The organism is Xanthomonas sp. NCPPB 4037 (assembly GCF_041475695.2).
Lineage (GTDB): Bacteria > Pseudomonadota > Gammaproteobacteria > Xanthomonadales > Xanthomonadaceae > Xanthomonas > Xanthomonas campestris.
On sequence record NZ_CM191261.1, the window covers coordinates 2287722 to 2403064 of the forward strand.

96 protein-coding genes and 1 riboswitch (1 of these 97 only partly in view) are annotated in these 115343 nt (G+C 65.2%); of the genes, 23 read left to right on the forward strand and 73 right to left on the reverse strand.

The window, feature by feature from the left end:
- Positions 1-210, forward strand: the final stretch of a protein-coding gene (locus ACCQ01_RS10190; protein ID WP_228432912.1) for an XVIPCD domain-containing protein. The gene continues 990 nt to the left of window position 1, outside the view; the window shows 210 of its 1200 coding nt (coding positions 991-1200); its start codon lies beyond the left edge, outside the window; the stop codon is at positions 208-210.
- Between the two features lie 142 nt (positions 211-352).
- On the opposite strand, the gene ACCQ01_RS10195 is transcribed toward ACCQ01_RS10190, so the two are convergent.
- From ACCQ01_RS10195 to ACCQ01_RS10480, 58 genes are all read right to left on the reverse strand, one after another.
- Positions 353-2008 (reverse strand): chemotaxis protein CheA, encoded by a 1656-nt coding sequence (locus ACCQ01_RS10195; RefSeq protein WP_115530448.1) that lies wholly within the window; start codon positions 2006-2008, stop codon positions 353-355.
- Positions 2009-2010: 2 nt separating this feature from the next.
- A complete protein-coding gene (locus tag ACCQ01_RS10200; RefSeq protein WP_012438328.1) occupies positions 2011-2637 on the reverse strand; it encodes a protein phosphatase CheZ in 627 nt (208 codons plus the stop codon).
- Positions 2637-3029, reverse strand: coding sequence for a chemotaxis response regulator CheY (gene cheY, locus ACCQ01_RS10205; RefSeq protein ID WP_014507662.1), 393 nt, complete (start codon positions 3027-3029; stop codon positions 2637-2639). Before cheY ends, ACCQ01_RS10200 begins: the two co-directional genes overlap by 1 nt.
- A gap of 33 nt (positions 3030-3062) precedes the next feature.
- On the reverse strand, positions 3063-3830 hold the full coding sequence (locus tag ACCQ01_RS10210; RefSeq protein WP_011037072.1) for an RNA polymerase sigma factor FliA: 768 nt from the start codon (positions 3828-3830) through the stop codon (positions 3063-3065).
- Positions 3827-4711 carry a MinD/ParA family protein gene (locus tag ACCQ01_RS10215; protein ID WP_010374294.1) on the reverse strand — a complete coding sequence of 295 codons (885 nt, stop codon included), beginning with the start codon at positions 4709-4711 and terminating at the stop codon, positions 3827-3829. The genes ACCQ01_RS10210 and ACCQ01_RS10215 overlap by 4 nt, the downstream gene beginning before the upstream one ends.
- Complete coding sequence (gene flhF / locus ACCQ01_RS10220; protein ID WP_228432913.1) at positions 4698-6362, reverse strand: flagellar biosynthesis GTPase FlhF; 1665 nt, start codon at positions 6360-6362, stop codon at positions 4698-4700. Before flhF ends, ACCQ01_RS10215 begins: the two co-directional genes overlap by 14 nt.
- Before the next feature lie 868 nt (positions 6363-7230).
- The gene (gene flhA, locus ACCQ01_RS10225) at positions 7231-9303 is read right to left on the reverse strand and encodes a flagellar biosynthesis protein FlhA (protein WP_016945277.1); all 2073 of its coding nucleotides are present in this window, start codon (positions 9301-9303) and stop codon (positions 7231-7233) included.
- A 17-nt stretch (positions 9304-9320) separates the two neighbouring features.
- Positions 9321-10451, reverse strand: a complete 1131-nt coding sequence (gene flhB / locus ACCQ01_RS10230; RefSeq protein WP_012438331.1) for a flagellar biosynthesis protein FlhB — start codon at positions 10449-10451, stop codon at positions 9321-9323.
- Between the two features lie 447 nt (positions 10452-10898).
- Entirely contained in the window at positions 10899-12989 is a 2091-nt protein-coding gene (locus ACCQ01_RS10235) for a putative bifunctional diguanylate cyclase/phosphodiesterase (protein ID WP_228432914.1), read from the reverse strand.
- A gap of 87 nt (positions 12990-13076) precedes the next feature.
- On the reverse strand, positions 13077-16004 hold the full coding sequence (locus tag ACCQ01_RS10240; protein WP_228432915.1) for a ligand-binding sensor domain-containing diguanylate cyclase: 2928 nt from the start codon (positions 16002-16004) through the stop codon (positions 13077-13079).
- A 130-nt stretch (positions 16005-16134) separates the two neighbouring features.
- On the reverse strand, positions 16135-19125 hold the full coding sequence (locus ACCQ01_RS10245) for a ligand-binding sensor domain-containing diguanylate cyclase (RefSeq protein WP_228432916.1): 2991 nt from the start codon (positions 19123-19125) through the stop codon (positions 16135-16137).
- A gap of 104 nt (positions 19126-19229) precedes the next feature.
- The gene (fliR, locus tag ACCQ01_RS10250; protein ID WP_011037080.1) at positions 19230-20021 is read right to left on the reverse strand and encodes a flagellar biosynthetic protein FliR; all 792 of its coding nucleotides are present in this window, start codon (positions 20019-20021) and stop codon (positions 19230-19232) included.
- 12 nt (positions 20022-20033) lie between these two features.
- A complete protein-coding gene (locus tag ACCQ01_RS10255) occupies positions 20034-20303 on the reverse strand; it encodes a flagellar biosynthetic protein FliQ (RefSeq protein ID WP_011037081.1) in 270 nt (89 codons plus the stop codon).
- A 1157-nt stretch (positions 20304-21460) separates the two neighbouring features.
- A complete protein-coding gene (fliP, locus tag ACCQ01_RS10260) occupies positions 21461-22303 on the reverse strand; it encodes a flagellar type III secretion system pore protein FliP (RefSeq protein ID WP_011037082.1) in 843 nt (280 codons plus the stop codon).
- A gap of 1 nt (position 22304) precedes the next feature.
- Entirely contained in the window at positions 22305-22712 is a 408-nt protein-coding gene (fliO, locus tag ACCQ01_RS10265; RefSeq protein WP_103700696.1) for a flagellar biosynthetic protein FliO, read from the reverse strand.
- Positions 22709-23047: a flagellar motor switch protein FliN gene (gene fliN / locus ACCQ01_RS10270; protein ID WP_014507674.1), complete on the reverse strand. Its 339-nt coding sequence runs from the start codon at positions 23045-23047 to the stop codon at positions 22709-22711. The genes fliO and fliN overlap by 4 nt, the downstream gene beginning before the upstream one ends.
- On the reverse strand, positions 23044-24057 hold the full coding sequence (fliM, locus tag ACCQ01_RS10275; RefSeq protein WP_011037085.1) for a flagellar motor switch protein FliM: 1014 nt from the start codon (positions 24055-24057) through the stop codon (positions 23044-23046). Before fliM ends, fliN begins: the two co-directional genes overlap by 4 nt.
- Before the next feature lie 12 nt (positions 24058-24069).
- Entirely contained in the window at positions 24070-24612 is a 543-nt protein-coding gene (locus ACCQ01_RS10280) for a flagellar basal body-associated FliL family protein (RefSeq protein ID WP_016945280.1), read from the reverse strand.
- A 165-nt stretch (positions 24613-24777) separates the two neighbouring features.
- Positions 24778-26058, reverse strand: coding sequence for a flagellar hook-length control protein FliK (locus tag ACCQ01_RS10285; RefSeq protein WP_228432917.1), 1281 nt, complete (start codon positions 26056-26058; stop codon positions 24778-24780).
- Positions 26055-26510, reverse strand: coding sequence for a flagellar export protein FliJ (gene fliJ, locus ACCQ01_RS10290; RefSeq protein WP_011037088.1), 456 nt, complete (start codon positions 26508-26510; stop codon positions 26055-26057). Before fliJ ends, ACCQ01_RS10285 begins: the two co-directional genes overlap by 4 nt.
- 3 nt (positions 26511-26513) lie before the next feature.
- Positions 26514-27890 (reverse strand): flagellar protein export ATPase FliI, encoded by a 1377-nt coding sequence (gene fliI, locus ACCQ01_RS10295; RefSeq protein ID WP_012438339.1) that lies wholly within the window; start codon positions 27888-27890, stop codon positions 26514-26516.
- Positions 27887-28507, reverse strand: a complete 621-nt coding sequence (locus ACCQ01_RS10300; RefSeq protein WP_011037090.1) for a FliH/SctL family protein — start codon at positions 28505-28507, stop codon at positions 27887-27889. Before ACCQ01_RS10300 ends, fliI begins: the two co-directional genes overlap by 4 nt.
- A complete protein-coding gene (gene fliG, locus ACCQ01_RS10305; RefSeq protein ID WP_011037091.1) occupies positions 28504-29493 on the reverse strand; it encodes a flagellar motor switch protein FliG in 990 nt (329 codons plus the stop codon). Before fliG ends, ACCQ01_RS10300 begins: the two co-directional genes overlap by 4 nt.
- 10 nt (positions 29494-29503) lie before the next feature.
- Positions 29504-31231, reverse strand: a complete 1728-nt coding sequence (gene fliF / locus ACCQ01_RS10310) for a flagellar basal-body MS-ring/collar protein FliF (protein WP_057672507.1) — start codon at positions 31229-31231, stop codon at positions 29504-29506.
- 13 nt (positions 31232-31244) lie between these two features.
- Complete coding sequence (gene fliE, locus ACCQ01_RS10315; protein ID WP_014507679.1) at positions 31245-31616, reverse strand: flagellar hook-basal body complex protein FliE; 372 nt, start codon at positions 31614-31616, stop codon at positions 31245-31247.
- Between the two features lie 835 nt (positions 31617-32451).
- The gene (locus ACCQ01_RS10320) at positions 32452-35949 is read right to left on the reverse strand and encodes a glycosyltransferase (protein ID WP_228432981.1); all 3498 of its coding nucleotides are present in this window, start codon (positions 35947-35949) and stop codon (positions 32452-32454) included.
- Positions 35950-36044: 95 nt separating this feature from the next.
- On the reverse strand, positions 36045-37841 hold the full coding sequence (locus ACCQ01_RS10325; protein WP_228432918.1) for an FkbM family methyltransferase: 1797 nt from the start codon (positions 37839-37841) through the stop codon (positions 36045-36047).
- Positions 37841-39724, reverse strand: a complete 1884-nt coding sequence (locus tag ACCQ01_RS10330) for a class I SAM-dependent methyltransferase (protein ID WP_228432919.1) — start codon at positions 39722-39724, stop codon at positions 37841-37843. The genes ACCQ01_RS10325 and ACCQ01_RS10330 overlap by 1 nt, the downstream gene beginning before the upstream one ends.
- Positions 39725-39898: 174 nt before the next feature.
- Positions 39899-40966, reverse strand: a complete 1068-nt coding sequence (locus tag ACCQ01_RS10335; RefSeq protein WP_228432920.1) for a hypothetical protein — start codon at positions 40964-40966, stop codon at positions 39899-39901.
- Complete coding sequence (locus ACCQ01_RS10340; protein ID WP_228432921.1) at positions 40960-41658, reverse strand: class I SAM-dependent methyltransferase; 699 nt, start codon at positions 41656-41658, stop codon at positions 40960-40962. The genes ACCQ01_RS10335 and ACCQ01_RS10340 overlap by 7 nt, the downstream gene beginning before the upstream one ends.
- 72 nt (positions 41659-41730) lie before the next feature.
- Positions 41731-42348, reverse strand: coding sequence for an LbetaH domain-containing protein (locus ACCQ01_RS10345; RefSeq protein ID WP_228432922.1), 618 nt, complete (start codon positions 42346-42348; stop codon positions 41731-41733).
- Positions 42345-43475, reverse strand: coding sequence for an aromatic ring-hydroxylating oxygenase subunit alpha (locus ACCQ01_RS10350; protein ID WP_228432923.1), 1131 nt, complete (start codon positions 43473-43475; stop codon positions 42345-42347). Before ACCQ01_RS10350 ends, ACCQ01_RS10345 begins: the two co-directional genes overlap by 4 nt.
- A 38-nt stretch (positions 43476-43513) precedes the next feature.
- Entirely contained in the window at positions 43514-44161 is a 648-nt protein-coding gene (locus ACCQ01_RS10355; protein WP_228432924.1) for an acetyltransferase, read from the reverse strand.
- 14 nt (positions 44162-44175) lie between these two features.
- Entirely contained in the window at positions 44176-44943 is a 768-nt protein-coding gene (locus ACCQ01_RS10360; RefSeq protein ID WP_228432925.1) for an SDR family NAD(P)-dependent oxidoreductase, read from the reverse strand.
- A 40-nt stretch (positions 44944-44983) separates the two neighbouring features.
- Positions 44984-46024, reverse strand: coding sequence for a ketoacyl-ACP synthase III (locus ACCQ01_RS10365; RefSeq protein WP_228432926.1), 1041 nt, complete (start codon positions 46022-46024; stop codon positions 44984-44986).
- Between the two features lies 1 nt (position 46025).
- Entirely contained in the window at positions 46026-46250 is a 225-nt protein-coding gene (locus ACCQ01_RS10370; protein WP_042599037.1) for an acyl carrier protein, read from the reverse strand.
- Positions 46251-46314: 64 nt separating this feature from the next.
- Positions 46315-47424, reverse strand: a complete 1110-nt coding sequence (locus tag ACCQ01_RS10375; protein ID WP_228432927.1) for a DegT/DnrJ/EryC1/StrS family aminotransferase — start codon at positions 47422-47424, stop codon at positions 46315-46317.
- 115 nt (positions 47425-47539) lie between these two features.
- On the reverse strand, positions 47540-49030 hold the full coding sequence (locus tag ACCQ01_RS10380) for a sigma-54 dependent transcriptional regulator (protein ID WP_228432928.1): 1491 nt from the start codon (positions 49028-49030) through the stop codon (positions 47540-47542).
- Positions 49023-49406 carry a response regulator gene (locus tag ACCQ01_RS10385; RefSeq protein WP_005997154.1) on the reverse strand — a complete coding sequence of 128 codons (384 nt, stop codon included), beginning with the start codon at positions 49404-49406 and terminating at the stop codon, positions 49023-49025. Before ACCQ01_RS10385 ends, ACCQ01_RS10380 begins: the two co-directional genes overlap by 8 nt.
- 8 nt (positions 49407-49414) lie before the next feature.
- Positions 49415-50818 carry an RNA polymerase factor sigma-54 gene (gene rpoN / locus ACCQ01_RS10390; RefSeq protein ID WP_116890965.1) on the reverse strand — a complete coding sequence of 468 codons (1404 nt, stop codon included), beginning with the start codon at positions 50816-50818 and terminating at the stop codon, positions 49415-49417.
- 225 nt (positions 50819-51043) lie between these two features.
- Positions 51044-51676, reverse strand: a complete 633-nt coding sequence (locus ACCQ01_RS10395; RefSeq protein ID WP_011037101.1) for a response regulator transcription factor — start codon at positions 51674-51676, stop codon at positions 51044-51046.
- Positions 51677-51745: 69 nt separating this feature from the next.
- Positions 51746-52312, reverse strand: coding sequence for a PilZ domain-containing protein (locus ACCQ01_RS10400; protein WP_012438350.1), 567 nt, complete (start codon positions 52310-52312; stop codon positions 51746-51748).
- The gene (locus ACCQ01_RS10405) at positions 52312-52605 is read right to left on the reverse strand and encodes a hypothetical protein (RefSeq protein WP_228432929.1); all 294 of its coding nucleotides are present in this window, start codon (positions 52603-52605) and stop codon (positions 52312-52314) included. Before ACCQ01_RS10405 ends, ACCQ01_RS10400 begins: the two co-directional genes overlap by 1 nt.
- Before the next feature lie 8 nt (positions 52606-52613).
- A complete protein-coding gene (gene fliS / locus ACCQ01_RS10410; protein WP_011037104.1) occupies positions 52614-53027 on the reverse strand; it encodes a flagellar export chaperone FliS in 414 nt (137 codons plus the stop codon).
- A 147-nt stretch (positions 53028-53174) separates the two neighbouring features.
- Complete coding sequence (gene fliD / locus ACCQ01_RS10415; RefSeq protein ID WP_042599039.1) at positions 53175-54503, reverse strand: flagellar filament capping protein FliD; 1329 nt, start codon at positions 54501-54503, stop codon at positions 53175-53177.
- A gap of 221 nt (positions 54504-54724) precedes the next feature.
- Positions 54725-55924, reverse strand: coding sequence for a flagellin (locus tag ACCQ01_RS10420; protein WP_006452268.1), 1200 nt, complete (start codon positions 55922-55924; stop codon positions 54725-54727).
- Between the two features lie 317 nt (positions 55925-56241).
- Positions 56242-57447 (reverse strand): flagellar hook-associated protein FlgL, encoded by a 1206-nt coding sequence (flgL, locus tag ACCQ01_RS10425; RefSeq protein ID WP_228432930.1) that lies wholly within the window; start codon positions 57445-57447, stop codon positions 56242-56244.
- Entirely contained in the window at positions 57447-59321 is a 1875-nt protein-coding gene (gene flgK / locus ACCQ01_RS10430) for a flagellar hook-associated protein FlgK (protein WP_228432931.1), read from the reverse strand. Before flgK ends, flgL begins: the two co-directional genes overlap by 1 nt.
- Positions 59322-59332: 11 nt before the next feature.
- A complete protein-coding gene (locus tag ACCQ01_RS10435) occupies positions 59333-60520 on the reverse strand; it encodes a flagellar assembly peptidoglycan hydrolase FlgJ (protein WP_228432932.1) in 1188 nt (395 codons plus the stop codon).
- A gap of 1 nt (position 60521) precedes the next feature.
- Positions 60522-61640, reverse strand: coding sequence for a flagellar basal body P-ring protein FlgI (locus ACCQ01_RS10440; protein WP_228432933.1), 1119 nt, complete (start codon positions 61638-61640; stop codon positions 60522-60524).
- Positions 61641-61650: 10 nt separating this feature from the next.
- A complete protein-coding gene (gene flgH / locus ACCQ01_RS10445) occupies positions 61651-62343 on the reverse strand; it encodes a flagellar basal body L-ring protein FlgH (RefSeq protein ID WP_011037111.1) in 693 nt (230 codons plus the stop codon).
- 38 nt (positions 62344-62381) lie between these two features.
- Positions 62382-63167, reverse strand: coding sequence for a flagellar basal-body rod protein FlgG (flgG, locus tag ACCQ01_RS10450; protein WP_005994332.1), 786 nt, complete (start codon positions 63165-63167; stop codon positions 62382-62384).
- A gap of 1017 nt (positions 63168-64184) precedes the next feature.
- On the reverse strand, positions 64185-64940 hold the full coding sequence (gene flgF / locus ACCQ01_RS10455) for a flagellar basal-body rod protein FlgF (RefSeq protein ID WP_040941329.1): 756 nt from the start codon (positions 64938-64940) through the stop codon (positions 64185-64187).
- A 143-nt stretch (positions 64941-65083) separates the two neighbouring features.
- A complete protein-coding gene (flgE, locus tag ACCQ01_RS10460) occupies positions 65084-66307 on the reverse strand; it encodes a flagellar hook protein FlgE (RefSeq protein WP_228432934.1) in 1224 nt (407 codons plus the stop codon).
- A 31-nt stretch (positions 66308-66338) separates the two neighbouring features.
- Positions 66339-67004 (reverse strand): flagellar hook assembly protein FlgD, encoded by a 666-nt coding sequence (locus ACCQ01_RS10465; RefSeq protein WP_040941327.1) that lies wholly within the window; start codon positions 67002-67004, stop codon positions 66339-66341.
- Between the two features lie 23 nt (positions 67005-67027).
- Complete coding sequence (flgC, locus tag ACCQ01_RS10470) at positions 67028-67435, reverse strand: flagellar basal body rod protein FlgC (protein ID WP_002813454.1); 408 nt, start codon at positions 67433-67435, stop codon at positions 67028-67030.
- Between the two features lie 3 nt (positions 67436-67438).
- Complete coding sequence (flgB, locus tag ACCQ01_RS10475; protein ID WP_011037116.1) at positions 67439-67840, reverse strand: flagellar basal body rod protein FlgB; 402 nt, start codon at positions 67838-67840, stop codon at positions 67439-67441.
- 463 nt (positions 67841-68303) lie between these two features.
- Positions 68304-69248, reverse strand: a complete 945-nt coding sequence (locus tag ACCQ01_RS10480) for a chemotaxis protein (RefSeq protein WP_228432935.1) — start codon at positions 69246-69248, stop codon at positions 68304-68306.
- Positions 69249-69641: 393 nt separating this feature from the next.
- Between ACCQ01_RS10480 and flgA the strand changes: the two genes are divergently transcribed.
- The 4 genes from flgA to ACCQ01_RS10500 all read left to right on the forward strand — a co-directional run bounded on the left by flgA (position 69642) and on the right by ACCQ01_RS10500 (position 72315).
- Positions 69642-70286: a flagellar basal body P-ring formation chaperone FlgA gene (gene flgA, locus ACCQ01_RS10485; protein ID WP_011037118.1), complete on the forward strand. Its 645-nt coding sequence runs from the start codon at positions 69642-69644 to the stop codon at positions 70284-70286.
- A gap of 66 nt (positions 70287-70352) precedes the next feature.
- Positions 70353-70664: a flagellar biosynthesis anti-sigma factor FlgM gene (gene flgM, locus ACCQ01_RS10490; protein ID WP_011037119.1), complete on the forward strand. Its 312-nt coding sequence runs from the start codon at positions 70353-70355 to the stop codon at positions 70662-70664.
- A gap of 14 nt (positions 70665-70678) precedes the next feature.
- Positions 70679-71011 (forward strand): hypothetical protein, encoded by a 333-nt coding sequence (locus ACCQ01_RS10495; RefSeq protein ID WP_011037120.1) that lies wholly within the window; start codon positions 70679-70681, stop codon positions 71009-71011.
- Between the two features lie 77 nt (positions 71012-71088).
- Positions 71089-72315 (forward strand): ATP-binding protein, encoded by a 1227-nt coding sequence (locus tag ACCQ01_RS10500; protein WP_014507708.1) that lies wholly within the window; start codon positions 71089-71091, stop codon positions 72313-72315.
- Positions 72316-72456: 141 nt separating this feature from the next.
- Here the strand turns inward: ACCQ01_RS10500 and ACCQ01_RS10505 are convergent, their stop codons facing one another.
- Together ACCQ01_RS10505 and ACCQ01_RS10510 are read right to left on the reverse strand one after the other, a co-directional pair.
- Positions 72457-74178, reverse strand: coding sequence for an EAL domain-containing protein (locus ACCQ01_RS10505; RefSeq protein WP_011037122.1), 1722 nt, complete (start codon positions 74176-74178; stop codon positions 72457-72459).
- Positions 74179-74181: 3 nt separating this feature from the next.
- Positions 74182-76275, reverse strand: coding sequence for a sensor histidine kinase (locus ACCQ01_RS10510; RefSeq protein WP_228432936.1), 2094 nt, complete (start codon positions 76273-76275; stop codon positions 74182-74184).
- Positions 76276-76432: 157 nt separating this feature from the next.
- On the opposite strand from ACCQ01_RS10510, the gene ACCQ01_RS10515 reads away from it, so the two are divergent.
- Positions 76433-79219, forward strand: coding sequence for a bifunctional diguanylate cyclase/phosphodiesterase (locus ACCQ01_RS10515; protein WP_016945287.1), 2787 nt, complete (start codon positions 76433-76435; stop codon positions 79217-79219).
- Between the two features lie 995 nt (positions 79220-80214).
- On the opposite strand, the gene ACCQ01_RS10520 is transcribed toward ACCQ01_RS10515, so the two are convergent.
- The 5 genes from ACCQ01_RS10520 to ACCQ01_RS10540 all read right to left on the reverse strand — a co-directional run bounded on the left by ACCQ01_RS10520 (position 80215) and on the right by ACCQ01_RS10540 (position 84140).
- Positions 80215-80505 carry a hypothetical protein gene (locus tag ACCQ01_RS10520; protein ID WP_228432937.1) on the reverse strand — a complete coding sequence of 97 codons (291 nt, stop codon included), beginning with the start codon at positions 80503-80505 and terminating at the stop codon, positions 80215-80217.
- An 88-nt stretch (positions 80506-80593) separates the two neighbouring features.
- The gene (locus ACCQ01_RS10525; RefSeq protein ID WP_011037126.1) at positions 80594-81784 is read right to left on the reverse strand and encodes a methyl-accepting chemotaxis protein; all 1191 of its coding nucleotides are present in this window, start codon (positions 81782-81784) and stop codon (positions 80594-80596) included.
- Positions 81785-81934: 150 nt separating this feature from the next.
- Positions 81935-82549, reverse strand: a complete 615-nt coding sequence (gene hflD / locus ACCQ01_RS10530; RefSeq protein WP_228432938.1) for a high frequency lysogenization protein HflD — start codon at positions 82547-82549, stop codon at positions 81935-81937.
- On the reverse strand, positions 82549-83685 hold the full coding sequence (mnmA, locus tag ACCQ01_RS10535; RefSeq protein WP_228432939.1) for a tRNA 2-thiouridine(34) synthase MnmA: 1137 nt from the start codon (positions 83683-83685) through the stop codon (positions 82549-82551). Before mnmA ends, hflD begins: the two co-directional genes overlap by 1 nt.
- On the reverse strand, positions 83682-84140 hold the full coding sequence (locus ACCQ01_RS10540) for an NUDIX hydrolase (protein ID WP_011037129.1): 459 nt from the start codon (positions 84138-84140) through the stop codon (positions 83682-83684). The genes mnmA and ACCQ01_RS10540 overlap by 4 nt, the downstream gene beginning before the upstream one ends.
- A gap of 292 nt (positions 84141-84432) precedes the next feature.
- Here ACCQ01_RS10540 and clpS point away from each other — a divergent pair, with 292 nt between their 5' ends.
- Positions 84433-84753: an ATP-dependent Clp protease adapter ClpS gene (gene clpS, locus ACCQ01_RS10545; protein ID WP_029217216.1), complete on the forward strand. Its 321-nt coding sequence runs from the start codon at positions 84433-84435 to the stop codon at positions 84751-84753.
- A gap of 143 nt (positions 84754-84896) precedes the next feature.
- Positions 84897-87179, forward strand: a complete 2283-nt coding sequence (gene clpA / locus ACCQ01_RS10550; RefSeq protein WP_012438364.1) for an ATP-dependent Clp protease ATP-binding subunit ClpA — start codon at positions 84897-84899, stop codon at positions 87177-87179.
- Between the two features lie 394 nt (positions 87180-87573).
- On the opposite strand, the gene infA is transcribed toward clpA, so the two are convergent.
- The 4 genes from infA to trxB all read right to left on the reverse strand — a co-directional run bounded on the left by infA (position 87574) and on the right by trxB (position 90808).
- Positions 87574-87792: a translation initiation factor IF-1 gene (infA, locus tag ACCQ01_RS10555; RefSeq protein ID WP_002813418.1), complete on the reverse strand. Its 219-nt coding sequence runs from the start codon at positions 87790-87792 to the stop codon at positions 87574-87576.
- Positions 87793-87872: 80 nt separating this feature from the next.
- Positions 87873-88622, reverse strand: coding sequence for a leucyl/phenylalanyl-tRNA--protein transferase (gene aat, locus ACCQ01_RS10560; protein ID WP_228432940.1), 750 nt, complete (start codon positions 88620-88622; stop codon positions 87873-87875).
- A gap of 41 nt (positions 88623-88663) precedes the next feature.
- Positions 88664-89782, reverse strand: coding sequence for a GNAT family N-acetyltransferase (locus tag ACCQ01_RS10565; protein ID WP_228432941.1), 1119 nt, complete (start codon positions 89780-89782; stop codon positions 88664-88666).
- Positions 89783-89839: 57 nt separating this feature from the next.
- Positions 89840-90808, reverse strand: a complete 969-nt coding sequence (trxB, locus tag ACCQ01_RS10570; RefSeq protein ID WP_228432942.1) for a thioredoxin-disulfide reductase — start codon at positions 90806-90808, stop codon at positions 89840-89842.
- Between the two features lie 285 nt (positions 90809-91093).
- Between trxB and ACCQ01_RS10575 the strand changes: the two genes are divergently transcribed.
- The 5 genes from ACCQ01_RS10575 (at position 91094) to crcB (ending at position 98299) form a co-directional block, all read left to right on the forward strand.
- Positions 91094-93454 carry a DNA translocase FtsK gene (locus ACCQ01_RS10575; protein ID WP_228432943.1) on the forward strand — a complete coding sequence of 787 codons (2361 nt, stop codon included), beginning with the start codon at positions 91094-91096 and terminating at the stop codon, positions 93452-93454.
- A gap of 134 nt (positions 93455-93588) precedes the next feature.
- A complete protein-coding gene (locus tag ACCQ01_RS10580) occupies positions 93589-95514 on the forward strand; it encodes a DUF3857 domain-containing transglutaminase family protein (protein WP_228432944.1) in 1926 nt (641 codons plus the stop codon).
- A 105-nt stretch (positions 95515-95619) separates the two neighbouring features.
- Entirely contained in the window at positions 95620-96249 is a 630-nt protein-coding gene (gene lolA, locus ACCQ01_RS10585) for an outer membrane lipoprotein periplasmic chaperone LolA (protein ID WP_228432945.1), read from the forward strand.
- 173 nt (positions 96250-96422) lie between these two features.
- On the forward strand, positions 96423-97712 hold the full coding sequence (locus ACCQ01_RS10590; RefSeq protein WP_267132100.1) for a replication-associated recombination protein A: 1290 nt from the start codon (positions 96423-96425) through the stop codon (positions 97710-97712).
- Between the two features lie 2 nt (positions 97713-97714).
- Positions 97715-97785, forward strand: a riboswitch (Fluoride riboswitch).
- Between the two features lie 112 nt (positions 97786-97897).
- Positions 97898-98299: a fluoride efflux transporter CrcB gene (gene crcB / locus ACCQ01_RS10595; RefSeq protein WP_070693060.1), complete on the forward strand. Its 402-nt coding sequence runs from the start codon at positions 97898-97900 to the stop codon at positions 98297-98299.
- A gap of 106 nt (positions 98300-98405) precedes the next feature.
- On the opposite strand, the gene ACCQ01_RS10600 is transcribed toward crcB, so the two are convergent.
- From ACCQ01_RS10600 to ACCQ01_RS10610, 3 genes are all read right to left on the reverse strand, one after another.
- A complete protein-coding gene (locus ACCQ01_RS10600) occupies positions 98406-99611 on the reverse strand; it encodes an acetyl-CoA C-acyltransferase (protein WP_005991024.1) in 1206 nt (401 codons plus the stop codon).
- Positions 99612-99766: 155 nt separating this feature from the next.
- Positions 99767-102139, reverse strand: coding sequence for a 3-hydroxyacyl-CoA dehydrogenase/enoyl-CoA hydratase family protein (locus ACCQ01_RS10605; RefSeq protein WP_228432947.1), 2373 nt, complete (start codon positions 102137-102139; stop codon positions 99767-99769).
- 25 nt (positions 102140-102164) lie between these two features.
- Positions 102165-102797, reverse strand: coding sequence for a TetR/AcrR family transcriptional regulator (locus ACCQ01_RS10610; protein ID WP_011037144.1), 633 nt, complete (start codon positions 102795-102797; stop codon positions 102165-102167).
- Between the two features lie 218 nt (positions 102798-103015).
- On the opposite strand from ACCQ01_RS10610, the gene ndk reads away from it, so the two are divergent.
- The 8 genes from ndk (at position 103016) to ACCQ01_RS10650 (ending at position 110895) form a co-directional block, all read left to right on the forward strand.
- Positions 103016-103441 carry a nucleoside-diphosphate kinase gene (ndk, locus tag ACCQ01_RS10615; RefSeq protein ID WP_002812972.1) on the forward strand — a complete coding sequence of 142 codons (426 nt, stop codon included), beginning with the start codon at positions 103016-103018 and terminating at the stop codon, positions 103439-103441.
- A gap of 18 nt (positions 103442-103459) precedes the next feature.
- Positions 103460-104665 carry a dual-specificity RNA methyltransferase RlmN gene (gene rlmN, locus ACCQ01_RS10620; RefSeq protein WP_040941316.1) on the forward strand — a complete coding sequence of 402 codons (1206 nt, stop codon included), beginning with the start codon at positions 103460-103462 and terminating at the stop codon, positions 104663-104665.
- Between the two features lie 10 nt (positions 104666-104675).
- Complete coding sequence (locus ACCQ01_RS10625) at positions 104676-105458, forward strand: tetratricopeptide repeat protein (protein WP_228432982.1); 783 nt, start codon at positions 104676-104678, stop codon at positions 105456-105458.
- Positions 105455-106309 (forward strand): helix-turn-helix domain-containing protein, encoded by an 855-nt coding sequence (locus tag ACCQ01_RS10630; RefSeq protein WP_228432948.1) that lies wholly within the window; start codon positions 105455-105457, stop codon positions 106307-106309. Before ACCQ01_RS10625 ends, ACCQ01_RS10630 begins: the two co-directional genes overlap by 4 nt.
- Before the next feature lie 70 nt (positions 106310-106379).
- Positions 106380-107018 (forward strand): YfgM family protein, encoded by a 639-nt coding sequence (locus ACCQ01_RS10635; RefSeq protein ID WP_011037148.1) that lies wholly within the window; start codon positions 106380-106382, stop codon positions 107016-107018.
- Positions 107018-108235, forward strand: coding sequence for an outer membrane protein assembly factor BamB (gene bamB / locus ACCQ01_RS10640; RefSeq protein ID WP_228432949.1), 1218 nt, complete (start codon positions 107018-107020; stop codon positions 108233-108235). The genes ACCQ01_RS10635 and bamB overlap by 1 nt, the downstream gene beginning before the upstream one ends.
- Before the next feature lie 10 nt (positions 108236-108245).
- The gene (der, locus tag ACCQ01_RS10645) at positions 108246-109643 is read left to right on the forward strand and encodes a ribosome biogenesis GTPase Der (RefSeq protein WP_011037150.1); all 1398 of its coding nucleotides are present in this window, start codon (positions 108246-108248) and stop codon (positions 109641-109643) included.
- A 31-nt stretch (positions 109644-109674) separates the two neighbouring features.
- Entirely contained in the window at positions 109675-110895 is a 1221-nt protein-coding gene (locus ACCQ01_RS10650) for a molybdopterin molybdotransferase MoeA (protein WP_228432950.1), read from the forward strand.
- A 10-nt stretch (positions 110896-110905) separates the two neighbouring features.
- Here ACCQ01_RS10650 and moeB read toward each other — a convergent pair whose 3' ends face one another.
- Positions 110906-112069 carry a molybdopterin-synthase adenylyltransferase MoeB gene (gene moeB / locus ACCQ01_RS10655; protein ID WP_228432951.1) on the reverse strand — a complete coding sequence of 388 codons (1164 nt, stop codon included), beginning with the start codon at positions 112067-112069 and terminating at the stop codon, positions 110906-110908.
- Between the two features lie 227 nt (positions 112070-112296).
- Between moeB and ACCQ01_RS10660 the strand changes: the two genes are divergently transcribed.
- A complete protein-coding gene (locus tag ACCQ01_RS10660; protein WP_228432952.1) occupies positions 112297-114972 on the forward strand; it encodes a TonB-dependent receptor in 2676 nt (891 codons plus the stop codon).
- Between the two features lie 80 nt (positions 114973-115052).
- A complete protein-coding gene (locus tag ACCQ01_RS10665; protein ID WP_076036925.1) occupies positions 115053-115268 on the forward strand; it encodes a hypothetical protein in 216 nt (71 codons plus the stop codon).
- Positions 115269-115343: the final 75 nt, after the last annotated feature.

Consider the following 115343-nt stretch of genomic DNA (forward strand, 5'->3'; position numbering starts at 1 on the left):
AAGGTCTTCGTCGTCCAGGGTGCGCTCAATGACCCGGCCCACCAGCGTGCCCATATGTCGACCATGGACGCCGTGCAGACACCAGAGACCCAGTCGTTCGATCGCCTGCAGGCAATCAACCAGACTCAGGCCCAAGCGCGCGAACAGCAGCAGGCGCTGGAGCAGTCCCAGCAAGCCGTCAGCCAGGCTGGTCCGTCGATGACGCACTGAGTGTTTCGCAACGAGATAACGACAACGGCCGCAGTACGCGGCCGTTGTCGTTAGATCAGGCAACCAGGATCGTCTTGACGATTCCCGATTCCCGATTCCCGATTCTCCGAATCCCGAATCCCGAATCCCGAATCCCGAAGGATCAATGATCGCTGGAACGCAGTCCATCCACATCCAGGATCAGCGCCATGCGGCCGTCGCCGATCAGGGTGGCGCCGGCGTAGCCGGGCAGGCCGCGTAGGGCGCGGGGCAGGGGCTTGATCACCACTTCCTCGCGGCCGCGGACCTGGTCCACCACCAGGCCGAAGCGGGTTTCGCCGGCCTGCAGCAGCACCACGGTCAGCAGCGGCGGTTGCTCGGCGGGCACGCCCAGCCAGCGGCGCAGGTCGATCAGCGGCAAGGTGTGCGAGCGGCGATCGAGCACGGCGCGGCCGTCGAACCAGCCGAGCGAGGACTGCGGGGCGTGCAGCACCTCAACCACGCGGGCCAGTGGCAGGGCGTAGACCGCCTCGCCGGCCTGCACCAGCAAGGTGGGCAGGATCGCCAGGGTCAGCGGCACGCGGATCATGAAGCGGCTGCCGCGGCCCAGTTCGGACTGGATCTGGATCTGCCCGCTGAGCTCGCGGATACGCGATTGCACCACGTCCATGCCGACGCCGCGGCCGGAGATGTCGGTGACCTCGGCCTTGGTCGAGAAGCCGGGCATGAAGATCAAATGCAAGCACTCGTCGGTGCTCAGGCGCGCGGCGGCTTCTGCATCGATCAGGCCCTTGTTGCGGGCGATTTCGCGCAGGCGCTCGGGGTCGATGCCGGCACCGTCGTCCTGGATCTCGATACTGACGTAGTCGCCTTCCTGCTGTGCGGACAGGCGCACGTGGCCGCTACGCGGCTTGCCGGTGGCTTCGCGCAATGCCGGTGATTCGATGCCGTGGTCGATCGCATTGCGCACCAGGTGCACCAGCGGGTCGGCCAAGGCTTCGACCAGGTTGCGATCCAGCTCGGTTTCGGCGCCAATCAGCTCCAGTTCCACTTCCTTGGACAGCGTGCGCGCCACATCGCGGGCCACCTTGGGAAAGCGCGAGAACACCTTGCTCACCGGTTGCATGCGGGTGCGCATGACCGCGGTCTGCAGGCGGGCGGTGGCGATGTCGAGCGTGCTCACCGCGCGGTCGAGTTCTTCATCACGCAGGCGGGTGCGCAAGGTCTTGAGCCGGTTGCGCGAGAGCACCAGTTCGCCGATCAGGTTGACGATGGCGTCCAGGCGCTTGGTATCCACGCGCACGGTCTGTTCGGCTTCGGGGCCACCGCTCTTGGCTGCGGCTTTCGGCGCGGCCTTGGCACCGGCGGCGGCCGGTGCCTGGCCGGCGGGCACCGCGGCGAGCGCGGCGGCCTTGGGCGCGGACTTCACCGCCGGCGGGCCGCTCTTGGCATCGAACTGCGCGATCAGCGACGCCGGTGCATGCGGCACCGGGTCACCCGAGCCCATCGCATCGAGCATGGCCTGCAGATAATCCAGCGACTGCTGCGCGGCATCGAAGTGATGCGCCTGCAGCACCGCCTGGCCGGAGCGCGCCATGCCGAGGGTTTCTTCGGCAGCGTGGCACAGCTCCACCATGGGCTTGATCGCCAGAAAGCCGGCGCCGCCCTTGAGCGTGTGGAAGCCGCGGAACACCGCGTTGAGCTGGTCGGCTTCGTCTGGCGCCTGTTCCAGCGACACCAGCTGTTCGCCGAGGCGATCCAGGATTTCCTGGGCCTCGACGATGAAATCGGCAGCAATATCGTCTGGAACAGCACTCATGGTTACAACCCCAATCCGGACAGCAGGTCGTCGGCGTCGTCTTGCGACACCGCGTGACGGTCCAGGCCCTTGACTGCAGGACCGGCAAGACCGCCGTCGTCTTTCTTCGGCTCGGTGCTTTTCGGCGGCAGGCCGAGGGCACCAAAGCCTTCATGCACGCGCCGCACGATGCCGGCCACGCGCCGGATGATCTGGCCGCTCAGGTCCTGGTAGCTCTGCGCCAGCGACAGCTCGGTCAGGTTGTGGCGCATCTTGTCCATCAGCGCGCCCTGGTCCTGGTTGAGACCACCATCGCGCAGCTGGTTCGCCAGCAAACGGCATTCTTCGACCAGATCCAGCGTGCGATGGCTGGCCTTTTCGGTCATTTCCACCACGTGGTCCAACCGCGAGCAGGCGTCGTCGAGCTCGCCGGCTTCTTCGGGCAGGGTGGGCAGTTCGCCCAGGGCCTGGCCCAGTTCGCGTGCAAGCCGGCTCAGGCCCTGCATCATCGGACGGGTGCGCAAGGCGGCGAGGTGGTCGACCTCGCGCTTCCAGGCGGCTTCGTCACCGCTTTCCAACGCATCGAGCGCGCCCTGCAGGCGGTCGATCAGCGCGGCGCGTTCGGCATTGGTGTCCACGGTGGCGTTCATCAGGCGGTCGCCGCCAGACGTTCGAACACCTTGCCCAGCTTTTCTTCCAGGGTCTGGGCGGTAAACGGCTTGATGATGTAGCCGTTCACGCCGCACTGGGCGGCTTCGATGATCTGTTCGCGCTTGGCCTCGGCGGTCACCATCATCACCGGCAGGTGCTTGAGCTTGGCGTCGGCGCGGATGTTGCGCAGCAGGTCGATGCCGGTCATGCCGGGCATGTTCCAGTCGGTGACCACGAAATCGAACGGGCCCGCGCGCAACGCAGCCAGTGCGCTGTTGCCGTCTTCGGCCTCTGCGGTATTGGTGAAGCCGAGATCCGCCAACAGATTCTTGACGATACGGCGCATCGTCGAGAAGTCGTCCACGATCAGGATCCGCATGTTCTTATTCACATCAAGCTCCTAACACGAAAAATACGCGAAAAATTAGTCGTCAATTTCGACACCGGCATCAGCCAGTTCGAAGACTTTGAGGCGGCCGCGCAAACGCACCACGGCCTGGCCATGGATCTGGCAGACGCGCGACTCGCTGACACCGAGCACGGCGCCGATTTCCTTCAGGTTCAATTCCTGTTCGTAGTACAGCGACAGCACCAGCTGCTCGCGCTCGGGCAACTGGCCAATGGCCTTGCCCAGCTCGCGACCAAACTCGCCGCGCTCCATCATCTGCTGCGGATTGGGGCCACCCTTGGCGGTGGTGTCCAGTTCGCCGTGGTCTTCGATGCGCGATTCCAGGCTCAGCACCTGGCCGCGTGCGGCGTCTTCCATCAGGCGCAGGTAGTCGGGCAGCGGCATCTCCATCGCGGCGGCCACTTCGGTGGCGGCGGCGGCGCGGCCGGTGTTCTGTTCGATCTTGCGCACGGCGGCGGCGGCGTCGCGGGCCCGGCGGTGCACCGAGCGCGGCACCCAGTCGCCCCGACGGATCTCGTCGATCATCGAGCCACGGATACGGATCGAGGCATAGGTTTCGAACGAGGCGCCCTGGTCGGAATCGTAGCTGCGCGAGGCTTCGATCAGGCCGATCATGCCGGCCTGGATCAAATCGTCCACTTCCACGCTCGCCGGCAGGCGCGCGGCCAGATGGTGGGCGATCCGGCGCACCAGGTCGGCGTGCTGGGTGACCACATCGTTGGCGTTGTTGCGTTGCACGGCACGGTACTGGGCCGTGGCGGTCGTTGCGGTGGCGGTACTCATGCGGCCACTCCCCGTTGGATGATGCGTTCGACGAAGAACTCGACGTTGCCGCGCGGCACGGTGGGGGCCTGCCAGCGCGAGGTACGGCGTGCGATTTCTGCAATGGCCTGTGCCGAGGGACTGGCCGGGTAGGCCTTGATGACCGGTTGCTGGCGCTGCACCGACAGGCGCAGCCAATCGTCCTGCGGCACGTGGCCGAGGTAGTTCAGCGAGACATCGCCGAGGAACTTTTCGCACACCCGCGAGAGCTTGTCGTACAGCAGGCGGCCTTCGTTGGGGTCGCGCACCATGTTGGCGATGATCTGCAGACGGTCCACGCCGCGTTCGCGCGAGAGCACCTTGATCAGCGCGTAGGCGTCGGTGATCGAGGCCGGCTCGTCGCAGACCACCACCACGGTGTCCTGGGCGGCCTGGCAGAAGGTCAGCACGCTGTCGGTGATGCCGGCGGCGGTGTCGATGACCATCACGTCCAGGTCGCGCTCCAGTTCGGAGAACACGTTGACCAGGCCGATGTGCTGGGCCGGGGCCAGTTCGGCCATGTGGCGGCGACCGGAGGCGGCCGGCACCACGAGCACGCCGCCTGGGCCTTCGATGATCACTTCGTCCAGCGTGCAGCGGCCGGCGATCAGGTCGGCCAGGGTGTACTTGGGCGACAGGCCCAGCACCACGTCCAGGTTGGCCAGGCCCAGGTCGGCGTCGAGCAGCAGGGTGCGTTTGCCCATGTCGGCCAGGGCCACCGCCAGGTTGGCGGAGATGTTGGTTTTACCCACGCCACCCTTGCCACCGGTCACGGCAATGGTGCGCACCGGGCCCAAAGGCTCGGGACGGGTCGCCGACAGGGGGAAGGCGTTGGTCAGCTTTGCGTATTCACGCGACTGCATGGTTGTGCTCCGGAGTACAGGGCTTATCGGCAGCGCGCCGCAAATCTTCAAGGCGAAGAACGAGACTGGCGGCATTGGCACGGTGCAGGTCATCGGGGACGCGTTGTCCGTCGGTGACCCAGGTGATCGGCATCTGGTGATCGACGACCACCGACAGGGCGCTGCCGAAGCGTCCGGTCTCGTCGAGTTTGGTCAGCACCACGCCCTGGGGCTTGGCATGGGCGAAGCGGCGCACGACCTCGTCGAGGTCGGAAAAATGGGCGTTGGCGGGCAGCACCAGCAGCGAGGTGACCTGGCGGGCGGCGCGCAGCCAGTTGAGCTGGGCGGCCAGGGCGCGGTCGCGCTGGCCCATGCCGGCGGTGTCGATCAGCACCAGCTTGTAGTCGCGCAGGCGCTCGAGCAGCTCCAGAAGGCTTTCGGCGCTGTCGGCCTCGTGCACGGCGATGCCGAGCTGGCGGCCGTAGCTGTGCAGCTGTTCGCGGCCGCCGACACGCTGGGTGTCGGTGGTGACCAGGGCCACGTCGCGCGGGGCGTGCTGGGCAGCGAAGCGCTGGGCGAGCTTGGCGATGGTGGTGGTCTTGCCGGCGCCGGTCGGGCCGACCAGAGCGATGACGCCGCCCAGTTCCAGCGGGTCGACCGGGGCCACCGGCAGGCGCTTGGACAGCAGGCCCAGCATCAGGCCGCGGCCGCGGTGCAATTCGGTGTCGGCCGGGATCTGCAGGGCGACATCGCGGATCAGGCCGGCGTCGAAGCCGTAGTCGTCCATCAGCTCCAGCGCCTGCGCACGCACCGGGGAGCCACGCAGGCGTTCGTCGGTGAGGCGGTTCATTTCGCGCTCGATCATCTGGCGCATCAGCGCCAGCTCACCGCGCAGCTGCTTGAGTTCTTCGTCGTTCTGCGGCGCCGGGGCGGCGGCCTGCACGGCGGCCAGGGCGACCGGCGCCACCGGGGCGACGACCAGCGGCGGCAGCGCGGCCGGCGGCAGGATCTGCGGCAGCGCGTCGTCCAGGTCGAAGTCGTCGTCGGCCAGTTCGTCATCGTGGTGGTGTGCGATCACAACCGGTGCGGCAACAGCGGCCGGCATCGCCGGGACCGGCGCGGTGGCGACGACCGGGGCCTGCAGCGGTGCACGCGGCACCGGCGGGGTGGTCAGGAATTCGGCAAACAGCTGCTCGGGCAGTTCCGACAGGGCGTGCTCGGGCTGCTGGCGCATGGCGGCAGCCGGTGCGCTCTGCACGGCAACCGGCATCGGCGCCGCAGCGCGGACCGGTGCGGCCGCCGGGGCGGGGCGCGGCACGCTGACCGGCTGGCGCAGGGCCATGGCGGCGATCATTTCTTCGGCGGCACTGGCCACGCGCTGGCGCTGGGTCATGCCGGCTTCGGCGGTGTCGCGACGCGGCACGTGCACCGGGGCAGGCTGGATGGCCGGCGCCTGCTGGACCGGAGCCGGCGCGGCGGCGGCCGGCACGTCGGAGCGGGCGGTTTCCAGGGCGCGCTGCACCAGTTCTTCGTCGTAGTTGCTGGCGGCGACGATCTCGACGCCTTCGGCGGTACGGCGGTTGGACAGGATCACCGCGTCCGGGCCGTGCTCTTCGCGCACCATGCGGAATGCGGTGCGCATGTCCGGGGCAACAAAGCGTTTGATCTTCATGCGAAGTGCCTCCAGGAACAGGACCCGACGGACGCCGTACGGGTGCGGGTGAAATGTGGGTGTGTTGCCAGCGTCATGAGGTGCCTGTCCCGTTCGTTCGTCCAAGTGCTGCGTCCCGCCCCGCAGCGGTGTGGCTGTCTGCGGTCTCGCCAGAGCTAATGCATGCGGTGTGCCAAAACACGGCGCCGGGGTTCCGGCGCGTGGATTTGGTGGATTGGGACGGGGCAGGGCTGGGGGTTTGGCCGAAGAGGAAGTAGTCAATTCATTGGATTGATTGACGTTTTTCCGAGGTGGCGATGCGGTGGCGGCGCGGTGCGGGTAGAGCCGCTGGCGGGCTGTACGTCGAACGTGGAGCAATTGGAGCGCCTGGAAACGGCCAGCGCATTGCAATCGATTGGAGGTTTGGACCGGTGGCGGGTTTCCGACGCCGGGTTTTGGCAGTCGATTACCGGGCTTCAGCATTCGCTCGCCGGTCGGCAGGCAGTGCCGGCGCCGAGGCGCGGGGCGCCGGTCAATGCGTAGGAGCGCCCTTGGGCGCGATGGGCGTTCCCGATGAAGCCCTATGGGCGTTCCCGGTAAAGCCCTCGCGACCGAGGTCGCTCCTACCAAGCGGTGTCAGCGAGATTGTCTGGGCCACTACGCGTGGTCGGGTCGCCGGTATGTCGTAGGAGCGCACTTGTGCGCGAGGGCATTCCCGATAACGCCCGTCGCGCCCGGGTGCGCTCCTACGCGGTGGCCAATCGACGAACCCGCCTCATCAGTCACCACGGCGAAGGCCGGCTGACCACAAACCCGTCTTATCAATCGACGGGCCTGGGTCAGCTAATGGTGCCCGCGAGCTTCAACCGAGTGATTCCAAGCGCCCGGCTCAGCTAATGGTGCCGACCAGCTTCAACCGCTTGTCTTCCGGCACTTCGCTATAGGCCAGCACCGACAGGCTCGGCACGCTATGGCGGACCAGGCGGGCCAGGGCGGCGCGCACCTGGCCGGGCACCAGCACCACCGCCGGTTCGTTGCGGGCTTCCTGCTTGCCGACGCACTCGGCCAGGCTCTGGTGCAGGCGTTCGGCCAGGCCCGGTTCCAGCGCCACGCCGTTGCCATGGGTGGATTCCTGCAGCACGCGCTCCAGCTGCGGGGCCAGGGTGAACACCGGCAGCTCGGCCGACATGCCGGCGATTTCCTGCACGATGAACCGGCCCAGCGAGGTGCGCACCGCGGCGGTGAGGGCGGCCGGGTCCTGGCTGTGCGGGGCGTGCTCGACCAGGGCTTCGACGATCTTGCGCAGCTGGCGTACCGGGATGCGTTCGATCAGCAGGTTCTGCAACACGCGCACCACCACCGACAGCGGCAGCGCCTTCGGGGTGAGGTCTTCGACCATCTTCGGCGCGGTCTTGCCCAGGGTGGCCAGCAACTGCTGCACTTCTTCGTGGCCGAGCAGCTCCGGGGCGTGTTCGCGGATCAGGTGCGACAGGTGGGTGGCGACCACGGTGGCCGGGTCGACCACGGTGTAGCCCATCGATTCGGCATAGGCGCGCTGATGCGGCTGGATCCAGGTGGCATCCAGGCCGAACGCCGGGTCCTTGCCGGGAATGCCGTCCAGCTGGCCGAGCGCACCGCCCGGGTCCAGGGCCAGTTCGCGGTCGGGGTAGATCTCGGCGGTGGCCACCGGCACGCCGTGCACCAGCAGCCGGTAGGCGTTGGCTGAGAGCTCCAGGTTGTCGCGGATGTGCACCGGCGGCACCAGGAAGCCGATGTCCTGGGTGAGCTTGCGGCGCACGCCCTTGATGCGCGCCATCAATTCGCCGCCCTGGTTCTTGTCCACCAGCGGAATCAGCCGGTAGCCCACTTCCAGGCCCAGCGGGTCGATCGGGCGCAATTCGTCCCAGCTCAGCTCGGCGCTGGCGGCGGCGGCCGTCGCGGCAGCGGCGGCCTTCGGGTCGGTGGCGGCTTCGCCGGTGGGGGCGACCACCAGGCTGCGCTTGTACATTTTCCAGGCGATGACGCCTAGGATCAGGCCGAGCGTCAAAAACGCGACGTTCGGCATGCCCGGCACCAGGCCGACCAGGCCCAGGATCGCCGCGGCCACCGCGAGGGCGCGGTGCTGGCCGAAGACCTGGCTGATCATGGCGCCGCGCATGTCCTGCGCCCGCGAGGCGCGGGTCACCAGCAGGGCGACCGAGGACGAGACCAGCAAGGCCGGCAGCTGCGCCACCAGGCCGTCACCGATGGACAGCAGCGTGTAGGTGGACGCCGCATCGATGAAGGACATGTTGTGCTGGAGCATGCCCACCGCCATGCCGCCGATGAGGTTGATGAACAGGATCAGGATGGCGGCGATGGCGTCGCCGCGGATGAACTTGTTGGCACCGTCCATTGCGCCGTAGAAGTCGGCTTCCTCGCGGACCTCTTCGCGGCGGGCCTTGGCTTCCTCACGCGTCAGCAAACCGGCGTTGAGGTCGGCGTCGATGGCCATCTGCTTGCCGGGCATGGCGTCCAGGATGAAGCGGGCGGTCACTTCCGACACGCGCCCGGCACCCTTGGTGATGACCACGAAGTTGATGATGGTCAGGATCGCGAACACCACGATGCCCACGGCGTAGTTGCCGCCGATCACGAACTGGCCGAAGGCCTCGATCACCTTGCCGGCTGCGGCGTGGCCGTCCTGGCCGTTGATCAGGATCACGCGGCTGGAGGCGACGTTCAGCGCCAGCCGCAGCATCGTGGTCATCAGCAGCACGATCGGGAAAATGGTGAATTCCAGCGGGCGCTGCACGTAGACCACCGCCAGCAGCACCATCAGCGAGATGGCGATGTTGAAGGTGAACAGCGCATCCAGCACCGGCGCGGCCAGCGGCACCATCAGCATGGCCAGCATGGCCATCAGCGCGAGCGGGGCGCCCAGGCCGTTGCGCAGCAGCTCCATCACGCGGCGGGCGTTCATCGGGGCGGGTTGGGCGCTCATGCGCTGGCCCCCTTACCGAACTCATCCACCTCGAGCGGCGGCAGATCCGGCATCGGGCCGCCGTTCCAGCCGCGTAGCTGGTAGACGTAGGACAACACCTGTGCCACCACCGAATAGAGTCTCACGGGAATTTCCTTGCCGAGTTGGGCTTCCCTATACAAGGCGCGTGCCAAAGGCGGCGCAGTGACGATCGCCACCCGGTGCTGCTCGCAGGCTTCGCGGATGCGGAAGGCCATTTCGTCCACGCCTTTGGCCACCACGACCGGGGCGCGCATCTTGCCGCCTTCGTACTTCAGCGCCACCGCGTAGTGGGTGGGATTCATCAGCACCACGTCGGCGGTGGGCAGCGCTTCCATCATCCGGCGCTGCGACATCTGCATCTGCATCTGGCGGATACGGCCCTTCACTTCCGGGCTGCCTTCGCTTTCCTTCATCTCGCGCTTGATCTCCTCGCGCGTCATCTTCAGCTTCCGCAGCCAGTTCCACTTCTGGTACGGCGCGTCGAAGGCGGCCAGCAGCACCAGCGCGCCGGCGGTGTAGAACAGCAGGCTCTTGGTGAAGTCCAGCCCGTTGCCCACGGCCTGTTCCAGCGGCTGGTTCACCAGCGAGCGCAGCCCGTGCAGGCCCTTGGAGATGCAGAGGCTGGCCGCCAGGCCCACGAACAGCAGGCGCAGGATCGACTTGACCAGCTCGGCCAGGCTGTTGCTGCCCCACATGCGCTTGATCCCGTTCATGGGATTGAGCTTGTTGAGGTCGGGCATGATCGCCTTGCCGGAAAAGTGCAGGCCGCTCATCAGCAGCGGGCCGACCAGCCCGGCCGCCAGGCAGATGCCGATCAGCGGCACCATCACCCACAGCAGTTGCAGCAGCAGATCGCCGAAGTGGCCGAACAAGGCCATCGGGTTCTCGCGCATCTTCGGGTCGGGGCTCAACGCGGTCTTCATCCAGACACTGGCGCCGTCGCCGATGCCGCGCGCCATCAGCATCAGCGCGAACACGCCGGTGCCGAACACCGCGGCGGTGGACAACTCACGCGATTGCGGGATGTTGCCTTGCTCGCGGGCTTCGCGCAGGCGTTTTTCGGTGGGTAGTTCGGTGCGTTCGCCGCCGTCTTCGGACTCGGACATTGGGGGGCCGTTGACTGGATTGGCCCTGTGTTATGCAAGGGTTGTTCCTTAAAACGGGAATGGGGAATCGGGATTCGGGAATCGCAAGGGCGGGGGGCTGCGCGCTGAGCGATTGCGGGGCTTGGGAATAGGCAAAGCCTGGTAGCAGACGGCTGGCAGGTTGCGCTGGCCGGGCAAGCGGCGGTGGTGCGTTTTACGCCGGATGGCTGGGAGCGTGCATGGTCGAGATCGGGGCGCCTGGCCATGCCAACCATGTGGGTGCGCTGTTGGGTGATTCGGTGTGTGTTGGCAGCTGGATGCTGGGAGCGCGAACGATTGGGCTGGGCCACGGGATCGATTGGCCTGCATGGGGCTGAAGGAGGGGGCGTCAGGCTGCCGACGTTGGGCTGCGTACACGCAAGGTGCGGGCCGGCGCCTGAGTAACTTTCACCTCCAGCCGGGGTTTGCTCAGCTGGCGCGGCGGCGTTCGCCATCGCGCTGGGCGACGACCAGGGCGATGAAGCGGTCCGGTTCCATCGGCCGGCCCAGCAGGTAGCCCTGCAGTTGGTCGCAGCCCAGGCGTTCTAGCGTGTTGCGCTGGGCGGCGGTCTCTACGCCTTCGGCCACCACCTGCAGGCGCATGGTGTGGGCCAGGGCCACCACGGCGGCGACGATGGCGATGTCTTCCGGGCCGCTGTCCATGGCCTGCACGAAGCTGCGGTCGATCTTGAGCTCGTGGGCGGGCAGCTTGCGCAGGTAGAGCAGGTTGGAATAGCCGGTGCCGAAGTCGTCGATGGCGATCCGTACGCCCAGGTCGGTGAGCTGGCCCAGCGTGCGCAGACAGGCGTCGGCGTCGCGCATGGCCATGGTTTCGGTGATCTCCAGGGTCAGCTGGCCGGGCGCGATGGCGTGCGCGGCCAGGGTGGCGGCCACTTCCGCCGGCAGGCTGGGCGAGGCCAGCTGGGTGGCGGAGAGATTCACCGCCACGCGCCAGTCGCCGTGCCCGGCATCGCGCCAGGCGCGCATCTGCCGGCAGGCTTCTTCCAGCACCCATTGGCCGAGCGGGCCGATCATGCCGCTGCGCTCGGCCAAGGGGATGAAGCTGTCCGGCGGCACCATGCCGCGTTCGGGATGCAGCCAGCGGATCAATGCCTCCGCGCCCAGGGGGCGGCCGTCTTCAGCGCAGTATTTGGGCTGGTAGTGCAGGGCGAACTGGCCCAGCTCCAGCGCGCGCGGCAGGTCCTGCAGCAACTGCAGGCGCTCGCGAGTGGTGCCGGTCATCGAACGATCAAAGAAGCTGTAGCGGTTGCGGCCGGCCTGCTTGGCGTGGCCCATCGCGGCATCGGCGTGGGTCATCAGCTGGTGCTCGCTGCCGGCATCTTCCGGATACAGCGCAATGCCCACGCTGCTGCTGAGGCGCAGCTCGTGCTCGCCCACCAAAAACGGCAACGCCAGCGCCTGCACCAGATGCCCGGCGATGGCGGCGGCATCTTCCGGGTCGGCGATGTCGGCCACTAGCACGAATTCGTCCGCGCCCAGCCGGGCCAGGCTGCCGTGTGCGCGCCGATGCGCGCCCAGCCGCTGTGCCACGGCGATCAGCAGCTGGTCGCCGAGCTGATGCCCGTAGCCGTCGTTGACCGCCTTGAAGCCGTCCAGGTCGATCAGCATCACCGCAAAGCGCTGCCCGTCGCGCTGGCCGCGCTCGATGCTTTGCAGCACGTGCTCATGCAGCAGCACGCGGTTGGGCAGGCGGGTCAGCGGGTCGTGCAGGGCGGCCAGCACCAGTTCTTGGTTGGCCTGTGCCAGCGATTGCGCCAGCACGTCGGTGCGTTGCTGGAAGCGACGCGACAGCACCGAGATCACCAGCGCCAGCCCCAGCAAGCCCAAGGTGACCGCCGCCACCACCGAGGCCAGCCACGACAGCGGCAGCTGCGCGCCGATCCCGGCCGCGCCGCACATGCTGCCGGGCGCAAATTGCGCGGCAGCCATGCCGGTGTAGTGCATGCCCACGATGGCCACGCCCATGATCATGGCGGCGACCACGCGCAGGCTGTAGCGGCGGCCGTCGTGGCGCAGCTGGAAGGCGATCCACAACGCTGCAGCCGAGGCACCGATGGCGATCGCCACCGAGACCGCGAACAGCAGCGGGTCATAGGTGATCTCCGGATCCATGCGCATCGCGGCCATGTCCATGTAGTGCATCAGCGCGATGCCCAGGCCCATCAGCAGCGCGCCCAGGCTCAAGCGGCGCCAGGGCAGGTCGGCGCGCGAGGTCAGCCACAGCGCCAACGCCGAGGCCAGGATCGCCACCAACATCGAGTACGCGGTCAACGCCAGGTCGTAGCCCAGCGGAATCGGCAGCTGGAATGCCAGCATGCCGACGAAGTGCATCGACCAGATGCCGAACCCCATCGCAATGGCGCCGCCCACCAGCCACGCGGCCGCAATGCCGCCACGGCTGGCGGTCATGCGCGCGGCCAGGTGCAGCGCGGTATACGAGGCCAGCACGGCCACCGCCAGCGACAGCAGCACCAGCGAAAGATTGTAAGTACCGAGCACCCGTCCACATCCCGCGCCGACACCAGCGCTTGCCCTGTGAGCTAACGACCCGCCGCGCCGCTTCTTGAGTGGGTGCGGCGGCGGGATTCATGCAACCGAGCAGGCCGGGGTTTCCGGTTCGATCCGGTTGCGCCCCTGGCCCTTCGCGCGATACAGCGCCTCGTCGGCACGGGCCAGCAGGGTCGGGGTGCTGTCGCCGCTACGAAACCAGGCCACGCCGACCGAGCAGGTAACCCGCAACGGCCGCGCAATACCGACCTCGTACGGCGTGGCGCCGATCGCCTCATGGATGGCGCGCAGGCGGTGCTGGCTCTGTTGGGTCATGCCCGGCAGCAACAGCAGCAGTTCTTCGCCGCCGTAACGGCCCACCTTGTCGGAGTCGCGCAGGCAGTTGGTCAGCCGCGCCCCGACTTGCGCCAGCACGGCGTCGCCCACCAGGTGCCCGTGTTCGTCGTTGACCAGCTTGAAGTGGTCCAGATCGATCAGCACCACCGCCAACGGGTGGCCGGTGCTGGCGCACTGCTGCAGTTCTTCGGCCAGTGCCTCCAGCACGCCGGAGCGGTTGAGCAGGCCGGTCAGCGCGTCATGGCTGGCCTTCAAGGCCAGCGCGGCGCGTGCGGTTTCCAGCTCGCGCTTCTCGCGCTCGAGTTGGTAGGTCCGTTCGGCCACCAGCTCGGCCAGCATGCGTTCGCGCGCTACCAGATGGCGGTGACGCCAGCGCCACAGGCCGGCCAGCACGCCAGCACCGATCAGCACGTAGAGCGCGATGGCCGGCGGGCTGCGCCACCACAGCGGTGCCACCGCAAACGGCCAGTCGATGATGGGCGAGGCGGTGCGCCGGTAGCGGTCGAGCACCTGCACCTGCAGGCGGAAATGGCCCGAGGGCAGTGGCGGCTGGTCGATGGCCAGGTCGTTGGTCTGGATCCATTCGTCGTGCAGGCCGAGCAGGCGATAACGCACGCTCAGACGGCTGGGGTCGTCGTAGACCTGCAGGCTGGACAACGCCAGATGCAGTGGCTTGTCGTTCCAGGCCAGCAACTGGCCGCGCTGCACCGGCACACCGCCGCGGGTGACGCTGTCGATACGCACGCTGGGCTGCCGCTGGTCGAACAGCCGCGCCGGCGTGCGCACATGGCTGACACCACGCGCGGTGCCGATCCACACCGACCCATCGGGCTCTTCCAGGAATGCGGCTTCGGAGACATCGTCCCAGAGCAGGCCTTGCGACTGCGACAGATGCGACCAGCGCTGGCCGTCGTAGACCTCCACGCCGCTGGCGTGGCCCACCCAGATCCGCCCGGCGCTGTCCTCGCGCAGCAGGTATACGCCCGCTTCGCCCAGGGCCTCGTCGCTGACCGCCTGCAGGTCCAGCCCGGAGGGCTGCAACACGCCATGCCACACGCCGGGGCGATAGAACGCCAGCCAGACTTCGCCGCTGTCGGTGACGTGGAATTTGCTCACCCAGGGCTCGCCCGGCCCGCCGTTGACGCGGATCGGAATCTTGCGCCAGTGCGCTCCCTGCAGGCGGAACAGGCCATTGGCGCTGGACACCCACACACTGCCGTCGCCGCTTTGCTGGACATCGGTATAGGCGATCGCCGGCAAGTCGGCCACCCGGTGCAGGGGGCCGCCCTCCAAGGCCGTGTCGATGACGAACAGCCCGGCCACGCTCAGCGCCCAGAGCCGCCCCTGGCGGTCGAGCAGCAGGCGACGCCCGGTGCGCGGCAGCTTGCCGACCTGGGCGCTGCGCCCATCCGGCCAGTCGCGCCGCACCGCGCCGGCGGAATTGAGGGTCCACACACTGCCGTCGGCAGAGCGCACCATGCTCACCACCTGGATGCCCGAACCCGGCAGCGCCGGCGCAAAGCGGCCATGCGGCACGGCCTGGCGGCCAATGCCGTGTTCGTTGCCGACCAGCAATGCGCCGTGCGCGTCGCGGGTGATCGACCAGGTGGGTGTCAGTGGCATGCCCTGCGAGGCGTCCCAGTTTTCGATCCATTCGTAGCCGGCCCAGCGCACCAGGCCTTCGCCATCGACGCTCATCCACACGTCGCCTTCGGCGTCGACCACCACCGCGTGGCTGCTGCCCTGCGGCAGCCCGTTGCCGGCATCGAAACTGCGCCAGTGGTCAGACTCCCAGCGCACCAGCCCGGCGTGACTGCGCACCAGTACGCGGCCGCTGCGGTCCAGCACCAGTGGCGCTGGCTGGCCGACGGCGCGGCCATCGAGCACCGGCAGTGGCCGAACCGTGAAGTTGTGCGCGCCCGGTGCGCGGTACACGATCGTGCCCACGCCGCGGGCCCACAGCCCACCTGCGCGGTCACGCAACACGCTGTACCAGCGATCGTCCGGCACGCCTTGCTGCGGGCCGTAGACCTGCACCTTGCGCTGCGCATCGATCGCACACAGCTGGCGCCCGCAGCCGGCCCACAAGGTGTCGCCATCCACCGACAGGCTCAGCACCTTGGACAGGTCCGGCACGCGCACCCGGGTGGCGGTGTCCAGCAGCGGTTCGCTATGCCAGCGTTCGCGTGCACGTGGCAACAGGCGCAGCAGGGTCCCGTTATTGGCCAGCACGGTGCCCCACGGCAGGCTGGCCAGCAACACGCCGTCTTGCAGGTGGTTGACTTCAGTGGTGTCGAGCTTGCGAAAGCCGTGTTCGTCGCCGACGAACAGGCTCTGGAAACCTGCTACCCACAAGCGCCCGTCGGGCGCTTCGCTCATCGACGAAATGGGTTCGTTGCGCAGGCCATCCAGTGGCGACTGCTGAAAATTGCGGCCATTGAAGCGATACAGCCCGGTTTCCGTGCACACCCACAGCAATGTGTTGCGGGTCTGCAGCAAGCAGGTGCCAGCCAGCCCGAGCAGGCCTTGATCGTGTGCGTAGCGACGGATGGTGGCGGTCTGCGCACCGGCCAGTTCGGCAAACGCCAGCCACAGCATCACCAACAGCAGCGCCACGCCTTTCGACGGACGCCGGCTTGGCGAAGTGCACTGGCGGTTCTCGAACCCCACGGGCGTCGCGCTCTCCCACGCAGCGGCAGGCGTCAAGGCCGGTGCATCATGCGCCGTACCTCACGGGTGCCATGGACGGCCGGTCATGCAAGCCGCGTTACCACGCTAACGGCTGCAGTGACGGCTTTCTTTAACCGGTGTTGTCGGCGTTGCGTGCTGCGTCACTGGCGTGCAGCTGCGGCGCAGCGTCGTATGCGATGCGGTTGCGTCCGTTGCGCTTGGCCAGATACAGCGCTGCGTCGGCGCGTGCGAGCAGGTGTTCGACGCTGTCGCCGGGGTGCCGCCAGGCCACGCCGATCGAACAGGTGATCGGCAGCACGACCTCGCCGGTGGGGTAATCGCCGCAGATGCCGGCGTGCAGCGCGTCGAGACGATGGGTTGCATCAGCGCCAAGGCCGGGCAGCAGCGCCAGCAATTCTTCGCCGCCATAGCGGCCGATCCGGTCGTTGCCACGCACCAGCGCATTCAAACGCTTGCCGACGCCCGCCAGCACCGCATCGCCGGCCAGATGCCCGTGCTGGTCGTTGACCTGCTTGAAGTGGTCCAGGTCGATCAGCACCACCGCCAGCGGTTGCTCGCGCAGCGGCGCGCTGTCGAGCATGCCGCGGAGCGCTTCCAGAACGCCGGCGCGGTTGAGCAGGCCGGTCAATTCGTCATGCGTGGCCTTGTGCGTCAATGCCGCGCGCGCGGCTTCCAGGTCGCGCTTGTCCTGCTCGAGCTCGGCGGTGCGTTCGGCGATGAGATGTTCCAGCTCCTGCTTGCGCGCCAGCAACTTGCGCGTGCGCCAACGCAGCAGCGCGATCACGCCGCCGATGCCGGCCAGCACGTATGCCACGATGGCCAGCGCGCTGCGCCACCACGGCGGTCGCAGTGCGAAGGCGAACTGCGCAATGGGGCTGACGCTGCGTTGGTAGGCGTCCAGCGCCTGCACTTCCAGCGTGTAGTTGCCCGGTGGCAGCAAGGGGTAGGTGATGTGGCTGAGCGAGGTGGTGGTCCAGCGGGCCTGGCGGCCTTCCACCCGGTAGCGGAAGCTGATGCGCTCCGGCCCGCCTTCCACACCGGGGGTGCGCAGGTCGATCTCCAGCGGCGTCTCCGACCAGCCCACCGATGCATCCGCGCGCAGGCTGCGCTCGCCGCGCTGTACCTGGGCGATCTCCACCCGCAATGGCGGTGCGGCAAACAGGCGCTCGGGCTGGCGCAGATGGCTCAGGCCGCGGCTGCTGCCGATCCAGATGCTGCCGTCGGTGTCTTCGAAAAACGCATTGGCCGACATGTCGTCCCACAGCAGCCCCTCGGCGCGGGTGATCCGCGACCAGTGGCCGTGCTGATACAGATCCAGCCCCTGGCTGCTGCCCACCCACAGCCGGCCCTTGCGGTCGTGACGCAGGATGAAAGGCATGACCTTGGACACCAGCGGGTCGGTCACTGCCTGCAGTGCCACGCTGCCGTCGGGCTGCACACGCCCGTGCCACAGGCCGACCTCGCGCAGCGACACCCAGAGGCCGCCATCGGCGGCGAAGTCGAGCTGGAACATGTCCTGGCTGGGCAGATCGCCACGCACCGGCACCTGCACCCAGCGCGCGCCATCTTGGCGATATAGGCCATCGGCGGTGGCCGCCCACAGCCGGCCCTGCGCGTCGAGATCGAGATCGCCGATAAAGGTGCCGGCCAACGCGACATCGGGTGCCAGCGGGTAGGGTGCCTGGCTGCTGCCGTGGTAGATGCCGCGCGGCGTGGCCATCCACAGCGTGCCGCTGCGGTCGAAGACCAGTTTGTAGACCGGGCTCGGCAGGTCCATCACCCGGCGCGTTTGCCCGGTGATCGAGTCGCGGCGCGCAATGGCGCCGGAAAAGAACGACACCCAGCCCGCGCCATCGGGCGCCACCGCAATGGCCAGCGCCTGCGGCAACGGCTGGCCGTCGTGTTGCAGCCAGGGCTGCGCGCGCTGCGCCTGTGCCGGCAGCAGGCTGCCGCCGCCGTCCGCTCCCACCGCCAGGGTGCCGTCGTGGAGCCGCTGGATGGCCCAGGTGGGCGCGGCGGCCATGCCCTGTGCTTCGGTCAGGTGTTCGATGCTGCCGTAGCCGAGCCAGCGCTGGATCCCCATGCCGCGCGTGCCGATCCACAAGGTGCCGGTGGATTGCTGCAGCAGCGGGCCCACCATCGCATCCAGGTGCAGGCCCTGGTCGGCACCGATGGCCGTCCAGTGACCGTCCTGCCAGCGCACCAGACCATGGTCGGCACGTGTCAGCAGCCGGCCTTGCGGGTCTTCCACCATGGTGGTGGCGCCCGACAGCGTGTTGAAGGTGGCGTGCGCGGTGGACGGATGCGAACGGAAACGCGCCTCGCCTGGCCCGCGCGAGATGATCAGGCCACCGCCACGCAACCACAGCCGGCCGGCACGGTCGCGAAAGATCACCCGCCAGCGCTTGGCCGGCACGCCTTCCTCGTCCGAGAGCACCTCCACCAGCGTGCCGTGCGCATCCAGCCTGCAGACAGTTGCCGCGCAGGCCACCCACAAATCGTTGCCATCGGCCAGCAAGGCGCGGCGCGGCGGCAGCACCGTGCCATCGGCGGCGCGCAGCGGCAGCGGCTGCACCTGCCAACCGGTGACCGCGGCAGGGGTCAGCGCCAGCAGCGTGTTGTCGCTCACCACCGCCACGCCGTTGCGGTAGGCGGCGATCACGTTGCCGGCATCGGCACGGATCCGCTTGCCGTTGTAGTGCACCTGCTCGAAGCGCTCGCCGATGCGGACGAACACGCCGTTGGCGGTGGCCACCCACAGCCGCCCGGCCCGGTCCAGGGTCAGTGCACGGGTATAGCGGGCATCGAGCCCTTGTTCGGCACCGACCGGGACGAAGCGATCGCGCTCGAAGCGGTGCAGCGCGGTTTCAGTGGCCACCCAGACCGCGCCGTTGCGGTCTTCGAGGATGCCGTTGACCGACATTCCCTGCAGGCCATCGGCCTGGTCGTATTCGCGAAAGCTGAAGGTCTGCGCATGCGCTGCACCTGCGGTGCCCAGCAGGGCAACCACCAGCATGCAGACCGCCCGCAGCCACGGCCGAGCCCGCAGCGAACCGCGGCACGGGAGCAGCAGGGCGAGCAGGGCAGGCAGCGTGGGCATCGTTTCCCGTCGACGGAGGAAGGGCAGTAAACACTGGCGATTGCCGCCATCAATCGTCCACCAGCATTGTCGGCCATAGCACCTAAAGCTTGAGGCCGGTCACGCTATCCTGTCAGTGCGCGCGCCGCATCGAACGCGCTGTCGAACAGCCGTTGCACTGGCGGTGCGAATTCGCTGGCGAAACTGGACAGCAGGAACAGCCCCAGCAACACCGTCAGCGGCAAGCCCAGCTGCATTGGATTCAATGCGGGCGCGGCCTTGGCAAGTGCACCAAAGGCCAGGTTCACCGCCAGCATCGCCACCATCATCGGCAAGGCCAGGGTCAGCCCGCCGCGCAGCACTTGCAGGAGCAAGGTGGGGGCCACTTCGGCAAACGCGGCCGCATCCGGCACCGCGGTCCCGATCGGCAAGGCCTTGTAGCTGTCCACCAGTAACGCGATCACCGCCAGGTGCCCATTGGCCGCGAAGAACAGCAGCCCGAAGCCGATGTAGAACCACTGCGCGATCACACCGGAGGTCACCCCGCGCAGCGGGTCGGACATCTGCGCGAACGACAGACCGGTGGCCTGCGACACCAGCTCGCCGGCCAGCGCACCGGCCTCGAAGATCAGCCGCAGCATGAAACCCATGCTGGCCCCCACCGCCAACTCGCGCGCAATGCTCAGCACCGCGGTGGCATTGAACCCGTCCCACTCCGGCACCGGCGGCAGGATCGGCGCCAGCGCCATCGCCAGGGTCCCGGTCAGCATGACCCGCACCCGCCCCGGCACCGCCCGCGTCCCGATCAACGGCATCGCAGTCAGCAGCGCACCGGTGCGCAACATCGTCCACATGATCGCCCCGACCATCGCAAACGCGCGCTGGCCATCGATCACCATCTGGGTAGCGGCATCCATCAGCGCGTCCCGCTACCCGATCAGATGCGGAATGCGGTGGAACAACTCGATGGTGAACTCCACCAGATGTCCCAGCAGCATGCTGCCAGTGGCAAACAAGGTTGCGGTCAAGGCAACGGCCTTGGCGACAAAGCCGATGGTGGGTTCGTTCAACTGGGTGGCAGCCTGCACCACACCAATCACGACACCAACGACCAGCACCGCCAGCAGCATCGGTCCGGCAATCCACAAGACGGTGACCAGGCCACCACGCAATTCGGTCAGGGCGATTTCAGGGCTCATGGGAGTGCTGATGCAAGTGCGGTGCCAAAGGAGGGGATTGGGGAGACGGGATTGGGGATTCGTTTGAAGCAGGGGGCTGAAGTGCCCGTTGCGGGCGCGCATTGCGGTGCACCGAGCAGGTGGTTGTTGAGTCTGTCGACAGGGAGTGGCGATCCGTTCTGGTCACGGTGCTGAAGCGCCCGGTTGGGACTGATTGCGGTTCTGCACAGAGCAACGAGGCGACGAATCCTCCGCTGCCGCTGTGGACGCCATACTCGCTGTTGGGCTTGAGCCCGCTCAGCTGGCCGGTGATACGTAGTGCGCCCTCCACGGTCTTGAAGGTGGCCGTGCCCCCACCTCGCAGTCGCTGGGCCTTCGCTGTTGTTTCCGCCTTCCGACTTGGCTTTGCTGTTGCTAGCTGTTCTCGGCCGTTGCTTAGCTTTGTTGTTGCCTTGCTTTTGCTGTTCTGCTTCGGGGTCCCCCATACCGCAGCGGCAAGCTAGGTAGATACAACCCGCAGGGCGGCGCGCATGGATGCGCGACGTTTTTGTAAGGGACATGGATGTCCCTTACAAAAATTTCTGCCTGGCTTGCGTACCCGGAGCGCGCAGCGCGCAGGGGCGCGAGGACGGGGGTGTGTTTCTTTGGTTACTTTCTTTGCACAAGCAAAGAAGCGCTTTACAGCAGCCGAAGGCTGATCAAGTAACTCGACCCCCGCAGGGGGCCGAAAGCTCTGCACTTGCCTTGAAGTTCTTTGCTTGCTGCAGGCCAATAAATCGACAGCTTTCACGCCCTACGGGCGCGAGTCACTTTTCTTTGCTTGTGCAAAGAAAAGTAACCAAAAGAAAGCACACCCCGTCCTCGCGCCTTCCGCGCTACGCGCTCCAGGTCCGCAGGCCATCCGGGAATTTTTCAAAGGGACGTCCCTGTCCCTTTGAAAAACGTCGCGCATCCATGCGCGCCGCCCCTGCGGGGTTTGCCCCGAATGGCCTGCCGCTGCGGTATGGGGCCCCGGAGAAGCTGAAAGCCAAAGCCAAAGCCAAAGCGAAGGCGAAGCAACAAGCACAAGCAACAAACGGCAAGCGGCAAGCGGAGCCGATGGTTGAGCAATACAGCTTTGACCTGCGGAAAACTCAGTCAACTAGCGCAGTGCTACCGCGCGCAACGCGCGCCCACACCTACGACGCGTTAAAGCTCGCCGCCAGCGTGCCCACCACCAACACCCACCCATCCACCAGGATGAACAACAAGATCTTGAACGGTGCCGAGATCAACATCGGCGACAGCATCATCATGCCCATCGACATCAACACGCTGGCGACCACCAGATCGATGATCACGAACGGAATGAAGATCAGAAACCCGATCTCGAATGCCGTCTTCAGCTCGCTGGTCACAAACGACGCCACCAGCACCGGGAACGGCACCGCGTCCGGGCCGGCGTACTTGCCGTCGCCGGCCATGCCCGCGAAGGTCATCAGGTCGGTCTCGCGGATCTGCGCCAGCATGAAGGCGCGCAGCGGCTGGGTGGTCAGCGTCCAGGCGGTGGAGAAATCGATCTGGTTGTTGAGGTACGGCTGCAGGCCGGCACCCCACATCTTTTGCCACACCGGCATCATCACCAACGCGGTCAGGAACATCGCCAGGCCCAGCAGGACCTGGTTGGAGGGGGTCTGGCCGGTGCCCAGCGCCTGGCGCAGCAGGCCCAGCACGATGGTGATGCGGGTGAAGGCGGTGAGCACCAGCAGCATCGACGGCAGCAGCGTGATCGCCGTCATCAGCAGCAGTGTCTGCAGCGGCAGGCTCACCGGTTGGTCGCCGATGCGGCCAACGCTGACGTTGGGCAAGGTGGGGATCTGATTGCCGGTGGCCGGCGCCGCCGGTGCGGCGGCAGGCGCGGCGGCCTGGGCCATGGCCGGCAGGGCCGCGGGCGTGGCGCTGGCCAGCAGCGGGCAGCTCATCACCAGCAGGATCAACACCAGGCGCACACTGCGCCCCCAGCGATTCCAACGACTGAACATGTCACGGGTCCTTGCGCAGCTTCTGTGCGAGCAGCTGGGCGAAATTGGGAAGTTGCTTGAAATTGGGCAGGGTGGGTGCAGGCGTGGGTGGCAGTGGTTCGGCCAGGGTGTGCAAGGTGCTGATGCCGCCGGCGGTCACGCCCAGCAGCAATTGCTGGCCGTTGACCTCCACCACCACCACGCGTTCCTTGGCACCCACCGCCAGGCTGGTGACCACCCGCAAGCCCTCGGTGCTGCGGAATCCGCTGCCGGGCATGCGCTTGAGCAACCAGCCCAGGCCGACGATCAGCGCGAGCACCAACAGCAATGCAAAGACCGCGCCAAACAGGCCGGGTGATGAGGGCGCCTGCGCACCGACCTGGGTGGCTTTGGTCGCGGCGGGCGCGGCAATGGCCAGCAGGCCGATCACCGCAGCCTCCGGATCCGTTCGCTGGGGCTGACCACGTCGGTCAGGCGGATGCCAAAGCGGTCGTTGATCACCACCACTTCGCCATGCGCGATCAAGGTGCCGTTGACGTACACGTCCAGCGGCTCGCCGGCACCACGTTCCAGTTCCACCACCGAGCCCTGGTTGAGCTGCAGCAAATTGCGGATTGGAATGCGCGCACGGCCGACTTCCAGCGACAGGGTGACCGGCACGTCCAGGATGACGTCCAGGTTGAGGTCGGTGGCGTTCTGGTCGTGCTCGGCGTGCAGGCTTTCGAAGGTGGCAGGCGCGGCGTCGAGGATGTCGGAGTTGATCATTTGCTGGAGTCCTGGGAGGGAACGGCGCGTGGGGCTTGCACGCCGGGCGGGCGCACGGCGGTGATCTTGACGGCGTTGTTGCCGTTGGAAACGCCGAATTCACCCGTAAACAAGGGGATTTCTTCCACGCACAGCGGCACCTGGGCGGGCAGATCGATCGGCAGGATGTCGCCGATCTTCAGGCCGGTGAGCTGGCGCAGGCTCATGCGCTTGCTGGCCAGCACGCTGGAGAGGGTGACCTCGGCGGTGTCCAGCTGCTCGCGCAGCATCACGTTCCACGAATCGTCGCGGTCGTTGCGGTCGCTCTGGATGCCGGCGTCGAGCAGTTCGCGGATCGGCTCCAGCATCGAATACGGCAGGGTGATGTGGATCTCGCCGCCGCCGCCTTCCAGCTCCACGTGGAAGCGGCACACCACCACGTATTCGCGTGGGGTGACGATGTTGGCGAAGTGCGGGTTGATCTCCGAGTTGATGTACTCGAAGTCCACATCCATCACCGGCGCCCAGGCTTCCTTCAGATCGGCGAAGGTCTGCTTGAGCATCAGCTGGATCACGCGCATCTCGGTGGCGGTGAATTCGCGGCCTTCGATGCGGGTGTGGAAGCGGCCGTCGCCGCCGAAGAAGTTGTCCACCACGGTGAACACCAGGGTGGGTTCGAACACGATCAGCCCGGTGCCGCGCAGCGGCTTGAAGCGGATCAGGTTGAGGTTGGTGGGCACGTACAGCGAGTGCATGTACTCGTTGAACTTGACCAGGTCGATGCCGCGCACCGACAGGTCCGCCGAGCGCCGGATCAGGTTGAACAGGCCGATGCGCCACAGCCGCGCGAAGCGCTCGTTGACCATCTCCAGGGTCGGCATGCGGCCACGGATGATGCGGTCCTGGCTGGACAGGTCGTACTGGCGCGCTTCGCCCGGTAAGGGCTCCGGCTCGGTGTTGACCGCGCCCGAATCCACGCCATGCAGCAGGGCATCGATTTCGTCCTGGGAAAGCAGATCACTGACGCTCATGGGGACGGTGCCTTACTGGGTAACGAAACTGGTGAACAGCAGTTCTTCGACGCACTTCTTGCCGGTCTCGCTGGTCATGACCTTCTGCGCTTCGGCCAGCGCGGATTTCTGCAGCTTCTGCTTGCCGGGCAGGTCGGCCACATCGGCGGCCTTGACCTGCGACAGCAGCATCAGCAGATGCGCGCGGATGGCCGGGGCGTTTTCGGTGATGAGCTTGAGTTCTTCCGGGTCGCGAGTGACCAGCTGCACTTCGACCTGCAAGTACTGCGGGCCGTCGCCGGGGTCGGCCAGGTTGACCACGATCGCCGGGTCCATCGGGAAGTACTGCGCCGGCTTGGGCACTTCGGCAACCTTGGGCGCGGCGTGCTTGCCGTCTTTCTCTTCGCCCTTGTGGCCGAGGAAGAACCAGGCGCCGCCGCCGGCAGCCGCCAGCACAACGACACCGATGGCGATCAGCAGGATGGGCTTCTTGCCGCCCTTCTTCTTCTCGTCTTTCTCTTCGGTCTTTTCGGGTTTCTTCGCGGCTGCCACGGTGTGCTCCAGGGGAATGCTCACCCAGTGGATGCAATCGGCGTGCCAAAACCGCGCCGGTTTCCTGGCGCCCGTCTTCCGGATGCACCAAAACCCCCGCAGCCCTTACGCTGCGGGGGTATGGAGGGCACCGCGGGCGGGGGCGTGCCCGCGGTGCACGACGCGATCGGGCCCATGGGCCCGTGGGAATCAGGCGTAAGCGTCCAGCAATCCACGCTGGCGCAGCACCACCGACGGAATTCCGACGGGCGGGCTGTCTTCCAGGCTCAGGCCGTTGCCATCGGTGCCGGCACCGTTGCGATTGCCGGATGGGTTCTGCTGTTGCTGGCTCACATCGGCCTGGCCCAGCTGGAAGCCCTGCTGGCCGAGCATGTCGCGCAGGCGCGGCAGGCTCTGCTCCAGCGCCTGGCGTACATCGGCGTTGGCGGCGGTGAAGCTGGCATTGACCTTGTCGCCTTCCAGATGCAGGCGCACCTCGACCGGGCCCATCTCGTTCGGGGTGACCTTGATGTGGGCGTGGCCGATCTTCTGGTCGGCCAGCCAGCTGAGCCGGGCGCCGATGGCATCGTCGAAGGTGTCGCTGCCCATTTCCGGGGTCGGGGTGGGCGAGGCACTGAACACGGCCGGGGCGTCCTGCAGGCGGTTCAGGGCAGAGGCGGTGGTGGTCGGCAGCACGAAGGCCGGCGCGTCCGGTGCATCGGTCTTGAGGTCGTCGGCCGAGCTGTCCAGTGCGGCGGTGGCCAGGCTCATCAGCGCGGCGGCCTGCGGCTCGCCGCTGAGCGCCGTGGCTGCGGCGGGTTTGGCGGTGGCCGCCGCCGGTGCCAGCGCGCCCAACGAGGGCAGGGCGCTGGCGGCCGTGGCGGTGGTGGCCGGTGCGGCTGCATCGGTGGGCAGGGTGGGCGTGGCGGTGGTCGCCGTGGTGGCAGCGCTCATGCTGGCCGCCAGCGCTGCGGCCGCTGCAGCCAGGGCATCGCCGCCCGGTACCGCTGCCGCCAGCAGGCTCATGCCGAACCCGCCCAGGCCTGCCGGCGGCCAGGCGGCCTCGGGGGTGGCAGTCGCGTCCGTGGGTTCTTCTTTGCCGTCGGCGCCGGCCGGCTTGGCCTTGGCCGTGTCAGTGGCTGCGCTGGTGTCCTTGGCCGCCGGCTCCTTGGTGGACTGCTTGGCGGATTGGGCAGATTTTCCATCGCCGTCCTGCGCACGCGGGCGCGCGGTGGCATCGCCCGGCGCATCCTCGTTGTTGTCGTCGTCGCTGCGCTGCTTGTCGGCGGGCGGCTTGGGCGCGGCCTGCTTGGCCGGCACGCGCTCGGGCGCCTGCGGCGGGGCCTGGTTGGGCGTGTTGGCCGGGTTGAGCATGCGCGCGAACTGGTCCTGCCCCGGGTCCTGCTCGGAGGAGGGATCGCTGTAGCTGGATTTCTTGCCGGTGCTGGCGAGTGCGCCAAGGCCGGCCGCAAACGCGGACAGGGGGTTCATGCGGATTCTCCGGTGGCGTCTTCGCTGCGGGCCAGGCGTACGCGGCGTGCGCCCAGGTCATCCATCTCACGTTGGTCGCGGCGTTCGATCACCTTGTTCTCCTGTGCGCGGTAGCTGGCAGCCAATTGCTCCAGTACCTGTTTTTCGCGGCTGGCCAGCAGCAGGCGGGTGCGCTCGGCTTCCACCTTGGCGCGGTTGCTTTCCACGGTCTGGGCCTGCTGCAGCACGGCGCTGTCGAGCCGGTCCAGGAAGGCGCGGCGGTTGCTCAGCGCCACCGCGCTGGTGCCCGACATCTGGCTGCTGGCGTATTCCTCGGCGTAGCGGCGCAGTTCTTCCAGACGCGACTGATGCGTGTCCAGGGCGCGCTGACGCTCGGCCAGGTCGCGGGCCACCTTGTCTTCCTGTTCCTGCGCACGCCGCAGCAGCGGGTCGATTCGTTTGGACTGCATCATCGGTTAGTTCTCTGGTTCCACCAGCCGCTGCAGCGCGGACAGGCTGTCGGTCAGGTCGGACGCCTTGTGCACGTCCTGGCCAAGGAAGTCGACGATTTCCGGCCAGCGCGCCAGCGCTTCGTCGGTGGCCGGGTCGCTGCCGCGCTGGTAGGCGCCGATGGCGATCAGGTCGCGGTTGGCGGTGTAGGCAGACAGCAGGCGCTTGAGCTTGCGGATGCGCAGGCGCCAGGTGTCGTCGGCGATGTCCTGCACCACGCGGCTGACCGAGGATTCCAGGTCGATGGCCGGGTACAGGCCGCTGTCGGCAACCCGGCGCGAGAGCAGGATGTGGCCGTCGAGAATGGCGCGCGCGGCGTCGGCGATCGGGTCCTGCGGGTCGTCGCCTTCGGTCAGCACGGTGTAGAAGGCGGTGATCGAGCCGCGGCCCTTGGCGCCGTTGCCGGCACGTTCCACCAGCGCCGGCAATTTGGCGAACACCGACGGCGGGTAGCCGCGGGTGGTGGGCGGCTCGCCGACCGACAGGCCGATCTCGCGCTGGGCCTGCGCAAAACGGGTCAGCGAATCCATCAGCAGCAGCACATTCAGGCCCTGGTCGCGGAACCATTCGGCAATCGCGGTGGCGCGGTAGGCGCCGTGCAGGCGGGCCAGCGGCGGGCGGTCGGCCGGGGCGGCCACGACCACGGCACGGCGCAGGCCTTCCTCGCCCAGGGTGGTTTCGACGAAGTCGCGCACTTCGCGACCACGTTCGCCGATCAGCCCCACCACGATGACGTCGGCGGAGGTGAAGCGGGTCATCATGCCGAGCAGCGTCGATTTACCGACGCCGGAGCCGGCGAACAGCCCCACGCGCTGGCCGCGGCCGATCGGCAGCATCGCGTTGATGGCGCGCACGCCCACATCCAGTGAAGTGGTGATGGGTTCGCGCGCCAGCGGGTTGATCGACACGCCGGCCATGCCCACGCTGCCTTCGGCGCGGATCGGGCCCTTGCCGTCCAGCGGGGTGCCGTCGCTGTCGATGACGCGGCCGAGCAGGCCTTCGCCCACTTCCACGCCGCCGCGGCGCCGCGAGGGCACCACGCGGGCGTTGGGCAGCAGGCCGTGCAGTTCGGCGCTGGGCATCAGATAGGTGCGTTCGCCGGAAAAACCGACCACTTCGGCGTCGACCCAGCCGCCATCGACTTCCACCTTGCAGGTGGCGCCCATCGGCGCCTCGCAGCCGGTGGCTTCCAGGGTCAGGCCCACCGCGCGGCGCAGGATGCCTTCGCGGATCAGGGTGCGGCCGGCGGCCGGGTCCAGGCCCAGCCCGCCCAGACGGGTGGCCAGGCGCAGATTGCGTGCATCCAGCCAATCGGCCGGGGTGGCTCCCAACAAGGCGCTCACAGGCCTGCTCCGGATTTACGCATGACGGTTTCCAATGCGGCCCGCAGGCGCGCGTCCAGGGTGCCGTCCACGCGGACGCTTTCGGCATGCACGCGGAGGTCGCCGCGGCTCAGGGTCAGGTCCGGGGCCACCCGGGTGGTGCTGCTGGTGGCCAGGTGCGGCAGCAGGGCGGTGATGTCGTCCGGATGCAGGCGCACCTCGACCTCACGGCCGGCGCTGCCAACCGCATCGATGGCTTCCTGCACCAGGTCGGCCAGCAGCTGCGGCTCGGCCTGGTAGGCGCGCCCGACCAGCGAGCCGGCAATGCGCACGGCCAGCTCGCCGAGCGCGCCGACCACTTCGTTTTCCAGACGTGCCAGCGGGCGGGTGAAGTTGTCCAGGATGCCGTCGATCTGCGCGGTCAGGCGGCGCACTTCCGACTGGCCCTGGGCAAAGCCTTCGGCATGGCCGCGGGCGAAGCCTTCCTGCTGGGCGGCGTCCTCGATGGCCTGGATCTCTTCCAGGGTCGGCGGGCGCAGCACCGGCTCGTACACGGCCGGTTCGTCGAACTCGGCTTCCGGCAGTGCCGGCGCCATGTGCAGGTCGGGGGCGAGCCAGCGGGTGACCACGTCGTTCATACCATCGCCTCCGCACCGGCGCCGCCGAGGCTGATCGCACCTTCGTCAGCCAGGCGGCGGACGATGGTGAGGATTTCCTTCTGCGCCGCTTCCACGTCGGCCAGGCGTACCGGGCCGCGGGCTTCCATGTCTTCGAGCAGGATCTCGGCGGCGCGCTGGGACATGTTGCGGGTGATCTTTTCGCGCACCTTGACGTCGGCGCCGCGCAGGGCCAAGCCCAGGCGCTCGCCGGAGACTTCTCGCAGCAGCGTCTGCAGGCCGCGGTCGTCCAGGTCCACCAGGTTGTCGAACACGAACATCAGGTCCTGGATCTTGCTGGCCAGGTCGGCGTCGATCTTGCCGATCTCGCCCAGCACGCCCTGTTCGGGGCCGGTGTCCAGGAAGTTGAGGATGTTGGCAGCCACCTTGATGCCGCCCACGTTGGACGACTTCAGGTTCTGGTTGCCGGCAAACTGACGCTCCATGATGTCGTTGAGCTCGCTCAGCGCATTGGGCGGGATGCCGTCCAGGGTGGCGATGCGCAGCAGCACGTCGGCGCGGGTGCGCTCGGGCAGCAGCTTCAATGCTTCGGCGGCCTGGTCGCTGTCCAGGTGTGCCATGACGATGGCGATGATCTGCGGGTGTTCGTTACGCACCAGGTCGGCGACCGCGCGCGGGTCCATCCACTTCAGGGTGTCCAGGCCGGTGGTGTTGCGGCCCAGCAGGATGCGGTCGATCAGGCCGCCGGCCTTGTCGGCGCCCAGCGCCTGGATCAGCACGTTGCGGATGTAGTCGTCGGCGCCCACGCCCAGCGAGGTCTTGCCGGCCAGTTCGCCGTTGAAGTCGTCCATCACCTTTTCGACCTGGTCGCGCGAGATCCCGCTCATGGTGGCCATGGCGATGCCGATCTTCTGCACTTCCTTGGGGTCCATGTGCTTGAGCACTTCGGCCGCGTCGGTTTCCCCAAGCGACAGCAACAGCACCGCGGCACGCTGCACACCGGACATCGATTGTGTATCAGGCTTCACTGGCGACCCATCCCTTCACGACTTGTGCAACACGTTTTGAATCGGCTTTGACGGCTTCACGGGCCAGGCGCACCCGTTCTTCGTAGGCATCCGGCAGGGCGATCGGGAGCTTCTTGTCCTGGCCGATCTGCGCGGTGTCTTCTTCCAGGCGGGGCATCAGGTCGTCGTCTTCATCGACCATCCGCACGTCGGCGCTTTGCGGGGTGCCGTCGTTGCCGCCTTTCTTGTGCTTTTCCTTGACCGCAGCGGTGCCGGTCAATTGACGCAGGGTGGGGCGCACCACGCCGAACAGCAGCGCCAGCACCACCACCGCACCGACCAGCAGGCGCAGACCGTTCTGCACGCGTGGGTCTTCCCACCACTTCGGACCTTCCTCGCCCGCCACCGCTTCACGCACGAACGGGGCATTCATCACCGACACCGTGTCGCCACGTGCCGCGTCGAATCCCACCGCCTGCTTGACCAGGCCTTCGATACGGGTGAGCTCGGCCGCAGTCAGCGGTTGCTCGACGATCTTGCCTTTGGCACCCGGGCGCGGGACGTTGTCCAGCAGCACCGCCACCGACACCCGCTTGATGCGGCCCGCCGGCTGACGGGTGTGTTGCAAGGTTCGGTCCAATTCGTAGTTACGGGTGGCGCTCTTGGAACTTTCGGTCGGCGCGGCCGGGGCGGCGGCCTGGCCAGCGGCCGGAGCGCCCGGTGCACCGGCGGTGGCATTGGCGGCCGGGGCAGGCGGCTGGCCGGGGCTGTTGCTGGTGGCGCCCGGAGGACCCTGCGGGCCGGTGGCGCTGGTGCTGCTGTCGCTGACCTGCTCACTGCGCAGCTTGGCCGGCTCGCCGTTGTAGAGCTCGCGAGCTTCTTCGACCACCGAAAAATCCATGTCCACGCTGACTTCCGGGTTGACCCGGCCGGCGCCGGTCATCGGCTCCAGCAGCTCGCGGATGCGCTGGTTATAGGAGCTTTCCTGGCGGCGCACCTGCTCGAACTGGGCGGCGTGCTGGGCGGCGTCGCTGTTGGGGTCGGCAATGGAGAGCATGCGGCCGCTCTGGTCGACCACGGTGACGCGCTCGGGCGTCATGTCCGGGATGCTGGACGCCACCAGATTGACGATGGCATCGACCTGGTTACGCTCCAGGCCCTGGCCGCCGCGCAGCTCCAGCACCACCGAGGCGCTGGCCACGTCGCGCTGGCGGGTGAAGGCGCTGGGCTTGGGAATGGCCAGATGCACGCGGGCCTCGCGCACCGGGCGCAAGGTACCGATGGTGCGCGAGAGTTCGGTTTCCAGCGCGTGCTGATAGCGGGCGTTTTCCACGAACTGGCTGACGCCAAAGCCCGGGTCCTTTTCCATCAGCTCGAAGCCACCGCCGGTCTGCTGGCCGGTCAGGCCGGAGCCGGCCAGCTTCAGGCGCGCGTCGTACAGGCGGTCCTGCGGCACGGAGATGGCGCCGGTGGACTGGTCGATCTTGAACGGGATCTGCGCGGTACGCAGCAGGTCGGCCGCTTCGGCGTTGCCTTTATCGTCCAGGCCGGTATACAGCGCCTGGTAGCCGGGCTTCTGCGACCAGAAGAACACCGCCAGACCGGCAGCCACCGCCAGGGCGATCATCGCCATCATGGTCAGCTTGCGGGTGATCTGCATGCTGCGGATGCGGTCGAACCACTGTCCCGCCTTTTCGGCGTTCTGGTTCATGGAATCTTTGGTGATCGCGAGGGCCATGTGTCGTCAACCTTTACAGCGGCATGTTCATGACGTCCTGATAAGCCTGGACGAGACGGTTGCGGACTTCCACGGTGGCGCGGAAGGCCACCTGGGACTGCTGGGAGGCGACCATCACCCGTGCCAGATCGGCACTGGGGTCACCCATTTCGAACGCCTTGGCCAGCGCGCCGGACTTCTGCTGGGCCTCGTTCACGCCGCCGATGGCGCCGCGCAAGGTCTCGCTGAAGCTCGGTGCCTGCGTGGCCGGCGTGCCTTGCGCGCCAGCCAGTCCCTGGATCTGATTTCCGCGCGCAGCGTCGGCCACCTGACCCATCGGGCCTTGGCCCATCTGTGTCTGGTAGCTGCGGATCTGCGAAAGAATCGAGGTAACGGAGTCGCTCATGGGTGCGGTCAGCCAGGGAGGCATCCACACCAATGCAAGCGGCGTGCCGAAACCGCGGCGGGTTTCTGGCGCGGGGGCGGGGAGGGTGTCCGTAGCTGGGCTGAGTGTGATCCGCGGGCGCAACTTTCTCTGCGCTAGCGAGGCGGGCACCTACTGTTGAGTCGGGTGCTTCTTTAGCCGGGGCTTGTCGACAGGGCGCGCGTTTGTTCAGCCGGTTTGTCTAGCAAGACGCGGGCCTGTCTAGCGAAGAGCGGCTGATCTGCGAGTTTGCTGCAGGGTCCTTGCCCGCACACCATCGCGGGACACGCCGCAAGTACGTCCTTGTAGGCTCTTACGCGGCATCCATGCCGCGTAAGGTCCCGCGACAGTGAGCGGGCAAGGACCAGCCGAGATGGTCGTTGTGTGGTTGCAAGCAGGGCATGGCGTGCGTTGTTCGGCTCACCTTGCGTCCGATCAGCTTTCAAGCGCATGCCCAGCAACAGTCGGACTTCAGTAAACGACGCAAGACTTCCTAGCCTTGCAGGGTAAGCCTCGCGACTAGTGGCGTTTCACTCGACCACCGACCAACTTGCTGGTGCGGTGTCCTCGCCGCTTGCGGGACCGTGTGGCGGCATGGATGCCGCCACCGCCCCCCAGGGACGGGTTCACGGCGTGTCCCGCGAGCGGCGAGGGCACCGCGCGCTCGACCAGTCAGGCTTTTGATCTACTCACTTGACTGTAGCTAAACGACGCCACGACTCGATATCTCTGCGACCGTGAGCTGATTGAGTCGGCGGGCTTGGTTTCGATGACAACGTGTCCTAACAGTAGTGCATGCACCCACGTCCTGGACCAGCTAATCCGGTAACCATGCCTCACGCCAGCGATCGAGATTGCTGCCGGTCAACATCCAGTCGCGGCGAACCACTTCACGCAATGCCGCGCCCTTTGCCGCTGCAGCAGCCGGGTCGGCAAGATGCTCGCGGATCGCGCCGATCCAGTCGCGGTAACGGTTCTTGACCAGCGTAACGGGCAGATCGCCGCGGTAGCAGCGCACGTCGCTGGCGATCACCGGGTAACCGCAGGCCCCGTATTCGAGCAGGCGCAGGTTGCTCTTGCACTCGTTGAACAGGTTCTGCTCCACCGGGGCCAGCGCGATATCCAGGTCCAACGCGGCCAAGGCCGACGGGTAGTGGTCGATCGGCACGCCCGGCTGGAACTGGTGGATGTACTCGCGCAGCGCGAACGGATACATGCCCAGGAAGACCCATTCGACCTCGCCAGCGAGTTCCTTCACCACATCGGCGATCAGTTCCAGATCGCCGGTGTGGCTGGCGCCGCCGGCCCAGCCGATGCGGGGCTTGCCGCCCTGGCGCACCGTGCGTTCTGGAAGGGCATCCCACCAGTGCGCCGGCAACCGGTTCTCGACCACGCGGATATCGCCATGCAGCCCGGCAAACGCCTCGGCCAGCGCGGGCGTGGAGACCACAAAGCGGTCCACGAAGCTCAACCCGCGGCGCACCGTCTTGAGGATGTCCTTGGGCATGTGCGCGCGGTGCGCGTTCTTTAGCGGCAGGTTGGGCAGATAATCGTCGAGCTCATACACCTTGAACGCGCGCGACAACGCTTTCATCCGCCGCATCGCTTCCAGACGCGCTTCACCCACCTGGCGCTGCAGCACGATGACGTCGGGATCCTGACGCGTCAGCTCGGCAATGGTCAGATGGCCGTTGAACATCACCGCGTCCACCATGCCGGCGTCGCGCAGCGCCTTCAGCGGTTGGATCACGCGGTAATGGCCGCAGCCCTCGAAGTCGGCCGGCAGCGCCATCACCGTGGGCAGCGGCCGCCACGCTTCCAGCGGGCGCCAGCTCGCGCGCGGGTCGGCCAACCGGAAGCCGGTTCCGGTGTCCAGCGAGAACCCGGGGTTGTACGCGGGGTCGTGCGCCAGCAGCGGCAACCAGCGTGCATACATCGCTTCTTCGTCCAGCGCGGTGGCCGGCGCGATCTCCGCAGGGTCGATCAACAACTGCGCGCGTGGCGCAAAGACGTTGAGGTAGCCGGCCTGGTGCAGGCGCAGGCATAGATCGGCCGCACTCCACTGCGCCAGTGCCGGCTCCTCTGCGAAGCCGCCCGCATCCAGAAACAGCTGACGCGGCAGCATCAGGCACTCGCCGCCGAGTGCGGTGTAGTTCTGGTCCACCTGCAATCGATGCAGATAGCCGGGCTCGTCGAAGGCGCTGCCGGCAAACGCGCGGCCCACCGGCGCCCCCAGGCCCAGCAGCAGGCCGGCGTGGTGCACGGTGCCGTCGCCGCGCAGTAGCTTGCCGGCGACGGCGCCCACTTCCGGTCGCAGCGCATGGTTGAGCAGTTGGCGCAGCCAATCCGGTTTCATCACGGCCGCACCGGCATCCAGCCAGAGCAGCAGATCGCCCTGCGCCTGACCCGCCGCCGCGTTGCAGACGGCATCGGCACTCAGCGCGCGGGCGAAGCGCAGCACCTGGATCTGCTGGATCTGCAACTGCGCGATGCCGGCCAGCCAATCGCAGGTGGCCGGGTCGGTGTTGGCATGGTCGAGCAGCAGCAATTGGTAATGCGGGTAATCGGTGTTGGCCAGGATGCTTTCCAGGCAGCGTTGCACCTGCGCCAGGCGGCCATCCACGCGCACCAGGATGCTGACCAGCGGCTGCTGCGCATGCCGGTAATCCACCGCATAGCGGCCCAGGCCCTGATGGTGTGCGACTGCATCCACGTAGCCGCGCGCTTGCAGGTGCGCAGCGATCACGGCGTGCTCGTCTTCCTGCGTGCGCAGCGTGGACGGTGCGGCGATCAACAGCGGCTCGGCCACATGCGCGACGCTGGCCAGCCCGTCGCGCTCAACCAGGCGCAATTGGGCTCTCAGCTCGAACGCGGTGCCGGCATCGGTCGGAAAAACGCCATCGGCCAACAGCGTGCTGCGGCGGAACAGCCAATGCCGCGAGAGGGTGCCTGGCGTACTCAACAACGCGTCCAGGAACAGCGCAGGCCGCAGCACCAGGCCGAGCTGGTTCTGCTCCAGTGCCACGCCCTCATCGGCGTAAATCGCCTGGCAGGTGTGGGGCGTCTCGCTCATCCGCAGCGCGAGCATCAGCAGCCCGGTGGGCGTGAACCGGCTGCCGGCTTCGACCACCAACACCCAGTCCGCCGCCTGTTGCGCAGCAACGGCACGGTTGAGTGCAGGCACCAGGCCCTGCGCATCGATCAACACGCCATTGGCGCCACGCGCGGCGACCTGTGCCGCGGCACTGCTGACCACCCAGGTCTGCAGATTGCCGTACAGCTCCACCGCCGCAAGGCTGGCCAACGTAGTTTCGATCTGGGCCGCATCGCCGGCAGCATCGACGACGACCACCGCAATGCGCGGGCCACCGTCATGCGCATCCAGGCGCGCCTGCATCAAGGCGCGCTGCACGGCGCTGGGGTGGCGCACGGCCAACCAGGTCGGCGCGGTCACGTTCTCGGCCAAACCACCGCTTTGCACCAGCGCATCCAGCACATCGATGGACTTGAACACCCGGGCCTTGTCGGGGTTGAGCGGTGCCACCCGCACCAACCGGTTGTCGCCGGTCTCGCGCCGCCAACCGAGCTGGCGGAGGCCTTGTCGGAAATCCTCATGGCCTTGGTCGCCAATGCCCGGCTGGTCGCGGCCCGCCTGGCTGAACTGCGCGTTCGACACCCGAAAGTGCGTGAGCGGGTTCGCCAGAAAGGCCAGGTTGCCCCGGCGCAGCAGCTTGACGTAGAGCGCCAGGTCGCCCACCCAATGAATCACCTTGCCGTTCAACGACATCAGTTCGGCGCCCAGCGCCAGCACATCGGCGCGCCGGCACAGCACGCAGCTGGGCTCACCGATGAAGTTGATGGTGTGATCGGCCAAAAACGACACCAGATCCGGCCCATCGATCAACACGTCTTCGGCAAACGGAAAACAGGTGGCCAGGATGTCCGGCAGCACCTGATCGTCGTCATCGATCCGCCGACGCCGCGACGACGCCATCACCGTGCCTGGATTGCGCTCGATCGCCTCGACCAGCTGCGCTACACAGTCTGGCTGCAATACGTCGTCGTCGTGCAGGAATTTGATGTACTCGCCCTGTGCGAGCGCAACCGCTTTGATCTTGCTGCCGAGTTCGCCAAGCCGCGTTGCGTTGCGGTGATAGCGGATCGGGAAGGGCGCATCGGCCGACCGCGCTGCCACCGCCGCCTCGATCGTCCCGTCCGCATTGTCGTCGCAGATCACCAGCTCCAGCGCGGTGTGGGTCTGCGCCAGTACGCTGTCCAGCGCACGCTCGAAGAAGCGCAGCTTGTAGGTCGGCATGACAATGCTGACGAGGGCAGGAGAGGTCATGGGGGCAAGAGTCATTGCAGATGGCAGGAGAAAATCGGGCGGATTGGCGCAGCAGTCAGCGGTCACTAGGCCGCTGCCAGGGAGTGCTGTATGCGGGCAGTGTTGATGAAGACCGCATCCACTACACGGCAATAGCCTTGGGCGTCGACACTGGCGGAAAGGCAGGTATGCAACAGGAACCCGTTCTGCTGCATGAAATCGACCACCTCCGTGCAGGTGTAGGAGCCATGGAAACGTTCGATCACCGACAGCTCCAGCATCACATAAGTGATCGAGCGCAGCGACTCGACAGCGCCACGCAGGATCTGCAGTTCGTAGCCTTCGGTGTCGATCTTCAGCAGCACGGTCTGGTCGGTGCTTTGCAGCTGCGCGAAAACATCGTCGAGCCGGCGCAGGTGCACCGGTAAGCGCACGATGCGTTCATCACCCGTATCGCGGAGCGCGCTGCTTGCCAATAGCGAGCTCAACACCGGCGCGTCTTCGCGGTAATTGATGAAGGTGTGTTCCTCGCGGTCGGACAACCCGATCTGCAGGTACTGACTGCTCTGGAACTGTTGACGTACCCGTTCCACCTGCTCGGCAAAAAGCGTGATGGGTTCGATGAATACCACGTGCCTGGGTTTGAGTGTGCGATACAGATCCGGAGTGCCATCGGCGACCCCGACGTCGATGATGGTTTGCACGTCGGTGAGCAATTCCAGGTTGCGCCATTTGACGAAGCCGTTACGGTTATCGATCGCAGGCGCCGGCGCTGCGGGCATGTAACGCGTCCATTGGCCGATGGCAGTGGTCGCCGCAGTCGGCCGCGGTGTCTCGCCGTGCGCGGCCGCAAGACGCGTTTCATCCAGCAGCAGATGTGCGGCTTGTTGACTGGCTTGCGCGCTCAAGGCGTGGCAGCGCAGTGGTATGGATGCTTGCGCCCCGTGTGCATGCAACACTGTTTGCAGTGTCTGATCGTCGCCTTCCAGCAGGACATAGCGCAGCACTGCTGCCTTGAGTTGCAGATCGTGCAATCCAGCGAGCACGGCCGCCGGGACATCGCGCCATGCAGCAATGCGCAAGTGTGTGCCCAACGCTCGCAGCACCGCCATGGCCTCATCGCTGTGCGCATGCTCAATCAGCACGATGCGCGCGCCTTGCGTATGCCACTGCAGCCAGCTCTGCAGCACCGCGTTGATATGCTCGGCGGAAAAACCGTGATGCAGAAGCCAGGCCATGCCCCAATCCACTGCGGTCCAGGGCGCAGGCATATGTATGACTGCGACGGTTTCCAGGCCCAGCGCAAGCGCAGCAGCCAAACGGTGCGCACCATTTAGTAGCCGGCCGTGCGCATCGATAGGAATTGCGCAATGCCTCTGGAAGCCCTGTTCACGAAGCTGCTCAATGAGCATGGCAAATGCCAGCTCGTAGTCGGCCACGCACGTCTTGCCCAGCGCATCGGGCTCCTGGCCAGCGGTGCGCTGCTGGATGTGCTGGCGATACAACGCCGTGGCGTCGATCATGTCATCGGACACTTGGCCCATATAGTGTTGCGCGAAGCGTAGCTTGACCGCGATATCCAGCCTGTCCGGCGTCCATAGCTTCGCTGGCGCGACCCATTCGACGGCCTGCGGATCTAGCAGACAGGCTGCCTCAAGTGGCGCATTGCTGCTGCCCAGGCGCTCGGCGGCCGCGTACAGCGCCACAGCTTGCTTCGGCTGTTCTGCGCGTAGCAGTCGTGCCAGTTCAAACTGCCACTGCGGATTGTTCGGCTCCAACGCGACTGCCTGGCGCAGCCGCGCTCGTGCCTGCTCCGTGCGGCCCTGTTTGAGCAGCAGCATGGCCGCCTCTGCGTTGGCCGTGGCGGCATAATTCGAGCGCATCAGTGCGCCGGCTCGGCGAGTCGATCAAACACGTAGAACGCCCGCTCGATGATGCCGTCGTCCTTCAGCAGCCCGCGTGAGTGCACGCGGAATCCGGCGTCAAGCAACTGCGGAATCGTTGCGAAGAACGTCGTGTCATTAGTGGCCAGGTTGTTGCTTTCCAGGATCAAGCGCCCGCCCGGTGCAAGCAAATCATGCAGGACCGCCGCGTATTCGGCGATCGGCATTCCGATCCACACGTGCACCGCAAACGAGAAAATGACGTCGTACCGCTGCTGCTGGGTGGCCATGAAGTCGGCGAAGCTGCTGCACTCGAAGTGGCAATTGTCGATCCCGCGCGCTGCCGCCATCCGTTGCGCGATGTCGATCAGCGCCGGTGTATGGTCGATGCCGTGGTAGTGCCGGATCACCGGCGAAAGCGCCAGCCCGAACATGCCGATATTGCAGCCGATGTCCAACACGCTGGCATGCGCCGGCAGCCAGCTATCTACCCGATACTCCGCGAGTCGCTGCAGGGTAGGTCGCTGGCCTGGGAGCTGCCAGCCTTCATGGCCTTGGTACAGCTGACCACGCCCGAATTGCAGTGGGGCCGCGGCAATCTGTTGCTGGATTCTCTGTACGCAGCGTTGCCAGCGCGCCTCATCTGGCGTAGCGCTGTCCAGCGCAAGGTGCACTGACGCAGAATTTATCTGCGCGGTACTAAAAGGACCGCGCTGTTCCAATGCCTCCACGCGTTCGCGTAGTCGCGCCAAGCCATTGCGGGCAACGGTTTCGGAGGGCAGTGTGCGCTCCCACGTCAGCACCTTGGAATAGTCCCACCATTGATCGATGGTTTCGCGTGCATGATGGTGCATCAGTGGCGGCAGCTCGGCGAGCCGAGGTGGCACACGTTCTGGCGAGAGCAGCTGGTGCCAGAACCCAGGCGCCAGCAACGACTTGAAGTGGATTTGCTGGTACGCCTGAGTGGCGGTGCAAGCGGCATCCGCAAGCGGCACGAAGGGACGGAACAGAGTGTGTGCGGTCTTGTCGAACCACTCCGCCTCCTGCAGCATGCCAGACGAAATACTCACCAGCTGCACATCCTGCTGCGCGCTGAGCACTTGATAGGCGTTCTGCAGGCAGGCTCCGGGAGTCTGGCCGGTGATGCGTTCTAACGCCTCCCGTTCGTCCTGCGCAAACTGTCCGGCAAACGGGTGTGGTTTGTAGAGCAGACGACGTGTGGCACATCGCGCACGCAGCTCCTCGGCGAAATCCTCGCAACGCAACGAACGACCATCGTCGGTAAGCAGGGATGCATCGTAGGGCGCCTGTCCGACGAACAGGAGTGCCCCCTCCAGATCGGTGAGCACATGGCCCCGCTCATCTTCCATCCGGCGCTGGTGCATGCGCACGTTGGCTGCCAGAACGGCTGCCTCCAAGCGCAGCTCGTCCCCGACGACAGCAGCCCCGCCAATGCGTGCGCGCATGTCTGCGTCGCTGCAGCGCAGAGCAATGTAGAGATCGCGCCCAAAGCGCAGCGGAGAAACCCGTATATCGATGAAGGCGATGCTTTCCCTGATACACAGCGCAATCAGCCAGGGCGGCATCTCGAAGGAGAGTATCAGTGCATTGGCCGGCAGGTGCACCAGCAGATAACTGCAGGCTGGATCGCTAATACGATGGTAGCGGGTTGCCCACTCACCACCACCACCGAGTGCAAGCTTCCGAAAGTGGGCGGCATCAAAGCCCTCTTGCAGGCCGCCAACCTTGTCATCGCGAGGCTCAACGCCGATGTCCGCTCCGCAACCCTGTCGGATCGGCTCACGGATCAGATCGAAGAACCCGTCGGGAAAGGCTGGCGCCTGTCGGATGAGATCCGGGAGCAGCACAAGGTTCATCGTCATCCGTTGCGTTCCAGTGTTGGTGATCTACTGCGGGGGGTGCGGTGTAGCAATACGGCGGTCAAGGCAGCTCAAGGCTGGGCTTGAAGCCAATGCAAGAGATGTGCCTAACGTGAAGGGCAGCCAGATACCTCGTTTGACGTACCTTGATACGCGTGCGCCTTGCCGAGCGCAGCCTCAAGCCACGTCAACTACCGCTGATTGCAGCTTTGCGAAAGTCAATTCCAGCCCTGCAGGCCCAGGACGGTCACAGCGTAGAGACAGCTGCTCAATCGGGAAAGCGCCAAGGCACTGCAGCAAATCGGATGGACGCCGCAGACGCACCTTTGCCAGTAGGTTCTCGGTGCAATGATCTAGCCACTTGAGCACTGCAACGGGTTCCTCAACATCGATACGGACAAACTTGTTGTCGGCCTTGATATCAGGCGCCGCCGCCGCGCCAACGTGGTCTTGCCGCACGGTAGTGTCACTTGCATGCAGGCTCGACAGCGCAGGCTTGATGCCAAGCCCACCTAGCAGAAAGGCAAGTCGCGTTCCTTCCGCTTGCACGCTGCCTGCAGAGAACGAAGAAAACCCATAGGTGAACCCACCAATGTTGTGATGGACCACTGCCTGCTCAATAAATGCACTGCGCGTGTCAGCGATCTCCCAGATCACGCCGTTTCTGGCAATGGCTTTGAACGCTTCGGCATACGGGTCTTTACGCATGAAAAACGGGTGCTCCGATGCATCTGCAGTAACCACAGCACTTAAAGCTGCTATTAAACCGCTCTGCAGGAACGAGAGGTATGCGCCAAAGGTACGATTGGAGAGTGGGTCAGGCCACCGGCCAGTAAAGCTTTGCAGATCCCTTTGGGCCGTGTCGTCAAACGCTTGTGGCAACGTGATCACGCCAAGCGAGCGGGTCATCTTCCTGCGCGCGAGATGCTCAGCATAGCCCCGCAGCAACTCGCCTTGATCCACTAAGCGGAGCCCATGCTCACGAATGCGGCGCATCCATATCGCCCTCTGTACGCCATCTTTAACCAGTAACAAGACATTGGTATTTGATGAGTTCTCATGTGCGAGGAACTCATCGGTTTGCATCAAAGGTATCGTGTCGACGTTCTCGGTCAGTAAAACATCATGCACGATGGCCATTGCTTTCCATGGAAGCTCCGGATCCATGAGTGCCTGCTTGAGGACGACAGAGGCTGGTGCGGTGTAATCCCAACCAATGAAAAAGAGTGGTGTGGGCTTCAGCACGTTAGTCCTCGTAGCGGTTTTTTAAAGTAATAGGTCTGCGTGTCGCCAATATATCCTTCGCGAAGTGCTCCGCTTCGAGGACTCTGCGAATTGGTCGCGACCACCTTGCCGTCAGCACCAACGATGGTGCAATCAGCACCCTGCCAGCTGATCAATGTCATCCCGTGCTGCTGTCCAAGCTCCAGCATCTCTTCGACAGAGTAGTGTTTGTAATGCCAGCGATATGGGTTCTTGGACAGATCAACAACACTCGAGTTCGGCGCCGAAATGATCAGGCGTCCGCCCGGCTTGAGCGCATGCACCATCAAGCCAAAGAACAATGCGCCGTTTTCGACATGCTCGATGGACTCCATGGAGACGATGAAATCAAAGTGATCGGCGGGCAGTGCAAATGGGAAGAATTTGTGCGCGAACATGGCATTGAGGTCGACATATGTCTGCGAGGCACGCGCGATCGACTCTGCTGACCCATCAATGCCTAGCATGAAGCAGGGTAAGCCCTGGGCCAGAAGATGAGTTCCATAGCCACCTCCACAGAAAATGTCTGCACCGAGCAACGGTCCTGGCATGTCGCTGAGTGCTTGTCGCGCAAACGCGTAACGTGCCAGATGGTCTGGAGGAATCTCGTCGATTTTCAGCGTAACGACGCGCTCGCCGCTAGTCAGCGCGAAATCCCGGTCAATCAAGCCCATGGCATGCTCCTTCTGAGTCAAAGCTGATTAGTACGTATTGGTCTGTCCATTTCAGTTAAATCTGTTACGCGGCTATTGAAGGATTCGAGCCCCATCGACAAGGAGCCCATCGAAGAACGAACGATCAGCTAGTGCCGCTGGTAGTTGTCCGCCGAGCAACCATTCACAGTGCTTGCCCACCTGCGTACGCGCGCATGCAATGCTGCCTGCACTGAGGGTTGAGCCCGTGCCGATCTGTACTTGCTCGGCCAGCAACACACCTGCCCGCAGACTCACGCAGCTACCGAGCTTCACGTCACGATCCAGCACGACCTGCCGATCCAGCCAGCTGCCCATGCCCAAGGTACATCCGCTGGCGATGCTGCAACCAGGGCCAACGAGAACATTGCCCATCAGACGCACGCCAGGTTCGACAACCGCACTGGGCGAAACCAGATTGAATGTCCTGTAGCCGGCTAGCCTGACTACCGCAATCAGTGATTGGCGCGCATAGTTGATCGCACGCTCGTCGAGTGCAACGAACACCGCGGTGTCTTCGGATGGGTGCTCGGCACGCAATGAGCTGATATCGAAGTTGTAACCATCAGTACTCGTCAAAGGCAGCCGCATGGGCTCCAGGCCGAGCTGGCCTGCCAGCTCGAAGGCTGTATCCAGCGCCCATCCAGTCCCCGCCACGATCTGCCTGGTCACGGGCGTTCCCCAAGCACCTGGGTGCGGTACCAAAGATGCTGGTTGACCAGCTGCAACTCATAGTCGCCATGCATAAACGGACCTGCTTGAGGCCGGAGTCCTCGCTGAAGGCGTTCAAGCACGTCAGTGTCTTCAGCGATCACGGTCCGCTCGCCACGGATCAGGGCGCTCAGCAATGCGGTGAAATCGGTGCGCTCATTCTTGCGGCGTGCCGTCATCATCCACAAGTGATAGTCGGTTTCGCCTGGCGCCACCGGCTCGTATTGCTGGAGCAGAAAATGCTCACCACGAACGCTGCAGAAGTTGACGTTTGGGTAGATGAACCAATTGTAGTAGATGTGCTCGCTACCGTAGGTATCGCACAGTGCGTTGAACCAGGAAGTCTGGGGCTGTAAAGCCGCCTTCGTAGAGAAACTCAACGTCTCCAGCGCAGGGGGCTCCCCGTTGTGCAGCAATTGCTTCACGACCGATGGTGCGTTTGCGGTAGCGCCCGTTGATCGGACTGGCGCCGTCATCGCAGGCAGGAAGGTCTTTGGATGCACGAATGGAACATGGTTGTAGTCCTTCACATTCTCCATGTTGAGCTTCCAGTTGTAGCGGACCCGATGGCGGCTATAGATCACCTGCGTGTCGAGGTGCGACGATGCCTGCCGCAGCTGCTCCAGAAACGACTCGTTGAACTGCGATTCCAGCGCTATCGGTTGCGGCGACAGGTTGACGAACAGCAAGCCGCCCACTTCTTCCACATGCAGCTTGTGCAGACAGATGCGTTCGCGTTCTTCCGCGTCAAACCGGTATAACTCGGCGTTGGGCATCGCCCGCAGTTCGCCCTCGGCGCCAAATGACCACGCGTGGTATGGGCACACCAGCGGCCGCCGTCCGGCATCGGCCGTTTGAATCGCCGAAAGGCGGTGGGGGCACTGATTAACGAACGCACGGATGCCTGCGGCCGTCCGCTGAACGAGGACATGCGTGCCAGCGATGGTGCGCGTAAAAAATTGGTTGCGTTCGCGCACCATCGAACTGAACCCTACGAAATTCCAGAGCCTTGCGAAAAGTCGCTGCTGCTCCAGCACAAACGTATCGGCGCTGGTGTAGTGCTGCGCATCCAGTGCATGGCGGGTCATGATCGGCATCCTGTAATGGCGCTGGAGGGCATTGCCGCTCAGGCCTGGTCTACAGGCTTGTTGAAGATGGAACGCGCCGGGTTACCAACCACGGTCTGGCCAGCGGCAACGTCCTTGAATACGACCGAACCCATACCGACAACAGCACCTTCGCCAATGGTGACGCCTCGGGCGATCAAGGCGCCTGTATTGATCACTGCGCCCGCGCCAACCTTGACGTTACCGGCAAGCACGCAACGCGGCCCAATGTGCACATAGTCGCCAATGTCCACGTCATGGCCGAGCAAGACGTCCTGATCGATGAAACCATAGCCGCCAATGCGGCTGTCCACGCCACAGCTGACGTCGTATCCGAAGTAGGTGGGCCCGTAGACGGTACGTGCTCCCAGCATGCAGCGCGTACGCACAGAAATGAATTCCGCACCCTTCGCCAGCAACGGTACGACTTGCCGTTTCCGCATTGCTGGGTCACCGATGGCTGCAACAAACAGATGATCCGAAGCGGGAACAAAGCTCATGGGCTCGCCCAGCCACGGGTAGTAGAGCGCAGGTGAGACTGCGTCGGCACCACGCTCATCGAGAAATCCGCCGATGACCCAGTCGATGCCATGCCCGTAATCCACCTGCAGCTGCGCAAGCACCTGACGTCCCAAACCGCCAGCGCCGAGAATCACCACGCGTTTCATGCTTACGTCCTTACTTAGCTGATCGTCAAACCACCGTCCATGACCAGGCTCGTGCCGGTGATCCAGCGACTGGCGTCGGATAGCATGAAAATGGCCGCATTGGCTACGTCGTCCGGCTTGCCGAACCCCAAGGGGTAGTTGGCACGTTCGGCATCCAGCGAGCCAACTACCTTTGCGGTCGCATCGAGGAGTGGAGTATCCACCAACGCCGGGGATAGGCAATTGACGCGAATCCCCCGCTTGACTACTTCCATTGCCAGGCAGCGCGAATACGCGATGAGTGCGGCCTTGGATGCAGAGTAAGCACCCACCCCGGCCACGCCAATATGCGCGGCGATCGAAGCGATGAATACGATAGAGCCATCCGTGGCAATCAGATTACGTTTGAGCAATCCCTGGGTCAGCAGGACCGGTGCGTCGACATTGGTGGATTGCACTTCGTGTAGGTGCGCTTCGCTCATCATGCGTGCTGGGCACAAGCGCGAAATGCCCGCGCTATGTACCACACCATGCAGCGGCGCGGAGAGCGAAGACACCAACGCATTACGCTCATCGGCGACGGTCAAATCGGCGTTTACCGCCTGATGCGACACCTCGGAAATGGCACTCAGCTCGTCCAAGGTTCCTGTCAGCCTGGCGGTATTGCGCCCGGTGACCACTAATTCGGCTCCCATGCGCGCGCAGCTGAGTGCAATCGTGCGGCCCAAGCCCGAGCTGGCGCCGGTAACAAGCAGGCGTTTGCCGACAAGGCTGAAAGGATTGAAGCGGCTCTGGTCGTTCACGTGGTCTCGTCTTTTGCTCAGGGGTCGTTGCCGGTGCAGTTCACGACTCGATCAGATCAGGAAACACCGCACCATCGATCTCCACTAGACAGCTGCCCCATGACAAGCCGATGCCGAAGCCGCACAGCAGCACGCGTTTGGGTCCGGCCTCCAGCTCCTTGTTGATCCGCGCGGTCATGGTCACCGGCAGCGAGGCACCGCTGGTGTTGCCAAAATCACGTAGCGTTGAAGGCACTTTTTCTATGGGCAGGCCGAGTTTCTTGCGGATGGTCTCGTTGATCATCCGGTTGGCCTGGTGGAACACGAAATAGTCGATTTCGTCCTTGGACACACCGGTGTAGTCGAGCAGCTTCTGCACCGCGGGCGGAATGCGCTGCGTCGAGAAGCTCAGTACCGCGACGCCATCAAGCTGCAGATCAACGCCACGCCGCCAGGCGCCATTGGGTTCGTCGCGATACGGGATCAGGTGCTGCATGGCAACCGGCTCGCGGTGTCCACCCACCGGCAGGATGATCGCCTTGTAGCCACTGCCATCGCTGTTGAGGTCGAAGTACATCGGGGGTGCGTCAGCGCTGAATTCCAGTGCAGTTGCGGTCCCGGAGTCGGAAAAGATCGGGTCTTCCAGCGTCGCACTGCGGTCGCCGACCAGCAGCAGGCCTTTCTTGACGCCGCCGGCGGCGATCATCGAGCCGAGCAGGTTGATGCCGAACGGGTAGGCCGAGCAGCCCAGGTTGACGTCGAAGGCCACCGTCGCATGCGACAGGCCCAGACGATCCTGCAGGATGATCGCGGTGGCCGGGATCGGGTAATCCGGCGACTGCGTCACTACGATCAGGGCGTCAATCTCCTCGCGCTTCCACTGCAGTTTTTCCAGCAGCACTTCGGTCGCATCGAAGGCCATGTCGGAGAAACACTGCCACTCCGAGGCCATGCGCCGCGTCTCGATCCCGATATTGCGCACCAGCCGCTCACGCTCGGAGCGGATCTGCGGGCGGCAGTCGGTTAGGTTGGACACGACGCGCTTCGGGACGCAGGTCGCCATGCCGGCAAAGCGTACGTTGTGCAGCGTGGAAGTGGCCATCTCAGGCCTCGGTCAGGTTGTAGAGGTCACCGACGGTGACCACATTGGCCAGATCCTCGCCGGTGATGGTCTTGCCGTACTCCATATCGAACATGACGATGACGCCCAGCGCAGCCAGCGAATCCCATTCCGGCAGATCGCGCAGCACGGTGTCCACCGTGACTTCGACCGGTTCCTGGAAGTCGGTGGCAGAAAGAAAATTCTCGATAAATGTTGCGTGGCTCATGCGGTCTCGCCTGGTTGTCTGTTGAAGATGCGAAAGTCTGGAACCGGCAGGCATCCAGTGTGGCTCATGTGCGGTGTTGGGCGGCAATCAGGTCTGCGATGGTATCGACCTGGTCGCTGTGCAGGCCAGGGAAGATCGGCAGGCACAGCACCTGGTCGGCGACCGAGCGTGCCACCGGTAGCCATGCGGGCGCCGCGGAGGGCAGGGCACGGTACATCGGGAAGTCGCTGATCAACGGGTAAAAATAGCGACGAACCAGAATGCCGTGTTCGCGCAGCAATTGGTACAAGGCATCGCGCGAGAGCGGGTAGTCGTCCTGCACCAGCACCGGGAAATACGCGTGATTGGCGCTGGAATGCGCAGGGCGCGCGACGCAGCGGATACCGCGTACATCGTCCAGCCGCTGCCGATACTGCGCATCGATCTGGGCGCGCTGCGCGATCGCCTGGTCTACGTGCTTGAGCTGCAGCAGGCCAAAGGCCGCGCTCACCTCGTTCATTTTGCCGTTGATGCCGGGCGCAACGACAGTGGTTTCGTCGACGAAGCCAAAATTCTTCAGATGCCCGATGCGCTGGTAGGTGCGTTCGTCCGGGCACACGATCGCGCCGCCTTCGAAGGTGTTGAACACCTTGGTGGCATGAAAGCTCAACACACTTAGATCGCCATGGCGCAGGATCGAGCCACCGCTGTCGCGTACACCGAAGGCATGCGCCGCGTCGTAGATGACCTTGAGGTTGTAGATGTCGGCGATGCGGGTGATCGCAGTGGTATCGCAAGCGGTGCCGTAGCAATGCACCGGCATGATCGCGGTGGTGTTCGGGGTGATGGCCGCCTCGATCTTGGACGGGTCCATGTTGAGCGTCACCGGGTCGATATCCACGAACACCGGGGTGATGCCTTTCCACAGCAGCGAGTGACAGGTGGCCACGAACGAGTAGGGCGTGGTGATGACTTCGCCGGTGATGCGCAAGGCCTGCAACGCGGTGATCAACGCGGTGGTGCCGTTGGTCAGCAGCGCCAGGTGCGGCACCCCCAGGTACTCGCACAGCGCCTGCTCGAGCGCGCGATGCATCTCACCGCCGTTGCTGAGGATGCGGCTGGACCAGATCTGCTCCAGGTAGGGCAGAAATTCTTCCAGCGGCGGCAGCAGCGGACTGGTGACGGGAATAGTCATCAACGACCCTGTTGGTGGATGTCGGGATTCCGACGCAGCGGCGTGGCCGCGTGCGGTTGATCCAGGTGAAGCAAGCGTCATGCCACCACGCGGAACCGGCTCCCCCCGGGTCCGCTCAGTTCGCCAGCTCGGTCTGCTCGCGGTCGATGCCGTACTTGCGCAGCTTCTCCACCAAGGTGGTGCGGCGTAGGCCGAGCAGTTGCGCGGCGTGGGCGACCACGCCTTGGGTGCGTTCCAGTGCCTCGTTGATCAAGGCCAGCTCGATGTTGGCCATATGGCCGCGCAGGTCGATGCCATCGTCGGGCAGGCTGGAGGCTGTCAGCGGTTCGGCATCGGCGTGCGCGGTGGCCGGCTGCAGGGTGACCACGTTGCTCGGCAAGGCGGCAACCTCGCCATGTGGCGCAACCAACGCCGGCTCCGGCGGCAGTTCCACCGGGATCGACGAAGAGAAGTCACCGCGATAACGCGCCGGCAGGTCTTGCACCCGCACCAGCCCACCGGGATGCAGCACCGCCAGGCGCTCCACCAGGTTGGTCAGTTCGCGCACATTGCCCGGCCAGTCGTAGCTGCGCAGTGCCTGCAAGGCCTCGTCGGCAAAGCGCACTTCGCCGCGGCCGGTGCGGGCCAGCTGCCCGGCAATGGTCTGCACCAGGATCGCCAGGTCGTCCACGCGTTCGCGCAGCGCCGGCATCTCGATCGGGAACACGTTGAGGCGATAGAACAGGTCCTCGCGGAACTGGCCGTCGCTGATGCGGGTTTCCAGATTGCGGTGAGTCGCGGCGATCACGCGCACGTTGCAGCGGATGGTCTGCCCGCCGCCAACGCGCTCGAAACTGCGCTCCTGCAGCACGCGCAGCAGCTTGACCTGCATCGGCAGGCTCATGTCGCCGATTTCGTCCAGCAGCAGCGTGCCGCCTTCGGCCATTTCGAAGCGGCCCTTGCGGGTGGTCAGCGCGCCGGTGAAGGCGCCTTTTTCGTGGCCGAACAATTCGCTCTCCAGCAGGTCCGGCGGGATCGCGCCGCAGTTGATGGCCACGAACGGCCCGTCACGGCGCGGCGAATGCTGGTGGATGGCGCGCGCCACCACCTCCTTGCCGGTGCCCGATTCGCCCAACACCAAAACGGTGGTGTCGAACGCGGCCACCTGGTCGATCAAGCGGCGCAGGCGGGTGACCGCCTCGCTGTTGCCGGTGGGGCCGGTGTCTTGCTGCACACCGGCCTGGTGTTCGGCGTCCAGGCGTTTGAGGCTGGCACGGCGCAGCAGCGCCTCCAGCTGCGCATGCCGCAGCGGCGTATCCAGCGCCCACACGTTGGCCTCATGCAGGCCGTGCGCCTGTGCAAACGCCGACGGGCTGCCTTCCATCAGCAGCACCGGCGGCGGCAGCTTGGCATCGGCCAGCCAGTCGAAGAACTTGTCGGCCTGCGCAGCGTCCTGCGCCGAGCCCACCATCACCGCCATCCACTCATCGTGGCGGTGGCGGCCAGGATTGATGTCGGCGCCGTCGGTGACCCAGCGCGGGTTGAAGTCCATGAACTCGAGCAACGACACCGTGCGCTCGGCGCGCACTGCATCGCTGTCGATCAACAGAATGCGGGACTCACTCATTCCTGGCTCCTTCCGTCAGGCCCTCCAGGATTGGCATGACTTCCTGGATATAGGACAGCTTGCTGACAAAATTGTCAGCACCCGCGCGAAGAGCGTGTTCACGATGCTCTGCATCGTCGAAGTGGCTCGCGATGACAATATACGGCGGATCGTCCTGCGTCTTGATCAGACGGGTGGCCTGCAGGCCTCCCATCTCGGGCATGGCCAGGTCCATCAGCACGACATTGGGGCGCAGCGACTCAGAGCGCTCGATCGCTTCCAGTCCATTGGCGGCACTGCCCACGATATTGAGCCACTCCACTTTGCGAAAATGACGCATCGCAGCGTTGATGAAGCCCTCGTGGTCGTCGACCAGCAGCACGGTGAGTTTGCTCATAGTAGTCCTTATCCCGCCCGGGCAAGCAGCGGTTTGGTGGTGCGGCGGCGCTCGCGAGCCGGGGCGATATCGAGTTGTTCGCGGTACTTGGCCACGGTCCGTCGCGCAATATTAACGCCCTGGCGCGACAACAGCCCGGCGATGGCTTCGTCGGCCAGCGGGCGTCCGGCCGGTTCGCTTTCGATCAGGCGACGCACCATGGCCTTGACGGCCTGGCCGGAGACGCTGGCGCCTTCCAGCCGCACGGCGAAGAAATGCTTCAGTTCGAAGGTGCCGCGCGGGGTCTGGATGTATTTACCAGTGGTAATACGGGAGATCGTCGACTCATGCATGCCGATCTCGTCGGCGATCTCCTTGAGCGTCAGCGGCGCCATGGCCTCTTCGCCGCGGGCCAGGAAGGCGGCCTGGCGCTCGACGATGGCACGGGTGGCGCGCAGCAGGGTCTCGTAGCGCATCGACAGGCCGCGGGTCAGCCAGCGGGCTTCCTGCAGCATGTCGCGCAGCGGCTGGGCGGCGTCGCCGGCTTCGGCCAGGGCGCGTTCGTGCACCGGATTGATGCTCACCCGGTGGGTGGTGGCCGGATTCAGCGCCACCCGCCAGCTGCCATCGGCGTGCCAGGCCAGCACGTCCGGGATCACGCTGGCGTTGGTTTCCTGCAACAGGTCATCGCCAGGGCGCGGCTGCAGCGACAGGATCAGCCGCACGGCTTCGCGCACATCGTCCGCATCGGCATCGTGGGCGCGTGCCAGTAGCGCGTAGTCGTGACCGGCCAGCAGGTCCAGGTCGCCGGCCAGGATGCGGCCGGCCAGGTGGCGCGCAGGCACGCGGCCGGGCAGGGCGGCCAGCTGCGCCTGCAGGCATTCGCGCAGATCGCAGGCTGCCAGCCCCGCCGGGTCGCCGTGCAGCAGCCGCTGGCGGATCGTCTCGGCGGCATCCACGCTGATGCCCAAGCGCGTGGCGGCCAGTTGTTGCAGGGTGGGCAGGGCTTCGGTCAGGTAGCCGGCGTCGTCGGTCTGTTCCAGCCAGAACGCGGCGGTGCCGAGGTCGGTTTCGTCCAGGTCCAGCGCCAACTCGCGCAGGATGCGCACATGCGGGTCGGTGGATTCGCCGGCGGCCACGCGCTGCATGCGGTCGTCGTCCTCGCCGTTCCAGCTGCTGCTCTGCACATCCCACATGGTGCTTTCGGGCAACTCGTCGAAGGCGGCCATGTCGGTGGCGCCATCCTCGGCGCTGGGAGCCTCGTCGCTGCTGTCGGCCAGCTCTTCCAATTCCAGTAGTGGATTGGTTTCCAGGGCGCGACGGATCTCCAGTTCCAGCTGCATGCCGTCCAGTTGCAACAGACGGATCGACTGCAACAACTGCGGGGTGAGGTGCAGTTGTTGGCCCAGCTGGGCAGAGATGGTCGTCTTCATGGAGGCGCTTTCCGGAAGGCGCCGCAAGCGTGCGGCGATGGAATGCATCTTGCAGGACACAGCGACGGGTTTCGAATCAGGGAGTCAGGTGAGGTGACTCATGATTTTCCTGACACCTGGTGGGGGATTCCCCTACAACTATTGCGAGCTCAAGCGTGCCCGCCGGAATTCCGTCACTGTTTTGCGGCAATGGCCGCGTTGCGCGGCCCTGCCTGGCTGGATCGGCTAGACCAGCTCGTTGTGATGCTTGGCGGCCAGCAGCACCAGATCATTGGCGCGGCGGCACCCCAGCGATTCCATCATGCGGGCGCGGTGGGTTTCCACGGTCTTGACGCTGATGCCGAGGTCGGCGGCGATTTCCTTGTTGCTCTGGCCGCGGCCGATCTCGCGCAGGATCTCGCGCTGGCGCGGTGACAGTGCGGCGATGCCGACCGGTTTTTCGCGGCCCAGCATCGGCGCGATCATCTTCGAAGAGATCTGCGGGCTCAGGAACACCTGGCCGGCGGCGGCGGCGCGCAAGGCCAGCTCCAGTTCCAGCGGGGCGGCGTCCTTGACCACGAAACCGACCGCGCCGCGATCGAGCGCATCGCGCACGTGCACCGGATCGTCGTGCATCGACATCATCACCACATGGGTGCGCGGCGCGGCGCGCAGCACATCGGTCATGGCATCCAGGCCGCTGCGGCCGGGCAGGGACAGATCCATCAGCACCAGGTCTGGCCGGTGCAGGGAGGTCATGTCCAGGGCTTGTTGCGCATTGCTCGCTTCGCCGACCACATCGATGCCGGAAAAGGTCTGCAGCAGCCTCGACAGGCCAGCGCGAACAAGGGTGTGATCGTCGACGATGATGACTCGCACGGCGGAGAAGAGACCTTTTTTTGTAAAGGGCACCTTAGCCGACGCGGCGCCTGAGCGCCAACCATCGGTTCAGCGCTGGCGACGGGCGTCGGCGATCTGACGGCGATGCAAACGAAACAGATGACGTTCCAGGGCGTCCTGCAGACCGGTCCCCAGTGGGGCAAAGCGTAACCACAGCCAGTGCTGTTGACCATCGCTTGCGCTCGCCAGGACGTCGGCAGGCAGTTGTAACAATTCAGGAAGCCAGTCCGACGGCTGCAGCAGAACGCTGCCAGTTGTGCCGGGCGGGTGCGCGTGCGGGCTGGCCAGCCGGATGCCGCGCACCGACCAATGCACCGTGCCCAGCGCCAGGCGGGTGTCGCTCTGGCGGACCAGGCGGCCGATCAGGGCCAGGATGAGGTCGAGTTTGGCGTCCATGCGCTGCACCAGCAGCGGCAGCTCGCCGCGCTCCTCGCTGCTGTCTTCGCTGCGCAGGTCTTCGACCTGGCCGAGGCTGCGCAATAGGGTTTCGGCAGTGGCGTGCGAGCCGGGGTCGGCCGTGACGTGGAAGCCGGCCGGCAGGCGCAGCTCGCAGCTGAGCGTGTCGGCGAACAGCTCGGTGTCGGCCGCCGGTGCGAGCGTGCCGAGCGTGGACATCAGATGCGTCCGACGCGTGCGTAGGCGCGGCTGGCTGTGGCCGAGGTGCGCTGCGCGCGGATCAGCTCCAGCAACTTGCGCTGGCGCTCGCGCATCATCCGCACCAGCTCCTGCTGCATGGCCTGCAGCGCTTGCACCGCATCGCGGTCCTGCGCCGCATCGGCGTGCTTGCAGTATTCCTGCACGTGCAGGTCGTGGACATCGAGCATGTGCGGCATCACCTCGAACTCCTCGCGCGACATCGCGATGCGGATCTCGGACACTTCGTCTTGAAGGCTTTGCACACTATGCATGGGAGGACTCACGAGGCGGCAGCGATGCCGCGTTGATCGAGGGGGATGGAGTTCCACGCCGAGTCGATTTCGCTGAGCAGATCCAGCGCTTCGGTCAACGCGGTCTCGTCGTTGTGCAGATTGGCCGCGGTCAGGCGCTGGATCACGTAGTCGTACAGGGCCGACAGGTTACCAGCGATCTCACCGCCGGCTTCGTGGTCGAGCGAGCCGTTGAGATGGCCGACGATTGCGCAGGCTTCACCAATGGCCTTGCCCTTGCGCGCCTGGTCGCCCTGCGCCAGGCATGCCTGGGCCAGACGAATGCGTTGGCAGGCACCGGCAAACAGCAGCGACACCAACTTGTGCGGGTCGGCTTCGGTCACGCTGGTGGACACGCCGACCTTGCGGTATTGCTCGGCGTACTGACGATTGGAACCGTACATGGATGACTCCCTCAATTGGCTGGCCTTCGCTGGTCCCGGAGCTGGGAGCTCCTGCGACAACGCTCCTGCCAGAAGGCAAGGCCGATATCACGATAGGTACTTCTTTTATCGGCAAGACCAAGGCGTGACTTGAGGACGTGCATCACATCATTTGATCGCGAGCAGGCTGCTGAGCGAACCGGTGGCGCCCTGCATCTTGCTGATCATGGTTTCCATCGCGGTGAACTGCGCGGTGTAGCGGTCTGTGAGTTTCTCCATACGCGCATCGAGGTTGTCCAGGTCGGCCTCGAAGCCCTTGATCTGCTTGTTCAAGCTGTCCGAACGCAGGGTCAGGGTGCCGTTGTTGACGTTGACGTTGGCGTCCAGCAGCTTGGTCAGGCCGCTGCCGAACTTGCTGTCCTTGCCCAGCGCCTCGGCGGCTGCGCCACCATCGGCGGCAATGGCGGTGTCGAACTTGCCGCCGTCAAAGCTCATCACGCCATCCTTGTCGATGGTGAGGCCCAGCGCCTTGAGCTCGCTGATGCTGCCGCTGACCTGGCCGCGCAACTGCTGCTGCAGGCCGCGCACCAGCGAGTCGCCGGTCAGCGCCGAGGCGGTGCGGGTTTCGGCGTTGTAGCTGCTGCTGTTCTTGAGCAAGGTGTTGGCGGTGTTGTAGGCCGCCGCAAATGCGGTGAGGTTGCCCTTCAGGCCGCTGGTGTCGGCAGTGACGCCCAGGGTGACCTTGGTGCCTTCGGCGGCCTTGGTCAGGTTGAGCACCACGCCCGGCACGATGTCGGTGACGGTATTGGAACTGGAGGTGCGCTCGAAGCCGTCCACGCGCACCAGCGCGTCGGCGGCGGCCACCTGCTGGGTCAGCCCGCCAGTGACGCCGGCGCCAAAGGTCAGCGCGCTCAGGCTGGGGTCGCTGGCACTGACGGTCAATGCGCCCTTGGTGCCGGTGTCGGCGGCATTGAACACCAGGTGCTGGCCATCGTTGGCGGTGACCACGCTGGCAGTGACGCCCTTGCCGCCGGCCGCCTTGTTGATGGCTGCGGCAATGTCGGTGAGCTTGTCGGTGCCGCTGATGTCCACGGTGATGCTTTTGTCGCCGTAGCCAATGGTCAGCGTGCCGCTGCCAACGGTGGCATCGGCGGTGAATGCGCCGGAGGCCAGTTTCTGGGCGCTGGCGAGCGACACCACTTCCACCGAGTAGTTGCCCGGCGCCGCCGAGCTGGTGGTGGTGGCGGTAAAGCCGGCATCGGTCGGGACGCTGGCCTTGTAGGCATTGGTGTCGGCACTGCTGACCACCTTGTCCAGCGCAGACTTGAGCGTGGTCATGCTGCTCTTGATCTGGCTGATCGCCGACAGCTGCGTGGTGGCGGCGGTGCCGGCCTTGTTGATGCGTGCCTGTTCCGGATCCTTCTGACGGGACACCAGGGTGGACACCACGGTGGGGATATCCAGCCCGGAGCTGGACGTACTGATCACCGATGCCATGTTGCATTCCTCGTCTGGGCATCCGGAAGGCGGATGCATGGGATTACGAGACGGGTATCGGCCGCATCCGGGAGGACTTGAGCGGCGTCGACGGGTCTGGTTGACCCGAAAACAGATGCAACTTCCATGCCTGGCGCGTCGGTCGTCTGGCGTCAAGAAACCCGCGCCACAAAAAAGCCCCTCCGGAGAGGGGCTTTTGACTTGCTGCAAAGCGCTTGCGATTACTGCAGCAGGCTCAGCACGTTCTGCGGAACCGACTTGGCCTGGGCCAGCATCGCGGTGCCGGCCTGCTGCAGGATCTGCGTGCGGGTCAGCTCGGCGGTGGTCTTGGCGTAGTCGGTATCGGCGATCCGGCTGCGCGAGGCCGTCAGGTTCTCCGAGGTGGCGGCCAGGTTGGCGATGGTGGAGGTGAAGCGGTTCTGCACCGCACCCATGTCGGCGCGCGAGGAGTTCACCGAGGTCAGTGCCTTGTCGACGATTTCCAGAGCTTTCTGGGCGCCCGAGAACGTCGAGATATCCAGGCTGCTCAGGGTGGACGCGGTGGAGCCGGAAGCGGCCGAGGCGGTCTGGATGCCTGCACCGGCGGTGATGCCAGCGGCGCCGGAGGTGCCGCCGGACAGCGAGGTGAAGTCCTGGCCAGCCTTCAGCGACTCGAGCTTCACGTTGCCGCTGGTGTCGATCGAGGCATACATGCCGGTCTGATCCAGCTTATCGTTGATCGCCGAGGCAACTTTCTTGTTGATGTCTGCCGCAGTATCGCCGGAAGCGATCTTGATATCGGCGACGGCAACGCTTTTTGCAGCGCCGGAGGCATCCTTGAAGGCCAGAGTGATACCGCTGAGCGAACCCGACGCGGTGGCCGTGCCGGTGACGCCAGCACCGGACACCGATGCTGCGAAGTTGGCCTTGCCCAACGAATCGACATTGGCGTCGACGATGCTGTTGATGCCGATGGTCTGGCCAGCGTCGGCGCCGACCTGGAACAGCGCGCCGGAGAAGTCGCCGTTCAACAGCTTGGTGCCGTTGAAGCTGGTCTGGTTGGCGACGCGATCGATTTCCGAGGTGAGCTGCTTGACTTCGGAGTTCAGTGCTTCACGGTCGGTGGCCGAGTTGGTGGCGTTGGCCGACTGCACCGACAGCTCACGGATACGCTGCAGGTTGTTGCCGATTTCGACCATCGCGCCTTCGGCGGTCTGGGCCAGTGAGATACCGTCGTTGGCGTTACGCGAGGCAACGTCCAGGCCGCGGATCTGCGTGGTGAAGCGCTCTGAAATCGCCAGACCGGCCGCATCGACCGAGGCGCTGGTGATGCGCTTGCCCGAGGACAGCTGCTGGATGCTCAGCGCCATGCTCGAACTGTTGGTGTTGAGGTTACGCTGAGCGTTCAGCGACATTACGTTGGTGTTGATTACCTGTGCCATTTTGATTTCTCCTAAGCGATTTTTCCGGCAAGGGGGACTTGCCCGGAGCCTCCGCAGGGGGGCCATCAAGTTGGCCGTTGCCGCTGCTGAGATGAATAACGGCGTTGCGTCGGGAACCTTTAGCGAAATCCAGTATTTTTTTACTGTTTTTCTGCATCGGGACGAAATACGGAAACGTTGTGTAGCAAGGGGTTTGGTTTATTCGGCAGCACTCCGCAGATCTTTAGCGCTGGTATAACTTTCTACAAATAAACTCCGTCAGCCTGCGCAGGTGCTCACACGCAGGAGCGAAGAAAAACCAAGTTTCTACTGCAAAATCAGCGGAGCAGGTTGAACAACGACGACGACTGCATCTGCTGAAAAATCGTTTGAGCGGCCTGCAACGAGGCCTTCTCGAGTTGGTACTGCCCAATCGCCGAGGCGTAATCCAGATCGCGGATCGACGACAGGGTGGTCTTGAGCGTGACTTCGTTGGATTCGAGCAGCGCGTTGGCGTTATCGATCGCCGACAACTGCGCGCCGCCCGAGGCGCGTGCATCGATCATCTTCGACGAGGCCTGGCTGATGTCGCGCATGGAGGTCTGCAGCGTGTTGATCATCGCTGCCTTCTGCGGCGGGGTCAGGGTGTCGGAGTTGAGTGCGCCGACCAGGTCGTCGATGGTGGAAAACACGTCCTTGGTGGTGGAGGCGCCGATCTGGAAACTGTCGCCCACCGCCGGTGCGCCGCTGATGCGCATGCGCACGCCGGCCGCGGTGATGTCTTCGCCATCTTTGTACGTGCCGGTGCTCACCACTGCGTTGGTGCTGTCGCGCACCTCATAGGTGTTGGCAGCGGTGAACTGCACGCTGTAGCTGCCGCCATTCCAGCTGCCGGTACTGGCATCGCGGCTGAAATCCAGCAGCAGTCCGGTGCCGGTATTGGCACTGTTGGCATGCGCATCCACATTGCCGTCGCCGGTGCGGATGCGCATGAAGATCTCGCTGCCGGGCAGGGTGTCGCTGACAAAAGTGTCCGGCGCCACTTCCACCTGTCTCTGGGTCTGGTCGCCGTTGTAGACAACGCCGCCATTGCTCTTGATGAACGGCGCGCTGCCATCGGCGGTGCCGCCGAACAGGTAGCGCCCGGTGCCGTCGGTACTGTTTGCCAGGCTCACCATGCTGTCGCGCAGCGCGGTCAGTTCCGAGGCAATCGCCTTGCGATCGTCTGGCCCCAGCGCGGAGCTGTTGGCCTGGATCGTCAGTTCGTTGACGCGGGCCATGGCGTCGCCGGCCTGCGCCAGCACGTTTTCCTGCAAACCCAGCCGATTTTTTACGTTGTTGGCATTTTCGCCAAATCGTGTGATCGCCGCCAGGGCGCGATCCAGGCCGACCGCGGTGCCGGCGGCGACCGGGTCGTCCTTGGCGGTGACCAGGCGCTGCCCACTGGCGAGCTGGGCCTCGAGTTGGTTCAGTCGCGACTGCTTGGCCGTCATCGACGACACCGACTGGCTGTACATCATGCTGGTGGAGATACGGTTGGTCATCAGCGTACGGCGCCCAGGATGGCTTGGAAGATGGTGTCGGCGGTGGAGATCATCTGTGCGGCGGCCTGATAGGCCTGCTGCAGTTTCAGCATGTCGGCGGCTTCCTCGTCGAGGTTGACGCCGGAAATGGAATCGCGGCTGGCCTGTGCCTGGTCGTTGATGACCTTCTGCGCATCGGCCGAGTAACTGGCCGCACGTGCAGCCGAGCCCACCGAGGTGGTCAGGCCGGACAGCGCACCATTGAGCGTGACCGTGCCGCCGTTGAGCGCCTTGGCGTCTTCCACCTTGGCCAGCAGTTTGGCGTTGCCGTTGTCGCTGGAGCCGGCGCCCATCGGGCCGACACCGAAGGTGTCGCCGGCCTTGGGCGCGCCATCCAGCGCAAAACTCCAGCCATTGGCGCTGATGGTCTGGCCGGCGGTGTAGGGAAACGGGCCGTTGCCATCGATGGTGTACTGGTTGGCGTCGATGAACTCCACCGACGACGGCGTCAGCAGCGCGGGGTTCTGCGCATTGGTGACCTTGACGTCGCTGATCTTGCCGGTGCCCAGGTTGGCGATGGTCGCAGTGGCTTTCACCGGTGTGGCCGCGGCAATGCGCGAGGGGTCGGTGATCGCCACTGACAGGCTGCCCGCCAGGCCGGCGGTGGGCTGCAGCAGGAATTTGTCGCCGTTGGCCGGCGCACCACCGACCACCATGCTCACGCCGTTGACCACCAGCGGATCGGCAGCGGTGCCGGTGCCGGTCAGCGGTACGGTGGAGCCGGTATCGGTACGGGTGGCCTTCCAGCTACCGGCATCGAAGCTCAGGGTGACGTTCTGCCCGTCCACCGCGCCCAGATTGCTGAAGCTGGCGGTGAGGGCTGCGGTGCCGGTGTTCTTCGGGTTGGCGGCGGTGGTGGGCGAGCCGATGTTGAAGAAATTGCCGCCCAGCGCGCCGTACAGGTCCATGCCCTGGCTGTGCGCGGTGTTTAAGCTGCTGGCCATGCCCACGGCCAGCCGGCCAAGTTCGGCCTGGGTGGGCTCGAGCACGTTGCTGCGAAATTCCAGCAGGCCGCCGATCTGCCCGCCCAGCGAGCTGGGGCTGAGGCTGACGTTCTGCCCCTGGGTCTGCATCGCCACCTGCAGCTTGGTCGGCTGATACGGGTCGGCCACCGTGGTCAGCTTGGCCGCGGTGGTCCCCACCACCAACGCCTGTCCGCCAGCGGTAAAGACATTCATGAAACCGCCGTCCTGGATCACCGCGGTGCCGCCGGTGTAGCCAACCAGCTTGGACACCAGCGCATCGCGCTGGTCCAGCAGGTCGGCCGAGGCGTTGTCGATGCTGTTGCCGATGGTGCCGTTGATCTTGGCGATCTGCTGCGTCAGCCGATTGACTTCATCCACCGACGACGTCAGGCCGCTGTTGACCTCATTGCTCAGGCTGTCCATCTGCCCGTTGAGCTGCTTGAAGCGCGTGGCCAGGCTGTTGCCGCTGTCGAGCATGCTCTGCCGCTCGGCGGTGGAGGAGGCGTTGGACGACAGTGCGCTGGCCGAGTCGAAGAAGTTGGACCACAGCCCGGCCACGTTGGTAGCGGTATTGGAGTACAGGCTGTCCACGCGGTTGGACAACGACGACAGCTGCTGCAGGCGCGAAAGTTCGCCGCCACTGTCCAGCAGCCGCGAGATGGCCAGCTGGTCGGCCACGCGGCCCACATCGCTGATCTTGGCGCCATTGCCCACGAACGCGTAGCCCATGTCGGTGGGCGTGCGCGTTGCAAATTCCACACGTTGGCGGCTGTAGCCTTCCGTATTGATGTTGGCGACGTTATGGCTAACGGTCGACAACGCCCGTTGGAAGGCGATCAGCGCGCTGGTCCCGGTGGACATGATGGACATGGGCGATTACCTCAGCGACGAATGGTGCCTAGCCCAACGGGCTCGGCGGTACTGGCATAGCGGTTGGACAGGTCGGCCGCCGCGTTGCCAATCGCGGCCACCGCACGGTCGATGGTCGGACCGTTGGCGATCGCCGCGATCTTGGCTGCGTAGCCCGGATCGGTGGCGTACCCGGCCTGTTGCAAGCCGCGTGCAAAACCCTTGATGTCGGTGCCGGCCTGCAGCGCCGTCTGGTAACGGCTGTTGTTTTTCAGCAGGCGCACGTAGTCGGCAAAGCTCTCTTCGGCCGAGCCGTAGGCGCGGAAATCCGCGGTTTCGGTGGTCTTGACGCCGTTGACGTATTCGTGCGTGCCGGTGGTGACCTTGGCGCCGCTCCATCCGGTGGCCTTGATGCCAAACAGGTTGTTGGAATCGCCGCCATTGCCGATGCCGCGACGGCCCCAGCCGGTTTCCAGCGCGGCCTGCGCCACCAGCGCACGCGGGTCCACGCCGAGTTCGCGGGCGGCCTTTTGCGCATGCGTCCAGATCTTGGCGACAAAGCCTTCCGGTGTGCGCTCGCCCAGGCTGGCGGCGGCGCTGGAAGCGGCGGTGGCATTCACTGCGGCGTTGGCGTCGGCCGCATCGGTGGCGGCGACATCGCTCCAGCGGTCGTTGGCCGAGGGCCAGCTCAGCGCGGCCGCGTCATCGCCGCCTGCTTCGCCACCGGTACGCCCGGCAATCAGATCCAGCACCTGGCTCATGCCGATGCCGGTGAGGCCGCCTGCGCCGATACCTGCAGCGGTGCCGACCGCTGCGCCGAGGCTCGCACCGATGTTGGTTGCCGCGCCGTCGCGGGCAGGCAGCGGCAACGAGGCGTCGCGCTTGCCAGCGACCAGGGCATAGGCCTTGGCGGCATCGGCGGTGCTCAGCGAAGTGTTCAAGGCCGGGCCGCCGGTGTCGCCGCTCAGCTGCTTGGAGATCATTGCCGACAGACCAAGCCCCTTGCCGTCGGTCAACGCCTTGGCCATCTGCTGGTCGTACATCTCACGGAACATCTGGTTTTCACCCGGAAACATCGGGTCGCCGGAGCTCGCATCGCGCATGCTCTTGACCAGCATCTGCGCGAACTGGCCTTCGAGCTGACGTGAGACCTTGTCGATCTTTGCAGGATCGGCCTTGGTGCTCGGGTTGAGATCAATGGGCGATGCAGAGATACGCATGTCAGATCACCTCTAGCTCCGCCGTCAGCGCGCCAGCCTGCTTCAGAGCTTCGAGAATGGCGACCAGGTCGCCGGGAGCCGCACCCACCTCGTTGACCGCGCGAACGATCTGGTCGAGCGTGGTGCCGCCTTCGAACTTGAACATGCGGCTGCCTTCGGAGGTGGCCGTGATGGTGGACTGCGGGGTGACCGCGGTGCGGCCGCCACTGAAGGCGCCCGGCTGGCTGACATTGGTGTTTTCACTGATGGTCACGGTGAGCGAGCCATGCGCGATCGCCGCCGGCATCACCCGCACCAGCTGGCCGATCACCACCGTGCCGGTGCGTGCATTGACCACCACCTTGGCCGGCGCATCGCCGGGCGAGAGTTCGACGTTTTCCAGCCGCGCCAGCAAGCCGATGCGGGCGCTGGGATCGGTCGGCGAGCGCACCGAGACGGTGACGCCATCCAGCGCACGCGCGGTACCGGCGCCGAAGCTGTTGTCGATCGCCGCCACCATGCGCGAGACCGTGGTGAAGTCGTTCTGGTGCAGGTTCAAGGTGATCTCGCCACTGCCGGCGAACACGTCCGGCAGCGCGCGTTCCACCGTGGCGCCGTTCGGAATGCGGCCGACGCTGGGAATATTGACCGACACCCGCGAGCCGTCCTTGCCCTGGGCGCCGAAACCGCCCACCACCAGGTTGCCCTGGGCCATGGCATACACCTGGCCGTCGGCGCCCTTCAGTGGTGCCATCAGCAGCGAGCCGCCACGCAGCGACACCGCATTGGCGATCGAAGAGACGGTGATGTCGATCGGCTGGCCGGGCTTGGCGAACGGCGGCAGCTCGGCGTGGATGGCCACGGCCGCGACGTTTTTCAGCTGCGGGTTGACGTTCGCCGGAACATTGACGCCCAGCTCGCCGAGCAGGTTTTTCAGGCTCTGCACGGTGAAGGGCGCCTGGCTGGTGCGGTCGCCGCTGCCATCCAGGCCAACCACCAGGCCGTAACCGACCAGCGCGTTGCCGCGCACGCCGCCGACCTGGGCGAGATCCTTGATGCGTTCGGCCGATGCCGGTGCGGGGATCGCGCACAGCGCGGCAGCGGCAGCGAGCAGACGGAAGGGCAGGGAAGACAGATTCATGGTCGCAGGCTCAGTAGGGCGACAGACGGGAATTGAAGAAGCGGCTCAGCCAGCCCATCGCGTTGGACTGCGCGATCGCGCCGCGGCCGCCGTAGGCGATGCGGGCATCGGCCACCTTGCTCGACGGCACGCTGTTGTCCGGGGCGATGTCGGCGGCGCGCACGATGCCTTGCACCTGCACCAGCTCATCGCCCTGGGTCAGGCGCAGATTTTTCTGGCCCTGGATCACCAGATTGCCGTTGGGCAGACGCTGCATCACGGTGACGGTCACGCTGCCCTGCATGCGGTTGCTCTGCGCGGTATTGCCCTTGCCATCGAAGCTGCGGTCGCCGCTGGTGGAGTTGCGCAGCACGTCGATGCCGTTGACGGTGAGCGGCACACCCAGCAGGGTCGGCGTGCTCATGTCCACGGTGTCGGCCTTGCTGATGCTGGTATTGGCGGTGGACGAGGCGGTGGTGTTTTCCACCAGGTTCACCGTCAGCAGGTCGCCGACATCGCGTGCGCGACGGTCGCCGTAGAGATTCAGGCTCGGGCCGGCCGCGTAGATCGCACCGGCGGTGGGCTGCGCGACCGGCGCAACCACCGGCACGATCGGCGCCAGTTCGGCAAACGGCCGCACGTCGCCGGCTGCCACGCAGCCACCCAGCAGCGCGCTGCAGGCGATGGCGAGGCACAGGGAGGAAAGAGAGGGCAGGCGGGACATGGCGTGAGTTCCTGAGAGGGCGACGAGCGGCGAGCCGATCAGACGTTGTTGTTCAAGTAACCGAGCATCGAGTCGGTGGTGGAGATGGCCTTGGCGTTCATTTCGTAGGCGCGCTGCGTCTCGATCATGCTCACCAGCTCTTCCACCGTATTGACGTTGCTGCCTTCCAGCGCGCCCTGCACGGTGGTGCCCAGGCCGTTGAGGCCGGGGGTGCCGTTCTGCGCGGGGCCGGAAGCGGTGGTTTCGACGAACAGGTTCTCGCCCTTGGCCTGCAGGCCCGAGGGGTTGATGAAGTCGGTCAGCGTCAACGCGCCGATTTCCTGCGCGGCGGCCTGGCCGGCCAGGGTCACGCTGATGGTGCCGTCGTTGCCGATGGTCAGCGACTGCGCGCCTTCCGGCACCTGGATGCCCGGCTGCAGCGGGTAGCCGCTATTGGTGACGACTTCGCCCTGCGCATTGATCTGGAAGGTGCCGTCGCGGGTGTAGGCGGAGGTACCGTCGGGCATCTGCACTTCGAAGAAGCCGCGGCCGTTGACCATCACGTCGAGCGCGCGGCCGGTCTGCTGCTGGCTGCCCTGGTCGAAGCCCTTGAAGGTGGAGACCACACGCACACCGGTACCCAGTTGCAGGCCGGTGGGCAGCTGCGTCTGCGCGGAGGTGGAACCACCCGGCGCACGCACCTGTTGATACAGCAGGTCTTCAAACGCGGCACGGTCGCGCTTGAAGCCGGTGGTATTGGTATTGGCCAGGTTGTTGGAAATGACCGACATGCGCGTCTGCTGCGCATCCAGTCCGGTTTTGGCGACCCACAAAGCCTGATTCATGACCCGATTCCTCGTTAGACCCGGGGATGTGTTCCGGGCACGGCTGGGTATATGCACGTGCTGTGCCAAAGCCGCGCCGGATTTCTGCCGGCTGTGCGGTAGGTCACGCGGAGTGGTCGCAGCGGCCTGCGCAGGGCAGGGCTGGCGGTGACTAGCCAGCGGCTAACCGGAAGCGGTGGAGACCTTCGCGGCAGATCAGGCGCGGTAGATCGGTTGCCGGTCAGCGATGTGGTCGAAGACGTGTGAACCCTTGGCGCTGCGTGCGGAAGGGTGCTTGGGACTTGCCGGCTGGTATTGCGACGCAGTCAACAGCTTGGTTGGTTGAGCGCGCGGTGCCCTCAACAGCCTGGTCAGTCAAAAGCCTGGTCTATCGAGGGCGCGGTGCCCTCACCGCTTGCGGGACACGCCGTGAACCCGTCCCTGGGGGCTCGGTGGCGGCATCCATGCCGCCACACGGTCCCGCAAGCGGCGAGGACACCGCACCAGGGAGTTGGTCGGTTGTTTTCTTAAAATCTTGTCCGTTGCTCGGCTTTCATTGAGAAGATGATCGGACGCGCGGTCATCTAAGCAACCCACGTCAAGCATTGCTTGCACCATGCACACCGACCATCTCCACTGGTCCTTGCCCGCTCACCGTCGCGGGACCTTACGCGGCATGGATGCCGCGTAAGAGCTTACAAGGACGTACTTGCAGCGTGTCCCGCGATGGTGAGCGGGCAAGGGCCTTGCAACCAAGTCGCAGATCAGCCGCTCTAAAGGGTGTCCCGCGATGGTGGCCGGGCAAGGGCCCTGCAGCCAAGCTGGGTGAGCCAGGGTCCTGCAGCCACGCTGCAGATCAGCCGCAGCGAGAGACCAGATCATTCGCTCAGCAGTAGACCTGCGTGTGCATGACGATCGTGGCCAAACGACATGCCAATTGCGTCAGCCTGCCATGCCGCCTCGCGCCTGCTCTCGAATTGGTTGGCAAAAACCCTGGCCGGCCGAACCGCGACGACGCAGTCGCCTTGGCGATGACGGTTAGCCGCTGACACGCAGCAACGAATTAGCCGACTGCGCGTTGTCGTCGCCGTTCTTGATGATCTTCACCTGCATCTCGAACTGACGCTGCAGCTGGATCATCTCCACCAGCGCGCCAGCGGCATCCACGTTGCTGCCTTCCAGCATGCCGCTGTTGACGGTCTTGCCGGTGGCCACCGCAAATGCCTGCGCCGGGTCGGTGCTGGTATTGCGCATCAACCCGTCCGGGCGCCGCGTCAAACGGTCGGCGGGCGCATCGACCACCTTCATCTTGCCGACGATAGCCATGGTCTGCGGGCCTTCGCCCTGCGGAATGATGGAAATGCTGCCGTCGCTGCCGATTTCCATCGCCTGGTGCGGCGGGATGGTCATCGGGTTGCCGCCTTCATCCAGCACCGCGTGCCCGTTGGCAGTGACCAACTGGCCATTGGCGGTGAGCGCCAATTCGCCGTTGCGGGTGTAGGCCTCGCTGCCGTCCGGCGACTGCACCGCCAGCCAGCGATCCTGCTGCAACGACACATCCAGCGGGTTGCCGGTGACCTTTTGATGGCCCTGGCTGCGATCGAAGCCCTGGTCCACATGCAACGCATCGATCCGCGACGGATACCCCTTGCCCCGGATCTGGAATGCCTCGGTGTTGGCCAACGCGGCCTTGAAACCCACCGTATCGACGTTGGCGAGATTGTGCGACACGGTGCTCTGCGCCTGCAGCGAAGCGCGGGCACCGGTCATTGCAACGTAGAGGGCTTTGTCCATGAGACACCGGGATTAGGGATTCGGGATCGGGGATTCGTAAGAGCGGGCTGTAGTGATCTGGGAGAAAAGGGGCAGGGCCAGTATCCGGTTGACGGAGTACCGGCTCTTGCCAATCCCTAATTCCCAATCACAAATCCCGGCCGTTAACGAATATTGATGATCGTCTGGGTGACCTGATCCTGGGTCGAGATCATCTGCGAGTTGGCCTGGAAGTTGCGCTGGGCCACGATCATGTTTACCAGCTGCTCGGTCAGGTCCACCGTGGAGGCTTCCAGCGAGCCGGATTCGATCTGGCCCAGGTCCGAGGTGTCCGGTGCGCCGGTGCGGGCGGCGCCGGAGGTGTAGCTTTCGGCCCACATGTTGTTGCCCTGCGACTGCAGGCCCTGCGGGTTGACGAAGCTGCTCAGTGCGACCTGGCCCAACGCCTTGTCGGCGCCGTTGGAGTACCGCGCAAACACCACGCCGCTGGTGTCGATGCTGATTTCGTTGAGCTTGCCGCTGGCGTAGCCATCCTGGCGCGTATCGCGCAGCGCGAAGGCTTCGCCGTACTGGGTGGAACCGCTGACATTGAGCTGCATGCTCAGCACGCCGGCACCGGTGCTCGGGGTGAACGGGTCCATCGCCACGATGCCGTTGGCCGGCGCGGTCAGGGAGCCGGTGTCGGAGAACTGCAACGTGGTCGGCGCGCCAACAGCCGAGCCATCCACGTAGTTGTGCACCTGCCACTCGTTCGGGTTGGCGGTCTTGACGAAGTAGGAGGTCTGCACGTGGCTGACGCCCAGCGAGTCATAGACATTGATACCGCCGGTGGAGTGGCTGTAGGTCTTGTCGTCGGCCGGGTTGAACGGGGTCACCGTCGGTGCGGTGGCGTTGCCAGGCAGGGTGAAGGCCAGGTTGACCGTGGAGGTCGACTTGGGCGGGCTGTCGGTGGTCAGCAGCTGCAGGTCCGACAGGCGGCCCACGTCGAAGCCGTTACCGCTGGGGTTCGGCGCGAACACCTGCAAACGGGCGCCCTGCGGGTTGATCACATAGCCGTTGGCATCGGTCTGGAAGTTGCCGGCGCGGGTGTACATCTTGGCGCCGTTGGAGGACACGGTGAAAAAGCCCTCGCCGGAGACGGCCAGGTCCAGGCTGCGGCCGGTCGGGTCGATATTGCCCTGCGAGAACTGCTGCGCCACGTTGCTCACGCGCACGCCCGAACCCACCGCATTGCGCGACAGGCCGTAGCTGGTGCTCTGGAACATGTCGGCAAACTCGGCGCGCGACTCCTTGAACCCAGTCGTGTTGACGTTGGCGATGTTGTTGGAGGTGACGTTCAGATCGGCATTGGCTGCGTTGATGCCGGACAACGAGGTATTGAAAGCCATGGATGAGTTCCTTTAAGTGGCGGTTGCCGGCTCAGCTGACGCGGAGCACGTTGGCGAGCGGGGAGGTGCCGAGCCCCGTCAGGTTGAGATACAGGCCGTCCGAGCCGATCGTGACACTGTCCACCGGTGCATCGACGTAGGTGGACAACTTGCTCTTGGCACCGGCGGTGTCGGTTTGGGTAGCGGTAATGCCGTATTTGCCGGCGGCCATGCGGTTGCCGTTGGCGTCGGTGCCATCCCAGGCAAACGACACCTCACCGGCGGCGCTGGCCGGCACGCTGAGCTGTTTGACAAAGGTGCCGTTGGCATCGGTGATCTCGAAATTGACGAAACCGGCCGAGGTCGCGGCAACCACGCCCTTGGCCGAGCCGGTCGCATCGATCGCTACCTGCGCCGAGGGCACCAACACGTTGTGGCCCACCAGCGCGGCACCCTTGAGTACCTGATCGCTGTTCATCGAATCGGAGAAATTGCCGACCTTGGTATTGAGGTCGCCAATGCCCTGCACGGTGGAGAACTGCGCCAACTGGCCCAGAAACGCGCTGTTTTCCATGGGCTTGAGCGGATCCTGGTGCTGGAGTTGCTCGGTCATCAATTTGAGGAAGTCGGCCTGGCCGAGCGCATCCTCTTTCTTGGCGACCTTGCTGCTGGTGGTCAGCCCAAGGCTGTTGTAAAGGTCACTGCCGATCGTGCTCATCTGGAATGGTCCGTAAGGAAGGGTCAGCGACCCATGGTCAAGGTGGCGAGCGCCAGTTCCTTGGCGGTGTTGAGCATTTCCACGCCAGCCTGGTAGTTACGCGAGGCGGAAATCATGTTGACCATCTGCGAGACCGGGTCCACGTCGGGCGAGAACACGTAACCGTCGGCGTCGGCCAGCGGGTGGCCGGGCTCGTAGCGGCGGATCGGCGGCGCATTGGTGGTGGTGATCTCTTTGACGTTCACCGAGGTCAGGCTGGGGTCCTGGCGGTTTTGCTGCGCCTGGAAGATCGGCTCGATCGGCTTGTAGGTCGCTTCCGCCGAGCCCGCGACCGAGTCGGCATTGGCCAGGTTGGAGGCGATGGTGCTCAGGCGCACGGACTGCGCGTGCAGCGCAGAACCGGCGACATCGAAAATCGGAAGATTGCTCATGACTTATTGGCCGGTGATCGCGGTGAGCATCGAGCGCACCTTGGATTCGAGGAAGCTCAACGACGCGCGGTATTCCAGCGCGGCGCGGCCGTAGGCGGCGCGTTCTGCATCGGGATCGACGGTGTTGCCGTCCAGGCTGGGCTGGTCGGCTTCGCGGGTGATCTGAAACGGGTTGAGGCCGGCGGTGCTGCCGATCTCGTAGTGCTTGGCATCGGTGGCCTGCATCAGGCCGCCGTCGCGGACACCTTCTGCCGCCTTCAATGCCGCTTCGAAGTTCAGATCCTTGGCCTTGTAGCCAGGGGTGTCCACATTGCTCAGATTGCTGGCAATGAGCTTCATCCGCTGCTCGCGCAAGGTGAGCGCGTCGCCGTGGATGCCTAGGAAGGAGGTGAAGGGACTGGACACGGTGTTCTCCCGTGGAAGGTTGCCAGGGAAGAAGCAATGTTTGTGCCAGATCCTGGGCGCCGTGCTGGTGGGGCCGGGCAGGGTGCCTTTGGCGCGTCACCGCTGGGTCGCTTGGCATTGCAAGCGGTGGGCCGTGCCGCATGGCCGTGTCGTCGTCGGCAGGGCCACGCGCGGTGACGGGGCAGCGGGCTTGCCACGTTCTTGTTTAAGGCTTGCCAGAGCGCAACGCGGCTAATGTGCCGAGCCCATTGCGCGCAAGCAGGCGAGCCAGCTAGGGAAGTGGCTGATCGCTAATAGAAGTAGGTGCGTGTGCGCGGGCCAGGCGCGGCCAAACCCTTACGGCGCTTGCGCAGACGTACGGCCGCCCGTTTGGGCAGCAGCACATTCGGAGTGACTCTCAGACGGGGGAAATCCCCGTCAGGCCTGCACGCTTAGGCGGGCAGGGCGGCCGGACCCAGCAGGATCAGGCGGCTTCGGCCACCACGCGCAGGCGGGCCAGCACGTAATCGGCCAGCTCGTGGGCGCTGTACTTGGCCACGAAGGCGTTGGCGCCCACCTGCTCGACCATGGCGTTGTTGAACACGCCCGACAACGAGGTGTGCAGCAGCACGTACAGGCCCTGCAGGCCCGGCGTGCGCCGGATTTCCGTCGTCAGCGTGTAGCCGTCCATTGCCGGCATTTCGATATCTGAGATCACCATGGCGTAGCGCTCGGCCGGGTTTTCGCCCGATGCCGCCACCTGCAGCAGATGATCCAGCGCCTGACGGCCGTCGGAGAGCAGCGTTGCCGCCACGCCCAACTGGTCGAGCACGCTGCGGATCTGCTGGCGTGCCACGCGTGAGTCGTCCACCACCAGCACCTGGAACTGCCGGTCGGAGGTGACCAGCTGCAGCCCGGGATCCAGCTGCACGTCCTTGCTGATCTTGGCGATGTCGGCCAGCACGCTTTCCACGTCGATGACCTGGATCAGCTCACCCTGGAACCGCGTCACCGCCGTCAAATAAGTGGCTTCAGCGCCCAGTTCCGGCGGCGGGTGAATATCTTCCACCGCGATATTGACGATGCGTTCCACGCCGCTGACCAGAAAGCCCTGCACCGAGCGGTTGAACTCGGCCACCACCAGGTAGCCGGGCCCGTTGTCGCCATGCGGGTCGCGCTCCGGGTGGCCAATGGCCAGGCCTAAGTCCAGCACCGGCACCGAGCGCCCGCGCACGTCGGCAACGCCGGCGAACTCGGTCGGCAGGCCGGGCACCTGGAACAGTTCCGGCCGGCGCAGCACTTCCTGCACCTTGAAGACGTTCACGCCAAAAAGCTGGCGGCCGCCCAGCCGAAACAGCAGCAGGGCCAGTCGATTGTGGCCAGCCAGACGCGTGCGCTGGTCGATGCGGTTGAGCAGATCGTGGGTCATGGGGCAGATATCGACAGCGCCCTTGGGAAACTTGAGGGCTTTATGGTTGGTCGGGGGCGCTGTCGGGATTCGTGAGTCGGGATTGGGGATTCGCTAGGAGCGGTGATTGGTGATTCGGAAGTCGCCTGAGGCAGGGAATTGGTGGTTGGGGGATTTGGGATTGGTTTGGAGCGAAATCAAAGGCAGGGCTAAGGTGTGGATCTGTTGATTGAGCTGTGCCGCGCTGCTGGATGACGTCCTTGGCCCTCGCCGGGCCACAAACAGCAGCAATCACCGCACCCGTTGGATCTGCAGCAGCCCGCTCTAACCAATCCCAAATCCCCAATCACCAATCCCGGCAAAACAGGCACACAGCTTGCAGGAGCTTCCGCGTCTTCTTCCGGATCTGGTCCCATGCGCCTGCTCCTGCTTGTCATCCTGTTGGTGTCTGCCCCGGCTTGGGCCGATGGCTACCAGTCCGTTGATTCGATCCGTGCCGCCGCGCTCGCCACCGTGGGCCCCGATGCCGAAGCCGAGGCCACTCTCGATCCCGGCCTGCGCATGCCGGCGTGCCCAATCGCACTGCAGGCCCAGCCCACCGGTACCAATACGGTGGAAGTGGCGTGCCCGCAGCCGGCCGGCTGGCGCCTGTTCGTGCCATTGAAGGTGCGGCGCAACCAGGATGTGCTGGTCCTGCGTCGCGGCATCACCTCTGGAGAAACCATCTCGCTGGCCGATATCAGCATCGAGAAGCGCGATGCCGCGCGGATCGTCGGTGCGGTCCTGGCCGACCCGGCTACTGCGGTGGGCAAGACCGCCCGCCGCATCCTGCCGGCTGGCACGCTGTTGTCGGCCAATGACCTGGTCACCCCGCGGCTGGTACGGCGTGGCGACACGGTGCCGCTGGTGTCGCGCAATGGTGGGCTGGAGGTGCGCATGAGCGGTCGCGCGCTGTCCGACGCTGGCGAGAACGAGCGTGTCTCGGTGGAGAATTCATCCTCGCGCCGGGTCGTTCAGGGCATTGTTGAAGCGAGCGGTACCGTGGTGGTGTCCAGATAGAAATTCTCTATAAAGTTTTTTTTCTGGCCGCCGTTATCCCCTACGACCTGTAGAGGAGTTCCTGACATGAGCCAGAAAATCGAAGGCAATCTACCGACCGCAGCGACTCTTCGTACCGCCACCGTGGGCAGCAAGATTGCCTCCGCTGGAGAAGACCGCGCGTCACCCGTTGCCGCAACACCGCCCACCGACAGCGTTAAGCTGACCGGCGAAGCGACCAACCTGCAAGCGCTGCAGCGCGAGCTTTCGCAGTCCTCGGCGATCGACACCGGTCGCGTCCAGGCGGTGAAGGAAGCGTTGCAGAACGGCAGCTATTCCATCAACCCGGATGCCATCGCCAGCCGCATGATGGATCTGAACCAGCAACTGGCGGGCTAATTGCCGGCCAAAGGATGAACGTGAACGATTCCCTGCAACGTCTCAGCGATGCGCTGGCCGGCGAACGGCAGGCATTGATCGAGCACGACATCGAAAGCCTGATGCGGCACACCCAGGACAAGCTGGCGGCACTGCGCGCGCTCGAAGTGCAGATGCCCGAAGGCCAGGAAGAGCGTCTGCGCGAACTGGCCGAAGCCAACCGCGCCAATGGCGCGCTGCTGGCACGCCGGCGCCGTGAGGTGAACTGGGCACTGCGGCATTTGGGGCGGACCGAAAGCGCGCCGTCCTACGACGCCAACGGGCAATCCAGCGTATTGCGCGCCGGCCGCTCGCTCGCGGTGGCCTGAGCGCCACGCCGCATTCGGCAACACGGCCGGTCACGGGTTCGGCGTATATTGAGGCGTCCTCTACGCTGCCTCGTCCCGTGACTGCCAAGTTCTTTCTCAATCAGACGTTGTTGCCTTCCTCGGCCATGCTGCGCGCCTTCGGCGATCAGATGCTTGAGGGTGTGTTGCTGTTCCGCGCCGACGGCCAATTGATCATGGCCAACGCAATCGCGCGCCAGAGCCTGTGCAAGGAAGATCCCACCGACGATCGCAATCTCGGTGAGCGGATCTCGCAAGTCTTGCCCGCCGATGCGCTCAACCAGGCGCGCAGCAAGGGCAGCTGGACCGGCAGCCTGCCGGTGAGCGACCGCGTGGTGATTGCGCATCTGTATTACAACGAGGAGCAGGGCGTCGGGCATTTTTTGGCGCTGTTCCACAATATCGAAGGCCAGCAGGACTACGAGCGCGAGCTGCAACAGCGGCATGCTGAGTTGCGCCAGGCCTATCTACGCTTGAACGGCGCCCAGGACAAACTGCTGCAGTCCGAAAAAATGGCCTCCATCGGCCAGCTCGCGGCCGGCGTCGCGCATGAGATCAATAACCCGATCGGCTATGTGCACTCGAACCTGGGCAGCCTGCAGGAATATCTGCGCAGCCTGTTCACCCTGATCGAAGCCTACGAACGCGCCTTGCAGGCGCCGGATCCGAAAGCGCTGATCCCCGAAATCGACGAGATCCGCAACCGCGCCGACATCGACTTCATCAGCCGCGATCTGCCGCAGCTGATGGCCGAGTCGCGCGAGGGTATCGAGCGGGTGACGCGCATCGTGCGCGACCTCAAGGACTTCTCGTACTCGGACCGATCCGAGTCCTGGAAGATGGTGGACCTGCATGCCGGCCTCGAATCCACGATCAACATCATCTGGAACGAGCTCAAGTACAAGGTCACCCTGGAGCGCAATTACGCCGAGCTGCCGTTGGTGGAATGCCTGCCATCCGAGCTCAACCAGGTCTACATGAACCTGCTGCTCAATGCCGGGCAGGCGATTGTCGAGCGCGGCACGATCACCGTGACCACCGGCCGCGACGAGGCGGAAAACGTCTGGATCCAATTCCAGGACAGCGGCGCCGGCATCGCCCCGGACCTGCTGCAGCGCATCTTCGACCCCTTCTTCACCACCAAGCCGGTCGGCAGCGGCACCGGCCTGGGCCTGTCGATTTCCTACGGCATCATCAACAAGCACCACGGCCGCATCGACGTCGAAAGCGTCCCGGGGCAGGGCGCAAGCTTCCGGATCGTATTGCCGGTGCGGCAGCCGCGGTAGCGCTTCGCGCCGGGAATGGGGAATCGGGAATGGGGAATCGGTAGAGCGGCGTGCGCTGGTGCTTTGGTTTTGAGGCACGATTTGGCACGCGGAGAATCAGGCGGTAGAGATCTGCTCTACCGATTCCCCATTCCCGATTCCCTATTCCCGGCCGTTCCGCAACTCATCATGCGTGCGGAATGCCTGGCGAATGTGCTCACGCAACTCGTCGTCGTTCCAGGGCTTGGTGAGGAAACGGTAGATCGCGCCGCGGTTGATCGCTTCGGTGACCGTGGCCAGGTCGGTGTAGCCGGAGAGCACCAGGCGCACGGTGTCGGGGTAGAGCATCTTGACCCGGCCCAGGAACTCAGTGCCGCTCATGTCGGACATGCGCTGGTCGGACAGGATCACCTGCACATCGTTGGTGGCCAGCAGGTCGAAGGCGTCGCGTACGTTGCCGGCGGCCAGGATGCGGTAGCCGTCGCGGCGGAACAGCCGCACCAGCGAGCGCAGCACGTTCTCTTCGTCGTCCAGCAACAGCAAGGTGCGGTCGGGGCGGCTTTCGGCGAACGATTCCGGACGCAGATAGCGGCGGCGGAGCGCCATGCCGGCGGACTCGGCCGACATCGGCTCGCCGAACAGATAACCCTGGAAGATGTCGCAGTCGTTGCGCCGCAAGAAGCCCAATTGCGCCTGTGATTCCACGCCGTTGGCGATCACCGTCATGCCCAACTGATGGCCCATCGCAATAATCGCGCGCGCAATCGCCGCCTCGCGGCTGCCGGCCGGTGCGCTCTTGATGAAGCTGCGGTCGATCTTCAGCCGGTCTACCGGGTAGCGCACCAACGCGCTGAGGCTGGAGTCGCCGGTGCCGAAGTTGTCCAGGCTGAGGCTGATGCCTTCGTTGCGCAGGTTGGCCATCGTCTCGTGGACGAAGTTGACGTTATTGGTCAACGCGCTTTCGTTGATTTCCAGCGTCACGAACTGCGCCGGCACGCCGGCGGTTTGCAGCATGGCCATGACTTCGTTGAAGAAGCCCGGGCGCAGCAGCTGCAACGTGGAGACGTTCACCGCGATGCTGAAATCGTCAAAGCCCTGGTCGCGCCACAACCGTGCCTGGCGCACCGCGTTTTGCAGCACCCATTCGCCGATCTGCACAATCACGCCCAGCCGCTCGGCGGTGCGCATGAAGCGCTCCGGCACCAGCATGCCCAGCGTGGGCGATTGCCAGCGCAGCAAAGCCTCCATGCCGACGATGCGGCCATCGCGCGCGCTCACCAGCGGCTGGTAACGCAGCCGCAGTTCGCCATGCGGGATGGCATCGACGATCTGCCGCGCAATGATGCTTTCGCTATGCGCATTGGTGGCCGAGTTGCGCGTATACAGGCGCACGGTATTGCCGCCTTCGCGCGCGGCCTGGTAGCTGGCTTCTTCGGCGTAGTCGAGCAGGGTGGAGAGCGAGGTGGAATGTTCCGGACACAGGCTGATGCCGACCTTGCCGGTCATGAACAACGTATACGGCAACACCGACAGCGGCAATTCCAGCTGCTGGCGGATCTCTTCGGCAAAGTCTTCCGGTAGGGGCGTGTCTTCGCGCCGCACCGCCACCACGATCATTTCGTCGCTACCGTGCCGCCACAATTTGCCGCGCGTGCCAAGGAATTCCTGCAGCCGGCGTGCGGTCAGGGTCAACGCCTGGTCGCCGACCTCGCCACTCATGTTCTCGTTGATCGAGGCGAAGTGGTCGATGTCGATATGGAAGATCATCAGCGGCGGGCCACCGGAGGCGGCGGCATCCACCAGATGCAGTAATTCAGGGTTTCCCGCGCCCAGACGGGTGGGCTTGACGATTTCCAGTCCGGGCGGGATCACAGGGCTCCACATGAATCAACGTCCACCATCTTCAGGGACGGACTCGCCGACCGGGTGATAGGGCAGGCGCAACGTCACGCGCGTGCCTGCTCCGGGAGCCGATTCTATCGCGAGCGCACCGCCGACGGTTTGCGCACGCTCACGCATCACGATCAGCCCCAGACCACGCGGACCTTCCGGTTCGAACCCGTCGCCATCGTCGCTGACTTCCAGGCGAAAACCGTCGCCGTCGATCGACTGCAGGCTCATCCGCACTTCGCCCGCGCACGCGTGCCGCAACGCATTGGTCAGGCTTTCCTGCGCAATACGGAAGCAGGCCTGTTCGATTTCGTTGCCCGGCCGTTCGTCCAGAGCCTGGATATCCAGTTCCAGCCGCACCTGCGAGGCGCGGAACAGCATTGATGCCTGCCAACGCAAGGCGGCCTCCAGCCCCAATGCATCGAGCTGCGGCGGCCGCAGCAGCATCGAGAGATTGCGTAGCTTGGTCACGGTGCTGTCTGCCAGCGAGACGATCTCCTGCAGATCCTCGCGGCGCGCCACCGGGTCGGCTTCATCGAGTGCGGCGTGCGCCGACAACTTCATCGCGGTGATCGCCTGGCCGATGTCGTCGTGCAGGTCGCGCGAGATGGCGCGGCGTTCGTCTTCCTGCAACGAGAACAGCCGCTTGGCCATGGCTTGCAGTTCGGCATTGCTTTCGGCCAATGCATCGCGCATGCGCTCGGGCTCGCTCAGGTCGCGCACCACCAGCAACTTGCAGTCACGCCCGCCATAACGGATGTCACCTGCAGACAGCCCCGCGTAAAACGTGCTGCCGTCGCGCCGGCGCATTGCCCGGGCGCTGGACACCGGCTCATTGCGATCGCTGCCGGCACGTAGGTACTCGCGCACCATCGGCAGATCGGCATCGCCAACCAGGGTCTGCAAGGGTTCGCCTAGGATGGTTTCGCCCTGGAAACCGAACTGCGCCGAACCGGCAGCGTTGGCGTACATCACGTGTTCGTCGGCCAGGATCAGCACACCATCCGGCAACACCCGCACCAGCTCGCGGAACTGCTCTTCGCGCTCGCGCAGCAGGCGGCGTGACTGCTCACGTTCGGTCACGTCCTGCAGCGTGCCGTGGATGTGCCGTGCGCCGGTCGGGGTGGTCACGCTCTCCGCACGCAGGTGCACGGTGCGCGGTTGCGAGTCGCCGCCGACCAGCGGCAGCAGGACGTCGATCTGCACCTCACCGCCGGTGCACATGTCTTCGATCATGCGCACGATGCGTGCCTGGGTCGCGGTATCGGAGGCGGTGAGCAGCTCTTCGAGCCGATGGTCGCGCCGATGCATCGGCACACTGCGCCCCAGCAGGCGGTACACCGCAGGCGAATAACGGCCCACGCCGGTGGCGCGGTCCAGTTCCCACGAGCCTACCCGGGCGATGGCCTGGGCTTCTTCCAGACGGTTGAGCGCCTCGTCGCGCAGCTGTTGCGCCTGGCGCTCCTCGCTGCGATCCACGGTGACCACCAGCCGCGCCGGGCCGCTGGCCAGGTGCAGCTGGTTGCTGCGAATCTCCACATGGCGCAGGCCGCTGCGGGTCAGCAGGTCTTCGGTGAGCGCACAGGTGTCATCGCCCTTGGTGCGGATCTGCGCAACGATCTCTTCCAGCCGGCCGGCGTCGGCATCCGGCCAGATCGCGTGGATGGTCTGCTCCAGCAGGGCATCGCGCTCCCAGCCGAAGAATTCCAGCGCGGCCGGGTTGGCATCGAGAATGCGCAAGGTGGCCAGGTCATAGATCCAGGCCGGGCTGGGCAGGGCGTGGAACTTGGCCTGCAACAGGGCTTGGGATTGCGCCAGCTCGCCGTGTTCTTCCACGATCTGCTGGGCAAAGCGGCGCAGCACCAGATGAATCACCACGCTTGAGATCAGCAGGAAGCCGGCATCGGACCAGCGCTCGGGCTGGGGCGCGCCGGCCAGGTCGAGCATGCGGTTGCCCAGCAGCAGCCAGACCACGCCCGCCAGCAGATACAGGCCGGTGAGCGTCCACAGGCCGCGCTGCAGGCGCTCGGCGAGGCGAAGTCGGGACACGGGAGCAGAAGAGAACACCGGCGCGGCAACGTGTTGGTGCATGGTCCGCGAACGACCTTATGGAGCGGGCAATGCGGCCATCTTAGCCGTAACTCGGCCCGGCACGGCCGGCCAGCGAAAGGCTGTCTCAACTAATCCGCCAGACGGCCGCTATCCATTGCGACTCCGAGGCAGGGGTCGACCTTCGGAGTGCTCCAGAGTGGACTCAGGCGTCATCGCAAGCATGCTTCAGCACCCGCTGACCTCAGCGGTGGTGTTGTTGGATGCGCATGGCCAGCCCCTGGCGGCCAACCGCGTCGCGCAATCCCTCGGATTGCCGGCAACCCTTGGCGCATACGCCGAAGTGCTGGAAAGCAGCCGTGCCCAGATCGCCGAAAGCGGCGGCATGGCGGCGTGCGTGCTGCCGGGTAGCGGCGGTGGGCGCCTGGAAGGGTGGCTGCGCGCGGTCTGCGACGAGCAGGGCCAGGTCATGGCCTTCACCCTGAGCATTCCCGAGCCACTGGGCGCCGATGGCACCAGCCGCTGGGAAATCGGCCTGGACAGCGCCGACCACGGGCTGTGGGATTGGGACATCGCCGCCGACGTGGTGTATCGCTCCGAACGCTGGACCCGCATGCTGGGTTACTCCGAACAGCCGCTGCCGAACAATCTCACCGCCCTGTCCGGGCTGATCCATCCTGACGACCATGCGCAAGTCAGCGCGGCCGTGCAGGCGCATCTGGACGGGCGCACCGATACCTATGTGGCCGAGTTCCGGCTGCGTCAGCACGATGGCCAGTGGCGCTGGATCCTGGATCGCGGCCGCGTGGTATCGCGCACCTCCGACGGTCGCCCGTTGCGCATGGTCGGCACGCATACCGACGTGCATCACCATAAATTGCTTGAGCAGCAGCTGCGCGAGCAGCAGGCCCAGCTCGAAGAAGCCCAGCGTATTGCCAGTATGGGCAGCTGGGGCTGGGACACCTTGAAGGACCAACTGTGGGTGTCGCAGGATTTCCTGCAGCAGCTTGGCCTGGCGGACCTGCGCCTGCACAGCGTGCGCGACATCCTGCGCCTGCTGGCCGGCCCGTCCGTGGCACACCTGCGCAGCGCCTGGCGCAAGATCAAGCACGAAGGGATGCCGGTGCATTTCGAGCTGGAGATCAACGGCAGGCTCGGGGTCAATCCACATCATCTGCGCGTGTGGGCACAGCCGGTGTTCGACGGCGACGGCGCACTGGTGCGCGTGCTCGGTCAGCTGCAGAACGTAACCGAGCAGCGCCAGACCGACGCCCTGATCCGCTGGCGTACCGAGTTGCTCAACCGCGTGTCTGCGCTGGGCAAGATTGGCGGCTGCGAGATCGAGGTGGATACCCGGCGCATGCAGTGGACCGAGGAGTGCTATCGCATCCATGGCTTGCGCAAGGAAAACATCACCCTGGAGCAGGCGCTGTCGCTGTACACCCAGGATTCGCGCGACGCCTTCGAAGCGGCTTTGCTGCGCATCGTCGATGGTGGGCTGCCGGAACAGCTGGAGCTGTGCTTCTACCGCAACTCCGGGCAGCGGGTGTGGGTGCAGGTGCTGATCGAGCTGGACCGTCGCGAAGGCCTGCCGCCGCGGTATGTGGCGCTGTTCCGCGATGTCAGTCGCGAACGCGAAGCCAATGAGCGGATCGAACTGCTTGCGCATTACGACCGCCTGACCGGGTTGCCAAACCGCTTCCTGCTGCGCGAACAGGCCGAGAACGCCATCCGCGAAGCACACGAGCGTGGCCAGGTGATGGCCATGCTGCTGATCGACCTGGATGGCTTCAAGAGCATCAACGATTCGTTCGGCCATGCCACCGGCGACAACCTGCTCAAGCTCGCGTCCTCCCGCCTGCATCAGCACTTGCGCAACAGCGATCTGTTCGGCCGCTTCAGCGACGACGAGTTCATCGTGCTGCTGCGCGATCTTTCCGAGCCAGAAGACGCCGGCCATGTGGCACGCAAGCTGATCAGTGCGCTGGGCGAGCCGCTGCGCAAGGACCACGTCACCCTCAAGCTCGGTGCCAGCATTGGCATTGCACTGCAGGGTGAAGGCCTGTCGGATTTCGACAGCCTGCTGCGCGCCGCCGATGCGGCGATGTATGCGGCCAAGGATTCCGGGCGCAACACCTTCCACTACTACAGCCAGGATGTGCTGCTGCGCGCGCAGCGCCGCCTGGAGCTCGAGCACGCGCTGCATGGCGCGTTGGAGCGCGAAGAATTCACCCTGGTCTACCAGCCGCTGGTCAACACGGTGGGCGATACCTCGCCTGCGATCGAAGCGCTGATGCGCTGGAATCGCCCCGGGCATGGCCCTTGTAGCCCGGCCGAGTTCATCCCGATTGCCGAAGAGTGCGGCGAGATCGTGCGCCTGGGCGAGTGGGTCATTGGCGAAGCCTGCCGCCAAGCCGTGGTGTGGGACCGCGCCGGCCTCCATTTCAGCCGCATCGCGGTGAATGTATCTGCCGTGCAGCTGCGCGAGCGCGGTTTTGCCGAGCGCGTGCTGGAAATCTGCCGCGACAACGGCTGGTCGCCGGCACGGCTGGAGCTGGAATTGACCGAATCAGCCTTGATTCGCGATTCGGACTCACTGCGCCGTTGCTTCGAGTTGTTCGAACAGAACGGCGTGTTGCTCGCGGTTGACGACTTCGGTACCGGCTTCTCGAACCTGCATTACCTCAACCGCTTCCCCGTGCAGCGGCTGAAGATCGACCGCAGCTTCGTGCAGGGCATGCTCGACGATGCCAACACGGCCGAAGTCACCCAGGCGATCGTGCATCTGGGCCATGCGCTCGGCATGCAGGTGGTCGCCGAGGGCGTGGAAACCGTGCAGGAAGATGCCTTGTTGCGTCAGCAGGGCTGCGACGAAATTCAAGGTTACTTCTATTCGCGCCCGCTCTCGCCGCGCGACATGGCGCAGTGGCTGCGCGAAGCCGAAGCCGGCATGCGCCTGGGCGCACGCCTGGTCATCGCCAGCTGACGCAATCTGCGGCCTGGCCTGGTCTAGGCGTCGTCTGTAATCCAATGCTCAGGTCAAAAGCTCAGTGCGTTGAATGCACGAGCCTTTACGACTTCCGGCGTTTCCCGCGATATGCGGTCGCGCCCTGCAGCCAGGCTGCGGATCAAGCGCTGTAACTGAGCTATCTGCTCGCCGCACTCACCAAATGCACACGCCGCCAGTCGAGCAGTAGCGCTCTTTAGGTGCAGTGGCGCCCACGTCAAATGCTCAGTGAGTGGAGCGCGCGGCGCCCTCACCGCTTGCGGGACACGCCGTGAATCCGTCCATGGAGGCTCAGTGGCGGCATCCATGCCGCCACATGGTCCCGCAAGCGGCGAGGACACCGCACCAGAAAGTTGGTCGGTGGCCATGAAAAGCTGTTTGTAGTTCGACATGCGTCAGACATTGAGCTTGCGCATCAGTACCGGACAACGCGCATTCTGCATTGCTCTTGATCTCCGACACCCGACCATCCCAACTAGTTCTTGCCGGCTCGCCGTTGCGGGGACCTTATGCGGCATGGATGCCGCATAAGAGCCTCCATGGACGGATTCACAGCGTGTCACGCAATGGTGGGCCAGCAAGGATCCCGCAGCAAACTAGATCGTTCCTTGCTCGCTAGCAGTCGCGCGATCTGAAGGCGCGCGATCGCTGCAGAGCAACCCAGCAGCACGAAGAACAATGCCGCATTGATCCTCCATCGGAGGATTCACGACATATTCCGGCGGTGCTGGGCGAGCAACCATCTAGCAGCCAAGCCGCAGATCAGCTGATCGAAGCATTAGTCCAAGCCGTAGACGTCATGGAAGACATCGCGCAGACGGGCAGGGGAGAACTCACCCTGGTGCTGCATCTAATGGTGCTGTGTGCTCAGACCAAAGCCCATTAGCACGGTCTGATGCAGAAGCACTCAATGTCGGGCATTGAAAACAACCGGCGGGGCGCCTGCCGAGGAACGCCCCGCCGTCGTATAACCGTCAGCGTGCAGACACGCCGACAGCGGCGCCATCCAGGCCCATATCCCAAGCCAAGGTCGCGAACAGCAGTTCTTCTTCGCTGCAGCTGCGGCGTGGGTGCTGCATTGCCCGTACTTCCGCACGGGCGGCACGCTCCAACTGTTCCAGCGCGGCCGGCAGGCGCACGCTGCGCAGCGCGGGGCGGGCAGCTTCGCTGTGGGCGATGCGCTCGGCCTGCGCCGCTGCGGTGGCAGCGGCCGCCGCAAGTGCCGCATCGGCGCGTGGTTCTGGGAGCGAGACGGAAAGGGTCATGGTCGTGGCGTATCGAAGGGTCGTGCGGAACGACAAATCCCCGGGAAGACCGGGGAATGTCGGGATCAGGCAGTGCGTGGCATCGGTCTCAGAACAACTCGACCGTGCCAGCGCCCATTCCCTGCTGTGCGACCGGCTTGTGCGGCGGGCGTTCCCACTCCACACGCATGTCGCGCAGACGGCTGGACACCTTGGCCAGCGACGCAACCAGGTCGCTGTCGTACACGCCGCCATTGCGATGCAGCAGTTCCTGCAGCGCCGTCGCTTCGCGGTTGATCGCGGTAAGGCGATCCAGGTGGGTGTGGATACCGCTCAGCGTCTGCGTGGCGATGTCCTCGAACTGCAGGGCACGCACCGCTTCGGCAACGCTGCCATCGATGGAGCGTGCGCACTCGGAGATCTCGCGCATGCCATCGCCCAACGAGGCGTTGATCTGCGCAACGTTCTCCAGCATCGCGGCCGATTCATGGCGCGCCTCGCGGGAGCGGTCCATGTGACGCGAGGCCAGCTGCGAGACCGTTTCACGTACCTTGGCGATCGATTCCTTGGAGCTGTGTGCCAGCTTGCGGATCTGTTCGTTGAAGGTAGTGGAGCGTTCGGACAGGTTGCGCACCTCGTCGGCGACCACCGCGAAGCCACGACCGGCTTCACCGGCACGCGCTGCTTCGATGGCGGCGTTCAAGGCCAGCAGGTTGGTCTGGTCAGCGATCGACTTGACGTCTTCCAGCAGCGCAAAGATGCCGTCCAAGTGCTGGGCCATCTCGTCGATGTGGTGCACCGTGTTGGTGCTCTGGCCGCTGACCTGTTCCAGCGCTTCCACCAACTGCTCCATGCGGGAGCTGGCGTGCTGGGCGAAGCGGGCCACGTCGACGCCGGCACTGCCGTCGTCACCGGCACGGTCGACGATGCGGGCCAATGCCTGGCTCTGCTGGCGCGACTTGCGGTTCATCGATTCGAAGCTGCCACCCAGACCGGACACGGCCTGGCGGATCAGTTCACGGGCGCGTTCCACTTCGGAGCGCGAACCGTCGACTTCGTTGCTGACGAACGTACGCAGTTCGTTGAGCAGCTGGTCCTGCTCGCGCAGGATACGGATCTGGTCCGGATTACGCCGGAACTGGGAATACGTCACCCAGGCAGCGAAACCCAACCAACTGAGGGTCATGGTCACCAGGATCGCCCAGCGCACCGAAGCGGGCCAGTCGAATCCAACGGCGAAGGGAAACAGCAAGGTCAGGGCCAAAGGGGCGGCCAGACGGATAAGTGGACGTGAATACATGGGCGTTCTCGGCAGAGTCACGGTTGCTGTATCGGCCGTACCCCCTTTGTCTTTAGCGACGATCACCACGTCGCTGCACGCCATTCAACCGCATCACTCCGATGTGCCACTGCCTGCGCGTGTCTCACGCCACGCAGGCGACCTGCGCCATCAACGCAGCGCGCGCGCCACCGCCTCGATCATGGCACGCTTGGCGAACAGGAAATCCCACAGGCTGCCGCCCATCTGCCGCCACAGCACCGCCGAGCGCACCGCGGCCAGCAGCAGCGCGCGGATCTCGGCGACCACGCCGGCCTGGCCCAGGTAGTGCGGGTTGCCCTGCACCATGACCTTGGGGCGCAGGTGGCTGATGGTCTGCGCATACAGGGCGCCAAGCGCGCTCAGCACATCCGGGTGCGCGCTGTCGCCCAAGGTCTGGGCCTGGCGGGCGGCCGCATCGATGCCCTTGGAGACGGTCTCGACCGTGGAATGGTCGCGCACGAAGCGCCGCTCCAGTTGCAGCACCGCCAGGGCCAGCCGCGGCAGCATGTCGTCCTTGCCCTGGTTGGTGAAATAGTTGTGCAGCAGGCGCAGGCCTGGCGCCACATCGGCCGAGGAGCCATACACGCCCTCGGGCGTGGCGGCGTCCACCCGGAATACGCTGTCCACGGCAGTGCGAACCGTTGCCGCCTCCGAATGCCCGGTCTCGGCGATCCGCCGCACCTGCTGCAAGGCCTGAGCGACGCCGGCCAGCGCCAGCACACGGTGATCCATGGAAGAACTCATCAAGCCACTACCTCGGAAGAAAAAGAAGATCCCGCCAGCTGGCGTTCCAGCGGCGCATCGGTGGCGGCAATGACCGCACCGCCCAGGCATTCCTCGCCGTCGTACAACACCAGCGACTGCCCCGGCGTCACTGCGCGTTGCGGCCGCTCGAAGTGAACCTGCAGCGTGCCGTCGTCCTGGACGGTCACGGTGCAGGGCTCATCCGGCTGCCGGTAGCGGGTTTGCGCGGTACAGCTGAAACTGCGGGCCGGCGGTGCGCCGGTGACCCAGTGCGCCTGCTCGGACTGCAGCCAACGGGACTGCAGTAGCGGGCTGTCGCGGTCCTGGTCCACATACAGCACGTTGCTGGCCACGTCCTTGCCCACCACGTACCAGGGCGCTGCGGCTCGCCCACGCACGCCGCCGATATTCAGGCCTTCGCGCTGGCCCAGGGTGAAATAGAACACCCCCGGATGCTCGGCAATTCGCTCACCCTGCGGGTCACGGATCTCGCCGGTGCGGGCGGGCAGATAACGGCCCAGGAACTCGCGGAAGTCGCGCTCGCCAATGAAACAGATGCCGGTCGAATCCTTCTTGGCATGCGTCGGCAGGCCGGCGTCCTGGGCGATGCGGCGCAGCGCGCTCTTTTCCAGCTCGCCGATCGGGAACAGCGTGGCCGCCAGCTGGCTCTGGCCCAACTGGTGCAGGAAGTAGCTCTGATCCTTGTTGCGGTCGGCCCCGCGTAGCAGCCGCCAGCGCCCGCCCAGATGGGCCACGCGCGCGTAGTGGCCGGTGGCGATCCGCTCGGCGCCCAGCGCCTGGGCAGCCTCCAGGAAGTGCTTGAACTTGACCTCGCGGTTGCACAGCACGTCCGGGTTCGGCGTGCGTCCGGCTGCGTATTCGGCGAGAAAATGCTCGAACACGCCGCTCCAGTACTCGCCGGAGAAATCCCGGAAATGGAAGGGAATACCCAGCACGCCGCAGACAGCCACCGCATCGCGCCGGTCGTCCTCGGCACGGCAGTCGCCGCTGCCATCGTCGGCCCAGTTCTGCATGAACAGGCCGGCGATCGGCTCGCCGTCCTGAGCCAGCTTCCATGCCGCCACCGACGAATCCACGCCGCCCGACACCCCTACGATGGTCCGCGGCGTGCTCATGCGACGTGCCGTACCAGCGCAAGCGGATGGCGTTGCCCGGCCAGGTAGTCGGCCACCACCTCCCACACCAGCGGGCTGCGCAGCCGATCGCTGGCAGCGCGCAGTTCCTCGGGCGTCATCCACAGCGCGCGTACCACACCCGTGTCCAGGCTGCGTTCGGGATGATGGGCGAGGGCATCGGCGACGAAGGCAAAGCGCAGGAAGCACTGCCCGGTGGGCGCCACCCATTGGTAGGTTCCGATGAACTGGGTCAGGCGCACGTCCCAGCCGGTTTCCTCCAGGGTCTCGCGCACGGCCGCCTGCAGCAGGCTTTCGTCCGGCTCCAGATGCCCGGCGGGCTGGTTCAACAGCAGGCGCCCCCCGATGGATTCTTCCACCTGCAAGAAGCGGCCGTCACGGACCACCACGGTGGCCACGGTGACATCGGGGTGCCAGCGGGTTTCTTGAAGCGTCATCAGTCACTGGGTCCAGGAAGTGGCAGGCTGGAGATTGATCCGCGCCGCACAGGAAACAAGCGCCGTCCATCGATCGCAGCGGGCGCTAGGTGCGGCATCCGCAGTGCGGCGCAGTGCAACACTGCATGCCGCCAATGCGGATGCCGGCAGTAGCGCAGTGCGCCACGGAGCGTGCCATTGCAACGCAGTGTGGGAAGACGTCATCAGTGGCCGGCCGGAGAACAGGCGCAAATTGTGCGGGCGCGGGGCCAAATCGTCCAATGCGGAGGGCGCGGGACCGTATAATGGCCGGATGCCTCGTAAGACCTCCCACGAACACGACCACGGCCTAGTGGTTGAGACCAGCAAGCCCGAAGTGGCGCCACCGCCGCGTTACCAGGTGCTCCTGCTGAATGATGACTACACCCCGATGGACTTCGTGGTGACCGTGCTGCAGCAGTTCTTCAACCTGGATCTGGAGCGCGCCACCCAGGTGATGCTGCATGTCCATACGCGGGGGCGCGGCGTCTGCGGCGTCTACAGCCGCGAGGTTGCCGAGTCCAAAGTGGCCCAAGTCAACGAATTCTCGCGCATGAACCAGCACCCGCTGCTGTGCACGATGGAGCAGGCCTGAGCGGTCTGGCTGGATCATTCCAGCAGTGCAACGGTGTCGCTGCAATGGCGTGCTAACGCCATCTGAACATGCCTATCCGATAGGGTTGTGGAAAATCCCAACAAAAGCCGCATATTGTTGGCAACAGCCGTTCGGAGTTACCAATGTTCAGCAAAGACCTAGAGCAAACCATCGGCCAGTGCTACAAGCGAGCCCGTGAGGCGCGGCATGAATTCATGACCGTCGAACACCTGCTGCTCTCGCTGCTGGACAACCCCTCCGCGCAAGCCGTCTTGAAGGCTTGCGGTGCAGACCAGGTGCGTCTACACACTGACCTGGAACAGGCGATCGAGGCCTCGGTCTCGCGCCTGGCCGAGGACGATGGCCGCGACACGCAGCCCACCCTGGGCTTCCAGCGCGTGCTGCAACGCGCCGTCTACCACGTGCAGTCTTCCGGCAAGAAGGAGGTCACCGGTGCCAATGTGTTGGTGGCGATCTTCGGCGAAAAGGACTCACATGCGGTGTACTTCCTGAATCAGCAGGACATCACCCGCCTGGATATCGTCAATTACCTTTCCCACGGCATCGCCAAGCTGGGTGAAGACGGCGAGCAGCCGTCCGCCTCCGATGGTGAACCCAAGAGCGATGCGGGCGAGGGCGAAGGCAAGGGCGATGCCCTGGCTGAGTACGCCACCAACCTGAACGATCATGCTCGTAACGGCAAGATCGACCCGCTGGTCGGGCGTGCGGACGAGATCGAACGCACCATCCAGGTCCTGTGCCGCCGCCGCAAGAACAACCCGCTGTACGTGGGCGAGGCCGGCGTGGGCAAGACCGCGATCGCCGAAGGCCTGGCCAAGCGCATCGTCGATGCCGACGTGCCGGAAGTGCTGGCCGACGCGGTGATCTTCTCGCTCGACCTTGGCGCACTGGTCGCAGGCACCAAGTACCGCGGCGACTTCGAAAAGCGTCTGAAGGGCGTGCTGACGGCGCTGAAGAAGGTGCCGAACGCGGTGCTGTTCATCGACGAGATCCACACCATCATCGGTGCGGGCTCGGCGTCGGGCGGCACCATGGACGCCTCCAACCTGATCAAGCCGGCACTGGCGTCGGGCGAACTGCGCTGCATCGGCTCGACCACGTTCCAGGAATACCGCGGCATCTTCGAGAAGGACCGTGCCCTGGCACGCCGCTTCCAGAAGATCGACATCGTCGAGCCGACCGTCGGTGAAACCTTCGAAATCCTGCAGGGCCTCAAGCCCAAGTACGAAGCGCACCACGGCGTGACCTATGCCGATGACGCGTTGCAGGCGGCGGTGGATCTCTCAGTCAAGCACATTGGCGACCGTCTGCTGCCGGACAAGGCCATCGACGTGATCGACGAAGCCGGTGCGCGCCAGCGTCTGTTGCCCGAAGGGCAGCGCAAGGAGCTCATCGACATCGAAGAGATCGAGACCATCGTGGCCAAGATGGCGCGTATTCCGGCCAAGCAGGTCAGCGCGACCGACAAGGACGTGCTGCAGCATCTGGAGCGCAACCTCAAGATGGTGATCTTCGGGCAGAACCCGGCGATCGAAACGCTGGCTGGCTCGATCAAGCTGGCGCGCTCGGGCCTGGCCAATCCGGAGAAGCCGATCGGCAACTTCCTGTTCGCCGGCCCGACCGGTGTGGGCAAGACCGAGGTCACCAAGCAGCTCGCACTGCAATTGGGTATCGAGCTGGTGCGGTTCGACATGTCCGAGTACATGGAAGCGCATTCGATCAGCCGTCTGATCGGTGCGCCTCCGGGCTATGTCGGCTTCGATCAGGGCGGCCTGCTGACCGAAAAGATCGTCAAGACGCCGCACTGCGTGCTGCTGCTGGACGAGGTGGAGAAGGCGCACCCGGACATCTTCAACATCCTGTTGCAGGTCATGGACCGCGGCATCCTCACCGATACCAACGGGCGCGAAGCGAACTTCAAGAACGTGATCCTGGTGATGACGACCAACGCCGGTGCCACGCAGGCCTCGCGTCGTTCGATCGGTTTCACCAAGCAGGATCATTCCACCGATGCGATGGAATCGATCCGCCGCGGTTTCACGCCGGAGTTCCGCAACCGTCTGGATGCGATCGTGCAGTTCCAGCCGCTGGGCTTCGACCACATCCTGCGGGTGGTGGACAAGTTCATTATCGAGCTGGAAATGCTGTTGCAGGAAAAGCACGTGTCGCTGTCGGCCACGCCGACCGCGCGCGACTGGCTCGCTCAGCATGGCTTCGATCCGCTGATGGGTGCGCGCCCGATGTCGCGCGTGATCCAGGAGAAGATCAAGCGCCCGCTGGCCGACGAGTTGCTGTTCGGCAAGCTGGTGGAAGGTGGCCGCGTCAACATCGACGTCAAGGATGGCGAGCTGGTGGTCGAAGCGCATCCAGAACCGGAGCGCCTGTTGCCGGCTACGGTTGATTGATCGACTTCGATTGTCTCTGCTAGAAAAAAAGCCGCTCGAAAGAGCGGCTTTTTTGTGTTGAACGCGCTGGAGCTGGAGCGGCACCGGTCTGGCGTAATGCTGGAGCGTTGGGGCGGGTGCCGGCGCATCACGGGCGCCCAGTGCAGGAGGATCGCCGTAAGCCACCAGACGCCATGCCCTGCGTAGAGCCCGGAGCCGCGCTGCAGCGGTCGAACAATCACATGGTCTGCGGGTGTGTCACGCAACTGCGCTATCGGCCGCCGAGAACGTCAACGCACAGATCAGCGCGCAGACGAAAGCCCGCCCATGTAACGCGATCACACGAGTGGAAAATAAAACCCAGGCACGACAAAAAGCGGCACTTGGCCGCTTCGCGTCTTGATACCAGAACCGCTTACTTCATGCGGTAGGTAATACGACCCTTGGTGAGGTCGTACGGCGTCATCTCAACTTTGACACGGTCGCCGGTGAGGATGCGGATGTAGTTCTTGCGCATACGGCCGGAGATGTGGGCGATGATTTCATGCCCGTTTTCCAGCTTGACCCGGAACGTGGTGTTGGGGAGCGTCTCGCTGACGCTGCCTTCGAATTCAATGGAGTCGTCTTTCGACATGTAATCCTGTGCAATCACGGTTGGCCCGGCAGGGCCGTAAGGGACAGTATTTTACGCCCCATCTCGCCGACGCGCAAATTTTATGTTAAGCGGACTCCTGCAAGCGCGCTTGCGTGCCGTTCGCCATAGCGTTGCGTCCAGCTGCCAGGTGGCTCGGGCAATGCGACCTGGGTGGCTACGTGCCGCAGGAACTGCTCGCGTGGCAGGCGTTGGGCGCCCAGGCGCATCAGGTGCGGGTTTTCTACCTGCGCATCGATCAGTGGCCAGCCGCGGCCATGCAGCTCGGCGGCGAGCGCTGCCAGTGCAATCTTGGAGCCGCCACTGGCGCCGCTGAACATGCTTTCGCCGAAGAACATCTGACCGATCGCAACCCCATAGATGCCGCCTACCAGACGCGCGCCGTCGAACACTTCGACTGAATGCGCGTGGCCGCGTCTGTGCAGGTCCAGGTAGGCCTCCTGCATCTGGTCGGTAATCCAGGTGCCGTCCTGGCCAGGGCGCGGGCTCGACGCGCAGGCGGCGATGACCTGCGCAAATGCCGTGTCGGCGCACAGGGTCCAGGTGCATGTGCGCAGCTGCCGCCTGAAGCGGGACGACAGGTGGATGGCGTCGGTGCGGAACACGGTGCGCGGGTTCGGGCTCCACCACAGCAGCGGTTGGCCGTCGGAGAACCAGGGAAAGATTCCGTGCGCGTAGGCGTTGAGTAGCCGCTGCGGGTGCAGGTCGCCGCCGATGGCGAGCAGCCCATCGGGCTCGCGCAAGGCGTGCTCGGCGGGTGGGAACGGGCTTGCAGGATCCGGTGACAACAGATGGGGCAGGGTGCGCGACATGCGCAGAGTCTAGCGGCGCGGTCTGGGCTGCGGCGACGTCGTCAGTCGCGGAACGGGCTGTGTTCGGCCAGCTCGACGGCATGCTGGGCCACGGCGGCACGCTCATCGGCGCACCACTGCGCCAGCGGCTCACGGAAGCCGGGGTCGGCAATCCAGTGGCGGCTGCGCACCAGGGTGGGCAGGAAGCCGCGCGCAATCTTGTGTTGCCCCTGGGCGCCGGGTTCGAAGCGGGTGAGGCCTTCGCGCAGGCAATACTCGATGCCCTGGTAGTAGCAGGTTTCAAAATGCAGGCCGGGCAGTGCTTCGCCGCCCCAATAGCGGCCGTACAGGGTGTCGCCGCCGCGCAGGCATAGCGCCCCGGCGATGGGTTGCCCGTCCAGCTCGGCCAGGAACATCACCAACTGCCGCGGCAGGTGCTGCGCCAGGTGCTGCAGGAATTCGGGCGTCAGCGCGGGCGAATTGCCGTATTCGTTGAAGGTCTTGAGGTAGAAGCCGTACATCGCATCCAGATCGGCAGCGCTGGCCTCGTCACCATGCAGCACACGAAAACGCACCCCGGCGCGCTGCACCTTGGCGCGCTCCTGGCGGATGTTCTTGCGGTGCTTGTGGTTCATCGCGGCCAGGTAGGCCTCGAAGTCGGCCCAGCCGGTCGCGTTGTGCCAGTGGTATTGCAGGTCGTTGCGCTCCAGCCACTCTGCGGTGAATGCCGCGTCCTCATTGGCGGGATAAAAATTGACGTGCGCAGACGACAGGCCGGCGCTTTCCGCCAGGGTGCGTATGCCGTCGAGCAGGTGCGTATGCCAGCGCGGGTCGCCCAGCAAGCGGGGGCCGGTCACCGGCGAGTACGGCACCCCGCACAACCACTTGGGGAAGTAGTCCTGGCCGTAGCGGGCATAGGCATGCGCCCAGGCGTGGTCGAACACGAATTCGCCATGGGAGTTGTTCTTGAGGTAGCCCGGGGCAGCGGCGACCAGGGTGTCGCCGTCCCATAACGTCAGGTGCAGTGCCTGCCAGCCCCAGTCCGGGCGAAGGCAGCCCTCGCGCTCCATGCCTTCGAGGAAGGCGTAGGAAACGAAGGGGTGCGCGCCGTCATGCAGGCTGTCCCAGGCGCCGGCGGGTATCTCCGCAAGCTGGCGGCACCAGCGCGCAGTCACGCTCACGCCGCTGCCCCTCTAGCGCCAGGAGCCTGCGGGTGGGGCCGTCGGCCAGCCATCACCTTAGGCGCTCTTGTCCAGATAGCGTTCGGCATCCAACGCGGCCATGCAGCCGAAACCAGCCGAGGTGATTGCCTGGCGATAATGCTGGTCGGCGACATCGCCGGCGGCGAACACGCCGGCCACCGAGGTCTCGGTCGCCGCGCCGTTCAGGCCGGAGCGGATCTCCAGGTAGCCGTTGTTCATGGCCAGCTGGCCGTCGAACAACTGCGTATTGGGGTGGTGGCCGATGGCGACAAAGAAGCCGTGCGCGTCGATGTCGCGGGTGCTGCCGTCGACGGTGGACTTGACCCGCACGCCGGTCACGCCGGCATCGTTGCCCAGCACTTCTTCGATGGCATGGTGCCAGACGGTTTCGATCTTGCCGGCCGCCACCTTGGCGAACAGCTTGTCCTGCATGATCTTTTCGGCGCGCAGTGTGTCGCGGCGGTGCACCAGGTAGACCTTGCGGGCAATGTTGGACAGGTACAGCGCTTCTTCGACCGCGGTGTTGCCGCCGCCGACCACCACCACGTCCTGGTCCTTGTAGAAGAAGCCGTCGCAGGTGGCGCAGGCGGACACGCCGCGGCCCTTGAACGCTTCTTCGGTGGGGATGCCCAGATACTTGGCGGTGGCGCCGGTGGCGATGATCAAAGCGTCGCAGGTGTACTCGGCGCTGTCGCCGATCAGCCGGAACGGGCGCTGCGACAGGTCGGCGGTATGGATGTGGTCGAAGATGACCTCGGTATCGAAGCGCTCGGCATGCGCCTGCATGCGGCTCATCAGGTCCGGGCCCATCAAGCCGTGGGGGTCGCCCGGCCAGTTGTCCACCTCGGTGGTGGTCATCAGCTGGCCGCCTTGCTGCAGCCCGGTGATCACTACCGGCTTGAGGTTGGCGCGGGCGGCGTAGACCGCGGCGGTCCAGCCGGCCGGGCCGGAGCCGAGGATCAGCAGGCGGGAATGCTTGGCGGGACTGGCAGAGGAGGCGCTCATGTATACTCGCGATCTAGGAAAAGGCAGGGTTGGCGCGGTGCAATCAGCGTCCCTGTGGCGGCATAGAGTGGCGGTCCCCACCCGGTGAATCAAGGCGGCGCGATGGAACTGCTTGGACCGCCGATGGCATGGTCATCCCCATTCGCGCTTTCGACGCCGCCCTGTGCGGCGTTTTTCGTTGGCTGCGGCGCGGGTTGCTGGCGATCCGATGCGTGGCTGCTGAAACTGTGCACTCAGTCGTTTATTATCAACCACTAACAGCATTTTTCTAAGGTCTGGCTACAGGTGGCAAAGCAGGTTCCCGAACGCAGCAAGCCCGCAGAGGGCAAGTCGTCGTCGCGCAAGCCGGCGGCCGCGGACAATCCCCGTCGGCAGAAGCTCTGGCGCGATCTGGCGCTGATCGCGGTTGCGCCGCTGTTGCTGTACCTGTTGGCGAGCCTGTTCACCTATTCAGCGGCGGACCCGGGCTGGTCGCAGACCGGCAGCGTGGTCGCACCGGTGCACAACATGGGCGGCCGGGTAGGCGCCTGGATTGCCGATGTGCTGCTGCAGCTGTTTGGCTACGTGGCCTTCCTGTTGCCGGTGGTGTTGGGCGCAGTGGCCTGGATCGCCTTGTTCGGCATGGACAAGGAAGGGCAGGCCGAGGCCGACCTGGGCCCGGCCTTGCGCCTGGTCGGCATGGTCGGCTTCCTGATTGCCTCGACCGGCTTCCTGCACCTGCGCCTGTTCAATGGCGACGTGGCTGGCGCGGGCGGCATCCTGGGCCGGCTGGTGAGCAATTCGCTCAGCGCCGGGTTCGGTGCGCTGGGGGCGAACTTGTTCGTGGTGGTGCTGCTGCTGGTGTCGATCACGCTGGCGACCGGGTTGTCTTGGTTCGTGGTGATGGAGCGCATCGGCAAGTGGGTGCTGGCGCTGGGACCGTTGCTGCAGCGCAAGTCGCATCAGGCCACTGAGTGGCAGCAGACCCGCGTGATGCGCGAAGAACGCGAGGAAGTGCGCAAGGTCGATGCGGTCAAGCAGGCCAAGCGCGAGCCGGTCAAGATCGAGCCGCCACCGGCACCGGTGGTGGAAAAGAGCGAGCGCGCCAAGCGCGATACCCAGATCCCGATGTTCCAGGGCGTGAGCACCGACGGCTCGGATCTGCCGCCGCTCGCGCTACTGGACGACCCCAAGCCGCAGGCCAAGGGGTATTCGGAAGAGACGCTGGAAACGCTGTCGCGGCAGATCGAATTCAAGCTCAAGGATTTCCGCATCGAGGCGCAGGTGGTCGGTGCATATCCGGGCCCGGTGATTACCCGGTTCGAGATCGAGCCCGCGCCCGGCGTGAAGGTCAGCCAGATCAGTTCGCTGGACAAGGACATCGCACGCGGGTTGTCGGTGAAGTCGGTGCGCGTGGTGGACGTGATTCCGGGTAAGTCGGTGGTGGGGTTGGAGATCCCCAACGTTACCCGCGAGATGATCTTCCTGTCCGAGTTGCTGCGCTCCAAGGAATACGACAAGTCGGCCAGCCCGTTGACGCTGGCCCTGGGCAAGGACATCGCCGGCCGCCCGACGGTCGCCGATCTGGCGCGCATGCCGCACTTGCTGGTGGCCGGTACCACTGGTTCGGGCAAGTCGGTGGCGGTGAATGCGATGGTGTTGAGCCTGCTGTTCAAGGCCTCGCACAAGGAACTGCGAATGCTGATGATCGACCCGAAGATGCTCGAACTGAGCGTCTACCAGGGCATCCCGCATCTGCTGGCGCCGGTGGTCACCGACATGAAGGAGGCCGCCAATGGCCTGCGCTGGTGCGTGGCCGAGATGGAGCGCCGCTACAAACTGATGAGCGCGGTGGGCGTGCGCAACCTGGCCGGCTTCAACAAGAAGGTCAAGGATGCCGAGGACGCCGGCCAGCCGATGATGGATCCGCTGTTCAAGCCGAACCCGGAACTGGGTGAAGCGCCGCGGCCGCTGGAAACGCTGCCGTTCATCGTCATCTTCATCGACGAATTCGCCGACATGATGATGATCGTCGGCAAGAAGGTCGAAGAGCTCATTGCGCGCCTGGCACAGAAGGCACGTGCGGCCGGCATCCACCTCATTCTGGCCACCCAACGCCCCTCGGTGGATGTGATCACCGGCCTGATCAAGGCCAATATCCCGACCCGCGTGGCGTTCCAGGTCAGCTCCAAGATCGACTCGCGCACCATCCTGGATCAGTCCGGTGCCGAGGCGTTGCTGGGCAATGGCGACATGTTGTACCTGCCGCCGGGCACGGCGTTGCCGGACCGCGTGCATGGCGCCTTTGTCAGCGACGAAGAAGTGCATCGGGTGGTCGAGCATCTCAAGGCCAGCGGGCCAGTGGCGTATGTGGACGGCGTGCTGGATGAAGTGCAGACCATGGGCGATGGCACCGTGGTTGGCGCGACCGGGTTGCCTGAAAGCAGTGGCGGCGGTGGCGACGAGTCCGACCCGCTGTACGACGAGGCACTGCGCATCGTCACCGAGACCCGGCGCGCGTCCATTTCGGGCGTGCAACGTCGCTTGAAGATCGGCTACAACCGCGCTGCGCGGTTGATCGAGGCGATGGAGGCGGCGGGCGTGGTCAGCCCGCCCGAACACAACGGCGACCGCACCGTGCTGGCGCCGCCGCCGCCGAAAAGCTGAGCCTGCCATGGCGTACGTCGCTACGGTGTCGGCGCCGTGTATCGGCCGTTTCTGGAGGCGCGTCCATGCGTCTGGCGGGCGCAACGGCTACCCTGTAAACCAAGGGCCGCTCCGGTCCGCCGCGATCGAGACCCATGCTGCGTTGTCCCTTGTTGTTGTGTGTGCTGCTTTTTTCCATGCCGCTGCTGGGCCAGGCGCAGCAGCAAGCGGCCGCGCCCGCATCGGCGGCGCGCGCCCAGGCTGACACCAACTACAGCTTCGTGCGCTACCGCGCCGACTACGAAGTGCGTGACGACGCCAGCAGTGTGGAAACGGACACCTACGAGGTCCTGCTCAAGACCAAATCGGCGGTCGAGCAGTTCAGCCAGGTGCGGCTGAGTTACAGCGAAAAGATGGAAACCCTCGACGTGCTCGAGGCCTACACCATCACCGCCGAAGGGCTGCGCCAGGACGTGGCGGCCGACAAGATCTACACCCAGGAAAGCTACTCCAGCGCGTCGGCAGCGATGTATGCCGACCGCAAGGTCAAGGTGGTGGTGTTCCCGAATCTTGCGCCGGGCGCGCGCATCATCTACCGCGTGCGCCGCGCGCAGAACACGCCGTATTTCCCCGGGTATTTCAGCCTGTGGGAGACCTTCAGCGTGTTTGCGCAGTACGACGATGCGGTTGTCACCCTGGTCGCGCCGAAGTCACTGCCGATGCACCTGTCGGTGCGTGGGCTGGAAGGCAGCACCAAGCCGGTGGTGCGGGGCGACCAGGCGCGCTGGGAGTGGCATTACCAGCGCGCCGTACCGATGAAGAACCAGAACTGGAGCGCGGCCACCTGGGAGTTCAGCCCCACGCTGATGGCCAGCACCTTCGACAGCTGGTCGCAGATGGGTCTGGCGTATCACGTCAAAGGCGGGCGGGCAGCAGCAGTGACGCCGGCGATCCAGTCGCTGGCCGATGAGGTAACCCGCGGCATCGACGCGCCGCGCGCGCAGGCGGCGGCGTTGTACGCCTGGGTGGCGCGCAACATTCGCTACGTGGCGGTGTACCTGGGCAACGGCGGGCTGGAGCCCAACAGTGCCGACAGCATCCTGGCCAACCACTATGGCGACTGCAAGGATCACACCGTCATCCTGGAAGCACTGCTGGCCGCCAAGGGCATCGCCAGCACGCCGGTGTTGATCGGCGCCGAAGGCGGGCCGACGCTGCCGCCGATCCCGGTGCTGGGGCGGTTCAATCACGCCATCACCTATATCCCGGCATTCGATCTGTACGTGGATTCCACCAACCCCTATGCGCGCTTCGGCCAGCTGCCTGCCGGGGATCTCGGCGCACCGGTGGTGCACACACTGGATGGCAAGGTCACGCAGACGCCGCCGAATGATCGCAAGCTCAACCGCTACGTGGCCCGCACCGAGTACCGCTTCACCCCGCAAGGTGGCCTGGAAGGGCTGACCACGCTGGACAGCGGCCAGACCGGCGAGGTGGGTTTGCGGGCGATGTTTGTGCAGCTCAATGCGCAGAACCGCAACCGCATCGAGGAATCCATCATTGCCCAGTCCGGTTTCGACGGCACCGGCGATCTGTTGATCCAGGGCGATCCACTCGACCTGGATGCGCCATTCAACTACCGCTATCGCTTTCAGGCCAACGACGCGGTGGATTTCTCGGTGGTCGGCGGCATGACCTTGCCGGATATGCCAGGCGCTGAATCGACGCGGGCGATCTATACGACCACCTCGGCCGAAGACAATCTCACCCCGTTCTACTGCAACGACAGCGTGCGCGAAGAAACCTATGCGGTGACCTTTCCGGACACCGTGCCGATCATTGCCATTCCGCGCAGCAGTACGTTCCGCAATGCGGCCGGCGAGTATGCCGTGGACTGGACCCGCAAGGGCCAGACCGTGACTGCGGTGCATCGCCTGCAACGCGCCGCCATTCGCGGGCCGCAGGCACTGTGCCAGCCGCAGGATTACCGCGCCTTCCGCGAGCTGTATCAGCAAGTGCGCCGCGGCTTCCGTGGGCAGATCGTCTACGGCGACCTCTCGCGGGTGCAGACCGCGCGGTGAGGGTGAAGCAGGCGGGCACACGCGGCTGAACATCGGCCGCCGACACTGCTCGCCCATTCATCCAGGAAGCTTCAGAATTCACCTAGTCCCTTTTGGAAGACCGCGATGCATCGCCAGTTCCGTTACGCCGTCCTCGCCACCGCCTTGCTCGCCGGTACCGCTTTCGCCGGCGCACGTCAGGAGCTGGATGCCTTCACTCGCGGCTTGAAGGGCCTGGACGGGCAGTTCAGCCAGAAGGTCACCGATGCCAATGGCCGCGCCAAGGAAACCTCCAGCGGCCGCGTTGCGTTGTCGGCGCCGCGTCTGTTCCGCTGGGAATATGCCAAGCCGTACAAGCAACTGATTGTGGCCGACGGCAAGAAGGTCTGGGTGTTCGACCCCGACCTGGAGCAGGTGACCGTTCGCGTGCAGGGCACCGAAGAACAGAACAGCCCGTTGACCGCGTTGATCGACCCGGCGCGTCTGGACAAGCAATACGACGTCAGCGAAGAAGCCGCCGAGCGTGATGGCTTGCAGTGGCTGTCGCTGACACCCAAGGTCGATACCGAAGCCAGCTTCCAGATGGCCTCGCTCGGCTTCGGCAAGCAGGGTCTGGCCAGGATGGAAATCGTCGATGCGGTGGGCCAACGCACGGCGATCACCTTCGAGGGCTGGAAGCGCAACCCCGCATTCGCCGCCGACACCTTCCGCTTCACGCCCGCCAAGGGTGTGGATGTAGTGGGCGACGCGCAGTAACCATGGCAGCGGTGCCAATCAGTGCACGCAGCAGCGCCGGCGCAATGCTGCGTTGCCATCGGCCCCGCATGCCGGCGCGCTAGACTACGCACGTGGCACGTACCAGGCTCCCTGTCGAAACCGCCGATCTGCTGAGCGTGGATGGCGATCATCTGCGTCCGCTGGCCGAACGCATGCGGCCGCGTACGCTCGACGGGATGGTGGGTCAAAAACGTCTGCTGGCACCCAATAGCGCGTTGCGGCGCGCGGTCGAATCCGGCCGCGTGCACTCGATGATCCTGTGGGGTCCGCCGGGCTGCGGCAAGACCACGCTGGCGCTACTGCTGGCGCATTACGCCGATGCGGAATTCAAGGCCATTTCCGCGGTGCTGTCCGGCTTGCCGGAGGTGCGCCAGGTGCTGGCCGAGGCCGCGCAACGCTTTGCCAGCGGCCGGCGCACGGTGTTGTTCGTCGACGAGGTGCACCGCTTCAACAAAGCGCAGCAGGATGCCTTCCTGCCGCATATCGAGCGCGGCACCATCCTGTTTGTGGGCGCCACCACCGAAAATCCGTCTTTCGAGTTGAACTCGGCCTTGTTGTCGCGCTGCCGCGTGCATGTGCTGGAAGCGGTCTCGCCGCAAGACATCGTTGAGGCCTTGCAGCGCGCATTGCAGGACAGCGAGCGCGGGCTGGGGCAGGAGACCATCCAGGTCACCGATGCCTCGTTGCTGGAAATCGCCAGCGCCGCCGATGGCGATGTGCGCCGCGCGTTGACGCTGCTGGAAATCGCCGCGGAGCTGGCAACGGGCGAGGGCGGTGAAATCACGCCGCAAACGCTGCTGCAGGTCCTGGCCGATCGCACCCGCCGCTTCGACAAGAATGGCGAGCAGTTCTACGACCAGATCTCCGCGCTGCACAAGTCGGTGCGCAGTTCCAATCCCGATGCCGCGTTGTACTGGCTCACCCGCATGCTCGATGGCGGTTGCGACCCCGCGTATCTCGCCCGCCGGCTGACCCGCATGGCGATCGAGGACATCGGCCTGGCCGATCCGCGCGCGCAGAGCATGGCGCTGGAGGCCTGGGACATCTTCGAGCGCCTGGGCAGCCCGGAAGGCGAGCTGGCCTTTGCGCAGTTGGTGCTGTATCTGGCCAGTACCGCCAAGTCCAATGCCGGTTATGCCGCCTTCAATCAGGCCAAGGCCGAGGTGCGCGCCACCGGCACCCAGGAAGTGCCGCTGCATCTGCGCAACGCGCCGACCAAGTTGATGAAGACGCTCGGCTACGGCCAGGATTACCAGTACGACCACGATGCCGAAGGCGGCATCGCGCTGGGCCAGACCGGCTTTCCGGATGCGATGGGCGAGCGGGTGTACTACAACCCGGTGCCGCGCGGGCTGGAGATCAAGCTCAAGGAAAAGCTCGACCGGCTACGCGAAGCACGCGAACAGGCCCGTGCTGACAAGGGCCGCAAGCCCACCGCATAATCTGCTGCACTGGAGATGGCATTCCTCCTTGAACCGCGCGCTTGTTCAGTGCGCTGATGATGCCTGCCCACCCACGCCGGGGCGGCAGGCCGCTGTCCCGGCATCGCGATGTATCGACCGAGGAGCATGCCGATGATGCGTTCTAAGCCTTCAAGACCTGTCTGTGCCCTGCTCACGGTGCTCCAATGAGTGCGCCGGTGTGGTGGCAACAGGCGCTGCTGGCTATGGCGGGCGGCGCGGTGGGCTCCGGCCTGCGCTTTGCCATTGGTGCATCGCTGCTGCAGCGCTTCGGCACGGGATTTCCCTGGGGAACGCTGACCGTTAACTTGGTCGGTGCTTTTTTCGCCGGCCTGTTGATGGTCTGGCTGGATGCGCGCGGGCCAGCGAGTTGGGCGTTGCGCGCCTTGCTGATCGTCGGTGTGATGGGTGGGCTGACGACGTTCTCGTCGCTGATGATGGAGTGCCTGGTGTTCGCACGCACCGAGCGGTCCACCCTGATCGGTCTCTATCTGGCGGTGACGCTGCTCGCCGGGCTGGCGCTGGTGTTTGCGGGCGCACGTACCGGCCAATGGCTGGTTGCGCGTTGATGGTTTCGCCGCAGCGCTGAAACGACCGAAGGCGTGCTTGAGCACGCCTTCGGTCTTTACAGCATCCGGCGCGACGAGCCCGCGTTGCCGGCCCGCCGCGTTGCGCTTACAGCGCTTCGATGATGCCCGCAGCACCCATGCCGGTGCCGATGCACATGGTGACCATGCCGTACTTCTGCTGACGACGGCGCAGGCCGTGGACCAGGGTGGCTGCACGGATCGCGCCGGTGGCGCCCAGCGGATGGCCCAGCGCGATCGCGCCGCCCAGCGGGTTGACCTTGGACGGATCCAGTTCGCTGTCGCGGATCACTGCCAGTGCCTGCGCCGCGAAGGCTTCGTTGAGTTCGATCCAGTCGATCTGGTCCTTGGTCAGGCCGGCCTGCTTGAGCGCCTTGGGAATCGCGGCGATCGGGCCGATGCCCATCACTTCCGGGCGCACGCCGGCCACCGAGAAGCTGACAAAACGGGCTAGCGGGGTCAGGCCGTAATCCTTGATTGCCTGTTCGGAGGCCAGCAGCACCGCGCCGGCACCATCGCTCATCTGCGAGGAATTGCCGGCAGTGACGCTGCCGCCGAACTGGCCGTTACGGAACACCGGACGCAGCTTGGCCAAACCTTCGAGCGAGCTGTCCGGACGCGGGCCTTCATCGGTGTCGACCAGGCGCTTGCGCAGCGCAATCACGTTGCCGGCCAGGTCGGGCTGATGCGACAGGATTTCGTACGGAGTGATTTCGTCGCGGAACTCGCCAGCCGCAATGGCCGCGATGGCTTTCTGGTGCGAGGCCAGCGCGAATGCATCCTGATCTTCGCGCGAGACCTTCCATTCCTCGGCGACCTTCTCGGCGGTGATGCCCATGCCGTAGGCAATCGCCACGTGGTCGTCGGCGAACACATTCGGCGACATCGCGACCTTGTTGCCCATCATCGGCACCATCGACATCGACTCGGTGCCGCCGGCCAGCATCAGGTCGGCATTACCCAGACGGATCTGGTCGGCCGCCATCGCCACGGCCTGGATGCCGGACGAACAGAAGCGGTTGATGGTCTGCCCGGCCACCGTATTCGGCAGACCGGCCAGCAGCACGCCGATGCGCGCCACATTCATGCCTTGCTCGCCCTCGGGCATCGCGCACCCGATGATGGCATCGTCGATCCTCGACAAATCGATGCCCGGCGCCTGCGCCACCACCGCACGCAGCACGTGCGCCAGCATGTCGTCAGGACGGGTATTGCGGAACACGCCCTTCGGCGCCTTGCCCACCGGCGTACGCGTGGCGGCAACGATGTAGGCTTCTTGAATCTGCTTGCTCATGTGGCTTTCTCCGAAAGCCGGGAATGGGGAGTAGGGAATCGGGAATCGCGACTGCGGATTCGCCTGAGTTCACCCTCGACATCGACCGGCAGAATAGTGGGAGGAGCAGGGAATCGATTTGGCTTTCACCATTCCCGATTCCCCATTCCCGATTCTCAGTTCCTCAGCGGCTTGCCCGTCTTGAGCATGTGGCCGATGCGTGCCTTGGTCTTTTCCTGCTGGGCCAGCTCGACGAAGTGCTTGCGCTCCAGCTTGAGCAGCCATTCCTCGTCCACCAGCGCGCCGCGGTCGATCTCGCCGCCGCACACCACGGTGGCGATGCGGGTGGCGATCTCGTAGTCGTATTCACTGATGAAGCGGCCTTCCAGCATGTTGACCAGCAGCATCTTGAAGGTGGCGATACCGACGTCGCCGGCCACCTGGATGCGGCGTGCCGGCAGCGGCGCGCGGTAGCCGCCTTCGGCCAGTGCACGCGCTTCGGCCTTGGCAATGTGCAGGGCTTCATAGCCGTTGAACACCACCTTGTCGGTGGCACGCAGCAGGCCCAGTTCCTTGGCATTGACCGCCGAGTTGGACACCTTGGCCATCGCCACGGTCTCGAAGGTCTTCTTGAGTTCGGCGAACACGTCGCCGCCAGGGCCGGCCGCCACCGAAGCGCGCACCGCCAACTCCTTGAGGCCACCACCGGCCGGCAGCAGGCCGACGCCAGCTTCGACCAGACCGATATAGCTTTCCAGCGAGGCCACCGTCTTGGCGCTGTGCATCTGGAACTCGCAGCCACCGCCCAGTGCCAGGCCGCGCACCGCCGAGATTACCGGCACCTGCGCGTACTTGATGCGCTGGCTGGTGGCCTGGAAGTTGGCGACCATCGCCTCGAACGCATCGACCTTGCCGGCCTGCAACAGGCCCAGCGCACCGGCCAGATCGGCGCCGGCGGAGAAGGGTTCCTTCTGCTGCCAGATCACCAGGCCGGCGAAGTCTTTCTCCGCGCGGCCAACAACTTCCTGCAGGCCATTGAGCACGTGATCGGACACGGTGTTCATCTTGGTCTTGAAGCTGACCACCGCGATGTCGTCGCCGTCGTGCCACATGCGCACGCCGTCGTTTTCGAACACCGTCTCGCCCGGCGAAAACTGCTCGCCCAGCAGCGGGTCTGGGAAGCGCTGGCGCTTGTACACCGGCAGCGCCGAACGCGGCAGCTTGGCATCGCGCGCCGGGCTGTAGGAGCCCTCGGCCGCGTGCACGCCATCGCGGCCGTCGAACACCCAGTTCGGCAGCGGCGCGCTGCTCATGCTCTTGCCGCTGGCAATGTCTTCGGCAATCCACTGCGCTACCTGCTTCCAGCCGGCGGCCTGCCAGGTTTCGAACGGGCCCAGCGACCAACCGTAGCCCCAGCGGATCGCCAGATCCACATCGCGCGCGGTCTCGGCAATGTCGGCCAGGTGATAGGCGCTGTAGTGGAACAGGTCGCGGAACGTCGCCCACAGGAACTGCGCCTGCGGATGCTGGCTCTCGCGCAGCTTGGCGAACTTTTCGGCCGGGTTCTTGATCTTCAGGATCTCGACCACTTCCGGCGCAGCGCTGCGATCGGCGGCGCGGTAATCCTGCTTCTCCAGGTCCAGCACCACGATGTCCTTGCCGACCTTGCGGAAGATGCCGGCGCCGACCTTCTGGCCAAGCGCACCCTTGGCGATCAGCGCCTCCAGCCACTTCGGCGACTTGAAATACTGGTGCCACGGGTCGTCCGGCAGGGTGTCGCCCATGGTCTTGATCACGTGCGCCATGGTGTCCAGGCCGACCACGTCCGAGGTGCGGTAGGTCGCCGACTTCGGGCGGCCGACCAGCGGGCCGGTCAGGCCATCGACTTCATCGAAGCCCAGGCCGAACTCGGCGGTGTGGTGGATGGTGGACAGAATCGAGAACACGCCGATGCGGTTACCGATGAAGTTCGGGGTGTCCTTGGCGTACACCACACCCTTGCCGAGCGTGGTGACCAGGAAGCTTTCCAGGCCTTCGAGCACGGCCTTGTCGGTGCCCTTGGCCGGAATCAGCTCGGCCAGGTGCATATACCGCGGCGGGTTGAAGAAGTGCACGCCGCAGAAGCGATGGCGCAGCTGCTCCGGCAGCACGTCCGACAGCTTGTTGATGCCCAGCCCGGACGTATTGGAGGCCAGCACCGCATGCTCGGAGACGAACGGGGCGATCTTCTTGTACAGGTCCTGCTTCCAGTCCATCCGCTCGGCAATCGCCTCGATGATCAGGTCGCAGTCGCGCAGCTGCTCCAGCCCGCTCTCGTAGTTGGCCGGCGTGATCGCCTCGGCCAGCGCCTTGCTGGCGAGCGGGGCGGGGCTGAGCTTGCCCAGGTTGGCGATGGCCTTGAGCACGATGCCATCAGCCGGACCTTCCTTGGCGGGCAGGTCGAACAGCACGGTGTCGACACCGGCGTTGGTGAGGTGCGCGGCGATCTGTGCGCCCATGACGCCGGCACCGAGCACGGCGGCGCGACGGACTAGCAACGGATTGGACATAGCGATGAGCCTTTGGTGAGTGCGACTACGGTGTGGAATGGGTGCGGAAACCGGGTTCCGCGAAACGAATCAGTTCGCGCGCGGCGTGCGCGCGATGGTCGGCCTCGCTCACGCCCGCCGGGCGTTTGATGAGGCCGAAATCGGCCATGGCATAGGTGAGCGCTCCGGCCAGGAAATCCAGGCGCCAGTACAGCTCCTCCTTGCTCAGGCCCGGCACGCAGCCGGCGATGGCCTTGCCGAACTCGCGCAGCACATGGCCGTAATGGTCGGAGAGGAACTTGCGCAGGTTGTCGTTCTTTTCGGCATAGGCCCTGGCGATCACGCGGACGAAGGCGCCGCCACTCTGGCGGTCCTGGGCCATGGCCAGCGCCGGCTCCACGAACGCGGCCAGCACCGCAGTGAGTTCGCCCGGCTGGCTACGCTTGGCGGCCTCGAGCTGCTGCAGCCGTGCGGCGGTCATCTCGTCCATGCGCCGGCGGAACACCTCGTTGACCAGGTTTTCCTTGGAGCCGAAGTGGTAGTTGACCGCGGCGATATTGACGTCGGCCTGGGTGGTGAGCTGGCGCAGCGAGGTGCCGGCGAACCCGTGCTGTGCGAACAGCTCCTCGGCCGCGCTGAGGATGCGGTCCTTGGTCGAGAAGTGGGCGGGCTTGGGCATGGACAGGCGTGGCGCTCAATCAAACGATTGTTTGAGTCTACGGGCTCGCCGACGCCATGGTCATGCCGCACTGCAGCACGATTCAGGGCCTGGTATGCAAAGGTAAGGACGACGGGATAGAATTGACCATCGCAAAGAAGGCTAAGCCCGCGTTTTGACGCGGGTTTTTTTCATGATAACCTCGGGCCTTCAGTGGCCCGCCCAACGGAGATTCTCCCATGGCGCTGGAGCGCACCCTGTCCATCATCAAGCCCGACGCCGTCGCCAAGAACGTCATCGGTGAAATCTACAGCCGCTTCGAGAAGGCTGGCCTGAAGGTCGTGGCCGCCAAGTACAAGCAGCTGTCGCGCCGCGAAGCCGAAGGCTTCTACGCCGTGCACCGCGAGCGTCCGTTCTTCAACGCGCTGGTCGAGTTCATGATCTCCGGCCCGGTGATGATCCAGGCGCTGGAAGGCGAGAACGCCGTGGCCGCACACCGCGACCTGCTGGGCGCCACCAACCCGAAGGACGCCGCACCGGGCACCATCCGTGCCGACTTCGCTGATTCGATCGATGCCAACGCCGCCCACGGCTCGGACTCGGTCGAGAATGCTGCTAACGAAGTCGCGTATTTCTTTGCTGCAACTGAAGTGGTCTCGCGCTGAGGCCGAGAGAGTCGAATCGTGAATGAGGTCGTGATCCCCTCCGTGTTGCTGGACGTTCCCGTCCCGGCTGCAACGGTGCACAAGCAGAACCTGCTCGACCTCGACCGCGAGGGACTGGAGCACTTCTTCGCCGATACGCTCGGCGAGGCGCGCTACCGTGCCCATCAGGTGATGAAGTGGATTCATCATCGCTACGTCACTGATTTCGACCAGATGACGGACCTCGGCAAGGCGCTGCGTGCGAAGTTGCACCAGCACGCCGAGGTCCTCGTCCCGAATGTCGTGTTCGACAAACCGTCGACCGACGGCACCCACAAGTGGCTGCTGGCCATGGGGACCGACGGCAAGAATGCGATCGAGACGGTCTATATCCCCGACAAGGGCCGTGGCACGCTGTGCGTGTCTTCCCAGGTCGGCTGCGGCTTGAACTGCACCTTCTGTTCGACCGCCACCCAGGGCTTCAACCGCAACCTCACCACCGCCGAGATCATCGGGCAGGTCTGGGTTGCCGCGCGCCATCTGGGCAATGTGCCGCACCAGCAGCGTCGTCTCACCAACGTGGTGATGATGGGCATGGGTGAGCCACTGATGAATTTCGACAACGTCGTGCGCGCGATGAGCGTGATGCGCGACGATCTGGGCTACGGCCTGGCCAGCAAGCGGGTGACGCTGTCCACCTCGGGCCTGGTGCCGATGATCGACCGGCTGGCCACCGAAAGCGACGTGTCGCTGGCCGTTTCGCTGCATGCCGCCAACGATGCACTGCGCGAGTCACTGGTGCCGTTGAACAAGAAGTACCCGATCGCCGAGTTGATGGAGTCGTGCGCGCGCTACCTGCGCGGCAATAAGAAGCGCGACTCGGTGACGTTTGAATACACCTTGATGAAGGGCATCAACGACCAGCCCGAGCATGCGCGTCAGCTGGCCCGGCTGATGCGGCAGTTCGACAATGCCGTGCAGTCCAAGGATGCCGGCAAGGTCAACCTGATTCCGTTCAACCCGTTTCCCGGCACGCGCTACGAGCGCTCTGGCGAAACCGAGATCCGCGCATTCCAGAAGATCCTGCTCGATGCGCAGGTGCTGACGATGGTACGCCGCACGCGTGGCGACGATATCGATGCAGCCTGTGGTCAGCTCAAGGGCCAGGTCATGGACCGGACCCGTCGCCAGGCGGAATTCCGCCGCACATTGGAAGGGCAGGCCGATCGAGATGCGGCAGCGTGATATCGCGTTAATGGCGGCCGCAGTGATCGCGCTCAGCGCGGTTGGCTGCGGCGGGCGCAATGCGAAGCCTGGCAAGATCAGGAGTGTTGAGCAGGTTGCGCCCAATTACGATTTCCGTGACAGCTCGGCCACGCGCGATCGCCTGGCACTGGAGCAGAAGCTGGGGCTCGCCAACAACCGCATGCAGAGCGGCGATTACGCCGCTGCAGAGCAGCTAGTGCGCGACGTGTTGAAGAAGACGCCCAACTCGATCGACGCGCTGATGTTCCTGGGCGTGATTCAACAGGGGCAGGGCAATCTCGCTGCAGGCGACACCTATCGCCGTACCGCCGAACTGGCACCGCAGCGCGGTGATGTGCTCAACAACTATGGCGCCTGGTTGTGCGGCAACGGCAAGGCGGCGGAGTCGCTTGCATGGTTTGATCGTGCACTGGGTGACCAGACCTACGCGCCGGCGCCTGCCTTGGCCAACGCAGGTGGCTGCGCCTTGCAGGCGGGTCAGCCGGAGCGTGCTGTGCGCGAGTTGCGCAAAGCGCTCGATCTGGAACCCACCAACGCCTATGCGCTTGAATCCATGGCGCGTTATGAAGTCCAGCGTAAAGGCTTTTTCGAAGCCCGCGCATTCGTCGAACGACGGCTCGCGGCTGCACCGGCAACTGCTTCCGTGTTACAACTCGCCATTCAGATTGAGCAAGGGCTCGGCGACATGGTAGCTGCCGGCCGTTATCAACAGCGGTTGGTCAAGGAATTTCCTGACGCAGCGACCGCTACTCCTGGGGCCAATGCATTGTGATCAGTGATTCCAATCCGAATCCTTTCGAGCAGGAAAAGGGATGCGGGCAGCAGTTGCGCGACGCGCGCGAAGCGGCAGGTCTGAGCGTGGACGATGTGGCAGGCAAGCTGCGCATGCCGGCCCACGTGGTGCGTTCGCTCGAACAGGAAGAATGGCAGCGTCTCGGCGCGCCGGTCTTCGTGCGCGGGCAGTTGCGCAGCTACGCGCGCCTGCTGCGTGTCGATCTGGATCCGCTGCTGCAGCAAACCACGATTGCGCCGGTTGAACCGGTCAAGCTGGTCAGTCACACGCATACACCGCGTGCCCGGCGGATTCTGGAAAGCACCGCTCGCAAGGCGATGTACGTCGTGATCACCGGCGTGTTCGCAGTGCCGGTGTGGTACGCCACGCGCTCGCACCTGGATGGACAGGGGCCAAGCACCGTGTCGCTGGACAGCGTGCCGGATGCTGCCAAGACCGGCACGCCCGCGCGGACTGCCGAGCCACCGTCTTCCGTGCCGCGTGAACAGCCGGCGCCGTATATCGCGTCGATGACGCCGGTGCCCCGGGCCACGCCTGCTGCCGAGGCCCCGCCCGCCAGCAGTGCGGGCACGTTGTCGTTGCGTTTCAGCGGTGACAGCTGGGTGCAGATCCTGGCACCGGATGGCAGCGCGGTGGAAAAAGCGTTGATCCGTGCCGGCGAGCAACGCACCTATTCGCCGGGCCAGATCGGCCGTGTGGTGCTGGGCAATGCATCAGCGGTAGAGGTTCAGCAAGGCGGCAGTATCGTCGACGTGAAGCCGTTCCAGCGCGCTAACGTGGCACGTTTTGCGGTATCCTCCGACGGCTCCGTGGTGCCTGCTTCCGAATAGAAGCGGACTGCGGTTTTTCATTTTCCCCTTTTGATGTTCCGCGCCTGCAGGTGGCGGAGCGAGAGTACGCATGGCGATCGACGATCTGCTCGACGAACACGAACAAGGTGAACGGGTTCGTTCCTGGTTGAGAAAGAATGGCGCGGGTCTGATTGGCGGAGTCCTGCTGGGACTGGCCCTGATCCTGGGGTGGCAGTGGTGGCAGAAGCGCAACACGACCGCGTCGGTGGAGGCCAATGCCCGCTACGAGGCCGTGGTCAAGTCCATCCAGGGCAAGGACCTGGACAAGGCCGCTAAGGACATCGTGGCGCTGGACGACGGCAAGGGTGGCGTTTACGCCGAGCTCGCTGCGCTGCGCCTGGCCAAGGCCCAGATGGATGCCGGCAAGACCGCCGAAGCGATCAAGACATTGCGTGATGTGCCCGCCGAAGGCGAGCTCAAGCAGATCGTGCAGCAGCGCCTGGCGCGCGTGCTGACCGACAGCGGCAAGCCGGATGAGGCGATCAAGCTGCTGGCCGATGCGCAGGATCACACCAGCCTGGAAATCCGCGCCGATGCGCTGGTGAAGCAGGGCAAGCGCGACGAAGCACGCGCGCTCTATACCAAGGCACTGGCAACGGTGGATGTGGCATCGCCGCAGCGCCGCCTGCTGGAAACCAAGCTGATGGATGTGGGCGGCACCGTGCCCGATCCGGCGGAGCCGATTTGATGAAGCAGGTTGATATGTACAAGCGCGTTGCATTGATCGCCCTGATGGGCATGTCGCTGGCGGGTTGCAGCACCGTCAAGGGCTGGTTCGCAGGCAAGGACGCGGCTGCCAAGAAGGCGCAGGAACCGGCCGAACTGGTCAAGTTCGAGCCTTCGGTCAAGGTCGACAAGCTGTGGTCTACCGGCGTGGGCAAGGGCGAGGGGCACATCGGTGTGCGTCAGCGTCCGGCCGTGGCAGATGGCAAGGTGTATGCGGCCGCCATCACCGGTGGCGTGCAGGCGCTGGATCTGCAGACCGGCAAGCGCGTGTGGGAATACAAGCCCAAGAAAGAAGAGCGCAACGATCGCAAGTTCAAGCAGCGCCTGTCCGGTGGTCCGGGTGTGGGCGAGGGCCTGGTGGTGATCGGCACGCTTTCCGGTGACGTGATCGCGCTGAATCAGGCCGACGGCACCGAGAAGTGGCGGGCCAAGGTGCCGAACGAAGTCATCGCCGCGCCTGCGATCGCGCAGAGCCTGGTGCTGGTGCGCAGCAACGACGGCCGCGTGAGTGCGTTCGATGCAGCCACCGGCGAGCGCCGCTGGTTCCATGCCGAGGAAGGTCCGACCCTGTCGGTGCGCGGCAATGCGCCGATCGTGACCGGCCCGGGCGTGGTGTTTGTCGGCAACGATGTCGGCACCCTGAGCGCCCTGGCGCTGCAGGATGGCCGCCCGTTGTGGGAACAGGCGATCGGCGTGCCGGAAGGCCGCACCGAGCTGGAGCGCATGTCCGACGTGGATGGCGCCCCGGTGCTGGATGGCACCACCCTGTACGCAACCAGCTTCAAGAACGAAACCCTCGCCCTGGAAGGCCCCAGTGGCCGTCCGCTGTGGACACGCGATCACGGCGGTGCCGGCGGTCCGGGCGTGTCGTCCAGCGTGGTGGTGGTGGCCGACAACGCCGGTTCGGTGTGGGGCCTGGACAAGTCCAGCGGTGCGGCGATGTGGTCGCAGGCTGCGCTTGCACGCCGCTCGTTGACCGGTGTGGTCATCCAGGGTGATTACGCCGTGGTGGGGGATTACAAGGGCTACCTGCACTGGCTGAAACTCAGCGACGGTGCTCTGGCCGCGCGCGCTCGCGCTGGACGCGACACGCTGCTGGCACAGCCGCTGGTCGTTGATGGCATTCTGCTGGTACAAAATACCGACGGCGATATCACCGCCTTCCGGTTGGCACAATAAGGACCTTGCGATGCTGCCCCTGGTCGCCCTGGTTGGACGGCCCAATGTCGGCAAGTCCACCATCTTCAATGCGCTGACGCGCACCCGTGACGCGCTGGTCCATGACCAGCCTGGCGTCACCCGCGACCGCAACTACGGCGTCTGCCGGCTCGACGAGCAACAGCCCTTCATCGTGGTCGATACCGGTGGTATCGCCGGCGACGAGGAGGGCTTGGCCGGCGCCACCGCGCGCCAGGCACGTGCTGCGGCTGGCGAAGCCGATCTGGTGTTGTTCGTGGTTGATGGCCGCGAGGGCGCCTCGTCGCTGGACGACGAAATCCTGGCCTGGCTGCGCAAGCTGGCCCGGCCGACCGTGCTGGTGATCAACAAGATCGACGGTACCGATGAAGAATCGGTGCGTTCGGAGTTTTCGCGCTATGGCTTCTCCGATGTGGTGGCGCTGTCGGCCGCCCATCGGCAGGGCATCGACGACTTGCTGGAAGAAGTCGGTGCGCGTTTGCCGGAGGAAGGCGCTGGCGAATTGCTCGATAACGACCCCGCGCGCGTGCGTATTGCATTCGTGGGCCGCCCGAACGTGGGCAAGTCGACGCTGGTCAATCGCCTGCTGGGCGAGGAGCGGATGATCGCGTCGGAAGTTCCCGGGACCACGCGCGATTCCATCGCCGTGGACCTGGAGCGTGACGGGCGCCAGTACCGCCTGATCGACACGGCCGGCCTGCGTCGCCGCGGCAAGGTGGAAGAGGCGGTCGAGAAATTCAGCGCCTTCAAGACGCTGCAAGCGATCGAGCAATGCCAGGTCGCGGTGCTGATGCTGGATGCGACCGAAGGTGTGACCGATCAGGACGCGACCATTCTCGGTGCGATTCTCGATGCGGGCCGCGCACTGGTGGTGGCGATCAACAAGTGGGATGGGCAGAGCGACTATCAGCGTGCCCAGGCCGAGGACTTGTTGTCGCGCAAGCTGGGCTTTGTGAACTGGGCCGAAGCCGTGCGGATCTCCGCGTTGCACGGCTCGGGCATGCGTGAGCTGTTTCAGGCGATCCATCGTGCGCATGCATCGGCCACGCATGAGTTCAGCACCAGCGAAGTGAACCAGGCGCTGGAAATTGCCTACGAGACCAACCCGCCGCCGAGCATTCGCGGGCATGTCTCCAAGCTGCGTTATGTGCACCCCGGTGGCGCCAATCCGCCCACCTTCATCGTGCATGGCACGCGCCTGAAGGTGCTGCCGGAGTCGTACAAGCGTTATCTGGAAAACTTCTTCCGTAAGCGCTTCAAGCTGGTCGGCACGCCGGTGCGCTTCATCTTCCGCGAGGGTGCCAACCCGTACGAGGGCAAGAAGAATCCGCTCTCCGATCGGCAGATCGCGCGGAAGCGTCGCCTGATGCGGCACGTCAAGGGCAAGTAAGCCGGCACGGCGCGCTGGTATCCTGCGCGCCATGACCGACTATCCCTCCCGCATTCCTTACGCACGGGCACTGGAGATTCTCCGCGCCGTTGCGGCGAACAGCCGCCTGCCCGACGAGAACATCGCCACCTCGCGTGCCGACGGCAGGATCTCCGCCGCCGACCTGATCGCGCCGCTATCGCTGCCGCCGTTCGCCAATAGCTCAATGGACGGCTTTGCCGTGCGCCACGCCGATACGCTGGGCGAGGACGTGCGCCTGCAGCTGGTGGGCGAGCAGTTTGCCGGCGACTCCTGGAGCGGCACGCTGACTGCCGGGCAATGCCTGCGCATCACCACCGGCGCGCCGTTGCCGGCCGGTGCCGACACTGTGGTGCCGAAGGAAGACGCCGACGAGCAGGCCGGGCTGGTGCACCTGCGCACGCGCCCGACACTGGGGGCGGCGGTGCGCCTGGCGGGCAGCGACGTGCGCGCGGGCGATCTGGTGATCCAGCCCGGCCAGGTCCTCACCCCGGCGCGGATTGGCCTTGCCGCCGCGCTGGGCGTGTCGCGGCTTGCGGTGGCGCCGCGCCCAACCATTGCGGTGCTGGCGACCGGCGATGAGCTGGTGGAGCCGGGCATGCCGCTGGGGCCAGGGCAGATCTACAACAGCAACCGCGACATGTTGATGGCGCAGCTGCGGGCACTGGGCTATGCGCCGACCGCCTGGCCAACCTTGCCGGACGATCCGCAGCGCATCCGCACCATGCTGGAAGATGCGGCGGCGGCCTTCGATGTGGTGATCACCTGTGGCGGCGTGTCGGCTGGCGAAAAGGACTATCTGCCTCGCCTGATCCAGGAATTGGGGCAGATCCATTTCTGGCGCGTGCGTATGCGCCCGGGGATGCCGGCGGTGCTGGGGCAGATCGGCCGCTGCCTGGTGTTGGGCCTGCCGGGCAATCCGGTGTCGGTGCTGGCGACGTTGATCGCCTACGGCGTGCCGCTGCTGGATGCCCTGCAGAGCCGCAGCGAGCCGCGGCCGGTGTGGCATGCGGCCTTGTCGGCGCCCTGGGACAAGCGCCACGAACGCCTGGAATTTCTGCGCGGCCGGCTGGACTGTGGTTCCGATGGCCGCCTGGTCGCGACGCCCCACCGTGGCGATGCTTCGCATCTGCTGCGCGGCGCGGCCGACAGCAACGTATTGATCGTGCTGCCGGAACCGGCGCGTCACTACGAAGCGGGCGAGGTGGTGCGGGTGATTCCTTACGCGTTGTAGCCGCCGTGCGTCAGGCCGGCGTGCCGCAGAAGGTGGCGTAGTCGGCATAGCCAGGAAATGCCGTGCCTGGTGCGCACACCGGGCACTGCGGGTCGGGCGGCAGGCGGATCTCGCGAAAGCGCATGGCCAAAGCGTCGAAGCTGAGCAGGCGCCCGGCCAGGCTGTCGCCTAGCCCGAGCAAGAGCTTGATCGCCTCGGTCGCCTGCAACAGGCCGATCACGCCGGGCAGCACACCGAGCACACCGGCCTCGGCGCAACTGGGTGCGAACTCCGGCGGCGGCGGTTCGGGAAACAGGCAGCGGTAGCACGGCAGCTGCCCGCGGTGGCGTCCGGCATCGAACACGCTCAACTGCCCTTCGAACTGTTGCACCGCGCCGTACACCAGCGGCTTGCCGAGCTTCACGCAGGCATCGTTGAGCAGATAGCGCGCCGCGAAATTGTCGGCGCCATCCACCACCACATCGGCGTCCTGCAGCAGGGCCTCGACGTTGCTGGCGGTCACGCGCGTCTGGATGGCGTCGACCTGCACCCGTGGATTCAACGCGGCAATGCGTTGCGCAGCCGACACCACCTTGGCCACGCCGACGCTGTCTTCGGTATGCAGGATCTGGCGCTGCAGATTGCTGCGATCCACCACATCGTCATCGGCGATGCGCAGGTGCCCGACGCCGGCGGCGGCAAGATAAAACGCGACCGGCGAACCGAGCCCACCGGCACCGATCAGCAGAACACGCGCGCGCGCCAGGCGCTGCTGCCCGTCGATGCCCACCTGCGGCAGGCGCAGATGCCGTGAGTAGCGTTCCAGGAAATCCGTTTCGTCTGAAGGCAGCGTCGGCCGTACCAGCGGCAGCCCGTCGCGCGACCAGGCAGTGGTGCCGCCGAGGACCGACAGCGCGTGCGGATAGCCTTGCTCGCGCAGTTGCGCGGCGGTCTGTGCGGAGCGTTTGCCGCTCTGGCAGATCAGCAGGATGTCGCGATCGCGGTCGGGCAGATGCTGCGCCGGTGCCTGCTCCAGATCGGCCTGTGCGATCGCAAGCGCGCCTTCGGCCTGGCCGTTGACGCGTTCGTGCGGCTGGCGGATATCGATCAGCAAGGCGCCGTGCAAGGCGCGGGCACGGGCTTGGGCAGGAGAGAGGTCGTGGCTCATGCGGCCATTGTCGCGCAAAGCCTCCATCCGATGACGCACCTGTGTGTTGCAGCATGCGAGTGGCCGGCATGAAGAGCGCGTGCGGATCACGCTGGATGGGCATGTGCCGATCACATGGCTTAGGCCGGTACGTGGCTGTAATCCAGCGCTTACCGGTGTGGCGCCAGTTGCGCGCTCGCGCCTGGTTCGTCCGCCCATCGCCGAACGCAAAAGGTGCAGTGCGCCATACCTGCAGCCGGCTTCAGGAGAATGTCATGACCCCACTTTTTTGCGTATCGCCTGCGCATTGCAGACGCGCAATACGCCACCCGTTGGCCTTGTCGATCGCGCTGCTGCTCAGCGCAGGCGTGCACGCACAGGAGGCCGCACCGGACGGCACTGCCGCTGCGCAGCCAGCCAACGCGCAGCCAACCTCCACGCTGGATGCGGTGCAGGTGCGCGGCGTGCGCAGCAGCGTGGAAAGCGCCATTTCCACCAAGCAGGCACACAAGGAGATCAGCGATTCGATCGTGGCCGAGGACATCGGCAAATTGCCCGACAACAGTGTTGCGGCGGCTCTGCAGCGGGTGACCGGTGTGCAGGTGGCGCGTGCCGGCGGCGAAGTGGGCCAGGTGCTGGTGCGGGGCCTGCCGAACGTCATCACCACGCTGGACGGGCGCAATGTCTTCACCACGGTGGGGCGCGACATGGAGTTGGCGGATGTGCCGGCGGAGTTGTTGCGCAGCGTGGATGTGTACAAGACCACCGGTGCGCAATTCCAGGAAGGTGGCATCGCCGGCGTGGTGGATGTGCATCTGCGGCGGCCGTTCGATTTCGACGACGACAGCACGATTGCCGGCAGCGTCAGCGCATTGCGCGGCGACCAGGCGGAAAAGACCGAGCCCAATGGCAGCTTCACCATGAGCCAGCGCTGGGAAACCGGGGTGGGGCGCATGGGCGTGATGGGCAGTGTGGCCTACCAGCGTCGCCCGTATCAGGAGTCCAACACGCTCTACGGCACTTATGACCTCAAGCCGAATCCGCTGGATCCAGCGCAGCAGCTCTACGTGCCGTACAGCGCCGGCGGGTTGATGGCGCGTGGCGACCGCAAGCGCAAGTCGGCCAATCTCTCGTTTCAGTGGGCGCCGAGCGACAACAGCGAAATCTACATCGACACCTTGTACATCGGTTACGACAACCGGCCACAGGTGAATTACTGGCTGCCATTCCCGGGGCTGGCGAACGCGGAAAATACCGAATCGGTGAGCGTGCACCCCGGCAGCAACGTGCTCGATGGCCTGGTGGCGCGCGATCTGCAGACGCTGTCCAGCACGCAGGCGCACAAGAACGCGTCGGACACCTACCAGGCTGCGCTGGGTGGGCGCTGGAGCGGCGAGCGCGTGAAGCTCAGCACCGAGCTGGCGTACACCTATAGCGATGCGAAGAATCGTGCATTCACGCTGGACATGGACACGCGTGCGCCGCTGCTGCACATGCGATCAGGCGGTGGCGCGACCGATACCTGGATCACCCAACGCGAGGGCAGCCCGTATGACATCACTGCGCCAGGCAACTGGGTCTTGCGCCAGTACTACGACAGCTGGAACCGGCAGCGCGGCGAAGAATGGGCCTGGCGCGGCGATGCCACCTTCGACCTGGATGCCGGTCCGCTGACCTCGCTGGAGGTGGGCGCGCGTGCTAGCCGGCGCACCGCGACCAATCATTCCGGCGACACCGGTGCGCGCGACAACATCACCGGCGCGCCGATCTTGCTGAGCGACGTGCCCGGGCTGGCATCGGTGACGCCAGGCAACATGCTCGACGGCGCGCGCGCGTTCACCAGCGACCGCTGGGCCTCCGCCAACCAGGACGTGCTGCTGCAGCAAAGCGCACGCCTGCGGACGCTGATGGGGCAATCCCCGGAGGCGCCGCTGGAAAATCCGGCGTTGTTCTTTGATGACCGCGAAGATAACTACGCGGTGTATGCGCAGCTCAACTATGGTTTCTCGCTCGGGCCGGTGCCGGTGGATGGGCGGATCGGTGCCCGCGCGACGCGGCTGGATTCCAGCCTGGAGGGCAGCCAGTCACTGGACGGTGTGCTGAGCCCGGTGAGCATCGATCGCCGCATCGACAAGGTGTTGCCCAACTACAGCGCCAACTTCACCTTGCACGAGAACCTGATCCTGCGCCTGGCCGGCAGCACCACCATTACGCGGCCGGAGTTTGCCGATCTGAACCCGCAGCTGGCGTTGTATCAGTCGACCGAATCGCTGCCCGCGCGCGGCAATGGCGGCAACCCGCAGCTGCGCCCGGTGGAGTCGCGCAATGCCGACCTGTCGCTGGAGTGGTACTTCCGCCCGGGATCGCTGCTGTCGCTCGCCGGCTTCCATCGGGACATTGACGGCTATATCCAGAACTACGCCGCCGATGAGGTGATCGACGGCATCACCTATTCGATCAGCCGCCCGCGTAACACCGGGCAGGGCAGTTTGAAGGGCGTGGAGGTGGGCTATACGCAGTTCTATGACTTCTTGCCGGGCTGGTTGTCGGGCTTCGGAACCCAGCTCAACTACACCTATATTTCGGCCGAAGCCGACTCGCCCGAGGGCATCAGCCAGCCGCTGACCAATGTCTCCAAGAACGCCTACAACGCGATCTTGATGTACGAATATGCGCGCTTCTCCGCGCGCGTGGCCTACAACTGGCGTGGCGATTATGCGGTGAGCTTCAACAGTTCCGGTGACCAACCCGAGCAGATCAACCAGGGGCGCGAAAAGTGGCTGGATGTAGCGTTCAACTACGAGCTCAGCGAGCGCCTGACGGTGTTCGCCGAGGCGACCAACCTGCTGGGTACCACCACCGACAATCACTTTGGCCAACGTGGTGCGTTTCCGCGCGAAGTCGCATCGCCCGAGCGCACGTATTCGCTAGGCCTGCGCTTCCGCCTGTGACGCGCGCTCGACCGCGTGGCCGGTACGTTGGCGCCAAGCTCACCCGCTGCTGGGTAGCGTGGACGCGTAAAGGAGACCCCATGACCCCTGATATCGACGCACAACTGAAAACACTGGCCGACGAACTCCCCGAGCTGCGGCGGCAGCACCCCGATGACTTCTGGGATGTGTTCCATGCACGCGCAGAGGCCATTACCGCTGCGGTGCAGAGCAAAGAGGACGCTGCGCAGGTGACCAAGCGCATCGACGACATGCTTGCGGCCAACCAACTTGGGCCGGCGGATCCTGGTGCTTAGCACCGATGGTGTAACGCGCATTTTTTGCGCAGATGAGTAATGGATACAGATCGCCGCTGGTGCGGCGATCTGTAT

Coding starts and splice junctions, on each gene's coding strand:
- ACCQ01_RS10195 (WP_115530448.1), bottom strand. CDS start 2,008: ATGAGTGCTGTTCCAGACGATATTGCTGCCGATTTCATCGTCGAGGCC.
- ACCQ01_RS10200 (WP_012438328.1), bottom strand. CDS start 2,637: ATGAACGCCACCGTGGACACCAATGCCGAACGCGCCGCGCTGATCGAC.
- ACCQ01_RS10210 (WP_011037072.1), bottom strand. CDS start 3,830: ATGAGTACCGCCACCGCAACGACCGCCACGGCCCAGTACCGTGCCGTG.
- ACCQ01_RS10215 (WP_010374294.1), bottom strand. CDS start 4,711: ATGCAGTCGCGTGAATACGCAAAGCTGACCAACGCCTTCCCCCTGTCG.
- flhF (WP_228432913.1), bottom strand. CDS start 6,362: ATGAAGATCAAACGCTTTGTTGCCCCGGACATGCGCACCGCATTCCGC.
- flhA (WP_016945277.1), bottom strand. CDS start 9,303: ATGAACGCCCGCCGCGTGATGGAGCTGCTGCGCAACGGCCTGGGCGCC.
- flhB (WP_012438331.1), bottom strand. CDS start 10,451: ATGTCCGAGTCCGAAGACGGCGGCGAACGCACCGAACTACCCACCGAA.
- ACCQ01_RS10245 (WP_228432916.1), bottom strand. CDS start 19,125: ATGCCCACGCTGCCTGCCCTGCTCGCCCTGCTGCTCCCGTGCCGCGGT.
- fliR (WP_011037080.1), bottom strand. CDS start 20,021: ATGGATGCCGCTACCCAGATGGTGATCGATGGCCAGCGCGCGTTTGCG.
- ACCQ01_RS10255 (WP_011037081.1), bottom strand. CDS start 20,303: ATGAGCCCTGAAATCGCCCTGACCGAATTGCGTGGTGGCCTGGTCACC.
- fliP (WP_011037082.1), bottom strand. CDS start 22,303: ATGTTCAGTCGTTGGAATCGCTGGGGGCGCAGTGTGCGCCTGGTGTTG.
- fliN (WP_014507674.1), bottom strand. CDS start 23,047: ATGATCAACTCCGACATCCTCGACGCCGCGCCTGCCACCTTCGAAAGC.
- fliM (WP_011037085.1), bottom strand. CDS start 24,057: ATGAGCGTCAGTGATCTGCTTTCCCAGGACGAAATCGATGCCCTGCTG.
- ACCQ01_RS10285 (WP_228432917.1), bottom strand. CDS start 26,058: ATGAACCCCCTGTCCGCGTTTGCGGCCGGCCTTGGCGCACTCGCCAGC.
- fliJ (WP_011037088.1), bottom strand. CDS start 26,510: ATGATGCAGTCCAAACGAATCGACCCGCTGCTGCGGCGTGCGCAGGAA.
- ACCQ01_RS10300 (WP_011037090.1), bottom strand. CDS start 28,507: ATGAACGACGTGGTCACCCGCTGGCTCGCCCCCGACCTGCACATGGCG.
- fliG (WP_011037091.1), bottom strand. CDS start 29,493: ATGTCCGGTGTGCAGCGTGCCGCGGTGCTGTTGCTGTCGCTTGGGGAA.
- fliF (WP_057672507.1), bottom strand. CDS start 31,231: ATGGCCCTCGCGATCACCAAAGATTCCATGAACCAGAACGCCGAAAAG.
- fliE (WP_014507679.1), bottom strand. CDS start 31,616: ATGAGCGACTCCGTTACCTCGATTCTTTCGCAGATCCGCAGCTACCAG.
- ACCQ01_RS10320 (WP_228432981.1), bottom strand. CDS start 35,949: ATGCCGACCTACAAGCTGCGCTTCTTCGAGCGTGCGCTGGACAGCGTA.
- ACCQ01_RS10325 (WP_228432918.1), bottom strand. CDS start 37,841: ATGCGCTCGAATTATGCCGCCACGGCCAACGCAGAGGCGGCCATGCTG.
- ACCQ01_RS10330 (WP_228432919.1), bottom strand. CDS start 39,724: ATGACGATGAACCTTGTGCTGCTCCCGGATCTCATCCGACAGGCGCCA.
- ACCQ01_RS10340 (WP_228432921.1), bottom strand. CDS start 41,658: ATGGGCTTGATTGACCGGGATTTCGCGCTGACTAGCGGCGAGCGCGTC.
- ACCQ01_RS10350 (WP_228432923.1), bottom strand. CDS start 43,475: ATGACCCGCCATGCACTGGATGCGCAGCACTACACCAGCGCCGATACG.
- ACCQ01_RS10355 (WP_228432924.1), bottom strand. CDS start 44,161: ATGAAACGCGTGGTGATTCTCGGCGCTGGCGGTTTGGGACGTCAGGTG.
- ACCQ01_RS10365 (WP_228432926.1), bottom strand. CDS start 46,024: ATGGCCACTTCCACGCTGCACAACGTACGCTTTGCCGGCATGGCGACC.
- ACCQ01_RS10370 (WP_042599037.1), bottom strand. CDS start 46,250: ATGAGCCACGCAACATTTATCGAGAATTTTCTTTCTGCCACCGACTTC.
- ACCQ01_RS10375 (WP_228432927.1), bottom strand. CDS start 47,424: ATGACTATTCCCGTCACCAGTCCGCTGCTGCCGCCGCTGGAAGAATTT.
- ACCQ01_RS10380 (WP_228432928.1), bottom strand. CDS start 49,030: ATGAGTGAGTCCCGCATTCTGTTGATCGACAGCGATGCAGTGCGCGCC.
- ACCQ01_RS10385 (WP_005997154.1), bottom strand. CDS start 49,406: ATGAGCAAACTCACCGTGCTGCTGGTCGACGACCACGAGGGCTTCATC.
- rpoN (WP_116890965.1), bottom strand. CDS start 50,818: ATGAAGACGACCATCTCTGCCCAGCTGGGCCAACAACTGCACCTCACC.
- ACCQ01_RS10400 (WP_012438350.1), bottom strand. CDS start 52,312: ATGTCCACGCTCGGCACGCTCGCACCGGCGGCCGACACCGAGCTGTTC.
- ACCQ01_RS10405 (WP_228432929.1), bottom strand. CDS start 52,605: ATGCATAGTGTGCAAAGCCTTCAAGACGAAGTGTCCGAGATCCGCATC.
- fliS (WP_011037104.1), bottom strand. CDS start 53,027: ATGTACGGTTCCAATCGTCAGTACGCCGAGCAATACCGCAAGGTCGGC.
- fliD (WP_042599039.1), bottom strand. CDS start 54,503: ATGGCATCGGTGATCAGTACGTCCAGCTCCGGGCTGGATATCCCCACC.
- ACCQ01_RS10420 (WP_006452268.1), bottom strand. CDS start 55,924: ATGGCACAGGTAATCAACACCAACGTAATGTCGCTGAACGCTCAGCGT.
- flgL (WP_228432930.1), bottom strand. CDS start 57,447: ATGACCAACCGTATCTCCACCAGCATGATGTACAGCCAGTCGGTGTCG.
- flgK (WP_228432931.1), bottom strand. CDS start 59,321: ATGTCCATCATGTCCACCGGGACCAGCGCGCTGATCGCCTTCCAACGG.
- ACCQ01_RS10435 (WP_228432932.1), bottom strand. CDS start 60,520: ATGCGTATCTCTGCATCGCCCATTGATCTCAACCCGAGCACCAAGGCC.
- ACCQ01_RS10440 (WP_228432933.1), bottom strand. CDS start 61,640: ATGAATCTGTCTTCCCTGCCCTTCCGTCTGCTCGCTGCCGCTGCCGCG.
- flgH (WP_011037111.1), bottom strand. CDS start 62,343: ATGTCCCGCCTGCCCTCTCTTTCCTCCCTGTGCCTCGCCATCGCCTGC.
- flgG (WP_005994332.1), bottom strand. CDS start 63,167: ATGAATCAGGCTTTGTGGGTCGCCAAAACCGGACTGGATGCGCAGCAG.
- flgF (WP_040941329.1), bottom strand. CDS start 64,940: ATGGACAAAGCCCTCTACGTTGCAATGACCGGTGCCCGCGCTTCGCTG.
- flgE (WP_228432934.1), bottom strand. CDS start 66,307: ATGGCTTTCAATACCTCGTTGTCCGGCATCAACGCAGCCAATGCCGAT.
- ACCQ01_RS10465 (WP_040941327.1), bottom strand. CDS start 67,004: ATGAGCACGATCGGCAGTGACCTTTACAACAGCCTTGGGCTGACCACC.
- flgC (WP_002813454.1), bottom strand. CDS start 67,435: ATGAGCAATCTTCCGATTTTCGATGTCGCCGGTTCTGCGCTGCACGCG.
- ACCQ01_RS10480 (WP_228432935.1), bottom strand. CDS start 69,248: ATGACCCACGATCTGCTCAACCGCATCGACCAGCGCACGCGTCTGGCT.
- flgA (WP_011037118.1), top strand. CDS start 69,642: ATGCGCCTGCTCCTGCTTGTCATCCTGTTGGTGTCTGCCCCGGCTTGG.
- flgM (WP_011037119.1), top strand. CDS start 70,353: ATGAGCCAGAAAATCGAAGGCAATCTACCGACCGCAGCGACTCTTCGT.
- ACCQ01_RS10495 (WP_011037120.1), top strand. CDS start 70,679: ATGAACGTGAACGATTCCCTGCAACGTCTCAGCGATGCGCTGGCCGGC.
- ACCQ01_RS10505 (WP_011037122.1), bottom strand. CDS start 74,178: ATGTGGAGCCCTGTGATCCCGCCCGGACTGGAAATCGTCAAGCCCACC.
- ACCQ01_RS10510 (WP_228432936.1), bottom strand. CDS start 76,275: ATGCACCAACACGTTGCCGCGCCGGTGTTCTCTTCTGCTCCCGTGTCC.
- ACCQ01_RS10520 (WP_228432937.1), bottom strand. CDS start 80,505: ATGACCCTTTCCGTCTCGCTCCCAGAACCACGCGCCGATGCGGCACTT.
- ACCQ01_RS10525 (WP_011037126.1), bottom strand. CDS start 81,784: ATGTATTCACGTCCACTTATCCGTCTGGCCGCCCCTTTGGCCCTGACC.
- hflD (WP_228432938.1), bottom strand. CDS start 82,549: ATGAGTTCTTCCATGGATCACCGTGTGCTGGCGCTGGCCGGCGTCGCT.
- mnmA (WP_228432939.1), bottom strand. CDS start 83,685: ATGAGCACGCCGCGGACCATCGTAGGGGTGTCGGGCGGCGTGGATTCG.
- ACCQ01_RS10540 (WP_011037129.1), bottom strand. CDS start 84,140: ATGACGCTTCAAGAAACCCGCTGGCACCCCGATGTCACCGTGGCCACC.
- clpS (WP_029217216.1), top strand. CDS start 84,433: ATGCCTCGTAAGACCTCCCACGAACACGACCACGGCCTAGTGGTTGAG.
- clpA (WP_012438364.1), top strand. CDS start 84,897: ATGTTCAGCAAAGACCTAGAGCAAACCATCGGCCAGTGCTACAAGCGA.
- infA (WP_002813418.1), bottom strand. CDS start 87,792: ATGTCGAAAGACGACTCCATTGAATTCGAAGGCAGCGTCAGCGAGACG.
- aat (WP_228432940.1), bottom strand. CDS start 88,622: ATGTCGCGCACCCTGCCCCATCTGTTGTCACCGGATCCTGCAAGCCCG.
- trxB (WP_228432942.1), bottom strand. CDS start 90,808: ATGAGCGCCTCCTCTGCCAGTCCCGCCAAGCATTCCCGCCTGCTGATC.
- ACCQ01_RS10580 (WP_228432944.1), top strand. CDS start 93,589: ATGCTGCGTTGTCCCTTGTTGTTGTGTGTGCTGCTTTTTTCCATGCCG.
- lolA (WP_228432945.1), top strand. CDS start 95,620: ATGCATCGCCAGTTCCGTTACGCCGTCCTCGCCACCGCCTTGCTCGCC.
- ACCQ01_RS10590 (WP_267132100.1), top strand. CDS start 96,423: ATGCGGCCGCGTACGCTCGACGGGATGGTGGGTCAAAAACGTCTGCTG.
- crcB (WP_070693060.1), top strand. CDS start 97,898: ATGAGTGCGCCGGTGTGGTGGCAACAGGCGCTGCTGGCTATGGCGGGC.
- ACCQ01_RS10600 (WP_005991024.1), bottom strand. CDS start 99,611: ATGAGCAAGCAGATTCAAGAAGCCTACATCGTTGCCGCCACGCGTACG.
- ACCQ01_RS10605 (WP_228432947.1), bottom strand. CDS start 102,139: ATGTCCAATCCGTTGCTAGTCCGTCGCGCCGCCGTGCTCGGTGCCGGC.
- ACCQ01_RS10610 (WP_011037144.1), bottom strand. CDS start 102,797: ATGCCCAAGCCCGCCCACTTCTCGACCAAGGACCGCATCCTCAGCGCG.
- ndk (WP_002812972.1), top strand. CDS start 103,016: ATGGCGCTGGAGCGCACCCTGTCCATCATCAAGCCCGACGCCGTCGCC.
- ACCQ01_RS10625 (WP_228432982.1), top strand. CDS start 104,676: ATGGCGGCCGCAGTGATCGCGCTCAGCGCGGTTGGCTGCGGCGGGCGC.
- ACCQ01_RS10635 (WP_011037148.1), top strand. CDS start 106,380: ATGGCGATCGACGATCTGCTCGACGAACACGAACAAGGTGAACGGGTT.
- bamB (WP_228432949.1), top strand. CDS start 107,018: ATGAAGCAGGTTGATATGTACAAGCGCGTTGCATTGATCGCCCTGATG.
- der (WP_011037150.1), top strand. CDS start 108,246: ATGCTGCCCCTGGTCGCCCTGGTTGGACGGCCCAATGTCGGCAAGTCC.
- ACCQ01_RS10650 (WP_228432950.1), top strand. CDS start 109,675: ATGACCGACTATCCCTCCCGCATTCCTTACGCACGGGCACTGGAGATT.
- moeB (WP_228432951.1), bottom strand. CDS start 112,069: ATGGAGGCTTTGCGCGACAATGGCCGCATGAGCCACGACCTCTCTCCT.
- ACCQ01_RS10660 (WP_228432952.1), top strand. CDS start 112,297: ATGACCCCACTTTTTTGCGTATCGCCTGCGCATTGCAGACGCGCAATA.
- ACCQ01_RS10665 (WP_076036925.1), top strand. CDS start 115,053: ATGACCCCTGATATCGACGCACAACTGAAAACACTGGCCGACGAACTC.